General features: G+C 40.7%; 102 protein-coding genes and 6 pseudogenes (2 of these 108 only partly in view). 42 read left to right on the top strand and 66 right to left on the bottom strand.

Annotation, left to right across the window (positions count from 1 at the left end; translation table 11 throughout):
• From P4S60_RS07605 to P4S60_RS07575, 7 genes are all read right to left on the bottom strand, one after another.
• A protein-coding gene (locus P4S60_RS07605; protein WP_063705291.1) for a glycosyltransferase crosses the window boundary here: on the bottom strand, positions 1–283 show its start. It extends 797 nt beyond the left edge of the window; 283 of the gene's 1,080 nt are visible here — the first part of the coding sequence; it begins with the start codon at positions 281–283; its stop codon lies beyond the left edge, outside the window.
• Positions 280–1,755, bottom strand: coding sequence for a GumC family protein (locus P4S60_RS07600; protein ID WP_063705293.1), 1,476 nt, complete (start codon positions 1,753–1,755; stop codon positions 280–282). Before P4S60_RS07600 ends, P4S60_RS07605 begins: the two co-directional genes overlap by 4 nt.
• A gap of 171 nt (positions 1,756–1,926) precedes the next feature.
• The gene (locus P4S60_RS07595) at positions 1,927–3,063 is read right to left on the bottom strand and encodes a glycosyltransferase (protein ID WP_138625449.1); all 1,137 of its coding nucleotides are present in this window, start codon (positions 3,061–3,063) and stop codon (positions 1,927–1,929) included.
• Positions 3,064–3,065: 2 nt separating this feature from the next.
• Positions 3,066–3,770 carry an acyltransferase gene (locus P4S60_RS07590; protein WP_063705298.1) on the bottom strand — a complete coding sequence of 235 codons (705 nt, stop codon included), beginning with the start codon at positions 3,768–3,770 and terminating at the stop codon, positions 3,066–3,068.
• On the bottom strand, positions 3,763–5,127 hold the full coding sequence (locus P4S60_RS07585; RefSeq protein WP_337115526.1) for an O-antigen ligase family protein: 1,365 nt from the start codon (positions 5,125–5,127) through the stop codon (positions 3,763–3,765). The genes P4S60_RS07590 and P4S60_RS07585 overlap by 8 nt, the downstream gene beginning before the upstream one ends.
• Positions 5,111–6,529: a lipopolysaccharide biosynthesis protein gene (locus P4S60_RS07580; protein WP_337115525.1), complete on the bottom strand. Its 1,419-nt coding sequence runs from the start codon at positions 6,527–6,529 to the stop codon at positions 5,111–5,113. The genes P4S60_RS07585 and P4S60_RS07580 overlap by 17 nt, the downstream gene beginning before the upstream one ends.
• A 9-nt stretch (positions 6,530–6,538) precedes the next feature.
• The gene (locus P4S60_RS07575) at positions 6,539–7,690 is read right to left on the bottom strand and encodes a glycosyltransferase (RefSeq protein ID WP_063705304.1); all 1,152 of its coding nucleotides are present in this window, start codon (positions 7,688–7,690) and stop codon (positions 6,539–6,541) included.
• Between the two features lie 221 nt (positions 7,691–7,911).
• Between P4S60_RS07575 and P4S60_RS07570 the strand changes: the two genes are divergently transcribed.
• A complete protein-coding gene (locus P4S60_RS07570; protein WP_105174114.1) occupies positions 7,912–8,829 on the top strand; it encodes a glycosyltransferase family 2 protein in 918 nt (305 codons plus the stop codon).
• Entirely contained in the window at positions 8,826–9,233 is a 408-nt protein-coding gene (locus tag P4S60_RS07565) for a response regulator (protein WP_105180507.1), read from the top strand. The genes P4S60_RS07570 and P4S60_RS07565 overlap by 4 nt, the downstream gene beginning before the upstream one ends.
• On the opposite strand, the gene P4S60_RS07560 is transcribed toward P4S60_RS07565, so the two are convergent.
• The 4 genes and pseudogenes from P4S60_RS07560 to P4S60_RS07545 form a co-directional block, all read right to left on the bottom strand.
• The gene (locus P4S60_RS07560; RefSeq protein WP_337115524.1) at positions 9,203–10,117 is read right to left on the bottom strand and encodes an endonuclease/exonuclease/phosphatase family protein; all 915 of its coding nucleotides are present in this window, start codon (positions 10,115–10,117) and stop codon (positions 9,203–9,205) included. The genes P4S60_RS07565 and P4S60_RS07560 overlap by 31 nt on opposite strands.
• A gap of 145 nt (positions 10,118–10,262) precedes the next feature.
• Positions 10,263–10,697, bottom strand: coding sequence for an acyl-CoA thioesterase (locus tag P4S60_RS07555; RefSeq protein ID WP_063705312.1), 435 nt, complete (start codon positions 10,695–10,697; stop codon positions 10,263–10,265).
• 9 nt (positions 10,698–10,706) lie between these two features.
• Positions 10,707–11,522: pseudogene (locus P4S60_RS07550) on the bottom strand (M23 family metallopeptidase); the annotation flags it as partial.
• Positions 11,515–12,373, bottom strand: a pseudogene (locus tag P4S60_RS07545) (6-carboxytetrahydropterin synthase). The pseudogenes P4S60_RS07545 and P4S60_RS07550, both read right to left, overlap by 8 nt.
• Before the next feature lie 207 nt (positions 12,374–12,580).
• Between P4S60_RS07545 and fabA the strand changes: the two are divergent.
• Positions 12,581–13,096 (top strand): bifunctional 3-hydroxydecanoyl-ACP dehydratase/trans-2-decenoyl-ACP isomerase, encoded by a 516-nt coding sequence (gene fabA / locus P4S60_RS07540; RefSeq protein ID WP_337115523.1) that lies wholly within the window; start codon positions 12,581–12,583, stop codon positions 13,094–13,096.
• Between the two features lie 64 nt (positions 13,097–13,160).
• Here fabA and rmf read toward each other — a convergent pair whose 3' ends face one another.
• Positions 13,161–13,331, bottom strand: a complete 171-nt coding sequence (gene rmf / locus P4S60_RS07535; protein ID WP_036968408.1) for a ribosome modulation factor — start codon at positions 13,329–13,331, stop codon at positions 13,161–13,163.
• A gap of 373 nt (positions 13,332–13,704) precedes the next feature.
• Here rmf and acuR point away from each other — a divergent pair, with 373 nt between their 5' ends.
• The 4 genes from acuR (at position 13,705) to gloA (ending at position 16,611) form a co-directional block, all read left to right on the top strand.
• A complete protein-coding gene (gene acuR, locus P4S60_RS07530) occupies positions 13,705–14,337 on the top strand; it encodes an acrylate utilization transcriptional regulator AcuR (protein WP_337115522.1) in 633 nt (210 codons plus the stop codon).
• A 61-nt stretch (positions 14,338–14,398) separates the two neighbouring features.
• The gene (gene acuI / locus P4S60_RS07525; RefSeq protein WP_337115521.1) at positions 14,399–15,391 is read left to right on the top strand and encodes an acrylyl-CoA reductase (NADPH); all 993 of its coding nucleotides are present in this window, start codon (positions 14,399–14,401) and stop codon (positions 15,389–15,391) included.
• A 90-nt stretch (positions 15,392–15,481) separates the two neighbouring features.
• Positions 15,482–15,898, top strand: coding sequence for a VF530 family DNA-binding protein (locus P4S60_RS07520; RefSeq protein WP_337115520.1), 417 nt, complete (start codon positions 15,482–15,484; stop codon positions 15,896–15,898).
• A gap of 182 nt (positions 15,899–16,080) precedes the next feature.
• A complete protein-coding gene (gene gloA, locus P4S60_RS07515; protein WP_337115519.1) occupies positions 16,081–16,611 on the top strand; it encodes a lactoylglutathione lyase in 531 nt (176 codons plus the stop codon).
• 34 nt (positions 16,612–16,645) lie between these two features.
• Here the strand turns inward: gloA and P4S60_RS07510 are convergent, their stop codons facing one another.
• The 12 genes from P4S60_RS07510 to P4S60_RS07455 form a co-directional block, all read right to left on the bottom strand.
• Positions 16,646–17,098: a hypothetical protein gene (locus P4S60_RS07510; RefSeq protein WP_337115518.1), complete on the bottom strand. Its 453-nt coding sequence runs from the start codon at positions 17,096–17,098 to the stop codon at positions 16,646–16,648.
• Positions 17,099–17,120: 22 nt separating this feature from the next.
• The gene (locus P4S60_RS07505) at positions 17,121–17,534 is read right to left on the bottom strand and encodes a hypothetical protein (protein ID WP_337115517.1); all 414 of its coding nucleotides are present in this window, start codon (positions 17,532–17,534) and stop codon (positions 17,121–17,123) included.
• A gap of 137 nt (positions 17,535–17,671) precedes the next feature.
• Positions 17,672–18,343, bottom strand: coding sequence for an RDD family protein (locus P4S60_RS07500; protein ID WP_337115516.1), 672 nt, complete (start codon positions 18,341–18,343; stop codon positions 17,672–17,674).
• A 39-nt stretch (positions 18,344–18,382) separates the two neighbouring features.
• Positions 18,383–20,203: a protein kinase domain-containing protein gene (locus P4S60_RS07495; protein WP_337115515.1), complete on the bottom strand. Its 1,821-nt coding sequence runs from the start codon at positions 20,201–20,203 to the stop codon at positions 18,383–18,385.
• Between the two features lie 54 nt (positions 20,204–20,257).
• Positions 20,258–20,746: a hypothetical protein gene (locus P4S60_RS07490; RefSeq protein WP_337115514.1), complete on the bottom strand. Its 489-nt coding sequence runs from the start codon at positions 20,744–20,746 to the stop codon at positions 20,258–20,260.
• A 108-nt stretch (positions 20,747–20,854) separates the two neighbouring features.
• The gene (locus P4S60_RS07485; protein WP_105180499.1) at positions 20,855–21,616 is read right to left on the bottom strand and encodes an SDR family oxidoreductase; all 762 of its coding nucleotides are present in this window, start codon (positions 21,614–21,616) and stop codon (positions 20,855–20,857) included.
• 9 nt (positions 21,617–21,625) lie between these two features.
• On the bottom strand, positions 21,626–22,516 hold the full coding sequence (mmsB, locus tag P4S60_RS07480; RefSeq protein ID WP_337115513.1) for a 3-hydroxyisobutyrate dehydrogenase: 891 nt from the start codon (positions 22,514–22,516) through the stop codon (positions 21,626–21,628).
• A gap of 17 nt (positions 22,517–22,533) precedes the next feature.
• Positions 22,534–23,676: an enoyl-CoA hydratase/isomerase family protein gene (locus P4S60_RS07475; RefSeq protein ID WP_337115512.1), complete on the bottom strand. Its 1,143-nt coding sequence runs from the start codon at positions 23,674–23,676 to the stop codon at positions 22,534–22,536.
• Positions 23,676–24,455, bottom strand: a complete 780-nt coding sequence (locus P4S60_RS07470) for an enoyl-CoA hydratase (protein WP_105180497.1) — start codon at positions 24,453–24,455, stop codon at positions 23,676–23,678. The genes P4S60_RS07475 and P4S60_RS07470 overlap by 1 nt, the downstream gene beginning before the upstream one ends.
• A 10-nt stretch (positions 24,456–24,465) precedes the next feature.
• Complete coding sequence (locus tag P4S60_RS07465) at positions 24,466–25,623, bottom strand: acyl-CoA dehydrogenase family protein (protein WP_105174103.1); 1,158 nt, start codon at positions 25,621–25,623, stop codon at positions 24,466–24,468.
• 110 nt (positions 25,624–25,733) lie between these two features.
• Entirely contained in the window at positions 25,734–27,224 is a 1,491-nt protein-coding gene (locus tag P4S60_RS07460) for a CoA-acylating methylmalonate-semialdehyde dehydrogenase (protein ID WP_237118579.1), read from the bottom strand.
• Positions 27,225–27,315: 91 nt separating this feature from the next.
• Positions 27,316–28,497 (bottom strand): thiolase family protein, encoded by a 1,182-nt coding sequence (locus P4S60_RS07455; RefSeq protein ID WP_175078340.1) that lies wholly within the window; start codon positions 28,495–28,497, stop codon positions 27,316–27,318.
• 341 nt (positions 28,498–28,838) lie between these two features.
• Between P4S60_RS07455 and P4S60_RS07450 the strand changes: the two genes are divergently transcribed.
• The 9 genes and pseudogenes from P4S60_RS07450 (at position 28,839) to P4S60_RS07410 (ending at position 38,412) form a co-directional block, all read left to right on the top strand.
• The gene (locus P4S60_RS07450; RefSeq protein WP_054553803.1) at positions 28,839–29,273 is read left to right on the top strand and encodes a MerR family transcriptional regulator; all 435 of its coding nucleotides are present in this window, start codon (positions 28,839–28,841) and stop codon (positions 29,271–29,273) included.
• A 44-nt stretch (positions 29,274–29,317) separates the two neighbouring features.
• Entirely contained in the window at positions 29,318–30,493 is a 1,176-nt protein-coding gene (locus tag P4S60_RS07445; RefSeq protein ID WP_054561519.1) for an isovaleryl-CoA dehydrogenase, read from the top strand.
• Between the two features lie 9 nt (positions 30,494–30,502).
• Positions 30,503–32,110, top strand: a complete 1,608-nt coding sequence (locus P4S60_RS07440) for a carboxyl transferase domain-containing protein (protein WP_337115511.1) — start codon at positions 30,503–30,505, stop codon at positions 32,108–32,110.
• A gap of 10 nt (positions 32,111–32,120) precedes the next feature.
• A pseudogene (locus P4S60_RS07435) lies at positions 32,121–32,890 on the top strand (enoyl-CoA hydratase/isomerase family protein).
• An 8-nt stretch (positions 32,891–32,898) separates the two neighbouring features.
• On the top strand, positions 32,899–34,863 hold the full coding sequence (locus P4S60_RS07430) for an acetyl/propionyl/methylcrotonyl-CoA carboxylase subunit alpha (RefSeq protein ID WP_337115510.1): 1,965 nt from the start codon (positions 32,899–32,901) through the stop codon (positions 34,861–34,863).
• A complete protein-coding gene (locus P4S60_RS07425) occupies positions 34,863–35,768 on the top strand; it encodes a hydroxymethylglutaryl-CoA lyase (protein WP_337115509.1) in 906 nt (301 codons plus the stop codon). Before P4S60_RS07430 ends, P4S60_RS07425 begins: the two co-directional genes overlap by 1 nt.
• Before the next feature lie 11 nt (positions 35,769–35,779).
• Positions 35,780–36,478: a CoA transferase subunit A gene (locus P4S60_RS07420; protein WP_055197201.1), complete on the top strand. Its 699-nt coding sequence runs from the start codon at positions 35,780–35,782 to the stop codon at positions 36,476–36,478.
• 11 nt (positions 36,479–36,489) lie between these two features.
• Complete coding sequence (locus tag P4S60_RS07415) at positions 36,490–37,146, top strand: 3-oxoacid CoA-transferase subunit B (RefSeq protein ID WP_062564432.1); 657 nt, start codon at positions 36,490–36,492, stop codon at positions 37,144–37,146.
• A gap of 387 nt (positions 37,147–37,533) precedes the next feature.
• On the top strand, positions 37,534–38,412 hold the full coding sequence (locus P4S60_RS07410; protein ID WP_337115508.1) for a LysR family transcriptional regulator: 879 nt from the start codon (positions 37,534–37,536) through the stop codon (positions 38,410–38,412).
• A gap of 46 nt (positions 38,413–38,458) precedes the next feature.
• On the opposite strand, the gene P4S60_RS07405 is transcribed toward P4S60_RS07410, so the two are convergent.
• Together P4S60_RS07405 and P4S60_RS07400 are read right to left on the bottom strand one after the other, a co-directional pair.
• Positions 38,459–38,806, bottom strand: a complete 348-nt coding sequence (locus P4S60_RS07405; RefSeq protein WP_337115507.1) for a hypothetical protein — start codon at positions 38,804–38,806, stop codon at positions 38,459–38,461.
• Positions 38,807–38,903: 97 nt separating this feature from the next.
• On the bottom strand, positions 38,904–39,356 hold the full coding sequence (locus P4S60_RS07400; protein ID WP_337115506.1) for a hypothetical protein: 453 nt from the start codon (positions 39,354–39,356) through the stop codon (positions 38,904–38,906).
• A gap of 393 nt (positions 39,357–39,749) precedes the next feature.
• Between P4S60_RS07400 and P4S60_RS07395 the strand changes: the two genes are divergently transcribed.
• Complete coding sequence (locus tag P4S60_RS07395; RefSeq protein ID WP_063705394.1) at positions 39,750–40,172, top strand: hypothetical protein; 423 nt, start codon at positions 39,750–39,752, stop codon at positions 40,170–40,172.
• Positions 40,173–40,297: 125 nt separating this feature from the next.
• On the opposite strand, the gene P4S60_RS07390 is transcribed toward P4S60_RS07395, so the two are convergent.
• From P4S60_RS07390 to P4S60_RS07365, 6 genes are all read right to left on the bottom strand, one after another.
• Positions 40,298–40,825, bottom strand: coding sequence for a hypothetical protein (locus P4S60_RS07390; RefSeq protein ID WP_337115505.1), 528 nt, complete (start codon positions 40,823–40,825; stop codon positions 40,298–40,300).
• Between the two features lie 170 nt (positions 40,826–40,995).
• Positions 40,996–41,367 (bottom strand): hypothetical protein, encoded by a 372-nt coding sequence (locus P4S60_RS07385; protein WP_337115504.1) that lies wholly within the window; start codon positions 41,365–41,367, stop codon positions 40,996–40,998.
• Between the two features lie 39 nt (positions 41,368–41,406).
• Complete coding sequence (locus P4S60_RS07380) at positions 41,407–41,847, bottom strand: DUF695 domain-containing protein (protein WP_337115503.1); 441 nt, start codon at positions 41,845–41,847, stop codon at positions 41,407–41,409.
• 96 nt (positions 41,848–41,943) lie between these two features.
• Entirely contained in the window at positions 41,944–42,372 is a 429-nt protein-coding gene (locus tag P4S60_RS07375) for a hypothetical protein (RefSeq protein WP_337115502.1), read from the bottom strand.
• Positions 42,373–42,485: 113 nt separating this feature from the next.
• Complete coding sequence (locus P4S60_RS07370) at positions 42,486–42,920, bottom strand: GNAT family N-acetyltransferase (protein ID WP_337115501.1); 435 nt, start codon at positions 42,918–42,920, stop codon at positions 42,486–42,488.
• A 227-nt stretch (positions 42,921–43,147) separates the two neighbouring features.
• The gene (locus P4S60_RS07365) at positions 43,148–44,524 is read right to left on the bottom strand and encodes a serine hydrolase domain-containing protein (RefSeq protein ID WP_337115500.1); all 1,377 of its coding nucleotides are present in this window, start codon (positions 44,522–44,524) and stop codon (positions 43,148–43,150) included.
• Positions 44,525–44,745: 221 nt separating this feature from the next.
• Here P4S60_RS07365 and P4S60_RS07360 point away from each other — a divergent pair, with 221 nt between their 5' ends.
• The 3 genes from P4S60_RS07360 (at position 44,746) to P4S60_RS07350 (ending at position 48,150) form a co-directional block, all read left to right on the top strand.
• The gene (locus P4S60_RS07360; protein WP_337115499.1) at positions 44,746–46,788 is read left to right on the top strand and encodes a winged helix-turn-helix domain-containing protein; all 2,043 of its coding nucleotides are present in this window, start codon (positions 44,746–44,748) and stop codon (positions 46,786–46,788) included.
• Between the two features lie 282 nt (positions 46,789–47,070).
• A complete protein-coding gene (locus tag P4S60_RS07355; protein WP_175081986.1) occupies positions 47,071–47,490 on the top strand; it encodes a hypothetical protein in 420 nt (139 codons plus the stop codon).
• A gap of 195 nt (positions 47,491–47,685) precedes the next feature.
• Positions 47,686–48,150: a hypothetical protein gene (locus P4S60_RS07350; RefSeq protein WP_105180484.1), complete on the top strand. Its 465-nt coding sequence runs from the start codon at positions 47,686–47,688 to the stop codon at positions 48,148–48,150.
• A gap of 61 nt (positions 48,151–48,211) precedes the next feature.
• On the opposite strand, the gene msrA is transcribed toward P4S60_RS07350, so the two are convergent.
• The gene (gene msrA, locus P4S60_RS07345; RefSeq protein WP_337115498.1) at positions 48,212–49,489 is read right to left on the bottom strand and encodes a peptide-methionine (S)-S-oxide reductase MsrA; all 1,278 of its coding nucleotides are present in this window, start codon (positions 49,487–49,489) and stop codon (positions 48,212–48,214) included.
• A 156-nt stretch (positions 49,490–49,645) separates the two neighbouring features.
• Between msrA and P4S60_RS07340 the strand changes: the two genes are divergently transcribed.
• The 5 genes from P4S60_RS07340 (at position 49,646) to P4S60_RS07320 (ending at position 56,850) form a co-directional block, all read left to right on the top strand.
• The gene (locus tag P4S60_RS07340; RefSeq protein ID WP_337115496.1) at positions 49,646–51,169 is read left to right on the top strand and encodes a leucyl aminopeptidase; all 1,524 of its coding nucleotides are present in this window, start codon (positions 49,646–49,648) and stop codon (positions 51,167–51,169) included.
• A gap of 141 nt (positions 51,170–51,310) precedes the next feature.
• Positions 51,311–51,976, top strand: a complete 666-nt coding sequence (gene pxpB / locus P4S60_RS07335; RefSeq protein ID WP_337115495.1) for a 5-oxoprolinase subunit PxpB — start codon at positions 51,311–51,313, stop codon at positions 51,974–51,976.
• The gene (locus P4S60_RS07330; RefSeq protein WP_337115494.1) at positions 51,973–52,908 is read left to right on the top strand and encodes a biotin-dependent carboxyltransferase family protein; all 936 of its coding nucleotides are present in this window, start codon (positions 51,973–51,975) and stop codon (positions 52,906–52,908) included. The genes pxpB and P4S60_RS07330 overlap by 4 nt, the downstream gene beginning before the upstream one ends.
• A 366-nt stretch (positions 52,909–53,274) precedes the next feature.
• On the top strand, positions 53,275–54,942 hold the full coding sequence (gene asnB / locus P4S60_RS07325; protein WP_337115493.1) for an asparagine synthase B: 1,668 nt from the start codon (positions 53,275–53,277) through the stop codon (positions 54,940–54,942).
• Positions 54,943–55,275: 333 nt separating this feature from the next.
• The gene (locus tag P4S60_RS07320) at positions 55,276–56,850 is read left to right on the top strand and encodes a BCCT family transporter (protein ID WP_337115492.1); all 1,575 of its coding nucleotides are present in this window, start codon (positions 55,276–55,278) and stop codon (positions 56,848–56,850) included.
• 103 nt (positions 56,851–56,953) lie between these two features.
• Here the strand turns inward: P4S60_RS07320 and P4S60_RS07315 are convergent, their stop codons facing one another.
• The 6 genes and pseudogenes from P4S60_RS07315 to trhO form a co-directional block, all read right to left on the bottom strand.
• Positions 56,954–57,661: a 3'-5' exonuclease gene (locus P4S60_RS07315; RefSeq protein ID WP_337115491.1), complete on the bottom strand. Its 708-nt coding sequence runs from the start codon at positions 57,659–57,661 to the stop codon at positions 56,954–56,956.
• A pseudogene (locus P4S60_RS07310) lies at positions 57,661–59,558 on the bottom strand (DUF294 nucleotidyltransferase-like domain-containing protein). Before P4S60_RS07310 ends, P4S60_RS07315 begins: the two are co-directional and overlap by 1 nt.
• Before the next feature lie 83 nt (positions 59,559–59,641).
• Positions 59,642–62,719 carry an efflux RND transporter permease subunit gene (locus tag P4S60_RS07305; protein WP_337115490.1) on the bottom strand — a complete coding sequence of 1,026 codons (3,078 nt, stop codon included), beginning with the start codon at positions 62,717–62,719 and terminating at the stop codon, positions 59,642–59,644.
• A gap of 2 nt (positions 62,720–62,721) precedes the next feature.
• Positions 62,722–63,738: an efflux RND transporter periplasmic adaptor subunit gene (locus P4S60_RS07300; RefSeq protein WP_442961478.1), complete on the bottom strand. Its 1,017-nt coding sequence runs from the start codon at positions 63,736–63,738 to the stop codon at positions 62,722–62,724.
• A gap of 131 nt (positions 63,739–63,869) precedes the next feature.
• On the bottom strand, positions 63,870–64,298 hold the full coding sequence (locus tag P4S60_RS07295; protein WP_337115489.1) for a hypothetical protein: 429 nt from the start codon (positions 64,296–64,298) through the stop codon (positions 63,870–63,872).
• Positions 64,299–64,460: 162 nt separating this feature from the next.
• A complete protein-coding gene (trhO, locus tag P4S60_RS07290) occupies positions 64,461–65,468 on the bottom strand; it encodes an oxygen-dependent tRNA uridine(34) hydroxylase TrhO (RefSeq protein ID WP_337115488.1) in 1,008 nt (335 codons plus the stop codon).
• Positions 65,469–65,668: 200 nt separating this feature from the next.
• On the opposite strand from trhO, the gene P4S60_RS07285 reads away from it, so the two are divergent.
• Together P4S60_RS07285 and P4S60_RS07280 are read left to right on the top strand one after the other, a co-directional pair.
• Entirely contained in the window at positions 65,669–66,994 is a 1,326-nt protein-coding gene (locus P4S60_RS07285; RefSeq protein ID WP_337115487.1) for a DEAD/DEAH box helicase, read from the top strand.
• A gap of 2 nt (positions 66,995–66,996) precedes the next feature.
• Positions 66,997–67,827, top strand: a complete 831-nt coding sequence (locus P4S60_RS07280; RefSeq protein WP_138625480.1) for a CvfB family protein — start codon at positions 66,997–66,999, stop codon at positions 67,825–67,827.
• Between the two features lie 443 nt (positions 67,828–68,270).
• On the opposite strand, the pseudogene P4S60_RS07275 reads toward P4S60_RS07280, so the two are convergent.
• Positions 68,271–69,242 (bottom strand): annotated as a pseudogene (locus P4S60_RS07275) (integron integrase).
• A gap of 217 nt (positions 69,243–69,459) precedes the next feature.
• Here P4S60_RS07275 and P4S60_RS07270 point away from each other — a divergent pair.
• From P4S60_RS07270 to P4S60_RS07250, 5 genes are all read left to right on the top strand, one after another.
• Positions 69,460–69,810: a hypothetical protein gene (locus P4S60_RS07270; RefSeq protein ID WP_337115486.1), complete on the top strand. Its 351-nt coding sequence runs from the start codon at positions 69,460–69,462 to the stop codon at positions 69,808–69,810.
• Between the two features lie 506 nt (positions 69,811–70,316).
• Positions 70,317–70,898, top strand: coding sequence for a hypothetical protein (locus P4S60_RS07265; protein ID WP_138625133.1), 582 nt, complete (start codon positions 70,317–70,319; stop codon positions 70,896–70,898).
• A gap of 143 nt (positions 70,899–71,041) precedes the next feature.
• Positions 71,042–71,326 carry a hypothetical protein gene (locus P4S60_RS07260; protein WP_138625134.1) on the top strand — a complete coding sequence of 95 codons (285 nt, stop codon included), beginning with the start codon at positions 71,042–71,044 and terminating at the stop codon, positions 71,324–71,326.
• 139 nt (positions 71,327–71,465) lie between these two features.
• The gene (locus tag P4S60_RS07255) at positions 71,466–72,041 is read left to right on the top strand and encodes a hypothetical protein (protein ID WP_337115485.1); all 576 of its coding nucleotides are present in this window, start codon (positions 71,466–71,468) and stop codon (positions 72,039–72,041) included.
• Between the two features lie 129 nt (positions 72,042–72,170).
• Positions 72,171–73,124, top strand: a complete 954-nt coding sequence (locus P4S60_RS07250; protein ID WP_138625136.1) for a hypothetical protein — start codon at positions 72,171–72,173, stop codon at positions 73,122–73,124.
• Positions 73,125–73,359: 235 nt separating this feature from the next.
• Here P4S60_RS07250 and pyrF read toward each other — a convergent pair whose 3' ends face one another.
• From pyrF to gyrA, 9 genes are all read right to left on the bottom strand, one after another.
• On the bottom strand, positions 73,360–74,064 hold the full coding sequence (pyrF, locus tag P4S60_RS07245) for an orotidine-5'-phosphate decarboxylase (protein WP_062564454.1): 705 nt from the start codon (positions 74,062–74,064) through the stop codon (positions 73,360–73,362).
• A 32-nt stretch (positions 74,065–74,096) separates the two neighbouring features.
• A complete protein-coding gene (gene lapB / locus P4S60_RS07240; RefSeq protein ID WP_058585078.1) occupies positions 74,097–75,233 on the bottom strand; it encodes a lipopolysaccharide assembly protein LapB in 1,137 nt (378 codons plus the stop codon).
• 2 nt (positions 75,234–75,235) lie between these two features.
• Positions 75,236–75,517 (bottom strand): LapA family protein, encoded by a 282-nt coding sequence (locus P4S60_RS07235; protein ID WP_337115484.1) that lies wholly within the window; start codon positions 75,515–75,517, stop codon positions 75,236–75,238.
• A gap of 20 nt (positions 75,518–75,537) precedes the next feature.
• Positions 75,538–75,825, bottom strand: a complete 288-nt coding sequence (ihfB, locus tag P4S60_RS07230) for an integration host factor subunit beta (RefSeq protein WP_036968575.1) — start codon at positions 75,823–75,825, stop codon at positions 75,538–75,540.
• Between the two features lie 65 nt (positions 75,826–75,890).
• The gene (gene rpsA / locus P4S60_RS07225) at positions 75,891–77,558 is read right to left on the bottom strand and encodes a 30S ribosomal protein S1 (RefSeq protein ID WP_063705479.1); all 1,668 of its coding nucleotides are present in this window, start codon (positions 77,556–77,558) and stop codon (positions 75,891–75,893) included.
• A 92-nt stretch (positions 77,559–77,650) separates the two neighbouring features.
• Complete coding sequence (cmk, locus tag P4S60_RS07220) at positions 77,651–78,364, bottom strand: (d)CMP kinase (RefSeq protein ID WP_063705481.1); 714 nt, start codon at positions 78,362–78,364, stop codon at positions 77,651–77,653.
• 104 nt (positions 78,365–78,468) lie between these two features.
• Positions 78,469–79,749, bottom strand: a complete 1,281-nt coding sequence (gene aroA / locus P4S60_RS07215) for a 3-phosphoshikimate 1-carboxyvinyltransferase (protein WP_138625137.1) — start codon at positions 79,747–79,749, stop codon at positions 78,469–78,471.
• Positions 79,750–79,751: 2 nt separating this feature from the next.
• Positions 79,752–80,840, bottom strand: a complete 1,089-nt coding sequence (gene serC / locus P4S60_RS07210; RefSeq protein WP_105180466.1) for a 3-phosphoserine/phosphohydroxythreonine transaminase — start codon at positions 80,838–80,840, stop codon at positions 79,752–79,754.
• Between the two features lie 69 nt (positions 80,841–80,909).
• Positions 80,910–83,606, bottom strand: coding sequence for a DNA topoisomerase (ATP-hydrolyzing) subunit A (gene gyrA, locus P4S60_RS07205; protein ID WP_337115483.1), 2,697 nt, complete (start codon positions 83,604–83,606; stop codon positions 80,910–80,912).
• A gap of 176 nt (positions 83,607–83,782) precedes the next feature.
• On the opposite strand from gyrA, the gene ubiG reads away from it, so the two are divergent.
• The 5 genes from ubiG to yfaE all read left to right on the top strand — a co-directional run bounded on the left by ubiG (position 83,783) and on the right by yfaE (position 89,316).
• Positions 83,783–84,493 carry a bifunctional 2-polyprenyl-6-hydroxyphenol methylase/3-demethylubiquinol 3-O-methyltransferase UbiG gene (gene ubiG, locus P4S60_RS07200; protein ID WP_105174078.1) on the top strand — a complete coding sequence of 237 codons (711 nt, stop codon included), beginning with the start codon at positions 83,783–83,785 and terminating at the stop codon, positions 84,491–84,493.
• Positions 84,493–85,167 carry an HAD family hydrolase gene (locus tag P4S60_RS07195; protein ID WP_138625138.1) on the top strand — a complete coding sequence of 225 codons (675 nt, stop codon included), beginning with the start codon at positions 84,493–84,495 and terminating at the stop codon, positions 85,165–85,167. The genes ubiG and P4S60_RS07195 overlap by 1 nt, the downstream gene beginning before the upstream one ends.
• A gap of 390 nt (positions 85,168–85,557) precedes the next feature.
• The gene (gene nrdA / locus P4S60_RS07190) at positions 85,558–87,843 is read left to right on the top strand and encodes a class 1a ribonucleoside-diphosphate reductase subunit alpha (RefSeq protein ID WP_063705499.1); all 2,286 of its coding nucleotides are present in this window, start codon (positions 85,558–85,560) and stop codon (positions 87,841–87,843) included.
• 70 nt (positions 87,844–87,913) lie between these two features.
• Positions 87,914–89,044: a class Ia ribonucleoside-diphosphate reductase subunit beta gene (nrdB, locus tag P4S60_RS07185; protein WP_063705502.1), complete on the top strand. Its 1,131-nt coding sequence runs from the start codon at positions 87,914–87,916 to the stop codon at positions 89,042–89,044.
• Positions 89,044–89,316, top strand: coding sequence for a class I ribonucleotide reductase maintenance protein YfaE (yfaE, locus tag P4S60_RS07180; RefSeq protein WP_063705504.1), 273 nt, complete (start codon positions 89,044–89,046; stop codon positions 89,314–89,316). Before nrdB ends, yfaE begins: the two co-directional genes overlap by 1 nt.
• On the opposite strand, the gene P4S60_RS07175 is transcribed toward yfaE, so the two are convergent.
• The gene (locus P4S60_RS07175) at positions 89,313–89,840 is read right to left on the bottom strand and encodes a YaeQ family protein (RefSeq protein WP_119851875.1); all 528 of its coding nucleotides are present in this window, start codon (positions 89,838–89,840) and stop codon (positions 89,313–89,315) included. The genes yfaE and P4S60_RS07175 overlap by 4 nt on opposite strands.
• Before the next feature lie 151 nt (positions 89,841–89,991).
• Between P4S60_RS07175 and P4S60_RS07170 the strand changes: the two genes are divergently transcribed.
• Entirely contained in the window at positions 89,992–92,382 is a 2,391-nt protein-coding gene (locus P4S60_RS07170) for a TonB-dependent receptor (RefSeq protein WP_442961763.1), read from the top strand.
• An 85-nt stretch (positions 92,383–92,467) separates the two neighbouring features.
• Here the strand turns inward: P4S60_RS07170 and glnS are convergent, their stop codons facing one another.
• Positions 92,468–94,135: a glutamine--tRNA ligase gene (gene glnS / locus P4S60_RS07165; RefSeq protein ID WP_337115481.1), complete on the bottom strand. Its 1,668-nt coding sequence runs from the start codon at positions 94,133–94,135 to the stop codon at positions 92,468–92,470.
• Positions 94,136–94,363: 228 nt separating this feature from the next.
• Between glnS and P4S60_RS07160 the strand changes: the two genes are divergently transcribed.
• Entirely contained in the window at positions 94,364–95,434 is a 1,071-nt protein-coding gene (locus P4S60_RS07160) for a DUF3083 family protein (RefSeq protein WP_337115480.1), read from the top strand.
• A gap of 41 nt (positions 95,435–95,475) precedes the next feature.
• Here the strand turns inward: P4S60_RS07160 and argA are convergent, their stop codons facing one another.
• The 9 genes from argA to sdhC all read right to left on the bottom strand — a co-directional run bounded on the left by argA (position 95,476) and on the right by sdhC (position 106,840).
• A complete protein-coding gene (argA, locus tag P4S60_RS07155) occupies positions 95,476–96,816 on the bottom strand; it encodes an amino-acid N-acetyltransferase (RefSeq protein ID WP_337115479.1) in 1,341 nt (446 codons plus the stop codon).
• 194 nt (positions 96,817–97,010) lie between these two features.
• A complete protein-coding gene (sucD, locus tag P4S60_RS07150; RefSeq protein ID WP_063705515.1) occupies positions 97,011–97,883 on the bottom strand; it encodes a succinate--CoA ligase subunit alpha in 873 nt (290 codons plus the stop codon).
• The gene (gene sucC / locus P4S60_RS07145; RefSeq protein ID WP_337115478.1) at positions 97,883–99,049 is read right to left on the bottom strand and encodes an ADP-forming succinate--CoA ligase subunit beta; all 1,167 of its coding nucleotides are present in this window, start codon (positions 99,047–99,049) and stop codon (positions 97,883–97,885) included. Before sucC ends, sucD begins: the two co-directional genes overlap by 1 nt.
• 174 nt (positions 99,050–99,223) lie before the next feature.
• The gene (gene odhB, locus P4S60_RS07140) at positions 99,224–100,717 is read right to left on the bottom strand and encodes a 2-oxoglutarate dehydrogenase complex dihydrolipoyllysine-residue succinyltransferase (protein WP_119851878.1); all 1,494 of its coding nucleotides are present in this window, start codon (positions 100,715–100,717) and stop codon (positions 99,224–99,226) included.
• Between the two features lie 3 nt (positions 100,718–100,720).
• Positions 100,721–103,540, bottom strand: a complete 2,820-nt coding sequence (locus tag P4S60_RS07135) for a 2-oxoglutarate dehydrogenase E1 component (RefSeq protein WP_119851879.1) — start codon at positions 103,538–103,540, stop codon at positions 100,721–100,723.
• Between the two features lie 84 nt (positions 103,541–103,624).
• Positions 103,625–104,341 (bottom strand): succinate dehydrogenase iron-sulfur subunit, encoded by a 717-nt coding sequence (locus P4S60_RS07130; protein ID WP_054551369.1) that lies wholly within the window; start codon positions 104,339–104,341, stop codon positions 103,625–103,627.
• A gap of 10 nt (positions 104,342–104,351) precedes the next feature.
• Entirely contained in the window at positions 104,352–106,124 is a 1,773-nt protein-coding gene (gene sdhA, locus P4S60_RS07125; protein ID WP_337115477.1) for a succinate dehydrogenase flavoprotein subunit, read from the bottom strand.
• Positions 106,125–106,472, bottom strand: a complete 348-nt coding sequence (gene sdhD / locus P4S60_RS07120) for a succinate dehydrogenase, hydrophobic membrane anchor protein (RefSeq protein ID WP_063705528.1) — start codon at positions 106,470–106,472, stop codon at positions 106,125–106,127.
• Positions 106,463–106,840, bottom strand: a complete 378-nt coding sequence (gene sdhC / locus P4S60_RS07115) for a succinate dehydrogenase, cytochrome b556 subunit (RefSeq protein ID WP_082401567.1) — start codon at positions 106,838–106,840, stop codon at positions 106,463–106,465. The genes sdhD and sdhC overlap by 10 nt, the downstream gene beginning before the upstream one ends.
• 409 nt (positions 106,841–107,249) lie before the next feature.
• Here sdhC and P4S60_RS07110 point away from each other — a divergent pair, with 409 nt between their 5' ends.
• From P4S60_RS07110 to P4S60_RS07100, 3 genes are all read left to right on the top strand, one after another.
• Positions 107,250–108,536 carry a citrate synthase gene (locus P4S60_RS07110; protein ID WP_337115476.1) on the top strand — a complete coding sequence of 429 codons (1,287 nt, stop codon included), beginning with the start codon at positions 107,250–107,252 and terminating at the stop codon, positions 108,534–108,536.
• Positions 108,537–108,647: 111 nt separating this feature from the next.
• Positions 108,648–109,862: an aminotransferase class V-fold PLP-dependent enzyme gene (locus P4S60_RS07105; protein ID WP_337115475.1), complete on the top strand. Its 1,215-nt coding sequence runs from the start codon at positions 108,648–108,650 to the stop codon at positions 109,860–109,862.
• A 13-nt stretch (positions 109,863–109,875) separates the two neighbouring features.
• Positions 109,876–110,289 carry a SufE family protein gene (locus P4S60_RS07100; protein ID WP_063705534.1) on the top strand — a complete coding sequence of 138 codons (414 nt, stop codon included), beginning with the start codon at positions 109,876–109,878 and terminating at the stop codon, positions 110,287–110,289.
• Position 110,290: 1 nt separating this feature from the next.
• Here P4S60_RS07100 and tcdA read toward each other — a convergent pair whose 3' ends face one another.
• The 6 genes and pseudogenes from tcdA to msbA form a co-directional block, all read right to left on the bottom strand.
• Complete coding sequence (tcdA, locus tag P4S60_RS07095) at positions 110,291–111,085, bottom strand: tRNA cyclic N6-threonylcarbamoyladenosine(37) synthase TcdA (RefSeq protein ID WP_105180460.1); 795 nt, start codon at positions 111,083–111,085, stop codon at positions 110,291–110,293.
• Positions 111,086–111,759, bottom strand: a pseudogene (locus P4S60_RS07090) (TIGR01621 family pseudouridine synthase).
• Positions 111,760–111,762: 3 nt separating this feature from the next.
• On the bottom strand, positions 111,763–112,518 hold the full coding sequence (kdsB, locus tag P4S60_RS07085; RefSeq protein ID WP_337115474.1) for a 3-deoxy-manno-octulosonate cytidylyltransferase: 756 nt from the start codon (positions 112,516–112,518) through the stop codon (positions 111,763–111,765).
• Entirely contained in the window at positions 112,506–112,703 is a 198-nt protein-coding gene (locus tag P4S60_RS07080) for a Trm112 family protein (RefSeq protein ID WP_036968654.1), read from the bottom strand. Before P4S60_RS07080 ends, kdsB begins: the two co-directional genes overlap by 13 nt.
• Positions 112,693–113,670: a tetraacyldisaccharide 4'-kinase gene (lpxK, locus tag P4S60_RS07075; protein ID WP_337115473.1), complete on the bottom strand. Its 978-nt coding sequence runs from the start codon at positions 113,668–113,670 to the stop codon at positions 112,693–112,695. The genes P4S60_RS07080 and lpxK overlap by 11 nt, the downstream gene beginning before the upstream one ends.
• Positions 113,670–115,343: the 3' portion of a lipid A export permease/ATP-binding protein MsbA gene (gene msbA / locus P4S60_RS07070; RefSeq protein ID WP_337115472.1), read on the bottom strand. Its footprint extends 69 nt past the window's final position; only the last 1,674 of its 1,743 coding nucleotides appear in the window; the start codon falls outside the window, past its right edge — the gene reads right to left on this strand; it ends in the stop codon at positions 113,670–113,672. Before msbA ends, lpxK begins: the two co-directional genes overlap by 1 nt.

Below are 115,343 nucleotides of genomic sequence, written 5' to 3'. Positions count from 1 at the left end.
CTGGGCCAACATGATGGCTATGGATGATATCGATATCGTGCTCTTTAACTAAAGACTTAATCTTTGCGATAACAGAAAAGCTGATACCGGGCTTTTTATTTAAGCAAATAACACGATGGCTAAATTCTTCTAATTCGGGCCACTGTTCAAAAGCAGACTGTCTGTCTCCTTCGAGCGAAACAATGATGCTAGAGCGGCTAAATTGACTATTTTTGAGAAGTGTAATTGCCATTTTTTCAAGGCCACCTACTTGCAGGTGTTGAACTAAGTGCATGACATTCATGATTTATCTCCTTCAATGTTACCGAAGTTAGTCTCGGCATTGACGATAGGAAGTACTGTTACCACCTGTGCGCTGGTAAGTTTTTCAATGGTTTTAATATCTTTGAGGTGGCTATCACAAAGCGCTGCAACAAATACACTTGCACCACCTGTGAAAATACCAAGAATGAGACCCACAATGACAGTCATCACCATAGAGGTATTGATTGGTTGAGTCGGGCTGTAAGCTCGTTCTATGGTTTTTACTTTATCTGGACCTTCGTATTTAACTAACTTGCCTGTTACTTTCGCCATTTCATAACGGCTAAGCATGTCTTTATAAAGTGATTGCTTAACTTCGTAATCGCGCTCTAATTTGCGTAACTGTTTTTCAACATCGCTGGTTACTAACAAACGTTCACTTACAAGTTTTACCTGCTCTTCTAACATCGCAAACTCTTGCTCTTGCTGAAGTAAATTATTGCGGGCTTCTTCTAGGGCAAGTAATTGAGAGACCAAAACACTACTCTCTTTGCCATCACCAGATGGTAAGGTGTTTACCATTTGCCATAACTGATCGAGGTTTGTGGTATCGAGCTTTTCGCTTGATTCTAATAACGCCTGTTGACGGTTTTTTAAATTTGCGAGAGTGCGCTTCTTCTCTATGATTTTGCTGTGTTTTTCGGTGTAGCGTGTGCGTAAAAGACTTAACTCAGATTCAGTACGGACTATTTTTTCTTCTAAATTGCCTAAAATTGGGTTTGCTTGACCAACCTTGCTCACCAGTGCATTTAGCTTTGCTTTGGCACCTGAAAGAGCAATCAGCTTTTGTTGTTTCTCGCTTAGTAAATTATCAAAGGTTTGACGATTACTGTGTAATACATCAGGTAAGGTATTGCTGTTTTGTGTTTTAAAGACAGCTAATGCTTCTTCTGAAAGCTCAAGTTCTTCTCGTAAACTATCAAGTTGTTTAAAGAAAAACTGCTCAGAGGTATCCAGTGATGCCTTCGTTGGGGCAAGTAAGCGTTCGATAAATTTTTCGACCACCTTTTCTAGCACAGGCTTCATTTGCGTTTGGTCATGCCAAATAAAGTTAATACGTACCAGCTCATCGCCAATTAAAGAAAGCGATAAGGCTTTTGAGAGTTGTTGATGAATTTCTTCTACTTGTTTGGGTGGCGCATCTTCTGCGATTAATTGAGTTTCTTTAGCAACCGCGATAAGTACTTTGCGACTAATAACTAAGGTACGCAGTGCAGCCATACGATCAGAAAGCTGAAACGAGAAAGAAAGATCATCTAAATAAGGATTCAGTAACGCTGACTCTTCAATCAAAATCGTTGCGTGATTGGTATATTGCTTTTGAGCTGATAATCCAAGTGCGATAACGACAATTGGAATAATGCAAAACGGAATGATAAAGAGCTTAATACGCGTGTATAGCGCATAAAGCCCTAAATAAATTAACCGTTTGATCTGCTCTTTTACTAACATGTTTTACCTTTTGCTTTGCATTTTGCGAAATTACTCTGTGTTAATTCGCAAATTGATAAAAATTGACCGAGATTTTCTTAGCTAATTAGTAAATTGCAGTTAGTGAGCCAAAATGAAAAAAGCTGCATGATGAAGCGATACAAGATGCAGCTTTTGGGTTGAATAGTTTAATCAGCAAAATCTAAGTTGCTTGCAGACTAATGAGGCTTTTGCTTGCCAACTATGGTTATGTGCAAGCAATGACTGGTTTGCGCGCCAATTTAAGAAATCAGATTTACTTAAGCTCACAGCATAATCAACGCGCTCAATAAAGCCCTGATGGTTGTCAGCGATTAAGATCGTTTCTTGGTATGGGTCAACCGCAGCAAAACGTGTGGTTACGATGGGTGTGCCCGTCGCTATGTATTCTTTTAATTTAAGAGGATCACAGGCTCTGATCTGATCGTTATCAACAAACGGTAAGATGGATACCTGCCAATGCTGCGAAAATGAGGCTAGACGCTGATGATCAACAGCCTCTATGTGCGTTACATTCTGACGTTTTAGAAGCTGTTGGAAATCCTCTACTAGATGGCCAATTAGCACTATTTGATAGTCTGGCCTCTCTTTAGCGAGCTTTAACAATAAGGCTTTATCTAACCAGGCATTGAGAGAACCATAAAAGCCAATGATAGGTTTACTTATATGCTCAAGTTCAGAGGCTTTCGCGGTTTGCGTAGTAAAAAGCGCTAAATCGACACCATGTGAGAGCATTTTTACTTTGTGCTTTGGCATTTTGTTGGCAAGACGCTCACTGACAACATAAATAGTGTCTGCTTTTTCAATAAGCTCATGTTCAAACGGCGCAACCATTTTATGATCAACGCCTGCAAGAGCTGCGAAATCATCGCCACAATAATACACCACTTTATCCTGCTCGCGCGGCGCAATTAAACTGATTGCTGTTGGCACACTTAGCCAATAAACAATTGGCTCATCGTCTATAAAATTTTTCCGTTGAAAAACCCATTTATTAAATAACCTTACTAAAACGTTATCGTGCCAAGGTAAAACCGCTAATGTGTGTGCAGTGAAATTGTCATCGTTTATTTTGTTTGCTGTTCGATTGTTTTTCGTTTTCTTTGTTGATAATAAAAGGCTTTTTAATTTATTGAAGACCCGCTTTACATCAACTAAACGCAATGTTGGTTTACGCATACCTATCGAGTTAATCCAAATAACGGAGTGCTGTTGTGCCAGTTGTTTGAACAAATGCTGAGTACTGCTTGGGTGGCTTTGCCAATCTTCACCAAATACAATGAATTTCATAATCAGTCCTCCAGCTGTTTAACTACTTTTGCTGGATTACCGGCCACGATGGTATTTGCTGGTACATCTTTGGTTACGACCGCACTTGCAGCAACGATTGCCCCTTCACCAATTGTGACACCGGCAAGTACAGTCGCACCTGTACCAATCCAGGCGCCCTGTTTAATGATGATATCGCCTATTTGTGACTCGTCATCAGGCTCACCTATAGCTCGTCTTGCAGAGTTTAATGGATGCCCTGGAAACCCAGCTAAAAATACCCTTCCCGCTAAACGCACATCATCTTCAAGTACAATTTTACGGCCAACTGAAAAGGCATTTTGCCAACCTATATCCACATTACTGCCAATTATCAGTTTGGGTGTGTAATGACCATGACTACGCCCACAAAATGTGCTGATACCGCTAATTCGGGTATTGTCATTACAACTTATTTCAAGTTTTCCTAATATTTGAGGCATCCCTGAATACAGGTATAAATTAGCTTTTGAACCGCTAATTTGGCTTTTAAACAAGGGCGTATAGTAAAAAATTCGTCCAATTTCACTCAGCAATGTTTTTATAACTAAATGTAATTTATATAACAGTGAATGAATGCCTGGGATCACCCACATTTGCGGATTGCGAATCGATTTGGCAATTTGAAAAAGCGATTTTGCAATTGCACTGTCGCTTGATTTAAGCCAGTGTTTAATTTGTTCACTCATGTGAGGTCTCCCTTTGTTTATCAATTACAAGCTTTTCTAACGCAATGGTTAAAGCAAGAATGATATAAATAGGCCATGTAAATGCTTGAGTTAAAAAGGTTCCTGATACCATAAAGCCAATTAAACCGCCTTTTAGCGCTTTAGCATTTACATCAATTTGTTCGTCTTTAATTTGCTTATTCATTAAAAACACACGGTTTAAGCTACGGTAAATACAGGCAATTACTAAGACAAAAATACATATGCCAACAAGGCCTGTTTCACCTAATACTTGAAACCATGTACTGTGTACTGCATGATTCTTGCCATCCCAATGCGGGCTATAAAAATAGTAATTAACAACAAAATTATTAACCCCGACGCCGGTCAATGGATTGTATATCGCCATATTGATGGCAGCTTGCCACGCATAAATACGGCCCATGGCTGATTCATCTACTCCCCCTTCGTGTGAGCCACCACTTTGCCTGTCTGCGATACCCGCAAATGCAACCATGGCTAACATGCCTACCGCACCAATACAGCCAACAACAATTGGGTTTTTAACTTTTTGATAAATGAAAAAACTAAGAACAGCAGCAATGCCGAGTAAACCACCTCGACTTTGCGTCGCAACTACGCCACTAATTGCCGTGATCAAACAGATAAAGGCGATGATACGTCTTAGTTTATGCGCATTTGAATCAAACACTTCGGCTGCTAAAAAAGACACAGGGAACATCATTACCAGCGATAAATCGTTTGGGTCACCTAGCTGTGAACGCAGCTCACGAGAAATTGTGACGCGGGTTCCTTCAACTAGACCAATACCATTCATTTTGTTACTAAGGGCAACCAAGGCAATAGCGGCTCCTGAGATCATGATGCCAATTCGTACCACATTAAAATGCTTTAACGTGGTCATCCACCAGGATATTGCAAATACCATAATCAGTACTTTTGTGAGTACACCAGACCAATATTCCATCGCTAAGCCACGATTTGAGGCACTAAAAACACAAACAGTGAGCCACACAAACCAAATGAAAAAGATTAGATGATTGGTATGCCAGTGCGGTTTTAATTTTTGCGAGATAAATAGATGCCAAACAATCCCTAATAAAGAGGCCAACGCGAGTAACTTTGGAATTTTGAACGGCATCAAAAACGGAAATGCTTCGTGCAATCTAAAGTAGCTAAACAATATAAACAAAATGATAAACGCAACGCTTACCTTCACTGCCGTAAAAGCCGCAAAAGGTAATAATAATAAGGCAAATACGGCAATGGGACCTAGCAATGTGTAAGTCGCAACGACAAGTAAAGTGACCAAAATGCCATTAATGAATAGTTGATTTTGTTTATAGTAATTGAGCATATTGATGCCCCTTAACTAGACTTTTCATAACCTGCATAAGCAAGGTTTTATATTGAAATGAAAGGCCGACAAAATAGCAAAAGCAAACAACCCATTTAGCAAAAATGAGTTCGTTAAACTGTAGTGTAATAAGAACCATAGACCCCAGTGCTAACCAGCTCGGAATTAATGCCGCAAAATTTAACTGTAGAGGTTCGAAGTACTGACTAACTGAATATAAACAAACCAATTTGAAGCTTTGCATTATGATTAGTGCGAGGATTGCCCCTTCTACACCTTGGTTTGGGACTAAATAATACAATAAGCTCAGCCCAAGAAGTGCTGTTAAAAAGTTTATTATTGATACAAACACACCGTTTTTGTGCATGTAGCAGCCAATATTAACAATATCGCTGTGATGGCGAATAGCGACAACAATGATTAATAAAATCAGCCAACTATCTTTTCCATGATAGTCTGATGGTAGAACCGAATTAAACGCGATTGGGGCAAGCAAGCTCATTAAAATACACATCGCTAACCCGGCATTTAAAGACGTAATTGCATAACGTTGATATTGGCTTTTATCTTCTTTAATTAAACTAAATCGTTTTGCAAACCACCAAAGACGAATTGGCTCAAAGGTGAAGGATGTAATAATGGCAAATTGCGCAGCAACGTAATAGCTTGCCAAGACACTTTCATTAAACTGGGCAACAATAAACCAGTTCTCTGCGCCATTTCCGGCATAAACGAAAAGGCCTGAAGCGATGATAGAGGTTAAAAAAATCGTTTGCGATTTTTTGATTCGCCAGCTAAAGCGTGAGTAACTAACTTTTAGCGCCGAACTCATATCATTCAGAGTTAAACACATAATAATGCACGTACAGGCAACGCCTGAAGCCATCACACCTGTCACGTTAAAGCCCAGAACGAGTAAAGTGATAGTTAAGCAGGTTTGCATGACTGCGTGAGCAATACTATAGAAACAATATTTTTGCGCATAGCCAAACAAACGATAATAGGTATAAGGGATCGAAAGTACTGATGCAAAACACAAATTAACAGCGAGCAACCTAAAATCAAGCACACTAATTTGCGCAGGTAATAGAGAAATTATTTGTTCGGCAAATAAAAAACACCCAATTAAAAATACCGCACTAAATCCGATTGTTAATACTAACGAATCTCTAAATAACGCCATTTTCTCACGAAAAGAGGAGTATTGTTGTTTGAGCAATAGCTCTGGCAAGCCAAGTGAAACAATCAGAGAACATAACGCCGACATAGTGACTAAGAAATTAAGTTCGCCAAACTCACTTTTTTCTAAAAAGCGCGTGGTTATGGGTAACAAAATAAAGCCGAACCCTTTAACTGCAAGGATAGCTAAAGCAAAATAGCCAATTTGTTTTAAGTTACTCATAAAACCTCCCTATAAAGATTCAACCCATTTGGAAAGTTGCTCTGCTTGTTTAACGGCGTTGTAATGCTCGTTAACGTGTTGCTTCGCATTTTGACCAAGTAAATAGCGTTTATGGGGAGAAAGCTGATGGAATTTATACAGCATTTTACTTAGCCCAGAGATACTGCCGGGCATACACTTCATACCCACGTTTGGGGTTACAATTTCGTTTGCCCCCATCAAAGTAGTTGTTAATACAGGCAGGCCACAGGCCATGGCTTCTTTTAAGACCAACGGGCCCGTATCACGGTCGCCATTTTCTGCAATACAAAATGGGGCAATAAGTGCTGAGTAATAAATCAGGTTTGAGCTAACCCAATCATGGGGTTTTTCGCCTAAAAATCGAATAGATTTGCGGATCCCCAGTTCTTCTGCCATGTACATTAAATCGTTGAGCATTGGGCCGTCGCCCACAATGTCGAGCGTAATACCGAACTCTTTAGGAATGTGTTTGAGTGCGGGTAAAAGAAATTGCAGCCCTTTCTTTTCAACAAGACGACCTATAAAAATTAATCGTACTGACTCATTGAGTGATGAAGGCACATATTTAAATTGGCTGGTATCAATACCACAATGAAGTAATTTAACATTGCTCTTTGAGAAGCGTTTAAATTGCATTGCCATTTCTTCACATACCGCAATCGAAAAATCGCAAAGCGCTAGTTTTGGTTTTAAATCGGCGTTGTTTACATAAACGTCATGGCCATGACCTATCGACGACACAGTTATATCAGCCAGCTTTGCAGCGACTATGCCATAAGCAAGTGGCCCATGCATAAAATGACAATGTAGATGATCAATCTTCGCCGCTTTTATATATCGTGCAATTTGATAACCGTACGCAAGTAATGATTGGGTTGAAATTGATTTAAATTGAGCTGCAGTGTGAGCTGCTTTTACTAACTTATAAATATTTAGCATTGAAGGCAGTATTAATTTAAACGCCGGTTTAGTGATTTTTTTCACTTCAATAGCGCTGGTTAAGTTAATCAACACACTGGTTTTTTCGAAGGTGAGAACCGTCACCTTGTGCCCTGCGTTTAACAGCGCTTTTATTTCTGTTACCACAAAGGTTTCTGATGCAATCGGAAAGCTTGGGACTAATATAGCAATGTGTTTCATAAAAAACGCTCCTATAAAAACGGTTATAAGAGCTATGGCAAGTTCCATACCCGACAAAAAAGCCACTAAATTCTCGAAATGAGATAAAAACATGCGTTGCATTTGCAAAATGCAACGCACAAAGAGAAAAGGCTGAGTTATTTAACAGAAAATACAGATTTAAAGCTGGCGTCTAAATTGCGTATCCTTTACTACGTGAAGAAATGCTTTTGGAGCATATTATGAACAGCCAAGTCAGTATTATCATTCCAAACTACAACTGCTTACAGTATTTAGATACTTGTATTAACAGCATTTATCAGCAAAAAAATGTGCAGTTCGAGATCATTATTGTCGATGATGGCTCTACTGATGGCAGTATCGACTACCTACAACAACTTGCCGCTGAAAAAAATGAAGTACGGATTTTTTGTCAACAACGAAAAGGTGTTGTTGCTGCAAGAAACCTTGCAATTACACAAGCAAACTCAGACTACCTTGCTTTTTTAGATGCCGATGATTATTGGTCTGCAGATAAGCTCGCTAGCCAACTTGCATTCCATCTTAAACATCCAGATTGTGTTTTAAGCTTCACAGACTATATGCATTTTAATGAACAGAATGAGGACATAATTGGATGCTTCGACTATTGGCCTGAGTTTAAATGCAATAAACAAAGTAAAGATTTCCAATTACTTGAAAACCCAATCAGCCAAATGATCACCACCAATATTGTTGGTACATCATCAGTAATGGTTAAACGTTCAGCCATTGTTGGTGTGGGTGGTTTTGACAATAAATTAAGTAGCGCTACCGATTTAGATTGCTGGTTAAAAATAGCTAAACGCGGTGATGTCGCCTACTCAACTCTGTGTGCAATGCACTATTTAATGCGCGCCAATTCTATTACAGCAAACAGAGAGAACCGTTTAGCGGCGATGGTCGAAATTATAAATCGTAACCAATCTGTTGTATCAAACAATGAGCTTAAAAAAATTAAGGCGCGATTAAGTGAATGCTATGGCGAGTTTTATCGTGAGCTTGGGCATTATTCAAAAGCCTTAATGTATTCAAACAAAGCATTTTGGCTCTTTCCTCATAAACGAAACTTTAAACATATGCTCTATGATTTAAAGCACTTATTTGGAGTACATTCATGAAAAAAACCATCGTAATCATTGATGATGATGAAGCTATTTTACGATCGCTAAAACGACTGTTAGGTACCAATAACCATGTTATTTGTTTTAGCGATCCTTTATCTGCAATCGAGTTTGCGCAGCAAAACCCTATCAGCCTGGTCATATGTGACCTGCTGATGCCTGCAATTAGTGGTTTTGCTGTTTTAGAAGATATTAAACTACTACAACCACACTGTTCTCGACTATTAATAACCGGTTACGCAGAACTTGAATCTTCGAAAAATGCATTAACGAATAATATTGCTAACATGATCACAGCTAAACCATGGGATAATTTTGAACTAACCATGCTAGTTGAAATATTAATTGAAAATAGCCACCTTAAAATTAATCAGGGATTATCAAACGTTAATTCGTATTGAAGTAATTTATGGTCACTACCCTTTACTTGTAAAGTTTGCACACGCGATAAGCTTATGTCGTCACTTGCAAGGCAATGATCAATTGGCAAATCTGTAAAAGGTAAACTCGCTAATACCGAAGTGGCTGACCAACTGCCATAGTAACCCATGCTATTAAAGCAGGTGTTGTTTGTGTTAATGAAGTAGCGAGACCATGGAACTGTATTAAAATCGCCAGCAACTAGCCAACTGCCTTTCAAATTTTTAACTTCTTTATTAACTTCTGCCAAAACCCTATTACGCTGAGTCCACAAAGTGTGAGTCCTAGGTGATGGAGGATGCAAAAACACACTATTTAACATAATGTTATTGTTTAAAAAGCTGAGTTTTACGTAGCCAAGCTTTGGGTTGTCAAAGCGTTTAATTTGCTTTTGCACAATAGGCAGTTTAGAAATAACAATAATACCAAATGGCGCCCCTTCTACTTCGGCATAACCAAACACATGATATTGAGTGTTTAGCTCATCAAGAACATGGCGCTGAGTATCATTAAACTCAAACAGCAATAAGATATCGTTTTGTTCTTCTACAAAATGGGTTTTGATAATCAGTGATAAATTCGGATTACTATATTGCAAATTTACTTGCGCGATTTTGATATCAGTATTGTTAACCTCTCTATCAGCTGAGTAAGGTTTAAAATGAAATAGAACTAAGCCAATACTTAAAGCAAGTAAACTCAAAGAGAGCTTTTTACTCCACCACAATAAAAAAACGGCGGGGACAAAACTACATACAATCAGCACGCCCCGTAAAGCAGCCGCTAAATCAAACAGGTAATTATCAAATTGATTAAAGGCTAACACTAATAGAGCTATATAACTGAATAAAAATAGTAAACGCATCGCACTCCCCCTTTGATTATTTATAGCTGCATATACAGTTCTTTGCTGAGAGATTCATATAACAAATTGTAGTATGATGTGTTCTTTATATATATAAAATTAAGTACCCTAAGGTACTTAATTAAGTTAACACTTTCAGACAGTTTTATTCAAAACCGTTGATCATTTTATCGCATACAACTGGCGTTGGTCTGTGATTATCATCAACCGCTACAAACGTAAAGCTGCCAGAAATAGCTAAGTGTTTGTCATCTTTGTGCATTCTTTCTAAAAAGATTTCAACATCAACTTTAAGGCTGGTATTACCTACATGCACAACTTTCGAGATAAGTTCTGCAAATGTACCGGCTGGAATGGCTTCTTTAAAATCTACACGGTCAGACGAAATCGTTACAAGTGGCTTACGACAAAAACGTGTAGCTGCAATAAATGCTACTTCATCCATCCAAGCTAATGCGTCACCACCAAATAAAGTATTGTGGTGATTAGTACGGCCAGGAAAAACTGTTTTTGTAACTGATGTTGTTGAATCAGCAATACGCTTTGCAATAATAGCGTCACGATCGATTTGTTGTGTCATAGTCTCTACTTTTTCATTAGCTAATGTGTCTTGCATCATTAGCGCAGGGTCAAGGCGTTCATTCTTCCAATTAAAACGCCAGTCTAAATGAGGGCCGGTTACGCGTCCGGTCGCGCCGATCTCCGCAATTTTATCGCCACGCTTAATTTCATCCCCTACTTTGACATCTAATTTGCTTAAATGAATATAAGTTGAAGTAACGCCATGGCCATGATCAAGAATTAAGGTACCACCAGAGTAATATAAGTCTGCATCAGCAAACACCACAGTACCGCTTACTGGTGCATACACTGGGCTACCCGTTTTATTGGCAATGTCTAAACCAAAGTGCGGGCGGCGAGGCTCACCATTAAAGTAACGCTGGCTACCATAAACACCTGAGATACGCCCAGTTGCCGGCTTATAAACAGGGTCTAAAAAGTATCGTAAATCCGAATTAACTTCGCGGGCTTTACGTACAGCAACAGCTTCACGGCTAATACGCTCAGACACTTCTTTTGGTGGCGAAACATACTTTTGTGCAACACCAGTAATTTTGTCAATTTTATAATCACGCTTAGTGATGACAATTGCTTGTTCGTGGCTAACACCTTTGCTGTCAGTCCAACTTAAGCTGTGATTTGTATCTGCATCACGGCCAAAACCAAATACAAACTCACCTTGAGAAGATAGTTTAAGTGGCTCGCCATTGAAACTGACACTTTTAGCACCTTCGATTTGCCCAGTTACTAAGCCACCTTGAGTTAAATGTCCTTTTAATTCGACAGCAGTAGCTGAAAGTGAAAACACCCCAGCTAATACTGCTAACAGTAGTCCTTTACTCATAACTGATAGACCCTTTGCCAACACCTTCATAAGCCGTAATTTTTACTTCTGATTCTGGGTATTGGATTTTTACTTGAGAGCTTAAGTAGTCTGCAATGCACTCAACCGTGGTATCGCAAGGTAAAATGTCGCGACTGTGATTTGTCTATCGCCATTTCAAAATAACCCTGCTGTGATGTGTAAGCAAAGCACACATCGTTATCTTGTGCAGTTACATGCTTAAGATCTGATTTATTGATTTCATCTTCAGCTGTTGCTAGATAAATGTCTTCCCATTTATCTGCCCACTCTTTTTGTAAGCGCGGCATTGCCATTCCATCAAGACTGATACCTATTTGAGAGCGATGGCCATGAATAATACGCTGACAATTACCGTCGTGCTTTTTAAGACCATGGCTATAGTGATAATAAAAACTTTGGCTATGCTCTGGGTATAAATTAATTTCGATCTTTTCGATGTTACTAGGCAGCTCTGGCATAATGGTTTTGATTAAAAACTCGGTTACCGACTTTTCATCAACAACATCTGCATCTATTAAACAAAATGCTTGGTTTGGAGCGCTCATAGCTAGGTGGTAATTATCACCAAAATGGCAATCTAGCACGCTGTGCTCAGCATGCTGTTTAAGTGAACCATTTAATTTGGCAGGCACTGCAAGTTTATGGTCGATACAGTTATCAATAATGCCCTTGATTTGCTTTTTAACTAAGCCAAAATCAAGCACCATCGACTCATCATTTAATTGACCGTGCAGAGTTAAATCCACAATCCAGCTCTCGCCAACTGCGCCGCGTTTATTACACAAGTAAGAAAAATCAATCACTGTCAGTGAGTTTACAAAAAGGATCATAAATTTCCTTTAGACTGGTTAAAGAATCACAGCAATTATAATGATTTTTACTTCACAATGCGCGGTTTTATCTCCCTTTATCAGCGACAGTTTAATTAAATGGTCATAAAACAAGCGAAAAATAGCAAATAATTAACTGCTCCGAGTTGTTTAGCGTACAAGTGTACGCTAAAGTACGAGGCAATTTCTAAGCGATGAATGAGAGTTATGGAACCTAAAAACAGCTATACAAAAGAAGAATTGGTCCTTTGTGGTCAAGGTGAAATGTTCGGTGAAGGCAACTGTCGTTTACCAAGTGACAACATGCTAATGATGGACCGCATTATCTCTATCACTTCTGATGGTGGTGAGCACGGTAAAGGTCAAATCGTTGCAGAACTAGATATCAACCCTGATCTTTGGTTCTTCGACTGTCACTTTAAAGGTGACCCAGTAATGCCTGGTTGTCTAGGCCTTGATGCTATGTGGCAATTAGTTGGTTTCTTCCTTGGTTGGTCTGGTGGTCCAGGTCTTGGCCGTGCATTAGGTGTAGGTGAAGTTAAATTCACAGGTCAAATCTTACCAACAGCTAAAAAAGTAACTTATCGTTTAGACATGAAACGTGTTATTAAACGTAAATTATTCATGGGTATGGCTGATGGTACTGTAGAAGTTGATGGCCGCGTTATCTATGAAGCAAAAGATCTTAAAGTAGGTCTTTTCCAAGATACAACTGCATTCTAATATTGATGTGCAGATACAAAAAAGCCCCTAACTGGGGCTTTTTTGCGTAAATAAGGTGCCTATTTTAAGTTTTGAACATATTGCGGTTTTCAATAGCTTCTCGCCATCCGCCTAACCATTCTGATTTAGGGTCGATTTGTTGATAAGGGCATTGTTCTTTGGAACGGCCTGCCAAGCCTGCTTTATAACCTTGAGAATGAGCTCTTTCTAAACGATCTCTTTTCTGTCTCTTCATAGGTAATATCCTCACCTTTTATATTTATAGATATGTAGCGAAATTGACATCTACATTTAATGAATAGTTAATAAAACTGTTAAATTCAAATAACAAAAAGCAATTAAATAAATTGACAAAAACTAACGTGCTGATGATCAAATGAATTAACATTTTAAATGACTAAGTGGTCGTACCTCTCCAACAAAAACCATCTATTAATACACTTAAATTCAGCTAAAAACGATACAGCTCTTTTAGCTTCATTATTTATGACCAAGCCACTTTCAGCAAAGTTCCCAACTAAATTGTAATCATGACAAATTTATGATGATTACAATTTACTCAATTTAATGCTTGCATATTAAAAACCGATCGGTCTAATATAGTTGCCATGGAAACAAATAACTCTGTGCCAAGCCGTCGAGGCAGGCCACCAAAAATAGCACGCTCAAATGCTGATACGCGCGCCTTGTTAATTAATACAGGTTTAGCTGTGTTAACCGAAAAAGGCTTTAGTGCCACAGGCATTGATTTAATCTTAAAATCAGCCCAGGTACCTAAGGGCTCTTTTTATCATTACTTCAAAAGTAAGAATGATTTTGGCTTAGCACTCATTGATGCTTACGACAGCTATTTTCAGGCAAAGTTAAAACGCCACCTAACCAACGATGCAACAACCCCTCTTGAGAGGATTGTTCTGTTTGCCAATGACGCCAAACAAGGTATGGCAAAGTTTGAGTTTAAACGCGGCTGCTTAATTGGTAATTTAAATCAAGAGCTCAGCTACCTTGATGAGCCAATGATTAAACGTATTAAGCAAGCTTACACAAGCTGGCAAGCTTTAATTGAGCAATGCTTAGTTGAGGCAAAGCAGCAAAAACAAATTCCTCAGGCATCAGATTGTAAAATGCTTGCTGAATTTTTTTGGATTGGCTGGGAAGGTGCGGTGATGCGTTCAAAACTAGATAAATCAAGTGAACCACTCACACTCTATACAGCGCAATTTTTACGTTTAATTTTATAAAGCCGTTTAAATACGGTTTTATTTTAACCATTAAAAGACGATCGGTCTAAAAGGAGTCAATATGACAACATCAGTAAAATCGGTAGTTATCAACAAAGATGATCAAGGCTATCGTGCCGAATACACAGATTTCCCTGTAGAGAACATCCACCAGCACGATGTAAATATAGATGTTGACTACAGCACGTTGAATTACAAAGATGCCTTAGCGATTACAGGTAAAGGCCCTGTGGTTAGAACATTTCCTATGATCCCCGGGATTGACCTTGCAGGCACAGTGACAGAGTCTAAAAGCGATGAATTTAAAGTAGGTGATAAAGTTCTGTTAAATGGCTTTGGTGTTGGCGAGAAATACCTAGGTGGTTTGAGTTCAAAAGCGTCTATGAGTGCAGATTGGCTTATCCCCCTCCCCGCTAATTTAACACCAAAACAGGCAATGCAAATTGGTACTGCTGGGTATACTGCAATGCTCAGTATTATTGCCTTAGAAAAACAAGGTATCACACCCCAAAGCGGCGAAATACTTGTTACCGGTGCTAATGGTGGCGTGGGTAGTTTTGCTATCTATTTACTTAACAAACTTGGATTTGATGTAGTTGCGACAACAGGCCGAATAAATGAAGCAGAGCACCTTGAAAAACTAGGCGCAAAACGCGTTCTATCTCGTGAAGAGTTCTCTGCGCCTGGTAAACCACTGGCAAAAGAGCAATTTGCAGGCGCAATTGATTCTGTAGGTAGCCACACACTAGCAAATGTGTGTGCATCAATTAAATACGGTGGTGTTGTAACAGCGTGTGGTTTAGCACAAGGTATGGACTTTCCAGCAACGGTAGCTCCGTTTATCCTTCGCGGTATTAGCCTAATGGGTATAGACAGTGTTATGCGCCCTAAAGCTGACCGAATTGAAGCGTGGCAACGTCTAAGTGAATTAGTTGAGGCTGACTACCTAGATACTATTTCGCAAGAAATTCCACTTTCTGAAGCCGTTACAAATGCAGAAGCCCTTTTAAAAGGTAAAATTCGCGGCCGTGTAGTAGTTAATTGTAAAGAATAAGCTCGAATATAAACATTCTTAGCAAGTTAGCTATAAAACTAGGGTAAAGGCAATTATACTTACCCTAGTTTTGAAATACCGGATAGTCTAATGAGTAATAATGAAATTTTCAGCAATAACCCACTACAAGGTGTTGGTATCGAGCAAGTCGTGACAGAGCTTGTCGAACAATATGGCTGGGAATTACTCCACGCCTATATGCGTTTGAACTGCTTTAAGAATAACCCAGATGTAAAATCTGCGGTTAAGTTTTTACGTAAAACACAATGGGCACAAGAAAAAGTAGAAAACTTTTATTTGTATCGCCTTAAAAGTTTACCACGCCCTGACAATGTAAACTACGAATTACCACCTCGCGATCGTGTGATCCCTGCAGATCAAAAACCAGGTGAACCGTGTGAGTTAAGTTTTACTGACGCCAAACGCATTCACGCTAAAAAAGAAGCAAAACAACTTGCTCGAACTCGCAAACAACGTTCAAGTGCGAGTAATCCTTGGGGTAATTAAGCTTTAAGCTTTTAGCTGTAAGTTGAAATAAGCCGCCTGTTAGGGCGGTTTTTTATTTGAGTTATCGAGTTAAGACTTGAAGGGCTATCTAAAGAAGTCAATATTATTTTTATTAATTTAAGGGTAACGTGGTTATGTTAGACTGCTTTCATCATCATTAATGTCATTAAAAAAGGATGTGTATGTCTAACTACAACGAATCACCTAAACAAATCACGAATGCAACGCAAGGTTATGTAATGCAACAAACAATGTTGCGCATTAAAGATCCAAAGCCTTCTTTAGATTTCTATCAAAATGTTTTAGGTATGAAGTTACTTGGTAAATATGACTTCCCTAAAATGGAGTTTACGCTGTACTTTTTAGGTTATGAGCAAGACATGCCAACAGGCAGCGATAAAGAAAAAGCACAGTGGGTATTTCGCCGCCCTGCTCTTATCGAGCTTACACATAACTGGGGCACAGAAAACGACGACAGCTTTACAGGTTACCATAGTGGAAATGATGAACCAAAAGGCTTTGGTCATATCGGTATTAGCGTGCCAGACGTGTACGCCGCGTGCGAGCGCTTTGCAAAATTCGATGTTGAGTTTGTTAAAAAACCAGACGATGGCTCAATGAAAGGCCTAGCCTTTATTAAAGACCCTGATGGTTATTGGATAGAAATACTCTCGGCAGAGAGTATCACTGAGATAATTGAAGAGCATAAGTGATAGCCAATTACCCACAAACCTGCTATTTAGCAGGTTATTTAAATTTACGCTTTTGATTTGTAGTAGTCAGTGTTTGTATGTTTTGCATTAGTAAGTGAATGTCAGGCTCAATAAGAAGCTTTTTATTTGGAATAAATAAAAAACACTGTAATTTTTTAGCGAGTTGGCAAATTGAAAAGCAAAAATTACTTATGTCTTTCCTTAAATCAACTCTAATTACAATTTCATCAATCGATTCATCATTAACAGAAATAGTAATTTCATTTGATGAACTATTACCCCACATTTTAAAATCGGAAATATTACTTTCAGTTCTTACTAAAACATTATCCAACAGCTTGTCTATTTGCACATTTGGTTGGTGCTGTTTCCACACGCAGGCAGTATCGAAATAACCATCGGCATTGTAGAGTGCCTCAACTGAATAATTTTTATCTTCTACCCATTGTGCAGGTATTAGAACTATTGTTCTTTGCCAAATAGCCATCGTTTTTTAAATACTCTTATAATTAAAGAAAGTGCCAAGTAACATCATAACAAGGGCCATTTAAATCATATTGCAGTTCTTGACCATTCGGGATAAAGGTAGCTAGAGCTTTAAATTTAAAGTTTGACGTATCTTTTCTGTTAATTGCTAAAGCTTGCTCTATTTCATCCCATCTTTGAGATATACCACCATGCCCAGGATGACTATCGGCTTTTAATTCACCTGACTGATATTTTTTATTCCATTTAACAAAAATTTGCCATTGCTCTATCTCTAACTCAAGTTCAGATTCTGATATTAAATAAAGAGAAAACTCATCAGTAAAACCACTGTCATCATTGAAGTCTGAAACAAACCTGTAATGTCTTCCCTCAATAGATGTGATACCCCCTCTTGGCCCATCATAATATAAATTTTCGACAAGGACTTTACACATTAGCATTCATTAAAAGCCTTTAGATAAATTGAAAGGATGAATAAACAATACCTATTATTTGCCACTACAAAAAGAACTAACGACTATGTCATTAGGTATTAAAGGTGTTTTTTACGGTTGTCATTTAGAACTCCTTATTACACTCTAACAACAACCGTTCTACCGATGAAGTCATGTATTGCACGACGCTTTTCATTAAACAGCATGGTTATAAATTCTGACAATGCCCATACTGTAGCTAGGGAACTCAAAGCCATAATTAAATAAGTTAAAAACTCAGGTACGCTACCGAGTTGTTGTAACGATATTGAAATAGACAAAAGTAGGAGTATCCAAGATGAGTTAATAGCGATATTTACAGACTCTCGGCGCACCGATTGTTTAAGCGTAATCTCTGTTTCGGTGTCATGATCGAGAACTTTAACATCCATCACCATCTTACCAAGTGTTTGACCATAAAACCCATGCATAAAAACAACATAGCCAATATACTGGACGCCATTAGCGGCTTGTAAAACCATGTTTTGGTTAGAGTATTCAACGCTAAAGAATAAGCATTCGATATAAAGTAATGCTGTAAAAATTAAGCCATCAATAACAGCAGCCCAAAAACGAGGCCAGAAAGTAGCATACTTTTTATTTGTTTCTAGCTCATCAAACTCTGCTTTTGCTTCCGGGTCTTTTAGTCTATTTGCAATCGCAAATTCTAACTCTTGCGCTCTTTGCGGATAGTTTTCTTTATCAATATACTTTTGAGCATCTAAAAGCTCATCCAATGAATAATTTTTATAATTTGGGGTGAGGTCCATGTTTGTTATTCTCCTAAACTATTTGAAGCAGGTCCGCTTTTAGCATTCAGCTCTTTTGGGATCTCGCGGATAGAACTCATCGGGCTGTTTAATGCACAAATCAAATTCACGGGTATTTTTGTAAGGTAGCTTCATAAAGCCTGCCACACCTATATCTGTGATACTAACCGCATATTGCATGAGCTTACTTAATAAACGTTTAAATTCAGGCTCTTTACTGGCATCAAGAAGTCGATAGTAATGATGTATTTTCATCCTATCAGGTAAAGCTTCGAAAATGATACAGCCCGTATGGTGTATTTGGTTTAGCTCAAATACACACTTTATAACCTTTTTCGGGAGCTGTAATTGCTCATCCGGGTCTTTACCATCTTCAAAGTAAGAGTGTGGTCTGGTTACGTCTGAGGCTTGGATATCCATTACTTCGTAATCAAGCTCAGGTAAATTCTCAAACTTAAACGCTCCTGTGCCATCCCGTTCGAGCTGAATAGTTTTACGCGCATCAAACAAGCAACATTTGAAGAGACCTTTTTGTTCAATTCCCTGCGCTAACATCACCGTGTTGTTGATCGCATCGGTAAACGCAGTACCCAGCGTTTCATCATGTAAAATAAGGGAAGACTCAACAAACAGTGAGTTTTCTTTCCAATGAAAACTCAGGCCCCCTACTACTGGGTACTTTGCTAATCGGCTTATTGAGGCCAAAAATGCTTTTTCGGTGTCGCCGGTATCAAATAAAAACTCTTTGTAGTATCTGTCTAGCTGAGCATCGTTTACATCAAGTAATTGTTGATTATGGTCAGCTTGTCTTAAAAATTGCTTACGTGAGCTATAAACTACTGTGTCAGGGTGCTCATCAAACTCACTAAACCAATAAGGAATATAAGGGCGAATAACTTTACGGGGTAGCTCAGGGAGGTAAGCTTTAGCCATTGTAGGCATGTTTCGCATAAAATAATCACCTGCCCCATCGCGTGTGGCCTTATTTTTTGAAAGCATACCGTCAATTACTCGAGCAAGCTCCATAGGTAAATTCAGGCTTGTAGCCGGAATAACCGCCGCACCAAATCTACAAGATTGTGCAGAGGCCAGTGCATAAAGGGTTGATGCGACACCTTGTTCATCAAATCGTGGCGATGACTGCCCACCCGACATTTGCTCATCACCAATAAAGTACACATCACCCATACGTGCATTGGTGGTGCTAATATCAGCAGACATAAGATCCATAAAATTGCTGGCAACCGGATTACCATCAGCATCTATTTGTGCATAAACAGAGCTGCCCCAATCAACCAATGACAATTTATTGGTTTGTTCATCATAAACAATGTTCGAGGGCTTGATATCGCCATGCACAATTGGCTGTGGGCTTAAGCCATTTTTATGTTCACGTAAATCTACCAGTACATTACGTAGCCTAAGAGCCAGCGCCATAACTTTTGCTGCACTAAAACGCCCCTGTTTGATGGAGATTTTTTCTAAATCTTCACCTAGAGCGCGCTCCATCATTAAAATGCCTTGCTTTTTAATACGTTCAAAGGCATAAAATTTTGGTACGAGTGGGTTTTTAACTTGCGAGAGCATGTATGCTTCGTCTTCTAAACGGTCACGTACACTTTGTGCAAGGGTTATACGTGAAAACTTAAATACCCAAGGTAAGTCTTCATCATCAACACCGGCAAAAACAAATCCAAACGCACCAGAACCAATTAATTCAACGTCACTGTATCCAAGCAAGCTAAGTTGTTTAATACATATGTTAAGCCATTGACGGTGCTTTTTAGCATCATGGTGAGACAGCAAATAAACAGACTGTTCTTCATTGATATAAAAATTGCGGATTTGTTTGGGATTCACTGCATCTCTCAAAGTTAAGCGGCTTTTACCGCTCAATTATTGAATGCTAGACAGTTAATTACAAGGCTTTTGCTCTTCGATGATCCAGCCATGATCTTTCATAACCAGCTCTGATATTGCAAAGGTTAAGCAACAAAAGATAACCAACTCTAACAAGGTAAGAATATCGGCAGCAAAACACCAGCCTAACACCCCTGCTAATAAAAAGGGAATTGCTTTTAAATACCAAGCAATTTTTTGGGTTTTACCGTATGTGAGTTGGTAACTGTGAACTAGCTTGCTCTCACATTCTAATGAAATTACAGAAGAAAACTTCCTAAATAAAGTTACTGAAATCGTTAATTGGCAGGCTTTACCATCCATATTAAATTCATGAACAGATTTTGTTTTAAAGTTACGTGATTCTGCTATTAATTCACCGTCTACTTTCAGAACTTCTTTACCTGAGTAAGCAGAACCCCAGTATTCAATTAAATGTTCACCCAGTTTGAAGTTAGCTTTAATTCCCTTGCTCATTGATACTGTAATGCCATCAGTGTTCATAAAAAATCTCCTTATAATTATGAAGTTAAGATACTTTAAAAATAAAAAAACGGCAAGCTAGGCTTACCGTTTTGGTACTTTCAATGGGTAAAGGGTTACCATTTAAAATTAAAGGCGAATACCGCCATCAATTTCAACAACACGACCTGTAAAAAAGTCATTCTCTACAATGTATTGTGCTGTTTGAGCAATTTCTTCTGCTTCACCAAAACGACCCACTGGCGTTACCGCCATCATGCGTTGTTTTGCTTCTGGTTTCATTGCATCTGTCATTGCTGTGCGAATAACACCTGGTGCAATTGCACCAACACGGATACCAAAGCGACCTAATTCTTTCGCCCAACCCGTTGTCATCGCAACAACACCGGCTTTAGACGCTGCATAGTTTGTTTGGCCAATGTTACCAGCACGAGCAACACTCGACATATTAACAATTACACCGCCTTTGCCAGACTCAATCATGTGGCTCGCAGCTTCACGACCAGCTAAGAATACACCGGTCAGGTTCACATCAATCACAGATTGAAATTGAGCCAACGACATTTTATCAACTACTTTGCCTTCTTTTGCTTTGATAAACATACCATCGCGTAAGATACCCGCGTTGTTAATTAGCACACCGATATGGCCAAAGTCTTTGTTAATTGTGTTGAACGTTGCTACTACAGCATCTTCATCTGTGACATTGGCAGCATACGCCATGACTTTTGTACCATGCTTTGCAAGCGCTGATACTGCAGTATCAAGTACGTCTTGTTGCATATCGATAAGAGCGATGTTCGCGCCAAGTGATGCAAATTTCTCGGCCATCGCAAAGCCTAAACCTTGCGCACCACCGGTAATTACGATGTTGTTGTTTTTAATTTCCACAACAATCTCCTACTTCGAGAATAATTTAAAAATAGCGCTAAAATCATAACTACCTGCACCTTGATGCTGAAGCATAGTGTATAGATTCTTCGCCATTGACCCCATTGGGGTAGATGAATTACTTTGCTGGGCCGCTTCCATAGCTAGACCTAAATCTTTCGCCATTAAATCAACCATAAAGCCCGGTTTATAATCATTACTTGCTGGTGCTGTTTCCATTACACCAGGGCATGGGTTATAAAGCTCAAGTGTCCAGTTACGGCCAGAGCTTGCAGTCATGATGTCACTTAACACTTTTGGGTCGAGCCCATTGTTTATGCCCATTTGTAGTGCTTCGCTAGTGCCAGCCATTAAAATGCTGAGCAGCATGTTGTTACAGATTTTTGCGACTTGGCCTGCACCAATATCACCAGCATGGAAGATATTTTTTCCCATATCCACTAAAGCCAGCTTGGCTTTTTCAAAGTGACTTTGCTCACCACCGACGATAAAGGTTAAAGTGCCCGCTGTTGCTCCTGCAACACCACCTGATACCGGTGCATCAACAAAATCAATGCCTTTTTGAGCAAGTTCGCTACCCACTTGACGCGCTGATTCGGCATCAATGGTTGAGCAGTCAATCACTAAAGTTTTGCTATCAAGTAAGTTGATAAGACCTGTTTCGCCTAAGTAAAGCGACTTAACGTGTTTGCTTGCTGGTAGCATACTGATAAAAATATCAGCGCCAATGGCACACTCAGCTGCATCGTTAGCAGCAATTGCGCCTTTATCGGCAAGCTCACTGACCGCCGCTTTATTTAAGTCAAACACACGTACCGTATGACCTGCATTGACAAGGTTTGCCGCCATTGGGCCACCCATGTTGCCTAAACCAATAAATCCTATTGTTAATTTAGCCATTTGTTTACCCCTTGGACTTAAGATGACGTTAATGAGTTAAGTGGGTGAGATTGCTCATCCCAGCGTGCTGTAAAGAAGCTATCTACAACTGCATTGTCGATATCGCTAAGCGATTTAAACTGCCATTTAGGTGCACCGTCTTTGTCAATTAATAGCGCACGAACGCCCTCTTGGAACTCACCTACTTCGCCACAACGAACTGACATGCCTAGCTCCATTTTAAAACACTGTGCTAACGTCATCTCTTTTGAATTTGCTAATTGACGTTCAACAAGCGCACAACTAAGCGGACAACCATGCGCTAATGACTTTTGCGCGCGGGTAAGCCATTTATCTTCGGTTTCTAAAGCTTGAATGTAGTCAATTTTACCCTGCAGTGAGTCAAATTCAGCCAGCTTTTGTATAACCGCTAAGTTATCTTTTACATTGCCTTTAGGAACACGGCCTGAAATATTATCAATCGAGATTAAAATGTTCGTCAGCTTTTCGTGGTTTAAAGAGGCTGTTTTGCCCCACTTTTCAGCGGTGATGGCTGTTAAAATAGCGTCATATTTATCTGCTGTTGCATAGTGATCAGCAAGATTAACAAACAAGGCATCTTCAGCATTGATAGACGCCGCAGTTAACCCTAAAAATAAACCGACTTGCTCTGGCATTTTATGTAAGAAATAACTGCCGCCCACATCAGGATATAAACCAATAGTTAGCTCAGGCATTGCGATACGTGATGTCTCTGTTACCACTCGGTGACTTGCACCTGCCATTAAACCAAGGCCGCCACCCATAACAATGCCATTACCCCAAAGTAATATTGGCTTTTCATAGCAGTGAATTAGGTAGTCTAATTTGTACTCAAGGGTAAAAAAGTCTTCAATGTAATTAGCTGGCTCACCTGTGCTCATTGCTTTATGTAGGCTTACTACATCGCCACCAGCACAAAATGCTTTTTCGCCAGCCCCTTTTAGAATGACCATGGCAACTGCGTCATCGTTAGCCCATTTTCTAAGCTGCGGCTCAAGCAATTGGATCATGTCGTAATTTAAGGCATTTAATGACTTAGGCGCATTGAGTGTCGCAATTGCAATAAGGCCGCTCTCGGCCTCTGCAATTTCAAACACCACAGGCGCATCTTGATGATTTAGTAGTGTTACGTTAGTCATTAGCCGTTTACCCAATTAGCTTTACGCTTTTCTAAGAACGCATTCACGCCTTCTTTTTGGTCTTGCGTATCAAATAATTGTACAAATAACTCACGCTCTAGTGGCAATGCATGAGCCATAGGTTGAGTGCGACCTTTTTGAATAAGTTCTTTACATGCAGTCACAGCAACCGGGCTTTGTTCGCCAACTTGGTTAGCCAGTTTCATTGCCGCAGCTAAGCTTTCACCAGTACCAACCACTTCTTCAACAAGGCCAATTTCACGTGCTTTGTCTGCTTTTAAGCGTTCACCACATAAAATCATGCGTTTTGCCCAGCCTTCACCTACAAGCCATGCAAGGTTTTGCGTACCACCAGCACAAGGCAACAAGCCAACTTTCGCTTCAGGAAGTGCCATTTGAGCTTGCTCTTCAGCAATGCGAATATCACACGCGAGAGCCACTTCCAGACCACCGCCCATGGCATAACCATTAATTGCTGCGATTGATACACCACGGAAATTGGTTAGTGCCTCAAATGCATCACCAAACACTTTTGACATAGTGGCAGCAACGCCTTTATCACCACTGGCAAATACGTTCAGATCGGCACCAGCACTAAAGAACTTTTCACCTTGACCTGTAATCACTAATGCATAGACATTTTTGTTAGCATTTAGCTCAGTTACAGTGTCTTTTAATGCAGTTAATGTATCTTGTGTCCAGGTATTCGCTGGCGGGTTATTCATGGTTAAAACCGCTACGTTACCTTCAATATTTAAATCAATCGATGGATTAGACATAGTATGCTCCTTATAGAATGTCGCCAGCTGACTCAGCTAAGATACGACGTGCGATAATCACACGCATGATTTCGTTAGTGCCTTCAAGAATTTGATGCACACGTACGTCTCTGAAATGACGCTCTAATGGGTATTCTTTGATGTAACCGTAACCACCGTGAATTTGAAGTGCGTCGTCACAGACTTTAAAACCAACATCTGTAGCAAAACGTTTAGCCATCGCACAGTAAGTGGTTTTTTCGCTGTCACCCGTATCTAGTTTAAATGCGGCTAAGCGCACCATTTGACGAGCAGCAACAAGCTCTGTGTTCATATCGGCAATCTTAAATTGTAGTGCTTGGAAAGCTGCTAATGGCTTACCAAATTGCTCACGTTCTTTTAGGTATTCGCGAGCAGTATTAAGAGCTGCTTGTGCTGTACCTAATGAACAAGTTGCAATATTAATACGACCACCGTCTAAGCCTTGCATTGCAAACTTAAAGCCTTCGCCTTCTTGACCTAGTAAGTTAGCGGCAGGGATTCTGACACCTTCAAAGCTAATTAAACGTGTAGGCTGTGCATTCCAGCCCATTTTTTCTTCAGCTTTACCGTATTCAATACCTGCTGCGTCAGCAGGCACAACAAATGCCGAAATACCGGCTGCGCCTTCACCACCAGTGCGCGCCATAACTACAAGTAAATCAGTTTCACCAGCACCTGAGATAAACATTTTAGAGCCTGAGATCACATACTCATCGCCCTCTTTTACCGCTTTGGTTTTTAGTGATGCGGCATCAGAGCCAGAGCCAGGCTCTGTTAAACAGTAAGACGCAAGTAACTCACCCATTACTAATTGTTCACAGTACTGGGCTTTAACGTCTTCAGTACCAAAGCTTGCAATCATCCACGTTGCCATATTATGAATGGTCAACATAGCGGTTGTTGCGGTACAACCCATTGCAAGCTGTTCGAAAATAATGCTTGAATCTAGGCGAGATAAACCTAAGCCACCCGCTTCTTCAGGGGTATATAAACCACAAAAGCCAAGCTCACCGGCTGCTTTAATGGTGTCTTTAGGGAAAATATGTTCTTGGTCCCACTTAGCTGCATTAGGCGCAAGTTCTGACTCTGCAAACTGACGGGCTGTTTCAGCAAACGCTTGCTGATCTTCGGTTAAATTAAAGTCCATAGTAGACCTCTATTTTGTTGTCTTATTCTTGTGTGAATAACGATTGTTGTCGTTTAAATGTGTGTTCTTTGAGCGAGCGTGTGCTCGCTCAGCAGTAAATTAATTACGGCTTATTTAAGGTTGATACTCATGTTAGGACCTGAGGCGATATCATCCTCGAACCAACGTGAAGTAATTGTTTTCGTTTCTGTGTAAAAACGAATACCTTGCTTACCATAGGTGTGTTGGTCGCCGTAGAATGAGCCTTTCCAACCTGTGAAAGAGAAAAACGGTAGTGGCACAGGAATTGGCACGTTGATACCAACTTGACCTACTTCGATTTCATGTTGGAATTTACGTGCAGCAGCACCGCTTGATGTGAATAACGAAGTACCGTTACCGTAAGGCGAGTTATTGATAAGCTCAATCGCCTCTTCAAGAGTATCTACAAACATACAAGCCAATACAGGACCAAAGATCTCTTCTTTGTATAAATCCATCTCGGTGGTTACATCAGTAAATAGCGTTGGACCAACCCAGTTACCTTGCTCGTAACCTTCAACAGTAAAGTCAGAGCCATCAATTAAGCACGTTGCACCTTGCTCTTTACCACTTGCGATAAGCGATAAGATACGGTCTTTAGCAGCTTTTGATGTTTGTGGGCCGTAAGCCGCGTTGGTATCATCCCATACACCTGGGCGTACGTTTTCAAAGCCTGCTTTAATTTCATCAACCCAGTCTTTTGCTTGACCAACGAAGACAGCAACCGAAATACCCATACAGCGCTGACCCGCAGCACCTACAGACGCACCTACTAAGTTGTTTACAACATGCGATTTACTTGCATCTGGCATAATAACCATGTGGTTTTTTGCACCCACACACGCTTGCACACGCTTAAGGTTTGCTGTGCCTTTTGAATAGATGTATTCACCTACGCCACACGAACCAACAAATGAAATAGCACGTACTGCTGGGTCTTCTAATAAACGGTCAACTTGTGGTTTTGTACCATGAACAACTTGTAACACCCCTTTTGGTGCACCCGCTTCAACAAATAGTTCAGCTAAACGCATTGGTGTTAGTGGATCTTGCTCAGAAGGTTTAAGAATAAAGGTGTTACCACACACAATAGCCAGTGGGAACATCCATAATGGGATCATCGCAGGGAAATTAAATGGCGTAATACCCGCACATACACCCAGTGGCTGCATGTAAGAGTAAGTATCGATTTTACGCGCTACGTTTTCCATTGTTTCGCCCATCATTAGTGATGGTGCATTGGCTGCTTGCTCAACAACTTCAATACCACGCCAAACATCGCCTTTGGCATCTTCAAATGTTTTACCCAGCTCATGACAAATAATCGTCGCAAGCTCGTCATGGTTTTCTTTTAGTAGTGCAGCGTATTTCATCATAATGCGAGCACGCTCAGAAATTGGCACTTCTTTCCATGTTTTAAATGTTTCTTTTGCAGAGGCAATGGCTGCATCCATTTCAGCATCCGTTGCACAAGGAACTTGAGCTAACACTTCTTGGTTTGCAGGATTGATAACATCAATCAACTGCGTTGAACTTGATTGGGTAAATTCGCCGTTGATAAATAAAGGTACTTGGTGCATGAGGCACTCCTCCCCAGTGGGTATAAAGAGGCCGCAACATGATAGTTTTTAAAATACGTTGCGGCTGTGAGAGATTAAAATTCTAAAGTGATTAAATAGCTTCAATTGCCATAGCAACAGCTTCACCACCACCGATACACAGTGAGGCAACACCTTTGCTAAGACCACGATTCTTTAATGCATGAATTAAAGTAACTAAGATACGCGCGCCGCTTGCACCAATTGGGTGACCAAGTGCACAGGCACCGCCATTGACGTTTACTTTGCTTTCATCAAGTTTTAACTCGTTAATTGCAAGCATAGTCACCATGGCAAACGCTTCGTTGATTTCCCATAAATCAACATCATTCACAGACCAACCGGCTTTTTCTAAAAGCGATTGCATCGCGCCAACCGGTGCTAAAGTAAATTCGCTCGGTGCTTGAGAATGTGTGCTGTGAGCAACGATACGACACAGTGGTGTTAAACCTTGTGCTTTAGCATCTGATTCACGCATTAACACAAGCGCTGCTGCACCATCAGAAATTGATGACGAGTTTGCAGCCGTAATCGTGCCGTCTTTTTTGAATGCAGGACGTAAACCTGGGATTTTATCAGGACGTGCATTGCCTGGTTGCTCATCAATCGCAACGGTCACATCACCTTTGCGTGTAGAAATAGTGTGGGCGGCAATCTCGTTTGCAAATGCACCTGTTTCAATCGCGCTGTTTGCTTTAGTCAGTGAGCTAAGTGCAAAGTTATCCATTTGTTCACGACCAATTGAATATTGATCGGCAGTATCTTGTGCAAAACAACCCATTGCTTTGTTATCGTAAGCATCTTCAAGACCATCACACATCATGTGATCTTTTACTTCGCCATGACCCATACGCATACCTGAACGTGCATTCGGTAACATATAAGGCGCATTACTCATGCTTTCCATGCCACCAGCAACCGCTGAGTTAATAGAGCCTGATTTAATTAAGTCATGAGCAAACATGGCTGCTTTTAAGCCAGAGCCACATACTTTGTTGATTGTTGTAGCGCCAGTACCTTGATTAAGGCCCGCTTTTAACATTGCTTGGCGTGCAGGTGCTTGACCAAGACCCGCTGGTAATACACAGCCCATGATCACTTCGTCAATCTTATCGGCAGATAAACCGGCTTGCTCTAAGCTACTTTTAATAGCTGTAGCACCTAAATCAGTTGCGTGTGCACCACTTAGTGCGCCCATAAAACCACCCATAGGGGTACGTTTCGCGGCAACAATAACAACGGCTTCAGTAGTCATAATTGGCTCCATGTAAGTGGTTATCATCATGTGTTCAAATCATGTGTAACCAAACAGTTAATTTGTTATAGTTTAATTTCGATTTAATTCAGCATACATAATATTTACGTTTACGCCAACGTAAATCTAAAATCAACATTTTTGCGGCCGGTAAAACTGTAAACTTATCTGTATTTTGTTGTATGAAAAATCGAACATCTGCTTACAAGGCTAGATAAATAAGGCTTTTCAACAAATCCAACCAGTTATCTTTATAAGTCTAAAGTATAACTCCCAAATCACCCTTTACCTTTACGTAAACTTCACTTATATTGGTGTTATTCGAATGAGGTAAATAAATCATGAAACAAGACAATCAAACAAACTTTGAAAGCGCAGCAGTTGAACCTGCTAGCAATGAGCAAACGTTTAGTATCAGCGAACTAGCAAAAGAATTTGATATTACAACTCGCTCTATCCGCTTTTATGAAGACCAAGGTCTGATCTCACCTGATCGCAATGGTCAAACCCGTATTTATTCAAAACGCGACAAAGTAAGACTAAAACTTATTCTACGCGGTAAACGCTTAGGTTTTACCTTGGCCGAAACGGGCCGTTTGTTTGAACTGTACGACGCAGATAAATCAAGCGCTAAGCAGCTAGTGACTATGCTTGACCTTATCGCAGAGAAAAAGGCAGACCTAAGCCAACAGATGGACGACATTAAAGTTGTACTGATGGAATTGGTGACAGCAGAACGCCGCTGTCGTGAAACCCTTAATAATTTAGACGAATAACCTGACAACAATCTCGTCAACAGACTCTCACAGGAACACACATTATGAGCACTATTTCACTTTATAAAGAAATGAACTTCGGACTTGGCGAAACAGCAGACATGATCCGCGATCACGTTAATAGCTTTGCTAGCCAAGAAATTGCCCCACTTGCAGAACAAACAGATGTAGACAATGCCTTCCCTAATCAACTTTGGCCACAGCTCGGCGAAATGGGTTTATTAGGTATGACAGTGCCTGAAGAATTTGGCGGTGCGGGCCTTGGTTACCTTGAGCATGTAATCGCAATGGAAGAAATTAGCCGTGCAAGCGCATCGATTGGTTTAAGTTATGGTGCTCATTCAAACCTATGTGTTAACCAAATCAACCGTAATGGGTCACAGGCTCAAAAAGAAAAATACCTGCCTAAGCTTATCAGCGGTGAGCACATTGGTGCCCTTGCGATGAGTGAGCCAAATGCGGGTTCTGACGTTGTATCAATGAAATTAAAAGCTGAGAAAAAAGGCGATGTGTTTGTACTTAACGGTAACAAGATGTGGATCACCAATGGTCCAGATGCCGATACCTTTGTTATCTACGCAAAAACAGATTTAAATGCCGGCCCTAAAGGGATCACAGCGTTCATCGTTGAACGTAACACACCAGGATTTTCTACTGCGCAAAAGCTAGACAAACTTGGTATGCGTGGCTCTAACACATGTGAATTAGTGTTCGAGAACTGCGAAGTACCAGCAGAAAACATTCTAGGTAACTTAAACGAAGGCGTAAAAGTACTTATGAGTGGCCTTGATTATGAGCGTGTTGTTTTAGCAGCAGGCCCGCTTGGCATTATGCAAGCATGTATGGACATTGTGGTTCCTTATATTCATGAGCGTAAACAATTTGATAGCCCAATTGGTCAGTTCCAGCTTATTCAAGGCAAAATCGCTGATATGTACACGCAAATGAATGCTGCTCGTTCATACGTTTACACGGTAGCTCGTGCATGTGATCGCGGCGAAACAACGCGTAAAGATGCCGCTGGTGCGATTTTATATGCAGCAGAGCTTGCGACTAAAATGGCCCTTGATGCTATCCAAATTTTAGGTGGTAATGGTTATATCAACGAATATGCGACAGGTCGTTTATTACGTGATGCAAAACTATATGAAATTGGCGCAGGTACATCTGAAATCCGCCGCATGCTAATTGGTCGCGAATTATTCACTGAAAGCCGATAGGACCTTGTTATGACGATTTTAAAATCGAGTGTAAATCCACACGATCCGCAATTTTTGCAAAATCACGACAACATGGCCGCTCTCGTAAGTGATTTACGTGAAAAAGTAGCGGATATCCGTTTAGGCGGTGGCCCTGCTCTGATTGAGCGCCATCAAGGCCGTGGTAAGTTGTTTGTTCGTGACCGTATTGAAACGCTACTTGATGAAGGCTCGCCATTTTTAGAGATTTCTCAATTTGCAGCCTTTGGCGTGTACGAACAAGCTATTCCTTGTGCGGGTGTTGTTGCTGGTATTGGTCGTGTGAAAGGCGTTGAATGTATGATCATCGCCAATGATGCAACTGTAAAAGGCGGTACATACTTTCCACTAACGGTGAAAAAACATCTACGCGCTCAAGATATTGCAGAACGTTGTCATTTACCGTGTATTTATTTAGTTGATTCAGGCGGTGCAAACCTGCCTGAACAAGATGATGTATTTCCAGATAAATTACACTTTGGCCGTATTTTCTATAATCAGGCTCGTATGTCTGGTAAAGGCATTCCACAAATTGCAGTCGTAATGGGTTTATGTACCGCAGGTGGTGCTTATGTACCAGCAATGGCTGATGAAAGTATTATCGTAAAAGAGCAAGGTACAATTTTCTTAGCAGGTCCGCCACTGGTTAAAGCAGCTACGGGTGAAGAAGTGAGTGCTGAAGAGCTTGGTGGTGCCGATGTTCACTGTAAAACATCCGGTGTTGCCGACCACTATGCTGAAAACGATGCCCATGCACTTTCTATCGCTCGCCAATGTATTGAACGAATTAATTATCAGCGCCCTACTGCACCGTTACTAGATGATGTTAAACCACCGCGTTACGACATTAACGAAATATACGGCATTGTGGGTACCGACCTTAAAAAACCATTTGATGTACGTGAAGTAATTGCCCGTGTTGTTGATGATTCATCGTTTGATGAATTTAAACGCTACTTTGGCGAAACCTTAGTAACCGGCTTTGCCAAAATCTTTGGTCACCCTGTCGGTATTGTTGCTAACAACGGCATTTTATTTAGTGAATCAGCCCAAAAAGGCGCGCACTTTATTCAACTGTGTGCACAACGCAAAATCCCATTGGTGTTTTTACAAAACATTACTGGCTTTATGGTTGGTAAAAAATACGAAGCTGAAGGTATCGCAAAACATGGTGCGAAAATGGTAACTGCTGTGTCATGTGCTGATGTACCAAAATTCACCGTATTAATTGGTGGCTCGTATGGAGCAGGTAACTACGGTATGTGTGGCCGCGCGTTTGAACCTACCATGATGTGGATGTGGCCAAATGCTCGTATCTCTGTAATGGGTGGTGAACAAGCAGCAGGCGTTCTTGCACAAGTCAAACAAGACGGTTTAGCCCGTAAAGGCGAAAGCATGACTGATGAGCAAGTCAGTGAGTTTAAAAAGCCAATTATCGATCAATACGAAAAACAAGGTCATCCATATTACGCCAGTGCCCGCCTTTGGGATGATGGCATTATCGATCCTGCTGATACCCGCAATGTATTAGGGCTTGCCTTAAGTGCAGCTAAAAATGCACCTGAGCGCGATTCGCAGTTCGGCGTATTTAGAATGTAATGGAGGCCTTATGTCAGTAACACTCGAAATAACAAAATCAAATGTGGCTGTACTGGTACTAAGTCGCCCTGAAAAACACAATGCATTTAACGAAGAAGTCATCAGTGAGCTGATCCGTTTAATTGAACACGCAAATACCTGTGATGTGCGCGCACTGGTTTTAAGAACCGAAGGTAAGCACTTCTCTGCTGGCGCTGATTTAAACTGGATGAAGTCGATGGCTGGCAATGACTTTGCAGAAAACTTAGCTGACTCTATGCAGCTAGCAAAGCTTATGAAAGTCCTTGCTACAAGCCCACATCCAACAATTTGTGCCGTTCAAGGTGCTGCATTTGGCGGTGCCTTAGGCTTGATTGCGTGTTGTGATATCTCAATTTGCCAAGACGATGCACAGTTTTGCTTAAGTGAAGTAAAGCTGGGTCTTATTCCTGCGGTTATCAGCCCTTATGTCATTAAAGCTATTGGTGAGCGCGCTGCACGTCGTTATTTTTTAACGGCTGAGATTTTTGACGCGCATACAGCCAAGCAACTGGGTTTAATTCACCAGATCACCGGCGATTTACAAACAGCGCTCGACAAACACTTACAAAACCTTGTGAACAATGGCCCTATTGCCGTTAAAGCAGCAAAGCAGCTAATCAATGATGTCGCTGGCAATGTAATTGATGATGCACTGATTGAGTTAACCGCAGAACGTATTGCACGCATTCGTGTATCTGAAGAAGGCCAAGAAGGCCTAACTGCTTTTTTGAAAAACGTGCCCCTAACTGGCAGAAATAGGAACCATTATGACAACAAAATCATTGAAAAAAATTCTCGTTGCCAACCGTGGTGAAATTGCCTGCCGAGTTATGCGTACAGCAAAGCAAATGGGCTTAACAACGGTTGCAGTGTACTCAGATGCTGATAAACATGCTCAGCACGTAAAGCTTGCTGATGAGGCGTATCATATTGGTCCTGCGCCAAGTAAAGACTCTTACTTAGTGGCAGACAAAATTATCGATGTGGCAAAACAAGCAGGTGTTGATTGTATTCACCCAGGTTATGGTTTTTTATCTGAGAACTGTGACTTTGCGCTCGCGTGTGAGAAAAATGATATCGCCTTTATTGGCCCGCCAGCATCAAGTATTGAAGCCATGGGTTCAAAAACCCGCGCTAAAGAAATTATGCACCAAGCAAATGTACCTTTAGTGCCTGGTTATTATGGTGACAACCAAGATACAGAGTTCTTACAAGCAGAAGCTGAAAAAATTGGTTATCCCGTTCTGATTAAAGCGGCCTTTGGTGGCGGTGGTAAAGGGATGCGAGTTGTTGAAAACGCAAAAGATTTTATCAGTGCTCTTGAAGGCGCAAAACGTGAAGCAAAAGCCGGCTTTGGTAACGATTTAGTACTGTTAGAGCGCTATGTCACTAAACCTCGCCATGTTGAAGTACAAGTTTTTGCCGATAGTCATGGTAATTGTGTGTACTTAGGCGATCGTGACTGCTCATTACAGCGTCGTCACCAAAAAGTAATTGAAGAAGCCCCTGCTCCGGGTTTATCTGATGCACTTCGTAAAGAAATGGGTGAAGCTGCGGTACGCTGTGCCCAAGCGATTAACTATCGCGGTGCAGGTACGGTTGAGTTTTTATTATGCGGTGATGAATTCTTCTTCATGGAAATGAACACCCGTTTACAAGTAGAGCACCCAGTAACAGAAATGGTAACCGGTGTTGATTTGGTGAATTGGCAAATCAACATTGCGGCAGGTGAAGAACTGCCACTTAGCCAAGCAAATATTCAGCTACAAGGTCACAGCTTTGAAGCACGTATTTATGCAGAAGATCCAAGTAATGACTTTATTCCGTGTTCTGGTCACATTGATGCCCTATTTACACCGAACGAATCTGAATTTGTACGTATAGATACAGGGATTGCCGCGGGTGATGAAATTAGCCCGTTCTACGACCCTATGATTGCTAAGTTAATTGTTCATGACGATACCCGTGAGGCAGCGCTTGGGCGTTTATCAAAAGCACTAGAGCAATTCCACCTAGCAGGCTTTAGCTGTAACGTTAATTTCTTACATAACCTTGCTAACCACCCTACTTTTCAAGCTGGTGCACCTGATACACACTTTATTGAAGACCAAGGTGAGCGCCTTGTTGCTAAAAACGAGCAACAGTCTGTTATTTCAACTGTTGTGGCAGCCTATGCGTATGCACATCAACTAAAAGGTGCAAGCAGCAGCCCATGGCAACAATTAACAGGCTTTATGCTAAACAGTGACGCTAAGACAACGATACCGTTTGTTGATTTAAACGTTCATGCTGTTAAGGCCTCAGAAGACTTTAAAATCAACTTAGATGGAGTTGACTATACAACTTCGGGTAGTGTTGAAAATGGCCTTGCAAACCTAGTCGTTAATGGCGAAAAAGTTGTGGCTCATATTAATCAAACAGACTCTCACATCACAGTGATGTACAAAGCACAGCAAACGGTGCTAGAGCTGATTGATAAACACTATATTAGTGAGCACGAAAGTGATGCATTGCCACTTGCTGCACCACTCAATGGTACTGTTGTTAAACATTTAGTTGAGGTGGGTAGTACGGTTACTAAAGGTGACGCGGTTATCATCATCGAAGCGATGAAAATGGAATACACCCTTAATGCCCCGCATGATGGTGTATTAACGAGCTACTGCTTTGCTGAAGGTGAACTGGTGAGTCATGGTGATATGCTCGCGATTGTTGAAGAGCCGGAGGCGTAATGGCACAGTTTCCTGATTTTGTTCGCATTGTAGAAGTTGGCGCCAGAGACGGTTTGCAAAATGAAGCCGCCGTTAGCACGCAAGATAAAGTCGCGCTTATCAACGCACTAGCAGATGCTGGGCTTAAAGATATTGAAGCAGGCGCCTTTGTGTCACCTAAATGGGTGCCACAAATGGCTGACTCTGGCGATGTAATAAGCGCGTTAAGTTTGCCAGACGTTAATTTAAGTGCCCTTACCCCAAATTTACGGGGTGCAGAGGCAGCAAAACAAGTCGGCATACAAGAATTTGCTATCTTTACAGCGGCAAGTGAAGCGTTCTGTCAAAAAAACATTAACTGCTCTATTGACGAAAGTATTGATCGCTTTAAAGATGTTATGGCTTTTGCCAAAGCGAATAACATTCGCGTTAGAGGCTATGTTAGCTGCGTCATGGGTTGCCCCTATCAAGGTGATGTCGACTACAATGATGTATTAAAAGTATCAGAGCGATTACTCGAGCTTGGTTGTTACGAAATTAGCCTAGGCGACACCATTGGTGTGGGAACGGCGAGAAAAGTCGATGAGTTATTAGATTTACTCTTGCAACATATTGATAAATCAAAACTCGCTGTACATTTTCACGACACTTACGGACAAGCGCTTACAAATATTTACACCGCCCTAAGCCGCGGTATAGCAACGGTTGACAGTGCTGTTGCAGGCCTTGGTGGTTGCCCTTATGCCAAAGGCGCGTCAGGAAATGTTGCCACTGAAGATGTAGTTTACTTACTGCAAGGGCTTGGCATAGAGCATGGAATTGATTTAGAAAGACTGGCGAAAGCTGGTTGGGCTATTTGCAGTGCACTAAATAAACAACCTGTCAGCAAGGTATCACTTGCTCTAAAGAACACTCAGAATAATTAAGGAGTAGGCTCATGGCCGGTTTCGATAAAGTGGTTTCAAGTTATGAAGCTGCAATGGAAGGTTTAAAAGATGGCGATACTATTATCGCTGGTGGCTTTGGCTTGTGTGGTATTCCTGAGGGACTTATCAGTGAAATTAAGCGTAAACAGACTAAAAATCTAACCGTTGTTTCAAACAACTGCGGTGTTGATGATTTCGGCTTAGGTATTTTACTTCACGATAAGCAAATTAAAAAAATCATCGCGTCTTATGTAGGTGAAAATGCGCTTTTCGAAAAACAACTACTCGATGGCGAAATTGATGTGGTTTTAACACCACAAGGTACACTCGCAGAGAAGATGCGTGCCGGTGGTGCGGGTATTCCTGCGTTTTATACTGCTACAGGGTACGGCACTCCGGTTGCAGAAGGTAAAGAAGTTAAAGAATTTGATGGTCGCCCGTATATCTTAGAAGAGTCGATTACGGGTGAGTTTGCGATTGTTAAAGCATGGAAAGCCGACCGCTACGGTAATCTTGTATTTCGCCACACAGCTATGAATTTCAATCCGATGGCCGCGACAGCAGGTAAAATTACCGTTGCTGAAGTTGAAGAGATTGTTGAGCCAGGTGAACTTGAGCCAAGCCAAATTCATACCCCAGGTATTTATGTTAATCGCGTGATCAAAGGTGACTTTGAAAAACGCATTGAACGTGTAACAACTCGCGATTAAGGAGCAATAAAATGGCATTATCACGTGAACAAGTTGCAATGCGTGTTGCACAAGAGCTGCAAGATGGCTATTACGTAAACCTAGGTATTGGTATCCCTACTCTCGTTGCTAACTATGTACCTGAGGGTATCGAAGTTATGCTGCAGTCTGAAAATGGCTTATTAGGTATGGGTGCGTACCCAACCAAAGACCAAGTTGATGCAGATATGATCAACGCGGGTAAAGAAACCGTGACAGCAGCCACAGGTGCAGCAATATTTAATAGTGCAGATAGTTTTGCCATGATACGGGGTGGTCATGTAGACTTAACAGTCTTAGGTGCATTTGAAGTAGACCAGAACGGTAACATCGCATCGTGGATGATCCCAAAAAAGCTAATTAAAGGCATGGGTGGCGCGATGGACCTCGTTGCTGGCGCGAAGAATATTATTGTTACGATGACTCATGCAAGCAAGCATGGCGACTCTAAGTTATTAGAAAGTTGCACTTTACCGCTAACTGGGGTTAACTGTGTAAAGAAAATCGTAACTGATTTAGCCGTACTAGAAGTTAAAGACGGCGCATTTCATCTAATCGAACGCGCTCCGGGTGTGTCAGTAGATGAAATAATTAGCAAAACGGCAGGCAAATTGCTTGTTGAAGGTGATGTTCCAGAGATGGTTTTTTAAACCACTCACATCCCATGTACCGACCTCATTCCCAGTGCCAATGGCGCTGAGTTACCCAAAATCCCTCGCAAGAGGGATTTTTTTATCTAACGTTCACGTTCCGCCGCACCATTTTGTCACATAAATAGTATAAAATGCCCTGCTTTAGTGAATTGGCAGTATCTAATACTGAGACTATGACCTAATAGCTAAAACTGCTAAGATCACTTTTTTGCTAAACATTTGCCTAAACATAGATTAAACGAGCGATTCAAGGCTGTTTTTTATACAATATGGCAAGAGTTAGCTATATTCATTCTTTAATCTCTATTTTTTTACATTTTGGGATAATAATTGCTTAGCAGTTAATTAACTAACAAGCGCTTTTGGGACTTACTGAAATTAACTATGCAAACACCTATTCGTGGCCTACGCTCATTTTGTTTTGCTGCACGCACCCTTAGCTTTAAAGATGCAGCAAACCAACTTTACCTTACACCGTCTGCCGTAAGCCATCAGATCAAACAATTAGAAGAACAATTGGGTATTGAACTGTTTGAACGTCAAACCCGCTCTATTCGCCTAACAGCTGCAGGGAAGAATTTTTATGACTCTGTATCACCGCTTATTAAAGCGCTAGAAAAAACCATCAATGAGTTTAGTCAGTTACAAGAAAATGTAACTATTAGTATTACGCTACCTGAGTTTTTTGCCAGTGAGCTTTTAATGCCAAAACTGAGCGAATGGACAAGCGATCATCCAAATACAAACTTACAGCTTAATACCTTAAAAACGCGTAAAGAGCTGACTAAACAAAGTGACTTGTCGATTGTATTGTCTTCGTCTAAACCGCATGAAGGCGTTGTTCATGAGCTGTTTTCACTCTCGTACACACCAGCTTGCAACAAAGAAAACTGGCAAGCATGGCAAGAAAACCCGTTTCAGGCTTTAAATGAAGTGCCACTCATTCTTCACAAAGCACGCCCTTGGGCTTGGCACCAATGGGCAGAGCATGCTGGCGTTGAAGACTTTGCACCAAAGCAAATTATTCAGGTTGATAGTATGTTTGGTGTGGCACGTGCGGCGCAACAGGGTATGGGTATTGCCCTAATCCCTTTGCCTATTAGTCAAACTTGGTTTGATGAGCAATGGCTATTTAATTTCACAGAAATGCCATTAAAAACAAAAGATAAATATTACTTAGTGCAACACGATCCTAGTGAAACCAATGCACAATTAGAGTTATTTATTAAATGGATGCTTGATACCTTTAAACATCTTAAGTGATAAATCGTAAAGACCCTCAATTTCATTGAGGGTCTTTATTGAAAATTTAGCTTTTAGACTTGCTAACTAAGATACTCACTTTGTTTTCACCAATTTCGAAAGACGCCTTTTTACCATACTCCACAATAAAAGAAGGAGTAAAATAGCTGCCAGCGAGTGTGATTGATGTTTCTACAGCTGCCGTATTATTTTGTTGTGGTATCACTGTAACTTCATAGCTAAACCCCTCACCTATAGAGATGGTCGCAGGCTGTTTTTCTTCCACCAGTATTACTGGCGATGCTAATAGCTCATTCGCTTTATAAACAGATGTTTCAACTTGAAAGCTATCAGCTGCGAAACAGCTCGTTGATACTAGCAATGCCCCAGCTATTAAACCTAATTGTTTGTTCATATTAATTTCCTTATCTCAATTATAGGGTTTATCCGTAATCAATATCAGTTACTAGGTTTATTTGATACAAGAAATTTCAGAATGTTAACTATCACAATCAAAGCTCTCGATAATAAACATCAATGCTATGTGAGATGGCTTCATAACGGTTATTTTCATGTTTAAAACAGGCTTTACGCAGTTCCTTCTCTTCGTAGTTTTTACCTGCTACGACGACTTGATCTAAAGTTTGTGAATTTGCACAGAATTGATTTGATGAAATTGTTTTTACTTTGACTGATTCAGCTTTTGAACGCGGTAATGAACTAGGCTTAGGATTTTGCTTCATGCTTTCAAGTAACTGCGCTTTAGTAACAGGCACAGTATCTGACCCTACGCCTGGAATATGCAATGTTTGTTTAATCGTATAGTTTTTACTTAATAAGGGTGCAAACAAAGATACATCATTGCTCAAATAAGCCTGCTCAAAATTAAGATAAACAGCGACTTTATCTTCAGCAGCATTGGCAATGACTGGGCATAGTAATAAACACGCAAGTTTAAGCTTCATAGTCTTCTTTTTATTAATTTAACAACTATATATCACCTTAAAGTACCGATTTAGCCATTAATAAACAACTATTTGTTTGTTTTACCTACTCTGCCCCTTTATTGTTCTTTATCGTAAACTTTAGCTATTTAAACCCCGAGTCTACTTTATCGGGGTCAGATCAGACGGCTGACGGCTGACGGCTGACGGCTGACGGCTGACGGCTGACGGCTGACGGCTGACGGCTGACGGCTGACGGCTGACGGCTTAAAACTAATTCATTACATTAGACTAAAGTCTATAGGTTAAATTTCTTCATCTATTAGGTCATTTTTTATCGTTTGTTGAATTTGCACTGTTCAATTAAAGTTCACTTGTCGGCGGTTGATACCGATTTAAATAGAGGAAATGATTATGTTTAGTACACTTATGAAACGCGTTGCACTTAGCTCTTTATTAACTTGTTCAGCTATGGCAGTGGCTGATCAGAGTGACTACAAATTGATGGTAATTGACCAATCTACACAAGCATCAGTAGAGACTAACCGTCAATACGAATTAGCATTTAACCAATGTGCGTTAAGTGTTCAAGCAAAGAATTTTACAGAAGCTGAAGCACTTTGTTCAAAAGCAATTAGTTTACTTAGCACAAGCAAAGTACCAGCTTATAAGCGTCGTGAATTAACGTCATTTGCGTTAAGCAACCGCGGTGTAGCTCGCATCATGTCGGAAAACGACACGGCTGCATTGTCTGACTTTTACGAAGCAGTACAAATTTCAGGTAACGAGTTAGTAGAACACAACTTAACTCGTGCGAAAAAGAACTTAGCGTTATAAGTTCTCACAGAATTGTGTTGTCTCAAAATCCAGCCTCGGCTGGGTTTTGTCGTTTATGTACCGATCATTTTTTGCTTCTTGCAAATTCGAGGAGCAATCTAGAAATTAAGCTAACGAAGCTTACCTTAAGCTTCAGACAATGCTTGTTTGTAACTTAAATCAAAATGTTTGAGCAACTGATTCAGGTAGTTCAGATTTATCTGGTTAGGTTTAAAGCTTTGTCCCTTCTCAATATTAGCTATGTGTTGTTTTAGTTTTGCTTTGTCTTTATTCCAAAAAGCGATGTTTCCTAACACAAAGTCATTCCAATACATTTTTGAACCACTTAGCTCTTCATCGGGATCCAATACTTTTTTTGCGTGAAAAACGGCTTGTTGATAATCACCAGCTAGCCCTTCCATTTGCGCTAAATGCCACGTTAATGAGCTTTCTTTTGAATTATTGTGAGAGATAAAACGTTTTATCAGAATTGCGGCTTCAGTATGGCAACCTAATTTTTCTAACAATCTAAACCCAGCATCGTATGTCTGATCAAATTGTTGGTATGTGAGGTTCAAATCGTCTTTTAACCTTTCTTCAAGTGCTATTTTACAATCAGCAAAAGCAAGATTTGATGTAAATAATAACCCGATTGATAAAAGTCCTGTTTTCATAATTTTGTCCTTAAAAAGTATAAGCTCCAAGTTAAAATTTACTTTAAAGCATACCAATAAGTAAAAATAAGATTAAAATCTTAACTCATTTTTTCTGTATTAAAATGAATTGTATGTATCCCAAAAACCTTTCTTCGAAGATTCAATATCTTTACTAAGCAAAACATCTTTTACGACCAATTTGTCTGGTTCGCCATTTTTTGAAAAAAGATGAAGATAAATTCCATACAATATTTGATTTCACTGGAATTCTTTGACTTATCGTAAAGTTCACTTTTCTCGATTGGTTTAAAGGAGTTTGCATGTATAAACACCACATTCAAAGTTGTGCCTTCGTTTTTATGGATTTGAGCATCAATTTGAACAAATTTAACCGCAACATTTTTTAGTTCAGGCTTCTCACGCAATAAAAATGTTCTTGCTTTATCTTCGATTAATTCTCTCTTAATTGATGCTAAATCCCCCCAATGCATAACTTGACCAGGTGCAGAAAATGTAATCATACTAACAAGCATTAAACTTGAAATAATTAATTTATTCATCGTGGATCAAACCTTTGAACAACATTTTAATTGCTTTAGCTAAACACCGCAGATTTGGTATACAAGACTGATTTGCTCCCACTCAGGATCGTTTTCAACCTGCAGGTGTATAGGTAATTTTGGAAACTCAGATAAGGCCGTATTGATTCTAAGCCCGACTTCGTCAACACGATTAATATAGTAATGCCATTCACGGCTTCCATTACAAGTCAGTACAAACGCTAAGACAGCTAAACGATCTGAATCAAGAGTCTCAACTAAAGCGTCTTCAAAACTTTTCATCGTTTCACTTTGCTCAGTTGATGGCATTCCATTAAGGTTATCTGCATCATACTCCCAAATGATAACTAATCTTTGAGGATAATCACTGCTTGCGATAAAAGGTGCCAGATCAGTTCGATAACGAATTAGTCTTGGCATACTGCCATTATCACTTTCTGCTATATTCCATGGTGCTGAATTTGCTGCTGCGATTTTCATTGATGAATTCCTTTTTATAGAAGTTTATGTGCAAATCTATATTTCAATAATTTCGAGTAAAATACATCCTAAACAGAATAAAGCAATTAATCAGGCTTAATCGAGATAGGTTTTGTTTGAGTGCATGTCTAAATAGCCATAACCACTAATTGTCTCGATTTGAGAAGGCAGGCCATAGATAGGCTCTGAAACAGCTTGAATTGGAAAGTTTAGCTTTGGTAAATCAATTGTATTGGGTGTTGATATGCCAAACCAAAAGCTAACAGGTTCATCATCAACAAACATACATGGTTGTGTATACTCAACCCCAGCTAAGCCAACCTTAATGTAACCCAAGAATTTGTTGCCAATAGCATCAGTAAACAGGGATTTTACGAGTAACTGATTATTCGGGTCTAATGTATCAGCTTCAGTTGCTGGTGTTACAATCGATTCATCAACAGAATCGTCCTTACAATACTTAAAAAGCCAAACAGCATGTTCATTAAGATCTTGAACAGTAATTTCCCAACAAAATTTATCCATGACTTCCCTTATCTACTCTAATGTCTATTTATTATTACACTGCAGAGAACACTGACACTTAAAGTTAGCAACAAACTATAACTACCTGATTTTATATAATTTCGAAATTGTTGTTACTTTTCTAGGTCATGGTAAACATTTGGATTCCAAATTTGCATAAACATCTCCGGATTTTCAATTGGTTGAAAACCATATTGCGCGTACAAACCATGCGCATCTCTTGTTGCCAATACCATAAGCCTTAAACCTTGAAGCTCAGGGTGAGAGACTATGCTCTCAACAAGCCACTTGCTTAATCCTTTTCCTCGATGGTTCTCTACTATGAATACATCAGCAAGATAGGCAAATGTTGCTTTGTCTGTTATGAGACGGGCAAAACCTATTTGATAATCATGGCTATCATAGACACCAAAGCAAAATGAGTTTGAAATGGCTGTTTCTAGCGTCTGCCTTGGTATTCCGGACGCCCAATAGCTTTTTGAAATAAGACCGTAAATTACTTCAAAATCGAGGTCAGTTTTATCTGTGCTGATTTTATATCCTTGCACCAGAATTCCTTTGTGATGTTAGCACCTGTTATTCAAAAGGTTTATTTTTAACAAAGTTACTAACCGATTGCTACATATATAATTAAAACGCTTTTTTAACAGGATATAGCCTACTGACACAAACACTACCACAACGTAAAACCATTACATTGCTATTAAATTTATCAATAATAGATTTGCAGGTTGTTTATAAGGGGCTTTAATACGCCCCTATTTTTAATGAATTCTTACAAACGCTTTATGAGTTGATCTACTTTTGCCACAACAGGCCATGCTGATGATTGAAAATTACCCAAAACAACTAAAATATAGCCTTTTTCTTGATACATATTTAACCTTGCTGTCATGCCTAAATGGGACCCATTATGACCAACAGTTGTATTCCCTGCTGAACTTCTCACAGAGAAACCATATCCCCAGTTTGGTGCATTTAGCTCAGGTTTTGCTGATAAGGCTTTATTAGAGAGTTCACGACTTACTAGTTGAGCATTTTTCATTGCCATGGCGAATTTGTGTAAATCGCCAACCGTTGAATAACCTCCGCCTGCAGGTCCCCCTTTTACCGATTGAAACATCAAATTTTCAGTTACTTGACCAGTTTCGACAGAAAACCAATAATTACGGGCAGTATTTTTGACAGGCACATCTAAGTCATAACTTCCGCTTTGTTGCATGTTAGCTTTTTTATATACATTTTCATTAATGTAATCATAGTAATTTTCACCAGTTACATTCTCAATCACCTGACCAAGTAGAACCATACCCGTATTGCTGTAACGCCATTCAGTTCCGGGTTCAAATGTAGCGTCAATTGAACTGTATAAATGTTGAATATCTTTAAGAGAGCGCACCTTATTTTGTATCTCGTCATAGCCAGAAATATTACCAATCCCTGATGTATGGCTTAATAAGTGTCGAATCTTAATTTTGCTAAAATCACCTTTCCCTAAAATGCTTTTATCAATAAATTTAGTGAGCGGATCATCAAGCGATACTTTGCCAGCTTCTATTAGCTGTAAGATAGCGACGCTAGTAAACATTTTATTCATTGAGCCAATTTGAAACTTCGTTTCTAAGTTATTTTTCACATCATAGCGACGTGAAGCAAAGCCATATGCAGCGCTAAACAAAATGTCATTATTTTTAGCAAGTAATACCGTGCCAGAGAAACTACCTCTTTGCGCCAGTTTATCAGTATAAATTTTGATCTCTTCAATAAATTGTGACTCAGTTAAAGAGCCTTTTGAACCTTGGTTTTGTGGAGTTTCTTCAATAGACCACCCTGTTATTGCTTGAAATTTGTCATCATTAAAAAATAACACTACTTGATGCTGCATATCTGTATTCTTTGAATAAACTTTACTTATATGACGGATGCGATTAGTTGACGTATCAAGTTCTGTAGAAATAACACTCAACCCTCCATGAAAAAGCGCAACATTCATCGAATACCCAACATAACGGTCTTTACCTTTACCCTCCCAGCGTGCAAGAGAATTTGGCGAGAAGTTATTTACTACAAATTTTTCGATCTCATCTAAATCTTTAGTGTTTAAAACCGTAATAAATTGACTTGCCAATTTGTTATAGTCTACCTCTTTCATTGCATGTGCTTTATGGCTAATAAAACACATAAAAAATATGAGCATTAGTAAATATCGCTTCACTTTACATTCCTTTTATTGTTTATTGAATAATATGGCGCTTGGCCTTTAGATACTTTTACTTTTGCGAATAACAAAAAGCGATGAAGTAGTGATTAAGAAAAGCTTAAGAAAACATTAAGCTGAAAATAATTAATAATAACAAATGGATAACTATCAACTTGAGTGAAAGTAAATTATCAAAACAATTTTTTCTTAATGACTCTTTAGTTAATTTTGAGACTGGCGAAATTCAAACAGATGGTAAAGTTGTTGTTTTAGAGCCTAAGGTGATGGCACTTCTTGAAGTATTTTCGCAAAAACCATATCAAGTGTTATCTGCCGAAATGCTTTTTGCTAATGTTTGGCCACAAGCTATTTTCAGTCCTAATTCAGTTCGCAGAAATATTGCTTTGTTAAGACAAGCGTTATCCGATGAAGAAAAGCACATTATAAAAACACACCCAAAACGGGGCTATAGTCTCGAGGCTGAAATACGTTTTCCTGATGAAAAAACGAGCACTCCATTAACAAAAATACATCAGATAAAAAATACAAAACTAGTACTCTTAATTATCCCTGCTTTGTTTATCATTATCTTCCTTTTCAATTTCCTTAACGAAGATAAACAGATTTCTTTAGAAGATCTTAAGCCTATTACTGCAAGCAATGAAAAAGAGCGTTACCTACAAGTTAGTCCTGATGGGCGTTTTATGGCTTACATACAAAATACCAATCGTCCTAATAAGCGAAGGCTTTTAATCAAAGATTTACGATTAAATTCATATAAAGAATTAAGTACAGACTTAAAAGCGTATACCTACCTTGCATGGGATACAGATACAAATACGATTGTATATTCGTTTCAAGATGAAGGGAGTATTTCATTCAATCGACTGCAACTAGATACAGAAGCGAACGTGATCAGCGAAGAAAAACTCTTTTCTCGTACAGATATAACCTGGAACAGCTTGTTTTTTATAGATGAACAAGAAAACCTTTTCTATTTAGCAAATCAAAACAGTTCCGAACACAGCCGTAATGTAAGCCTATATCGACATAACTTGATTACTGGCCATTTTTACGAAATTCTTCAACCAAGTGATGATTTCAAGCCCTACAAGCTCGCTTTATCACCTAACCAGAAACAATTAGCGATAATTGGCTTCAATGAAGATGCAATCTCGGAGGTAAAACTATTAAATTTATCGAGTTTTAACCTTGAATCAGTCGGTGAAATTGATCATAACTGGCACTTTATGACTTGGTTTAACGATGGTGAGTCTTTGTTATTGAGTAATGGCAGTGAGTTAAAACAACTTGAATTAAACGGCCAATTAACGACTCTTAATTTTAAAAGCTATAACTTTTTGATTTATCCACAAATCGTTAAGGACAAACTGTATTTTATTGAGGCTAAGTCTGATCAAGATATTTTGATTAGCGCTTTAGATTCACTCTCTACTCCTATAAAAATCGTAAACTCTAATACCATTGATAAAGAAGCTGCACTTTCACCTGATGAAAAACTCATCGCCTACATGTCAATGAAAAATGGACTTCCACAACTTTTTATTAAACATATTGAGACTGAAGAAGAACAATTATTGTTCATTAACATTGAGCAAGAATATGCTTTATCAAAACCAATATGGGACCCCTCTGGAACACGTATCGCAAGCAGTATAAATAACAAACCATTTCTTATTAAGCTAGAGGAAGACCAGTTCGCAATCGAATGGTTAAATGGAATCATTGGGTATCCAATCGGGTGGTATAAACAGTCAGATGCTATTTTGTTTGCTGATAAGAGCACTCACAATGATGAAATAGTTAAATTTGATTTAGTTACTGACGAAATAGTGTCATTAAAAACGCAATTGAAAGATAAAGATATTTTTTTAAATCATAACGACGAATTACTGAGTTTTTCAAGTGGCCAAGTAATGACTGCTTCTGGTACCAATCTATTTGATAATACGTATTTTATTTCAAGCATTTACCCTATTAAAAATGGCTTCTATTTTCAATACAAAGAAAACGACTCAAGGACAATGAATTTTTACGATTATGAACTAGGTGTTCAAAATTTAAGTATTGATTTTGAAAAGTTTTGTGCGGATTTCTGTAGTCAAATAACTGCTATAAGCGGTAACACTATCTTACTCAAAGAACAAACTGATACAGCAGATATTTTAGTTTTGAATATTACTTTAAATAAATAGCTTCAATCGTAACTAGCTGATCTAGAGTAAGTGTTTTCAACCAAACTGATAACATCAATACAAAAATAGCATTCACAAAACAAAGCTTATTGTGTTTGATAGTAATTTTCAGACACTCTCCTCTCTAATTTTTCCTACTAAATCGCTGAGACTTGAGTAATTACTCTATAGATTAAATTTCTTCATCTATCAGTTTTAATTTAATCGTTTGTTTAGCTTATAGGAATATTTTAAAGTTCACTCGTTGGCAAGAAACACCAACTTATTCAGAGGAAAACTATCATGTTAAAAACACTTGTAAAAACTATTGCACTTAGCTCTTTATTAACTTGCTCAGCGATGGCAGTAGCCGACCAAGCTGATTATAAACTGATGGTTATTGAGCAAGCTCAAACTAATGACAATGCAACTAGCCAATACGAAACAGCCTTCAACCGCTGTGCATTAAGCGTTAAAGAAAAGAATTTTTCAGAAGCGGAAAGCCTGTGTACACAAGCAATTTCACTTCTAAGTACAAGTAAAGTACCTGGTTACAAACGCCGCGAATTAACATCGTTTGCGCTTAGTAACCGTGGTGTTGCACGCATCATGTCTGAAAACGATACTGCTGCACTTTCTGACTTTTATGAAGCAGTGCAAATTTCAAAAAATGAACTTGTTAATCACAACTTAAGCCGCGCAAAACAAAACTTAGCGCTGTAAAAGTTCCCCCAACCAAATTGTTGTCGAAAGCCCGGTTCTTGTGTGTTCTGACCGGGCTTTTTTTCGTCTAAAATATCTGCGTTATAGAATACTTTTCTTCACCTAATGGGTGCGATTATATCGTTTGTCAGTTTTCTACCCTGTTTTCTAACTTTATAGAGTAAGCACATCGCTTACGCTAACAAGGAGAAAACAATGTTTAAATTAAATCTTAAACCCTGCCTATGGTTAATATTATTTGTTTGTTCAAATTTTGTATTCGCCAACAACAACGACTTTAAACTCATGGTTGTTGACGATAACGCAAGCTCAAAAGCAATTATGCAAGGTAACTTTGCTAATTCTTTAGAGACAATGAACGATGCTAACAACTATATCGTGCCATTTAATCGTTGCGTTGTGAGTGTGAAACTAAAACAGTTTGATAAAGCTGATCAAGATTGCTCACAAGCAATCGCGATGCTAAAAAAGGTCAATGCTCCACACTATAAGCGTAATGAACTAACGTCTTATGCATTAAGTAATAGAGGTATTGCCCGACTAATGGCAAAAAATGATACCGCGGCCATTGCTGATTTTTATGAGGCTGTGCAGCTCAATAATAACGAGTTGGTGTCGTTTAACTTAAACCTCGCGAAACAGGAATTAAAATTGTGGTAATAAGTCATCAGGCTAAAAGAAAACCAGCCATGTCGGCTGGTTTTCTTACATCAATTACCTTTTAAGATTTATCTCTTGGCACAAAATCAAGCACGGTAGCATTAATACAGTATCTATCTTTACCTCTTGGCCCTTCTCCAGGGAATAAATGCCCTAAATGAATACCCGAGCTTTTTGATTTAAGCTCAATACGCTGCATGCCATAACTGTTGTCTTCATGCATAGTTACACTGTCTTTTACAGGGTGAGTAAAAGAAAGCCAGCCGGTGCCTGAATTAAATCGATCTCGGGTATCAAAAAGTGGCACTCCACTTAACTTATCAATAAAAATCCCATCAGGTGTATTTTTAAAGATATCGTATTGTTTACAAAATGGACTATCTGTTCTGGCATGAAATGCCACTCTAAAGGCTTCACTGTCCCCCAGTTTAAATGCACCTAAGGCTTTGTAAAATTCATCTCTACTAACATAACCTTGTTTCCCATACACTTCTTCGCCATTTTCAATAAATAAGAGTGTGGGTGTCGCCCATGTTGGGGTTTTAATTGTTAAACCATCGAGCTGATCAGCATGTCGAAAGTTCATAGGAATTGTTCCCATGTACTCATTCGCGACGTCTTTTTTAAACTTCTCACAATAAGGACAATAGCCTTTAGCATCAATCACAACAATTTGCTTGCCGGCCAATAAGGCTGTGTTATCAACCTGCTGTTTTTTTACTGGTGTGAATACAACGCCCGTTGAATGATCCGGGCAATAACCATTAGGGTTTTTCTTTAAATAATCTTGATGGTAATCCTCTGCAGCATAAAACGCATCAAGTGGTTTTATCACAGTTACAATCTTGCCATACCCTGCTGCCGTTAATTTGCTTTGGTATTCACCTTTAAGTTTATTGGCAATCTCGAGTTGCTCGTTATTACTAACCAAAATTGTTGAGCGGTATTGAGTACCAATATCATTACCTTGGCGATTTAGCTGTGTTGGATCATGATTTTCAAAATAATGCTTTAAAAGTGATTGTGTTGTTAACTCGTTACTGTTGTATGTGACTTTAACAACTTCTGCATAATTGTTTTCATCAAAGCGTCGTGAGCTACGAGTTATATTCTTGTAGGTCGCTTTAAATCCATGTCCATCGGCATAACCTGATACAGCATCTAACACGCCATCCAGTGCTTCGTATCGTTTTTCTGCTCCCCAAAAGCAACCAGAGCCAAGCACAATCGATTCAATATGCCCTGTTGCGTTATCTGGCATTGTGTCAGCTTTAATTGGGCTGGTGGTAAAAATGGCACTGCAAGTAAATAGTGTCAGTAACATCGACTTAATTGTCATACTAATTTCCTCTTAAAAGCCTGTATTTAAAGGAGACCGAGCATAAGCATTAATAATTTCAGCTTAAACGCATGCAAACAGCTATTCACCGCTAACAATTTAACTCTTAACCTTATTTACGGTAAAACACAGCTTTTTAACATTGGGATATTAAAAATGAAAATTGCACACAGCTTGTCTGCTATTGCATTAGGGTTAACACTTGCTACGCAAGTGAATGCCGCAGAGTTCACTTTTGCAAAGTCAATTAAGCCAAACGACAACACGTTAGTTTTATTTTTAGACACTGAAAGTCAAGTTGCTAACTTTAATTATTTAAAGCCAGAAACCCAAACTCACCTAAATAAGGTCATTGAGTTCAGCGATTTTAAAGCAGGTTATGGCAAAACATTAGAAGTCATCGCTCCTAATGGCAGCGACCACCAGCGCATCTTACTTGTTGGCTTAGGAGAACAGCCAAAACTAGATGCAGCAAAAATGGCAAAACTCGGTGGTAATGTTCACGCTAAATTACAGTCTGCGAAACAAGGAACCGTAAGCCTCGATTTTTCAGAGCTAAAAGACAGTGCAATCAATGCTAAATACGCAGCTGAATTTGCACATGGTGCGAATTTACGTGACCACCGTTTTGAGCAGTACAAAAAAGAACAAGACAGCCATGTTGTAAACTACACTGTCGACGTTGAAAATTTAGACCAAGCAGTCAAAACCCATAAATTACTACAACACATTGAACAAGGTGTATTTTTAGCACGTGATTTAACCTCTGAAGTTGCAACAGAAATGACGCCAGCTGATTTTGCTAAAGCGGCAAAAGAACTTAAGAAGCTGGGTGTTAAAATTACTGTTTTAGAACCTAAGCAAATTAAAAAGCTAGGCATGGGTGCACTTGAAGCAGTTGGCCGTGGTAGCGAAGAAGGTTCACGTTTAGTTGTTGCACATTATCAAGGGAATAAAAACACCCCTATCGCATTAATAGGTAAAGGTATTACGTTTGATTCAGGTGGCTACAGCCTTAAAACTGGTGCTTCAATTGCCCGCATGAAATCAGACATGGCAGGTGCAGCTGCAGTACTGGGTACAGTTAAAGCAATGGCACTGGCTAAAGCAGACACAAACGTTGTTGCTGTCATGGGCATGGCTGCCAACATGGTATCGCAATTTGCTGTCGCGCCGGGTGATGTTGTAAGAACAGCCGAAGGTTTAAGTGTTGAGATTGTAAATACGGATGCCGAAGGCCGCTTAGTACTGAGTGATGCAATGTGGTATGCCCGCGATAAATTTAAACCAAGTATTATGGTTGATGTTGCAACACTAACGGGTTCTAAGATTGGTGCTGTAGGTAATGACTATGCAGCAGTATTCTCAGCTGATGATACCCTTGTTGAGCAACTAACTGTTGCGGGTAAGCAAGTAAACGAAAACCTTTGGCGTTTACCGCTCGGTTACGAAGATGCATTAAAGTCTGATATTGCTGATCTTAAAAACATCGGTTCACATGGTCCAGGTGCAACCACAGCTGCAAGTTTCCTACAAAACTTTGCTGGTGACACGCGTTGGGTTCACATTGATATTGCTGGTAACGCGCTAAACTCAAAAGCGAAAGATGAACTTGCTGAAGGTGGTACAGGTTACGGCGTACGTTTATTGTCTAATTGGTTATTAAATAACGCAAATTAACCAAGTTAGTCATCGGCCAAGCGGTTATAACCGCTTGGCTATCTTGATTTTTTCTAATTAACGCTAAAGACGCATTTACATCATCAACATCCAGCCTATATGCTAATAAGCATCAAGGGATAATAATAAGATTGATACGCAATGACGACCGATAGAACACCCAAGATTATGGCGCTCACGACACATAGCATCTTTTTTGATGCCTATGAAACAGGCAGCGACACACTAACAACCCAAAAGAAAATATGGGCTTTAGCACAGTACTGTCAAAGCAGTGATGACTTTGTTGATATAGTCCCCGCCAATAATAACTTAACGCTTTACCTTAAAGAGCCCGCCCAACTTGCTGGCTGGCTGCCACGATTACTAGATCAATGGCATGAACTTAAAGCCAGTGACTTCAATTCGCGTCATCATAAACTCGCGACACGTTATGGTGGTGAATATGGACCAGATATCGCCCATGTTGCTAAACATCATAATCTGTCTGTCGATGAAGTTGCTCAAATGCACAGTAATGCCAAATACCATGTGTTGTTTCTTGGTTTCAAACCCGGTTTTGCTTATTTAGACGGACTAGACCCACAATTATTTACCCCTCGTCATGCTGAACCAAGGCTCTCGGTTCCAAAAGGGTCTGTTGCTATTGGCGGCGAACAAACCGGCATTTACCCAGAAAGCTCTCCTGGTGGCTGGCAAATTATTGGTCATACAGATTTTCGGCTATTTGATATTAATGCAGACTCGCCCTGTGCGATAGAACCCGGTGATACTTTAGAGTTTGTTATTCAGGAGGTGTTAAAATGATCACCATCATCAAACCTGGCATGCAAATGTCTATACAAGATCAAGGCCGTACTGGTTCTCGCCATTTAGGTATTGGTCATTCTGGTTGCATTGACCCTTACGCGCAGATTATTACAAACCGTTTAGTCGGCAATGATGATAACAACCCCGTTATTGAAATTACTTTAGGGCTTGCCGAAATTCAGTTCGATAACGATTACTACATCGCACTGCACGGCACAGATATGAAAGCCACCGTGAATGGCAATGCTGTTGAGCCTGGTTGGAGCTTTTACATCAAAAAAGGCGATGTACTAAAACTCAATGCTGCGCGCCATGGTTTTCGAAGTTATCTTGCTATTGGCGGCGACTGGCATTTACCAGACCCAATATTGAATTCTTACTCAACTGATATTTCAGCGGGATTTGGTGGCTTGACTGGTCAAGCTTTACAAACTGGCGATAGTTTTGAGGTTACCCCTAAGTACAATACTAAAGTTGGCTTAGGCGCTATGCTACCGCCAAAGAGTACGCAAATACGTATTCATGCGGGACCTCATGCAGCACTGTTACCAAAAGACACTATCGTTAACTTTATTAATCATTCATGGCATGTATCGCCAAATAGTAACCGCATGGGCACAAGGCTATTAAGTGATGAATGCGACATTCGTCACACTGTTTCATTACCCTCTATGGCCGTTGCGCCGGGCTGTATTCAATTACCGCCAAATGGTGAACCCATCGTGTTATTAAATGATGCGCAAACGACAGGTGGTTACCCATTACTAGGCACAGTGATCGAAGCAGATCTTCGTCATTTTGCACAATTAAAACCTGGAGACTTCTTGCACTTTAAGTTTGTCACACTTAAAGAGGCCCATACAGCACAAGAAAAGCTCACTGCGCACTTAAATCAACTAGCGATAGCACTAAACTATATTAATAAGTAAGCCTAAATACTTTTTAAAAATAGCGAGCAAAGAAAACCTTTGCTCGCGTTGCCTTCACCACTTGTCTATACATTTAAATAATAAAAAATTCACATAACCCTTTGCACCAAACTTGTGCAGTGTTGATGGTAATAATAGCCTTTGTTACGGGTTCTATATCAGCCTATTTGTGTAAATCAAGCATTTAAACTGCTCATGCTTTAAACAATTACCCCATACTGGTGCAAAGCCGCCGCTTAAGGTGCATATTTTATTCTTAATTAATTAAAAAACCTGTGTGACTTAGGTAATTATTTCTGTTAAAACAAACATTCGCAGTTATATAAATTCTGTTAACTGCGCACATATTTGGAATGAGGAGTCACTATGTGTTCAATTTTTGGGGTATTAGATATTAAATCTGATCCCGTCCAATTGCGAAGTCAAGCAATTGAGATGTCAAAACTTTTAAGACACCGCGGGCCAGATTGGTCAGGGGTATATTCATCAGATAAAGCTATTTTAGTGCACGAACGTCTAGCGATTGTTGGCGTATCAAGTGGTGCACAACCTTTGTACAACCCAGAGCGTACAAATATTCTTGCGGTTAACGGTGAAATTTATAACCACAAAGAGTTAGCAGCTAACTTAGAAACAGATTTTACTTTCCAAACTCAGTCTGACTGTGAAGTTATCTTAGCTTTATACAAGCAAAAAGGCCCTGAGTTTTTAGACGATTTAAATGGTATTTTCGCCTTTTGTTTATATGACGAAGAGCAAGATGCCTACTTAATTGGTCGTGACCATATCGGTATTATTCCGCTTTATACGGGTCACGATGAACACGGTAACTTTTATGTTGCCTCAGAATTAAAAGCATTATCGCCAATTTGTAAACATATTGAAGAATTCCCGCCGGGTCATTTCTTATGGAGCAAAGATGGTCAACTTCGTAAGTACTACAGCCGTGATTGGCAAAGCTTTGATGCTGTTAAAGACAACGAAGCTAAAGCAAGCGATGTAAAAGAAGGCCTAGAGGCAGCTGTTAAACGTCAATTAATGTGTGACGTTCCATATGGCGTTCTATTATCTGGTGGTTTAGATTCATCTGTTATTTCAGCTATCACACAGCGTTTTGCTGCAAAACGTATCGAAGATAACGATGAGTCTGATGCTTGGTGGCCAAAACTGCATTCATTTTCTGTGGGTCTTGAAGGTTCACCCGATTTAGCTGCTGCACAAAAAGTAGCTGATATGATTGGTACGGTTCACCACCCTATTCACTTTACTATTCAAGAAGGCATTGATGCCCTTCGTGAAGTGATTTACCACATCGAAACCTACGATGTAACAACCATTCGTGCCTCAACGCCTATGTATTTAATGGCACGTCAGATCAAAGCCATGGGTATTAAAATGGTGTTGTCTGGTGAAGGTGCTGATGAATTGTTTGGTGGTTACCTTTATTTCCATAAAGCACCAAATGCACAAGAGTTCCATGAAGAGCTTAACCGTAAAGTGTCTAAACTACATATGTTTGACTGTTTACGTGCCAATAAATCAATGGCAGCTTGGGGCGTGGAAGCACGTGTACCATTCTTAGATAAAGAATTTGTAGACGTAGCAATGCGCATCAACCCTGAAGCGAAAATGTGTAAAGACGGTAAAATCGAAAAGCACATTATTCGTGAAGCATTCGACGGCTATCTACCAGAAGAAGTGCTATGGCGTCAAAAAGAGCAGTTCTCTGATGGCGTAGGCTATAACTGGATTGATACGTTGAAAGAGTACGTGAGCGAGCAAGTAAGCGAGCAAGACCTTGCTAATGCTAAATACAAATACCCGATCAATACGCCAGATTCTAAAGAAGCGTATTTCTATCGTAGTATTTTCGAAGAACACTTCCCTGGCGATGCAGCAGCTAAATGTGTTCCGCACGGCAAATCGGTTGCTTGCTCAACACCTGAAGCACTGGCTTGGGATGAGTCATTCCAGAACAATGCTGACCCTTCAGGTCGTGCTGCGGGCGTTCATAACGACGCGTATAAGAAGTAATGTTTTTGTGCTGCAAATCTTGTGTTTGCAGCACTTTCCTCTGAATTAAAATAATTTGATTTGAAATAATACTGTAATCAAATAATTATCCTCACCTGCAAAATCGTTCACAAATCCGTCAAAAACACATAAATATGGCTTTTATTCGCCTATTTAGTGCTTAAACCATTTACATTTATTTTCGAACTCCTACACTAAAGACTAATATTTGGTACAAATTTATTTCGTCTACGAACTATTTTTAGTGTTCATACGTATAACTTGCAATGAAATAAATAGGTAGCAACCGGCCGTTTAGCTCTCTGCTAAACATAATCACAACAAGAGGTATTCATGAGCGAACATCATGACAAGTACAGTATCGATAATACCGACTACACTGTCGGTCAGGACAATGTACAAAAATGGGGTTTTGATGTGCACAACCCTGTCTTTGGCATCAGTGCGGGTTTAATCGCCCTATTTTTAGTGGCAACACTTGTTTCAGATGCTGAAACAGCAAAAACAACCCTAAATGGCATTAAGAATGACATTATTAATAACTTTGATGGCTTTTTTATGTGGTCAGCAAACTTATTCGTATTGTTTTGCCTTGCGTTAATTGTTTCACCCTACGGTAATATTCGCTTAGGTGGTAAAGAAGCGCGTCCAACTCACTCTCGTATTTCTTGGTTAGCAATGTTATTTGCTGCAGGTATGGGTATAGGCTTAATGTTCTGGGGCGTAGCAGAACCTGTAGCTTACTTTACAGGCTGGTACGAAACACCTCTCGGCGTTGAAGCAAATACGCCAGAAGCTGCCAAAATGGCAATGGGTGCAACTATGTTCCATTGGGGTTTACACCCTTGGGCAATCTACGCCGTTGTTTCACTATCATTGGCATTCTTTTGCTATAACAAAGGCTTGCCGTTATCAATTCGTTCAATTTTTTATCCTATTTTAGGTGACAAAGCGTGGGGCTGGCCTGGCCACCTTATTGATATTCTCGCTGTACTTGCCACCCTATTTGGCCTTGCAACGTCTCTTGGTTTAGGAGCGCAACAAGCTGCTGCAGGTATTAATCACGTATTTGGTACTGACAGCGGAATTGGCTTACAAATTGGCGTTATTGTGGGTGTAACGTTACTTGCTGTGATTTCTGTTGTTCGCGGTATTGATGGCGGTGTAAAACTGCTTAGTAACGTAAACATGCTTATTGCTTTTGTATTACTTGTATTTGTTGCACTTGTTGGTTTTTCTGCAGCATTTGGTAACCTTCCAAATACTGTAATGGGTTATGTTGAGAACATTATTCCATTAAGTAACCCACATGGCCGTGAAGATGAAACATGGATGCATGGCTGGACTGTATTCTACTGGGCTTGGTGGATTTCATGGTCACCGTTTGTAGGTATGTTCATTGCGCGCGTATCTGAGGGCCGCACAATCCGTGAGTTCTTAATTGCTGTATTACTGGTTCCTACTGTTGTGACTATCTTCTGGATGTCAATTTATGGTGGTATCGCGATTGAACAAGTTATTGATAAAGTTGGAGTACTAGGTGAAAAAGGTTTAACTGATGTACCACTTGCTATGTTCCAAATGTTTGAAGCTCTACCAATGTCACAAGTGCTTTCATTCATTGCAATTGTGCTAGTACTCGTATTCTTTATTACTTCATCAGACTCAGGGTCATTAGTAATCGACTCTATCACTGCAGGTGGTAAAGTTGATGCACCAGTACCACAACGTATCTTTTGGGCAACAATCGAGGGCGCTATTGCAGCTGCACTTGTTTGGATTGGTGGCACACAAGCTATCGAAGCATTACAAGCAGGCGCCGTATCTACGGGCTTACCGTTTACCTTTGTATTGCTATTAATGTGTGTGAGTTTAATCCTTGGCTTACGAACAGAACCAAGAAACTAAACTTGCCGTTAAATAATAAAAAACGCCGCTTTTGCGGCGTTTTTTATTTATAAGCTTTGCTTAATTAATTTAAATACCCGACAAAAAGTCGGTTCTACAGGCGCTATATGAGTAATTCGCTTAGCGGTGTATCTTGGCGGTAGTGGTAAGCTATTTGCGCTTGTAGCAGCTCTGCGGTGGCTGTGGCATCATTCAGTGCGTTGTGGTTTTGATACGCAGGTAACGAATAACGAATACGAGAGTCTGCTAAGCGCACAGAATCAAGCTTAGAGTTAAATAATCGCCCTAGTAACCCTTGCTTTGCTCTAAGAGCACGAGTTTCCAGATCTAATGTGTCTATAACGGCAAATTCAAGCCCTTCGCCTAAGCGTGCTTGCAACGCTTGATATAAAAAATGCCTTTCAATGGGTGCAAAATGCACCACAATAATTTTGCCTTTTAATGCTGCTAACAATGGCTCCATAATTGTTGAAAAGTCTGGTGCATCACTCACTTCTGAGTGAGTTATACCATGAATAACAATCGACTCTTCAGCGAGCTTACGCCTTGGTTGAACAATCCAATGTTGGCTATCTTTACAAAAAATACGCCTAGTATTGAATGGGATTAAACCAACACTGACGATATCGTCATCTTGATAATTTAGACCGGTTGTCTCAAAATCAAGTGCAACGAAGGGAACATCGCTAATAGGCATGTTTAAATCACAAAGAGCTGATTCATAAAATGCTTTAATTAGTGGCTGTTTGCTCTGTGCTAATAACTGTTGATAGCGAGTGGGCCAATCAAGTTTCGCGCCTTGTTTTGCCATTACTTCATCCCAGTGTTGGCAGAATATCTGAATTTAAGGAAATTCTGCGCTTTATCTAAAATCGCAAATGCCTCTTTGAGATTACGCTGCTCAAAAGGAGAAAGTAAATGAGGCTCTAAGTCGTTATCAGGCGTTTCATCAAGCTTTTCTATTTGCCATGCTTGGTGTCTTATTCTGATCATGGCAATGTACTCTAGAGCATCACGTAAATCCTGCGCTTTACCCTCAGGAAGTAATTTGGCATCAATAATATCTTCTAGACGCTCAAATGAATTCTGTTTACGGCTACCGATAGCTAATGCATGCACACGTATTACATCAGACAAAGGCGCTGTGCCACGGCGTTTTAAGTTCATAGAACGCTTGTGTTGCCCATTATGCTCTAACACAAAGTCTTTAAAGAAACCTAGAGGCGGTGTTCTGTTGCGCGCATTCGCAGCAAGGTTTGCCAAGAAACGTTTATTCTTGCGCCCTTCTGTTGCGATAAAGCGCTTGAGCTCATCAGCCCATTTGTTTTTACCGTACACACCGTCTAAATCAAAAAAATCGAGCTATGTAATAAAGCCTGCGGTTTAGGTTCTGCCATCCAACCAGCAAACTGCTCTTGCCATTGCTCGCGAGTTAAACGCCATTTTTTGAATGACGCCATAATTTCACCTTCACAGTACTTATAGCCACACTCAGCTAAACCATCGCAAACAAAGTCAGCTAAGTTTTGAAAGTATTCGTCATGTAATTCCTCGTTAAAACCATTATCGAGGATAATGGCGTTATCTTGATCGGTAACGATTAACTGCTCATCACGAGCCATAGAGCCTAAAGCAATAAAACAGTATGGCACCGGTGGCGGGCCAAACTTTTCTTCGGCTAAATCGAGTAAGCGTTGTTTAAATGTACGACCTATAACGGCCATAGCCGTACCTATCATGTGGGAGTTAGCATCTTCGTTCACCATGCGTACAAAGACATTAGGCAACTGCCTTGCATAGTGAGCTAAATCTTCAACAGACTGCTGCGCTAAAATACCCCGCACTAGCAATAAACTGCTTTGTGATTCGTAGCGTAAGATGTCTGATTGCGAAATAACGCCAATAGGCTTTTTCTTCACAACAACTGGCAGGTGGTGAATATTGTCTCTGAGCATTGCAAGTACTGCTTCAAACACATAGGCATTGCTATCAAGCAAAACTAAATCGGTTTGCATAATTTGCTCTGCTGGAGCTTCATAGCTTAAGCCATTTGCAATCACACTGGTACGTAAATCACGGTCGGTAATTATACCGACGACTTGCCCGTCATCATCATCAGGATCATCACTGATCGGTTTATCTGCATCAGTGACTAATACCGATGAAACTGACTCTTGTGTCATCAACTGTGCAACCATTTGCACAGACGCATCTTTTGCGACAGTAACAACATCTCGATGAAGAAGTGACTTGACCTTAGCAGTTGTTAAATCGTTGCTATCTGCTTGTTCTACAACAGCTTGATGAAGCCTAACATTACCATCGGCTTCAAAAAAATCAGCAAACACGTCGTATTCATCACAATATTGGTTAAATAACTGAACATTAATGCAATACACTAAGGTATCTTCAAGCGCCTTTGCCGGGAAGCGCACTTTGCGGTTCATCAGCAAACCCATCTGCCCGAATATCCCCCCTACCGTTAAGCGGTTGTATAACTCACCATCACGGCGATACATTTCAACAGCACCGGTGCGTATAACATATAGATCAGCGATATCTTCGCCGTAATTTAATATTTGTGTACCCGCACGAAAATAAGCGATTTCGACTTGTGAGGCGAGTTTATTGACGGCCTCTTCAGGAAGATCATCAAACGGTGCATGATCAGAAAGAAATTGGGCAATATCGACATGTTCGGCTTGCATACGCGTACCTAGTTTATAGCATTTGTATTAATTGTGAGGGTAATTGGCTATTTTTTCAAAGAAAAATAGCCAATTCAATAGGATTAAGCCTTTTCTAACTCTTCAGCCAGAAGTTTCGACTCATCACCTCTTGGTTTAGTAAAGCGAGCTAATCCAAGGTATATGACAGGCGTTAGATACAGAGTAAATAACACCGCAAGTGCTAAACCGCCAAATACCACCCAACCAATCGCGTTACGAGCCTCAGCCCCCGCGCCGGTAGATAAAATAAGTGGTAATGCACCCAATAAAGTTGAAACTAGCGTCATCGCGATTGGGCGAAGACGAACTAGTGCAGCCTCTTCTACCGCAACTCTTACCGAGCGGCCTTGATCACGTAATTGGTCGGCAAATTCCACCAGCAATATGGCATTTTTAGCAATCAAACCAATCAGCATCACTAAACCAATTTGCGAGTAAATGTTTAATGATGTACCCGTTAGATACAGTGCCAAAATCGCTGATGTAATACCAAACGGTACGGTGATCATCACCACAATTGCACTATTTACACTTTCAAATTGCGCTGCCAATACCAGAAGAACAATTAAAAAGGCCAGAACATAGGTCATTAATACTTCATTGGCGGTTTCTTCAAAGGTTAATGCCTCACCTTTAAACGCTAAACTGATGCCAGCAGGCAGAGATTGCTCTGAAATATCACGGATTTTTGTAACCAGCTCAGCAATGGTAACGCCTTCTGGCATTTCCATACTTAGTTCAATAGCACGGCGTCGCGCATGACGCTCAAGCTCAGCTGCAACACCTTCTTCAGTAATCGTTGCCACACTACTTAATGGCACTAACTGACCATTACGGCCACCAACATACAAGTTAGCTAAGTCGCTTGGGTTAGTGATAGTTTGATTTTGTGCTTGCAGCATAATCGGAATTGATTGGTCACCAATGTTTAAATCGGCGATATCATCACCATTAATTGCTGCGCGTAGTGTCACAGAGATATCACTAAGCGATACGCCAAGCTCTTCAGCACGACGTCTATCAATATTAACCCGTAATTGTGGCTGTGACGGCTGATACGAAATACGCACAGGCGCCACTTCTGGCACTGCTTTTTCAATTTCAGCAGAGAACTCTTGCGCGGCTTTAAATATCTCGAGGTAATCTTGCCCTAATAAAGCAAGCTCAATACCACCGCCTTGACCACGTAAGTTCAAACTATTTGAGCCACCTGGGTAACCAGCCGCACCAGGAATATTCCCTAAAGGTTCACGTATTTTATTGATAATTTCTTGCTGACTAAAATGACGTTCGTCCCAATGTTTTAACGGCACAGTGATAAATACAATATTTGGATCCCATTGCCCAACCACAGTGTAAATAGACTCAATATCACCACTTTCAACATAAGGCAGTAGGATATCTTCCATTTGCACCGCTTGCCTGTCCATAAAGTTCAGGCCAACACCATCAGGACCTCGGGCAAATATACGGATTTTACCGCGATCTTCTGTTGGTAATAACTCGTTATCTAGGTTGAAATAAAGTGCCCCAGAGCATGCTGCAACCAACAAACATACAAAAAAGGTAAGCCATGCATGCTCAAGCACACCATGTATTGTGCGCTTATAAACGGCGGCTAAACCATGGCCAACTTTAGCAAATGGATGAAAACCACCCTGCTTTAATTTAAGTTTTGATGTCAACGCAGGTACCAAAGACAGCGCTACAAAGCTTGAAATGATCACAGCGCCAGCTAATACACCACCAAACTCTCTAAATAGGCGTCCAGCTGTTGAGGGTAAAAAGGCAATAGGCACAAACACCGCAGCTAATACGGCGGTTGTTGCCACAACAGCAAAGAATACTTCACGCGTACCAACCACTGCAGCTGCACGACGACCAAGACCTAAGCCCCGCTGACGTTGAATGTTTTCACTTACCACAATGGCATCATCTACAATTAGGCCAGTAGCTAATACGAGTGCAAGCAAGGTAAGAATATTAATCGAGAAACCAAGCGCCCAAATAAGCGCTAAAGAGCCAATTAATGCCACAGGTATCGCAAATGCAGGAACCAGCGTTGCGCGCCATGAGCCAATAAACACCCACAGTGTGATCACCACAAGTAGCACGGTTAGTAACAAGGAGTTAATGACTTCATCAACTGAGCTTCTGATGAACTGCGCATCGTCAGAGGTTAAAGTAAATTCCATTTCAGGAAAACGCACTCGCATACGCTCGATTAAAGTTAGCACTTCATCTGAAATTTCAATGGTATTAGATTGCGCCTGACGAATAATTTCCATGCCAATGACAGGTGTACCATTAAGCCTTACGAATGAGCGCGGATCAGCTGGGCCAAAGTAAACAGCTGCAACATCGCCAATACGGGTATCATCACGTACAATAATGTCAGCCACTTGTTCAGCAGAAATTGACGTTGCATCAGCACGAACAATCACCTGTTGATCGCTTGATTTTAAACTACCTGCTGGCACATCAAAGGGAGCTTGTCTAAGTACATCGGCAATATCTGGTACGGTAAGGTTAAAGCTGCTTAGCTTAAGTGGGTCGATACGCACTCTAAGCACCCGTTCACGGTCGCCATTTAAGCGTACATCGGCAACTCCAGGAATGGTCAAAAACTGCGGGGCTAAGTCAACATCAACACGCTCTGTCAGTGCCTCAAGGGATAAGCTATCACTTGATACCGTTAACGATACTACCGCTTCGGCATCGTTATCGGCCTTGATAATTGATACCCGTTCTACCTCTTCGGGTAGTTCCCGCTGAACACGGGCCACCGATTCGCGAGTTTCGTTTGCTGCATCATCTAGATTAACACCGGGGCGAAACTCAACCACGATACGAGCGTTGTTTTCTTCACTTTGCGCACGAATCGACTTTACACCACTTACTCTGGCAACGGCCCCTTCGAGCTTGCTAGTTACTTCGGTATCTACAGTTTCTGGTGAGCCACCCGGAAAAGAGGCTGATACGGTAATACGAGGTCTATCAACGTCAGGAAGCTCACGTACTTCAACCCCTGCTATTGCAGCAATACCGGCGATAATAATGAGTAAGTTAAGTACCACAATTAAAACAGGACGACGTATCGCCATTGATGGTAAGTCTTCCATCATAGGTTGCTGTTTCATCATTACTCCTTGGCTAGCTGCACGTCATTGATGAAATTAAGCTCTTGATTAGGTCTTAGGCGCTGAACTCCTTCTGTCACCAATAAGTCGCCTTCGTTTAAGCCACCAGAAACTAACAAACGCCCTGCTAAACGCTGCTCAATTTTTACATCAACACGAGTTGCTTTTTTATCGACACTCTTCCATACGTAAGGGCCTGCTGCCCCCCACATCATCGCAGCTTCAGGTACTACGGCAAGCTCTTCACCTAGAATATTTATGTGTACACGAAAGCTCATACCCGGCATAAATTGCTGGGCATTATTATCAAGTTTGGCTTTTGTTCTAAGAGTGCGGGTTTGGGCATTGATACGCGAATCAAGCTCTGCCACTTCAGCCGTGTAAGCTTTATCGCCTAACCAAGGAACCACTTCGACCGAAGATTTTTGTTTAAGCACTAAGATAGCGGCCTCTGGGGCATTAAAATTGATATAAAGCTCAGAAATATCATCAATGGTAGCAATGGCTGTTTGGGTTGTGATCCTGTCGCCCACTTCAACGTCAGTTAAACCCATAACACCACTAAAAGGAGCACGAACTTCGCGGTCTTCACGCTCTGTTTTCGCTTGCATTAACTGGACTTTTGCAAGCTCATAAAGCGTTTTCGCATCATCTAAATCACTTTGTGGCACCGCACCACGAGCATGACTTTCTTCAAGCCTTTTCATGGTGCGCTCAGCATCTTTTAATGTAATTTCAGCTTCGATCAACGCTGCTTTTTGTCTACGTGAATCAAGCTCTAATAGTAAGTCACCTTTGGCAACGTTATCGCCTGGTTTAAAGTAAACAGCGGTGACTCTGTCCCCAACGGCTGGGTAAAGAGTGACTGAGTGAATCGCTTCTGCATTACCCACTGCTTTTATCTGTTGTTTAGACTTTTCAACAGACACTGATTCTACAACTACATTAGCCGCCTCAGCGACACAAACACAACTAATACAAGCAATTAAAGTCCATGTATGTAACTTGCCTATTGTCAAAATTTCACCTAAATAAGAATCGTTTTAATTGTTACGAAGTGTAACAGCTTTGTGATCAATAAAAAGCTGACTTCGTTTAATAAACAATTAGCCAAGGTGAAATAAACGCATACATCGCCTGTGTTTTCTAATTAGAAACGACAATGTGATGAATCGACCTCTCTTAAGTGTGCTTCGCTTGCTATGGTTACCTCTACACAATCAGATTGATCAGTTATTTGTTCCTTTTGAATTAGCGTAAAACTACCTTCTTGCTCTGATCTTAATGAATACTCAAAGGCATCATTACTACCTTCTGATATAGCAGTTACTAGGCCGCCAACAAGTGCCCCTGCAATTGCCCCTGCAATCATATCTTCGTGGTTGCCATCTAGCTGATCAACAAGACCAATTGTAGAGCCTGCTGCTATACCCGTTTTAACGTTTGATGATAACCTAACCGGATGAACCGATGTCACTTTTGCATAAAAGCGTTTAATCATCACATTTTGGTCGGCTCTATCAACGCCTTGTGTCGCGCAGCCACCTAAAAATAGTAAACCTAGCAGTAATTTATTCATTCTATTCTCATCCCATCAGTATAAAAGCTTAAGTTAGATAGTATTCCTAACATCAGTTAGAGACTGTTTAAGATGTGTAAAAAACTGTATGTAGCTAAAACGAACAGGTATAAAAAAACCCCAGACTATGCTGGGGTTTCTATCAATTTATAAAGCTAACAATTACTGTTGGCGCTGTGCTTCTTTTTGCGCTTTTTTAGCTTCTTTACGCTTACGAAGAACTTCTTGCGCTTCATTACCGATGTGACCTTCGCCACGCGCCTGTGCTAATTCGATTTGCTTTTGACGCTCAGCAAAACGTGCACGTTGCTCTTCTGTTAGGCTGTCGTGACAGTGATGACACGAAACACCTTCCATGTATTCTGGCTTTTGCTTTTCTTCTTCAGTGATAGGCATACGACACGCATGACATTGGTCGTAAGAACCTTTTTGCAAGTCATGATTTACCGCAACACGGTTATCGAATACAAAACACTCACCTTCCCACATGGTTTCTTCTTTTGGTACTTCTTCTAAGTACTTAAGAATACCGCCTTCAAGGTGGAATACTTCGTCAAAGCCTTGCTCTTTCATGTACGCCGTTGATTTTTCACAGCGAATACCACCAGTACAGAACATAGCGACTTTCTTGTGCTTTTCTGGGTCTAGGTTTTCTTTCGCCCACGCAGGAAATTCACGGAATGTTTTAGTGTTTGGATCAACCGCATTTTGGAAAGTACCAATTTCGATTTCGTAATCGTTACGCGTATCGATAAGAATCACTTCAGGGTCTGAAATTAACGCATTCCAGTCAGCTGGTTTTACGTATGTACCCACAACTTCACGTGGGTCGATACCTTCAACACCCATAGTTACGATTTCTTTTTTCAGTTTTACCTTAGTACGGTAGAACGGGCATTCGTCATCGTATGACTCTTTAGTCACAATGTTATCTAGGTTTGGTTGTGCATCTAACCATGCAAGTAGGTTATCGATACCTTCACGTTTAGCTGAAACAGTACCGTTAATACCTTCAGCCGCAAGTAACAAAGTACCGCGTACTTCATTGTCTTCCATTACTTTAAGTAATGGTTGGCGAATCGCTTCAAAATTAGGAAGGGCTACAAATTTGTAAAGTGCGCAAACAACAAAGTGCTCGCTAGTTACATTGTCTTTATGAACAGCAGTCATGGTTTTACCTTTTGCTTTAAATGCCCATGTGGGGCGTTAACCGAATCGCAAATCCGGCGCATTGAGGGCGCGTATTTTACGCGAATTAGCGATAATTGCAAAAACTGATGCGAAATAGCTGTGTTTTTACTGTCTCCTAGTAAGGCAAGTGCGTTATAATGAACAAGATTTACTAAATTTTGCTCATCGGAGATTACGCATTGCATTTTACTGAACTTGGGATTGATACACGCCTCGAAAAACAACTTGCGCATCAAGGCATCACCCAGCCCACTGACATTCAAGCTCACGCGGTACCTACAGCTATCGCAGGCCATGATATTTTTGCACAGTCAAAAACAGGATCGGGCAAAACGCTGGCGTTTTTATTACCTGCTGTACAGCGCGTAATGAAACAAAAAGCTCTCAGTAAACGCGACCCACGCGTTTTAATCGTTGCGCCTACCCGCGAATTAGCAACCCAAGTATACAGCCAATTAAGGTTATTAATTGCTGGCACAAATATTAGTGCGGTAAAAATACTGGGTGGTGAAAACTTTAATGACCAAATTAAAGCACTTCGTAAAGACCCTCATTTTGTAGTGGCAACTCCGGGGCGTTTAGCTGACCATTTAAGTCAACGCTCATTACAGCTTTCAGGCTTAGAGCTTTTAATTTTTGATGAAGCCGACCGTATTTTAGATTTAGGCTTTACCGAGCAAGTTAAAATGATCAACGACCTTGCTGATCACCGCTTGCGTCAAACGTTATTGTTTTCAGCAACTCTAGACCATGCACAAGTTGATGCCCTGTCACGTAACTTATTACGTTCACCAAAACAAATACTGTTAAGTGCCTCTAACGAGCAGCATAGTGACATTACCCAGCAGCTTTATTTAGCTGATCATCTAGATCACAAAGAAGCCCTACTTGAGCACTTTGTAAAACAAGACAATGTTGGCCAATGCATTATTTTCACTGCAACACGTGCCGATACTCAGCGTTTAAGTCAGCTATTAAATGATAAAGGCTTTAAAGCACAAGCACTTGCGGGTGACTTAACACAGGCTAAGCGCCTTGAAATTATGGATGCCTTTAGCCGTGAAAACTTTAAAATCTTAATCACCACTGATGTTGCATCACGTGGTCTTGATTTATTAAGCGTGACTCACGTTATTAACTTTGACCTGCCAAAACATGCTGAAGAGTATGTGCACCGTATTGGTCGTACTGGTCGCGCAGGCTTTAAAGGAACTGCTATTTCGTTAGTGGGCCCGAAAGATTGGCCTAGCTACAAAGCAATTAAAGCATTTTTAAATGATGAATTAAGCTTTTTCACCGTTGACGGCCTTGTTGGTAAATTTAAAGGTCTGCGTGAGAAAAAACCAAACACAGTTTGGAATAAAGCAGAGAAAAAAGTGGCTGCAAAACCTGCTAAACCAAAACGCAAAGCAGCCCCTAAAAAGCCTAAAGCCCCTATTCAAGCACCAATTGATGTAGATGGTTTTGCTCCAATGCGCCGTAAGAAAAAGCCAGAACAGGAATAACAATGAGTATTTTAGGAACCACACAAACCCTTTTCGTTAACGAAATGTCTAACGAAGGTGCTTATTTAGATGGCCGTGATTTAGGCGAAGTATTCTTACCAAGCAAAGAAATTGATTACGAACTAGAAGCTGGCGACAGCGTTCAAGTATTCATTTACTTAGATCACGCAGGTCACCCAACCGGCACTACAAAAAAACCTTTAGCTGAAGTAGGCGAATTTGCCCTACTACGCGTTAAAGCAATCAATAGCACCGGTGCGTTTATGGATTGGGGCCTCGAAAAAGACGTACTAGCGCCATACAACGAACAAAAGCCAAAAATGAAAGACGGCTTTTCGTATCTTGTACGTTTATACCTAGATAATGCTAGCCAACGTATTTGCGCATCAAGCAACTTTAATAAGTTTTTATCGAAAGAAGAACCAACTTACGCAACGATGGAAGAAGTTGACTTAATCGTTGCCGGTAAAACAGACCTTGGCTACAAAGTACTCGTGAACGAAGCCCACATTGGTGTTGTTTACTACAACACGGTATTTAAAAAGCTATTTGTTGGTCAGCGCTTAAAAGGCTTTATTCAAAAAGTACGTGAGGACGGCAAAATCGACGTACTACTTGAAAAGCCAGGTATGGGCAAAGTAAACGACTTAGGCGAAAAAATCTTAGCTAAATTAAAAGCCGAAGGCGGCGTACTTCACTTAGGTGATAAATCAGACCCAGAAGCAATTAAAAAGACTTTCTCAACCAGTAAAGCAAACTACAAAAAAGCCATTGGCGGTTTGTTTAAGCAAGGTTTAATCGAGATTGAAGCAACGTCGATTAGATTGAAGTAAGTTGCGAGTTGCGAGTTGCGAGTTGCGAGTTGCGAGTTGCGAGTTGCGAGTTGCGAGTTGCGAGTTGCGAGTTGCGAGTTGCGAGTTGCGAGTTGCGAGTTGCGAGTTGCGAGTTGCGAGTTGCGAGTTGCGAGTTGCGAGTTGCGAGTTGCGAGTCAACAAGATATTGAATTATCTGAAAGAGTAAAGTGAACGCTTTACTCTTTTTTTATTTTTATTGGTTTATAGCTTTAACGTACGGGTGCTATAAGTTTTCTAACGTTATTTTGAGTATTATTCATTTAAAAGTGAAAGTCGGTATTGTTCCATAACCTGCTTCTTGGTTTAACTCATTCTTGCCCCAAAATAAGTTAGGTTAAATGCTCTAACTGCTGCTTTGAGCAATCAAGAAACGGTCCAAGCCCTACACATTGAATGATAAGTTAACGCATCTTTAATTATAGCTAGAAAATTTTGCTTAATGGGCTTACAACACCGTTTGCTCCTTGTTGTAAAACATGGGTGTAAATCTGTGTGGTTTTGACATCAGAATGGCCCAATTGTGCTTGAACGGTGCGAATATCGGCGCCACTTTGCAATAGCTGCGTTGCAAATGAATGGCGCAAGGTATGAGGCGTAATAACCTTTGTAATATTGGTTTGCTTTAATGCTTTTTTAATCGCTTTTCTAACACATGTAGGGTGGAAATGGTGGCGACGTATCTCGCCAGTTTCTGGGTCATCACTTAATTTGTAGGAAGGAAATAAGTATTGCCACGCTAGTGATTTATTAGCTGAGGGATATTTACGAGTTAAAGCGTTGGGCATCCACACACCTGCGTATCGCTCGTTTTGTAAATCTAATCTTAAATATTCTTCAACTTGCAAAATTTGATTTCTAAGTAATGGGATCAACTCCGTTGCAAGAGTAACTATACGATGCTTGTTGCCTTTTCCATTCCAAATTTGAATGCATTTGTAATCAAAATCAATGTCCTTTACTCGCTATTGCACCGCTTCCATCACACGCAAACCACTTCCATACATTAACCCCGTGATTAAGTAATATCGCTTGGAAAGATGACTCATCAATTGCTTTACTTCATCAGGCGTCATCACTACAGGCAGCTTGGGTTGTCGATTACTTCGTGCAAAATTCAAGTTTAAAGAAAGCTCATTTTTGACAATATGTTTATATAAAAAAGCCAGCGCATTTAAAGCTGCACTTTGTGTTCTAGGTGACATATTACGTTTTAATACAATATGGTCTAAAAACGCTTTGACTTCTGCATCTCCCATTGAGCTTGGGTGACGTTTGTTGTGAAAGTGAATAAATTTTGCGATCCAACCTAAATAAGCATTAATTGTTCTTAATGAATACTGACGAGTGAGCATATAGTCTGCAATGTAGTTTAAATAAGGAGAGCGAGTTTTCATTCCTTTGAAATGAGGCTGTATATATATACAGTTTTAGCTCAGTCGCTCGTATAGTCAAGAAAACGACCCAATCGCTCGTTTTTATCCTGAGGTAAAAGCGAGAACTCCTAAATTTTAATAACACTGGTAATTAGTTAACAAGTTTGTTAAAAATAATCTAATAAGAAAAACGAGGGATTAGCTCGCTATAAACATGTTATAAGCCAAAGGAAGTTCGGTGATGAAATCGATAATTGGAAAACTTGATGTGTTAAGCGTATTTTTGGCTTGGGCACTTTTGCTAGTTTTCTTTGTATCATTGGCTTATGGGAAAATGTTTTCTGAACCTGAAGCAAGTGCCAGCCATTTGGTTTATTTGTTCAGCGCATTTCTTTGCGCAGTTTTAATTCATATTGTTTTGGCATTTTTTAACCGATGCCCACATTGCAATAAATGCTTAACTGTTCAAGGTTTTCAAAAGCCACATCCAGCATCAAGTGGTAGCTGGGATAAAGTAGTCTGGCGCTGGTTTTCGGGTTCAATTGTTTGTATTCATTGCGGGCAAAGAGTGGCAACTAATGGCTTATAACAAGTTGCTCAAGTTCGTTCGTAAACTCACTGGGACAATTAACAGTTGGCTTTGCGCTTCGCGCAAGTATAGCCAACAGTAAATTGCCCTTTAGCAAAGCGTTAGGTGCCGAATAGGTCTGAGTCCAATAATCAAAATGTGAGAGGGAATTTGAAATGACGCCATATAGAAACATCAATGGAAACTCTAATGTCGAAGCGTATGAAATCGATGGTGACTCAATTACAGTAAGGTTTATGTCGGGTAGATGGCGTAACTATCTATATACTAGCCGTAGACCGGGAGCTGCTGTCGTAGAAAGAATGAAGGCATTAGCAATACAAGGTCACGGTCTTAATTCGTACATTTCCACGACAGTTCGCTCTAATTTTGAACGAAAATGGTAATACACCTAACAAGCGCGTCCACATGACCTTCAGCAACTGTCACCGCTTTTGCTTGCGCAAAAGCACCGCCAGTTCCCACGGCCTGTGACGCGGGCGTTATGTCTCTCGGAGTTCTCTTGCATGGATTTGCGACCAACACCACAAGAAGAAGCTTTTTTAAGTCTTGCTTACAACAGGTTTTACGACCTCTCAGACGAAATTATTAAAGACTCGTTTTGGGATAAAGACGATTGGTATCGATTTAGTATAGTAAATAGTTTGTTTTCTGTTTACGCAGAATTGCTAGCGTACGAGCCTTTTAAATATGTTTTAGAAGAGATCAAAAAACAAAGACCACCTATGGAGTCTGAAATTGGTGGGCCATTGTTTAAATTTGTTAGAAATATATTTGCTCACTTTCCTCTGTTCGAGAGTTGGAATGACGTTTGGTTAACTAAAGACTTAGTCAATTGGCATAAAGAAGGTTTAACCATTGACCGCTTCCTGAAGAAATACGCAGGGCATCAGGAAATAAAGTATAGGTTTTGGGAGGCCGAGAAAAAGCAAATGACATATATGAGCATAAATTTTCCAAAACTATATGCAGACAATAAGATCTACTTAAATGATATTCTTTCAGAAAAGGACGGTGTTAAATTTTCGTTGATAATGATGCGAAAAATATTGAATACTAAAGTAGAGTCGATAGAAAACGAGACATAACAAGTTACTCAAAAGGACGCAAAACGCTTGGCTTACGCTCATTCTTCGCTAATTGTAGCCAAGCATTTTTACGCCCATTATTGAGGTGTTATGTTTTCTTCAATTCTTGGCATCTAAATTTACGAATAGCTAAATGAGGTTATATGGACATTGCAGAGTTTAATTATGCGGAATCTTTGTTCTGGTTTATTATCGCCTTATGCCTATTGGTGCATGCTTTTAAGCTAGGTAAATCAGATGCTAATTTTAGAACGAGCCTTATAGCATCAATTGCATTTGTAGCTTTCGGTGTATCCGACATTATTGAGGCGCAAACAGGTGCATGGTGGCGCCCATTTAGCTTATTGGTTTTCAAAATTGGTTGTATTGTTGCGTTTTTAGTTTGTTTTATTAAATACAAAAAGATAGAGAGCAACAGGAAAACATAACAAGCCAATTAATCAGATTCACCAAGGCATGTCATGCCATTTGCTGAGCAAATCGCCCGCCAGCACTTGGTTCACTTATTATTGGGGCGTTATAAGTAGCTCAAAATTTAGAGCTAGGTTCGATAAAAGGATTTTCAAATTGAATTATAGAAAAAGATTAGTAGAAGCACTCGATAGAACTGAAAAACTTGGTCTAAAATTAGATTTCTCTCCACTTCCACTAACAGCTGATTTGCCTATTGATGTTAAACAGAACATTTTTCAGTTGTGTGCAGAAGCTTTGAATCATTATGGTTACGTTACATCTTCAGACCTAGCTAGTAAATGTACTCCCGTACACTTAATGCTTCAAAGCCACCTAAAATCCGACTTAAATATAGATAGCTATATCACAATAGGTGATCGGTATTGGGATGATTACATCTATTGTGAAATGTCAGATGAAAGTATTAATAAAGAGCTAGAAAGTCCCAATATTCACGAACCAATTAAAGCCCATGTTTGGTTAACTCTTTCTGACGGTACTATTTTGGATTGCACAGCTGAGGCTCATGCAGATTTATTATTTAAACGCGGAGAGCACCCAGCCCATAAATGCATAATGTTAGTCGATCCAAAGCAGCCAGAAGATGCTAAAACAGGGTATCACAGACCATTTATTTTAGGCTCAGCTTTCCTAAAAAAGACAGGAATGGTTCAGTTAGGCTACTTATAACATGTTACTCAAAAGGACGCAAAACGCTTGGCTTGTGCTCCTTCGTCGCTAATTTTAGTCAAGCATTTATGCGCCCATTAGTAAGGCGTTATACGTTCTTGCGGCTATGGATCATCAGGTAGAATTAAAATGAATGAAGAAATGATGGAATACGTCGAAAAAGAGAAACGTGATCGCATGATGAAAGAAAGGGCAATATACTCTGAACTCCAAGAACGGGAGACTGAGCTTTCAAACTATAGGGAGATGTTGAGGGCAAGAGAGCATGAGCTAGAGGAATATAAAAATCGCCTGAAAGAAGAGCAGATTGAAAGAGAGAAATATTTTAGAAAAGAACTCAGCGAAAGGGATCAGCTTATTGAAAATCGGGAGAGAGAGTTGTATGCCCGGCAAAAGGATATGGAGCGCCAATTCGCTAGGCGATTCGAAGAAACAGAAGAAATGCGAGAATCGCTGCAGAAAGAGCTTCTTCAGAAAGAAACAGAGCTTAAAAATCTTCTTATTGAGGCCGAGCGCGAAAAAGAGCGGTATCGTGAGGAAAGCCGAAAATCTATCGAATCAAAATCACAAAAATTCGTAGATTCAGCACTTCAGCTACTTAGTAAAAAGGAATCAAAATTCCATGATGTTTCTAGAAATTGGGCGATATTAGGGGCTTTCTCCATTGTTTTCGCGATTGGCTTTGCAATTTATACAATGGTAACAAGTGCAGATTTATTTCATCAGGCATCAAACAGTAGCCTTTCGTACTACCTGTATTCTCTTTTCCGTGGTCTTATTGTTGTAAGCCTTTTTGGGGCGCTTTCAAGATATGCATTTATCCTTAGCAACTCGTTTATGCATGAATCTCTGAAAAGTGGCGAAAGGTTGCATGCCATTAAATTTGGAGAATTTTACCTAGATGCATATGGAGCAGATGCAGAGTGGGAACAACTAAAAGAAGCCTTTGAAAACTGGAATATCAGTGGAAGCAGCGCATTTTCAAGAAAAGATATGGAGTCTAATAGCGGCAACCTTGCCGATACAATAACTGATAGCCTTGAAAAGGCCGTAAAAATAGCCACGGAAAAGAATTCAAAGTGAACGTATAACAAGCGCAAGTTGGCGGACTGGTTTTCCGCCGCGCTCCAAACCAGCCGCAAATGCGGGCGTTACTGATTAAATACTCTAACTCATTTTTGTCCAAAAACGAGTTTGATTAGCTAATTCTCAAATGCAGATAACCTAGGGAAATTGCCACAAACAAAAAGAGCATTGTATATAGCGCGATATAAACCGTGCCTACAATGCTCGATAGAGACTATTTTAAATAACGAGGTTATTTTAGTGAGTCGTTAATTTCTTTTAGTGTCGCAACTGGGTCTGCCGATTGAGTGATTGGGCGGCCTACAACTAAATAGTCGCTGCCATCTTCAACGGCTTGTTTTGGTGTCATGATGCGCTTTTGGTCGCCGGCATCGCTGCCTGCTGGGCGAATACCTGGAGTAACCAGTTTGAAGTCTGCGCCTAGTTCTGCTTTTAGCTTTTTCGCTTCTTGTGCTGAGCACACTACCCCATCAAGGCCTGATTCTTTGGCAAGCTTTGCTAAGTAAATTACTTGCTCTTCTGGCGTTTTATCTACACCTAAACGAGTTAGCTCTGCGGCATCCATACTGGTTAGTACAGTTACTGCAATCAGTAATGGAGCATCATCACCAAACTGCTCTAAAGCTTGTTTTGCTTTAGTCATCATTTCAACGCCGCCAGAGGCATGTACGTTAACCATCCACACACCCATTTTTGCAGCAGCTGTTACAGCTTTAGCCACTGTGTTTGGAATATCGTGAAATTTTAGGTCTAAGAATACATCAAAACCTAAGTCGATTAGTTCCTTAACAAAGCTAGGACCAAAATACGTGAACATTTCTTTGCCTACTTTAAGGCGACACGTATCAGGCGATAATTGCTTTACAAACGCAAGAGCTGTTTGTTGATCATCATAATCAAGGGCAATTAATACTTTTTTTGAATCTTCGACAGACATAACTTTCCTAAAAACTAATGGACTAATATGAATTAAAAACCGTCTATGCCACGGCTTGGAACAATTGTTTCCCAGTGCTTACAAGATGGACATACCCAATAAATGGTATGACTGGTAAAGCCACAGTGTTGGCACTGAAAATCGGGTTTGGTTGCGATATAAGACGTTACTAACTTATCAATTTGATCGAGTACATCTTTAATATCGTTGTTTTGTTTGGCAAGTAGCTGTAATAAAAAGCTAAAGCCACGAATAGTCGGATGACGCTTTAAACTATCCGTTAAAAATTTAATTGCTTGCTCTATGTGACCTTGCTCAAGTAAGGCTTGGCAGTGTTTTATTTTTATTAATACGCCACCTTTATCGAGTAATTCATTAAGTAATTCGTAAAACTGATGTGTTAAATTGAGCTTTTGATAACTCAGTGCTAATTCTTCAATAAATACTGGCGCAAAAAACGTGAACTGGCTAATCAGCTCACGCCAATAGTAAATTGCTTTTACATAATCTTCTTTAGTAAAAGCACTGTGACCAAGCTCATACAACGGGCGAATAGCTTTGTGGTTTAAGCTAATAGCTTTACGCATAATTTGCGTATCGTTATCTTGTAAGGCTGCTTCACAATAAAAATTTGCAATCGCTTTTACATGCTGAGGTTTAGTGAACAACTCACTGTGGGCCTCGTACATGTTAATGCCCTTTTCCCATTCACGGGTTTGTGAATAAAGATTAATAATAGGCTCTAACGCTTCTTTATAGCCTGCCTTAACAAGCCATACTAAATGCTCTTCTGCACCATCTAACAAGCCTGCCATAATGTAATCTTCAGCAAGTTCTAAGCGGCTGGTTGCAGCTTGTTGCTCATCAAGACTTGGGTGTTTTAATAGCAGCTCATGAATTTTAATAGCACGGTCAAGTTCGCCACGGCGGCGGAACATAGTGGCTAGCGTTGAATAGTGTTCAACAGAATCAGCAGCAACTTCGAGTAGATTAATAAGGTGTTCTAAGCCTTGGTCTTCTTCTCTGTCTAAGAGAAATTTAAGGCCTTTAGAATATTCAGAGGTAATTTGGCGATTAAGCTGATGAGCTTGGTTTTTAGCGCTGTTTTTACCCATTATCCAACCGTAACCGGCTGCAACGGGTAAAAGTAAAAACAGAAGCTCAATCATGATTAGGTGTCTTTATTAGCAACAAGCTTTTTATTGTTTTTTTCAGGCGCTAATTTCTTTTTTAAACGATAATTTTGCCACTTTAACTGAGAAAACAGTGTAAAGCTTATAAAACAACCAATTGCGACACCTAAAATAAAGCAGATACTTATTACAACAGCTAGGGGCAATGTATTACTCGCGATTAAATAATTGATTTGCACCAATTGTGGATTCTGTGAACCAAGTACAAACGCAACAAATAAACACAGCGCAATCAATACGATTTTTAATACCCTAAACAAGTAACTACTCCTGTATAAAACTAGGCAATACTCGCATTTACGCGGTCACGTAATTCTTTACCTGGTTTAAAATGTGGTACGTGCTTACCGTCTAACTCAACTGTTTCGCCAGTCTTTGGATTACGACCTGTGCGAGGAGAACGATAATGCAATGAGAAACTTCCAAAGCCACGGATCTCGATGCGATCTGAGCTAGATAATGAGCCGGCCATTTGTTCAAGAATTTCTTTAACGGCATTTTCAACATCTTTCACAGGGATGTGTGCGTGTTGCTCGGCAAGTTGTTCTATCAATTCTGACTTAGTCATAGCGTTTCCTTAAAGAGTGGTAAAGGAAGGGCAAAACTGCCCTTCCAATTTTAAAAGACTAGATATTAGTCTTTTTGAGCATTTTTGAATGCTGCAGCCATAGCGTTTTCGAACGCTGGCTCTTCTTTCTTAAGCTTCTCTAGTACTTCTTTCTCTTCTGCTTCGAAAAGAGCTTTAACAGATAAGCTTAAAGTGCGGTTCTTACGATCAACACCAACGTATTTCGCTTCGATTTCGTCGCCTACAGAAACTACAGTAGTAGCATCTTCAACGCGCTCTTGAGCGATATCAGCTACACGGATGTAACCTTCAACGCCTTCGATTAGCTCAACAGTTGCGCCTTTCGCATCAACTTCAGTCACTTTACCTTTAACAATAGCACCTTTTTTGTTTGCGTCCAGGTAGTTATTGAATGGGTCAGCTTCGATTTGTTTAACGCCTAGAGAGATACGCTCACGCTCTGGGTCAACTTGTAATACGATAGCAGTGATTTCGTCGCCTTTCTTGAATTCACGTACAGCTTCTTCGCCTGGCGTGTTCCAAGAAATGTCTGAAAGGTGAACAAGACCGTCAATACCGCCTTCAAGACCGATGAAGATACCGAAGTCAGTGATTGATTTGATCTTACCAGTAACTTGGTCGCCTTTGTTTTGTAGACGAGCAAATTCTTGCCATGGGTTAGCAATACATTGCTTAAGACCAAGAGAAATACGACGACGCTCTTCGTCGATTTCAAGAACCATAACTTCAACAGTGTCACCTAGTGAAACAACTTTTGAAGGGTGGATGTTCTTGTTAGTCCAATCCATTTCAGAAACGTGTACTAGACCTTCTACGCCTTCTTCGATTTCAACGAAACAACCGTAGTCAGTAAGGTTAGTTACACGACCAGAAAGCTTAGAACCTTCTGGGTAACGACCAGCGATAGCTGCCCATGGATCTTCGCCAAGTTGTTTAAGACCTAGAGATACACGAGTTTTATCTTTGTCGAATTTAAGAACTTTAACTGCGATTTCGTCGCCAACATTAACGATTTCTGAAGGGTGCTTAACACGCTTCCACGCCATGTCTGTGATGTGTAGTAGACCGTCAACACCACCAAGGTCAACGAACGCACCGTAGTCAGTAAGGTTCTTAACGATACCTTTAACTTCTTGACCTTCAACAAGGTTAGCAAGAAGCTCTTCACGCTCTTGTGAGTTTTCTGATTCGATAACTGCACGGCGAGAAACAACAACGTTGTTACGTTTTTGGTCAAGCTTGATTACTTTGAACTCAAGCTCTTTACCTTCAAGGTGAGTTGTGTCACGTACTGGACGAACATCAACAAGTGAACCAGGTAAGAATGCACGGATTGAATCAACTTCAACAGTGAAACCGCCTTTAACTTTACCGTTGATAACACCAGTAACAGTCTCTTGCTCTTCACATGCTTTTTCTAAGCGGATCCACGCTTCGTGACGCTTCGCTTTCTCACGAGAAAGGATAGTTTCACCGAAACCGTCTTCGATTGCGTCTAAAGCTACATCTACTTCGTCGCCAACAGCAACTTCTAGTTCACCAGCAGCATTTTTGAATTGCTCAGCAGGGATTGCACTCTCAGATTTAAGACCAGCATCAACAAGTACGATGTTGTTCTCGATTGAGATAACTGTACCTTTAACGATAGAGCCTTGCTCTGCTTCAAAACCCTTTAGGCTTTCTTCAAATAACTGCGCAAAATTTTCTGACATTATACGTCTCTAAATAATTAAATAACCAATTAGCAACCATGCTGCATGGGGTTGTTAAAATAGCACTGGCTTCCTGCCGGCACCTTAATAAATTACTTTTTAGCTTTTGGAAGCTTACCTGCAAGTACGGCTTCGTCGATTAAAGTTACAACTTTATCAAACACTTGCAATGCATTGAACTCGCTAGTATCGATTTCAATGGCGTCTTCTGCAGGAACAAGCGGCGCAACTTCACGTGTCATATCACGGTGATCGCGAGCTTTTATGTCCTCTAGTAGACCACTTAGTGTAACATCAAGACCGCGTTCGTTCAACTCAGCAAAGCGACGACGAGCACGCTCTTCAGCCGTTGCGGTTAAATAAATCTTTAATGGTGCATCTGGGAACACAACCGTGCCCATATCACGACCATCGGCAATTAGGCCGCTCTCAGTACGAAACGCACGTTGACGACGTAATAATGCTTCTCTCACCCGTGGTAATGCAGCAATTTTAGATGCCGCAGCACCGACTTCTTCATTACGAATTGTGGTTGTGACGTCTTCGCCTTCCAAGACAATTTTAGATGTGTGCGTTTGGCTATCGACCAAAAACTGTACATCTAAGTTTGCAGCTAGCGGCACTAGCGCATCTTCATTATCTAATTCAATTTGATGATGAAGCGCTGCAAGTGACAGCACACGATAAATCGCACCGCTGTCTAATACATCCCAACCTAATTTCTCGGCTAACAAGCGACAAACAGTTCCTTTACCTGAACCACTTGGGCCATCGATGGTGATTACGGGCATTGATAACGCCTGCATTTATAACCTCCTGCAATGCACACCAAAATAAAACCGCGACATTATACGCCAGTTCTTGCAATAGATCCGCATTTAGAATGTAACTTTTTATATTTTCTTCTGTTTTATTGACTTGAGACAGACTCTAGTACTTTGAAAAACGTTGGAAAAGTTTTGTATGTACACTTAGGATCGTTAATGGTTATTGGCTTTCCGCCAACGGCAACCATTGCAAAACACATGGCAATGCGGTGATCGTTATAGGTGTCAATCGCGACATCGTTGAATGTCTCAGGTGGTGTAATTTCGATGAAATCTTCCCCTTCAACAACCTCTGCGCCGACTTTGCGAAGCTCAGTCGCCATGGCATACAAGCGATCTGTTTCTTTTACGCGCCAGTTATAAATGTTACGAATTGCTGTTTTACCTTTTGCGAATAACGCAACAGTGGCCAGCGTCATTGCCGCATCAGGAATTGCATTAGCATCAATATCCACTGCGTTCAGCTCGCCTTTACGAACCACCAGCTTTTCATCGTACCAATCAATTTTAGCGCCCACTTGCTCCATCACTTTGGCAAAACCAATGTCACCTTGAACTGATGCCGCACCTACCCCATTAATTTCTATTTCGCCGCCCGCTATTGCAGCCGCCGCAACAAAATAAGAGGCACTTGAAGCATCGCCTTCAACCATAATACGCTCAAGTGCTTGGTACTGCTGACAGCCTTTAACGTAAAATGTTTGGTAGTTATCATGGCTTACAGTCACACCAAAACGCTTCATTACATCAAGGGTAATATCAATGTAAGGCTTTGATACCAGCGTGCCTTTAATGGTAATTTCTGTGTCACCATTAAATAATGGCGCTGCCATTAATAGTGCAGTTAAGAACTGACTTGAAATACTGCCATCAATTTCAACTTGTCCACCATTGATTTTGCCACCTTTAATGGCCAGTGGTGGATAGTCTTTATGTTTAAGGTATTCAACATCACCGCCAAGTGCTTGCAGAGCATCAACCAAATGGCCGATTGGGCGCTCTTCCATACGTGGCTCACCCACTAGCTGGTATTCGCCTTCTACCGCCGCTAACACCGCAGTAAGAGGACGATAAGCCGTGCCAGCATTACCTAAGAACAGTGGCTCACTTGGCGTTTTGAATTGACCAGCAACACCTTCTACAGTTGCCACTGTTTTGTCTTCATTTAACGTAACATTCACACCTAGCAGTTTTAACGCACCTAGCATGTGGCGAATATCATCACTGTCTAGTAGGTTTTCAACAACTGTTGTGCCCTCTGCCAGTGCAGCGAGTAACAAGATACGGTTTGATAAGCTTTTTGAGCCAGGCAGTGTCACACTGCCATTTACTTTAGAGATAGGTTCAAGACGAAGCTGTTCCATAATTAGCTGTTCTCCTTGGCGAATTTATCCATAAAATCAACCAACGCTTGAACACCTTCAAGCGGCATCGCATTGTAGATACTCGCGCGCATGCCACCAACAATGCGGTGGCCTTCAAGGGCTAATAGGCCAGCTTCTTTTGATTCACTGATAAATTTATCATTCAGTGATTCATCATTTAGCCAAAACGGCACGTTCATACGTGAACGGCAATGTTTAGCAACTTTATTGCTATAAAACGCTGAACTATCAATAAAGTTATAAAGTAGTTCTGCTTTTGCGATGTTTTGCTCTTCCATCGCTTTAACGCCACCGTTTGCTTCAAGCCATTCGAACACTTCAGCAGCTAAGTACCACGCAAATGTCGGTGGTGTGTTATACATGCTGCCTTGTTTTGCTTCTAAGGCGTAATCAAGGATGCCTGGCTTTGCAAGACCTTCACGCTCAAGGAGCGTTTTACGAACAATAACAATCGATAAACCAGACGGGCCGATATTCTTTTGTGCGCCGGCGTAAATAAGATCAAACTGATTTACGTCAAACTCGCGCGATAAAATAGTCGAAGACATATCAGCGACAATCGGTGCAGATGGGTGTTTAGGTACTTCAAAAATTTCTATGCCGTCGACGGTTTCATTCGGGCAATAGTGAATGTATGACGCATCTGCAGGTAATTCCCAGCTGCTCGCTGGTTTAATAGAAAACTGGCCATTTTGCTGTTCATCATCACGTACATTAATGCTTTGCACAGTGGTGAATTTTGCAGCTTCTTCAGTAGCACCTTTAGACCATACACCGTTTTCACAGTACACAGCAGGCTTACCATCAAGGTGAAGGTTCAAAGGAACCGCACTAAATTGACCACGGCCACCACCGTGCATAAATAACACTTCAAACTCATCGCTAATATTCATTAAGCGGCGTAAGCTTGCTTCACATTTGGCGGTTAGCGCTAAAAAGTCACTGCTGCGATGGCTGATTTCCATCACAGAAACACCTAAACCTTGCCAATCAATAAACTCTTTTTGTGCTTTTTGCATAACTGCCGGCGGTAACATTGCCGGTCCTGCACAAAAATTATATTTAGTCATTACTTTGCCTCATTCCAGTAATTATAGTGCGGATAAAAAAAGCGGCCGAAGCCGCTTTTTAAATCAATGTTATTCTGAAGGTGGGTTATCACCCGTTTCTTCAGTATTTGTATCGACTACTTCAACGGCCTCGCCTTCGATGGCTTCTAGCTCATCAACTTCGATTTCTTCGATACGTTGTAAACCAACTACTTGCTCTTCGTCAATAGTTCGTATCAAAATAACGCCCTGAGTATTACGACCAACCGTAGAAACCTCGTTTACACGCGTACGTACAAGTGTACCGCGATTAGAGATGATCATGATTTCGTCGTTTTCGTCAACTTGTACTGCACCAACCACAGCGCCATTTCGCTCGCTTACTTTGATTGATACAACACCTTGTGTTGCACGGCTCTTCGATGGGTAATCTTCAAGTGCAGTACGCTTACCATAACCGTTTTCTGTCACAGTTAAGATTGCGCCATCTGACTTAGGTACGATTAACGACACAACACGTTGGTCGTCAGCCATCTTAATACCACGAACACCTGTTGCTGTTCGACCCATTGGACGTACACCTTTGAAGCGGATTTCCGGGTTACCATTTTCATCTAGAACTGGGTTACCGTTTTCATCAACAACTTCTGACTCTTCTGCTTCTTTAAAGCGAACAACTTTACCAGCATCAGTGAATAGCATGATTTCATTCGTGCCATCAGTGATATCAACACCAATTAGGCTATCGCCTTCATTTAGGTTAACCGCGATGATACCGCTTGCACGTTGACGGCTATACGCAGTCAGTGGTGTTTTCTTAACTGTACCAAACGCTGTTGCCATGAAGATGTATTTATCTTCTTCGTACTCGCGTACTGGTAAGATAGCAGTGATACGCTCATCAGCTTCAAGTGGTAATAAGTTAACAATTGGCTTACCACGCGCTGCACGGCTCGCTAATGGTAATTGATATACTTTCAACCAATATAGACGACCTGCCGTTGAGAAACACAGGATTGTATCGTGTGTGTTAGCAACTAATAGACGTTCGATGAAGTCTTCATCTTTCATCTTCGTTGCTGATTTACCTTTACCACCACGACGCTGTGCTTCGTAGTCAGATAATGGTTGATACTTAACGTAACCTTCGTGAGAAAGCGTTACAACAACGTCTTCTTCATTGATTAGGTCTTCAAGGCTAATATCGTGAGCAGCTGCACTGATTTCAGTACGGCGTTCATCACCATATTGCTCTTTGATTTCTACAAGCTCGTCGCGGATAACTTCCATTAAACGCTCTGGGCTTGAAAGAATGTGTAAAAGCTCAGCAATTAGATCTAGAAGTGTTTGGTACTCGTCTAAGATCTTCTCGTGCTCAAGACCCGTTAATTTGTGTAAACGTAGGTCTAGAATAGCTTGTGCTTGTTGCTCAGATAAATAGTACTGACCGTCACGGATACCTAAATCAGCGGCTAACCAATCAGGACGTGCTACGTTATCTTCACCTGCTTTTTCAAGCATTGCTTTAACAGTACCTAGTTCCCAAGAACGTGCTGTTAATGCAGCTTTTGCTTCTGCTGGTGTTGGTGACTTACGAATAAGTTCGATAATAGGATCGATATTCGCAAGGGCAATTGCTAAGCCTTCAAGCGTGTGAGCGCGGTCACGGGCTTTACGCAAATCAAATACTGTACGACGTGTTACCACTTCGCGGCGGTGAATGATAAACGCTTCAAGCATTTCTTTTAAGTTGAAACACTTAGGTTGGTTATTATCAAGTGCAACCATGTTCATACCAAACACAGTTTGTAACTGAGTTTGTGCATATAGGTTGTTTAAGATTACTTCACCAACATCACCACGTTTGATTTCGATAACGATACGCATACCGTCTTTATCTGATTCGTCACGTAGTGCGCTAATACCTTCAATTTTCTTATCTTTAACAAGCTCTGCGATCTTTTCGATAAGGCGTGCTTTGTTAACTTGATAAGGGATTTCGTGAACGATGATTGTTTCACGACCGGTTTTTTCGTCAACTTCGATTTCAGCACGAGCACGGATATATACCTTACCACGACCGGTTAAGTACGCTTGCTCAATGCCTTTTTTACCATTGATAATCGCCGCAGTCGGGAAATCCGGACCTGGGATATATTCAATAAGGTCAGCAATTGTCAAATCTGGGTTTTGAATAAGCGCTAAACAGCCATTGATAACTTCTGTTAAGTTATGAGGCGGAATGTTTGTTGCCATACCAACCGCGATACCTGAAGAACCGTTCACTAATAAGTTAGGTACTTTTGTAGGTAATACGTCAGGAATTTGCTCAGTACCGTCGTAGTTAGGTACGTAATCAACCGTTTCTTTTTCTAAGTCAGCTAATAATTCATGTGACATTTTCGCCATACGGACTTCCGTATAACGCATTGCTGCCGCAGAGTCACCGTCAACAGAACCAAAGTTACCTTGGCCGTCAACAAGCATATAGCGTAATGAGAAAGGCTGCGCCATACGAACGATGGTGTCATATACCGCGCTGTCGCCATGTGGGTGGTACTTACCGATTACATCACCAACAACACGTGCTGATTTCTTGTAAGGTTTATTCCAATCATTATTGAGTTCGTTCATTGCAAATAGAACGCGGCGGTGAACTGGCTTTAAGCCGTCACGTACGTCTGGCAATGCACGTCCTACGATTACACTCATTGCATAATCTAGGTAGGAGTTTTTTAATTCATCTTCAATATTGACTGGCAGAATTTCATTGGCGAGATCAGTCATTTGATTTCACATTCCTTCAGTATTGACTCATTAAGGGGCAAACCGCCGTCTTAAGAGCTTTAGTTATTATTTCCAGACCATGCTATCACAATTTATTTAGATTTACAGGCGCTAAATCTTTGCGATTTATTAATTTCCCCCTATATAATGGCCTCAGATTAACGAGGAAGTTTTTTATGACCGAGCATCAAAATGTAGATAATGCAGAAATTGCAAAGTTTGAAGCCATCGCAGAACGTTGGTGGGACCGCGACGGAGAGTTCAAACCCCTTCATGAAATAAATCCTCTACGTTTGGATTTTGTCGCTGATAAAGTGGGCGGCTTATTTGATAAGGAAACTTTAGATGTTGGCTGTGGTGGCGGCATTTTGAGTGAAAGTATGGCGCGTATGGGCGCAAAAGTAACCGGCATCGATATGGGACAAGAGCCTTTAACCGTTGCTAAATTGCATAGTTTAGAAACGGGCGTACCTGTTGACTATATAAAGGTACCTGCAGAACAGTTTGCTGCTGAGCACCCTGCTCGCTTTGATGTTGTGACCTGTATGGAAATGCTTGAGCATGTTCCAGATCCCGCATCTATTATACGCGCTGTTGCTGAGCTTGCTAAACCGGGCGCCGATGTGTTCTTCTCAACACTAAATAAAACACCTAAAGCCTATTTGTTTGCTATCGTAGGTGCTGAAAAGCTATTAAAAATGGTGCCTGAAGGTACCCATGACCACAAAAAGTTTATCAAACCTGCACAACTTATTGCGTGGGCTGAAGAAGCGGGTCTAAAAGTAAGAGCCAGTACTGGCCTTAACTACAACCCATTTTCAAAGCAATACAGCTTAAATGATGATGTAAGTGTTAATTACATCCTGCACTTTGAGAAACTAGCCTAATGAGTGGTGTGCAAACACCCTCTATCGATTTTGATGCCTTTATCTTTGATTTAGATGGCACACTACTCGATACCGCAGATGATTTAGGTGGCGCATTAAACCGTGTGTTAGCAGATGCCAATGTGGCCCCTGTTGCTGAACATATATACCGCCCTGCTGCTTCTAATGGCGCTAATGCATTATTAGAAGCCGGCTTTGGTGATAAATGGCCTGAACTTGAACAACTTGCTTTACGCCAACAGCTTCTGGATTACTATGCTGAAGATATTGCTGTACACAGTAAATGCTTCACTGGCATCGAGCAGCTTTTAATTGCGCTTAAGCAAAACAATATTAAGTGGGGCATTATGACCAATAAGCCCGGCTTTTTAACTGAACCTTTAGTGCAAGCGATCCCATCATTAAGTAATGCCCAGGCTGTTGTCAGTGGTGATACATTATCAGTGGCAAAACCATCGCCAGATCCACTTCTCCATACCGCTGAGATCTTAGAGGTTGATCCGAGCCGTTGTTTATATATCGGTGATGCTGAGCGTGATATTCAAGCTGCAAAGGCTGCAAATATGTACAGCGCCACGGCGTTATGGGGTTACATACCCAGTGTCGACGCCGCGCTTGGCTGGCAAGCGGATTTTAATTGGCACTCGCCAATTGATGGCTTTAACCATATATAGTGTTATTTGATATCTAAAACACCATATATTGTGATCTGATTTACTTTTGAACATTCTTTGATGATAAAAAAAACAGTCAAAATTTATTTTTAATTACGGTAAATTTTCTGGATCTTTTGTTGATTTCTACAAATTTCGTCGTCTATGAATGTTCAAAGGTTAATGGTTACTAACACAAAGCGTTTATCCAATAGTTATCCACAAAATGGGGCAATTCTATCCCTTGCAAAACAGCGCAGACCACACTATCTTGTGATCTGCAATTTAAACAACACCAGATATTGTGGCTAAATGTTATTCAATTAGTTCTCTGGTGTTTAATAATAATAATTACATAAAGAATACCTTTGTCTTTACAACTATAATTTCCCAAGGAATACAGGCAAAACTATGAACCAACAGCTATCTGTAAGCAAACGTGACGGCCGTAAAGAGTCACTTGATCTCGATAAGATCCATCGCGTGATCGCTTGGGCCGCAGAAGGTCTTGATAATGTGTCTGTCTCACAAGTTGAATTAAAATCTCATATTCAATTTTATGACGGCATTCGCACCGACGACATTCATGAAACAATCATCAAAGCTGCAGCAGATCAGATCTCTAAAGATACGCCTGATTACCAGTACCTTGCTGCTCGCTTAGCTGTATTCCATTTACGTAAAAAAGCATATGGCCAATTTGAGCCACCACGCTTATACGATCACATCACGAAATTAGTTGAAGACAAGCGTTATGATCAACACCTATTAGTTGATTATACCGAGCAAGAAATTGACGAGTTAGATGCTTACATCGATCACAACCGTGACTTAAACTTCAGCTACGCTGCTGTTAAGCAACTTGAAGGTAAGTATTTAGTTCAAAACCGTGTTACTGGCGAAATTTACGAAAGTGCACAGTTTTTATATATCTTAGTGGCTGCAAGCTTATTCTCTGATTATCCAAAAGAGACACGTCTTGATTACATCAAACGTTTTTACGACGCAGTATCTACATTCAAGATTTCATTACCAACACCAATTATGGCAGGTGTGCGTACACCAACACGTCAGTTCAGTTCATGTGTATTAATTGAATGCGGTGATAGCCTAGATTCTATCAATGCAACATCGTCTGCGATTGTTAAGTATGTTTCACAACGTGCAGGTATTGGTATTAATGCCGGTCGCATTCGTGCGCTAGGTAGCCCAATTCGTAACGGCGAAGCGTACCACACTGGCTGTATCCCGTTTTATAAACACTTCCAAACAGCAGTTAAAAGCTGTTCTCAAGGTGGTGTACGTGGCGGCGCAGCAACCCTATTCTACCCACTATGGCACTTAGAAGTTGAAAACTTACTTGTGCTTAAGAACAACCGTGGTGTTGAAGACAACCGTGTTCGTCACCTTGACTACGGTGTACAGTTCAACAAATTAATGTATAGCCGTTTAATCAAAGACGATTACATCACATTATTTAGCCCGTCAGATGTACCGGGTTTATACGATGCGTTCTTTGAAGATCAAGCCAAATTTGATGAGCTATATGTTAAGTACGAACAAGATGAGTCTATTCGTAAAAAACGTATTAAAGCGATTGAGTTATTCTCAATGTTTGCACAAGAGCGTGCGAGCACAGGTCGTATCTACTTACAAAACGTTGACCACTGTAATACGCACAGCCCATTCATCTCGACTGTGGCGCCAATTCGTCAATCTAACTTATGTTTAGAGATTGCATTACCGACTAAGCCGCTAAGCAATGTAATGGATGAAGAAGGTGAAATTGCACTTTGTACGCTTTCAGCGTTTAACTTAGGTGCTATTGAGTCATTAGATGAATTAGAAGAGCTTGCTGAACTTGCTGTTCGTGCCCTTGATAACTTACTTGATTTCCAAGACTACCCAGTTCCTGCAGCTAAAAACGCAACGATGGGTCGTCGTACACTAGGTATCGGTGTAATCAACTTTGCTTACTACTTAGCGAAGAATGGTAAGCGTTACTCAGATGGCAGCGCAAACGCGCTAACTCACAAAACATTTGAAGCAATTCAATATTATCTAATGAAAGCATCAAATGAGTTAGCAAAAGAGCGCGGTGCGTGTCCTAAATTTAACGAGACAACGTATTCTCAAGGCATTATGCCAACAGATACTTACAAACGTGACCTAGATCAGTTCTGTAATGAACCACTTCACTTAGATTGGGATTCATTACGTGCAAGCATTCAAGAGCACGGTATGCGTAACTCAACGCTATCTGCCCTTATGCCTTCAGAGACATCATCACAAATCTCTAACGCAACAAATGGTATTGAACCACCACGTGGTCATATCAGCGTTAAAGCAAGTAAAGATGGTATCTTAAAGCAAGTAGTGCCAGATTATGAAAACCTGAAAGATAACTACGAGCTACTGTGGGATATTCCTTCAAACGATGGTTACCTACAACTTGTTGGTATTATGCAAAAGTTCGTTGACCAAACGATTTCTGCTAACACTAACTATGATCCATCTAAGTACGAAGGCGGTAAAGTACCTATGAAGGTGCTATTAAAAGACCTACTGACTGCGTACAAACTTGGTGTTAAAACCCTGTACTATCACAACACGCGTGACGGTGCATCGGATGCTCAAGATGAGCTAACACCAGAGGTGGAAGATGATGGTTGTGCAGGCGGCGCTTGTAAAATCTAATTAAATTAATAACATAACAAAAGCGGGCTCATTAGCCCGCTTTGTCCTGACTGTTTTTTGAGTAATCACTATGTCATATACAACTTTTAGCCGAAATCATAATAACCAATTACAAGAACCGATGTTTTTCGGCCAAACGGTAAACGTGTCACGTTACGACCAACAAAAGTACCCTATCTTCGAGAAGCTAATTGAAAAACAATTATCGTTCTTTTGGCGTCCTGAAGAGGTTGACGTAAGTAAAGACCGTCTTGACTTCCAAGCGTTACCAGAGCACGAAAAACACATCTTTTTAAGTAACTTAAAATATCAAACATTACTTGATAGTGTACAAGGTCGCTCGCCTAACGTTGCGTTACTACCAATTGTGTCTATCCCTGAGCTTGAAACATGGATTGAAACATGGGCATTCAGTGAAACCATTCACAGCCGTTCATACACGCACATTATTCGTAACGTGACGCAATCGCCAGAGCTTATCTTTGATGACATCGTAAGTAACGAGAAAATCAGTGAGCGTGCGGATGCCGTAACTAAATACTATGATGACTTAATCAACATGATTTCTGTTTACAACCTGTACGGTGAAGGTAAACATGTGATCAACGGTGAAGAAGTTAAGGTCAACCTTTTTGATCTTAAAAAGCAACTTTACCTTGCGATGATGTCGGTTAACATTCTTGAAGCGATTCGCTTCTACGTTAGTTTTGCTTGTTCATTTGCGTTCGCAGAACGTGAATTAATGGAAGGTAATGCAAAAATCATCAAGCTAATCGCTCGTGATGAAGCATTGCACTTATCTGGTACGCAACACATCTTAAACATCATGCAAGAAGGTAAAGACGACCCAGAAATGGCAATCGTTGCTGCACAATGCCGTGAAGAAGCGATCCAGATGTTTAAAGAGGCCGCTGAACAAGAAAAAGATTGGGCTGAGTATCTATTTAAAGATGGTTCAATGATCGGTCTTAACAAAGATATCTTATGTCAATACGTTGAATACATTACAAATGCACGTATGACTGCGGTAGGTTTGCCAGCTCAATTTGAAAGTAAGAGTAACCCTATTCCTTGGATCAACTCATGGTTAGTATCTGACAATGTTCAGGTTGCGCCGCAAGAAGCTGAAATCAGCTCTTACCTGGTTGGCCAAATTGATTCACAAGTTGATGCATCAGATTTTGGTGACTTCGACCTGTAATGAGCGCGAATACCACTGCACAGGTTATCCTTGCAGGAACAGACAGCCAGGATCTTGATTTTGATTCTGGCTGTTCATCTCTCCTTGAATGCCTAGAACAACACAAAATAGATGTCCCCTACCAATGCCGTGAAGGTTATTGTGGCGCATGCCGTGCAAAATTAGTTGAAGGTGACGTGAGCTACAACCAAGAGCCACTTGCGTTTGTTCGAACAGGCGAAGTGTTACTGTGCTGTAGTAAGCCCAATGGTAAGGTGAAAATAGAGCTTTAATGCCACACAAGTTCATTTGTTTGGTAGAAGTTTTCTTTGTCTGACACACTCACTGTTTGTTGATCTATCGTTACATCCCACTGTAAGTTCTTCGTTAAATGACTCGCCAATTGCTCAATAAAGTTGTCATCAAAAGCAATTAAATGGCTATTATTTATCAGCTCTAGTTGATGCTCATACTCTTGTAACCACTCATGGTTTAGCGTCGTGACAACCCATAATTCATCCACGCGTTTCGCTATTTTATTGAGCTGCACAATATCGGGTTGGTCAACAGCTAGCCACGTTTGATAATGATCATCCAGCGCTTTTATTGACACATCAGGCTCAGAATGGCTATGACTTGTATTCAAGATGGCCGATTCATTATGAGAAAATAAGCAATAACTTAAAAGTTTAAGTACAAAATGCTGATAGCTTTCACGACGACCACAGGCCGTAGTAAACACCTCTTTGTGATTACGATGTGCTCTTAAATCAGCAATCGTAAAATTTGCTTTAAACACCCTATTTTTATCAGACATAAGAGTTAGCCATCTCACTGTAACAGTCTAAGTATAGTGTATGGTGTTAAAATCGCGACATAAGGTAAAGTTATAGTATAACGTTATTGCAGTTAAAAAATTGCGGTGTTATATTATATCACAACACTCAACAACAAACTTAGAAGTAGTAATGATAAAGCAACTTTCAATTCTTTCTAGTGCTGTTGCCGTCGCGCTGTTTTCCCAATCAACAATGGCTGCTGTGATCACAGGTCAAGTATTAGATAAAAACCAACAACCTATCAGTAATGCAGAAATACACGTACACGGTAAATCTCAATCTGTTGTCACCGATAAACAAGGTCAATTTAAAATTGATGTAGACAACAAAGGTCAGCTACACATTAGTAAAGACAATTACATTGATAAACGCGTTGCTATCAACGGTGAAGATCAAAACCTGGTTGTTACACTTATCCCAACCTCAGTTGAGACTGTGGTTGTTTATGCCTCTGCACTTCATAAAAATAGCCTTGAAATGATTTCACCTGTGAATGTTTTAGCCGGTGATGAACTAAAAGATAAGGCAAAACCAACTCTAGGCGAAACACTTAAAGGATTACCAGGCGTTAATGCCAGTTACTTTGGCCCAGTATCTTCGAGCCCTATTATTCGTGGCTTAGATGGTCCACGTGTTAAAATCACTCAAAATGGTCTTGATAGCAGCGATGCATCTCGTATTGGTCCAGATCACGCAACATCGAATGACAGCTTAGCAGCTGAGCAAATCGAAGTACTTCGCGGCCCAGCTACCCTACTTTATGGCTCTGGCGCAATTGGTGGTGTGGTTAACGTAGTTGATAACCGTATTCCAACCGATAACATTGATACTTTAACCGGTGCTGCTCAGTACACTCACGATACAGTATCAAATACCAACACCTATGCTGCAAAACTTGAAACCGGTAACGATGGCTTCAACTTCCATTTTGATGGTACTAAGCGTAAAGGCCATAACTACAAAACACCAACATTCGAGCTTCCCGAGGAACACGACGAACATGAAGGTGAAGATCATGAAGAGCACGAAACAGCTAACAGTGTTGAAAACACCTTTATCGATAGCCAAAATGTGAACTTCGGTACCAGCTATGTGGGTGAACACCTGACCTTAGGTGTATCTTATGGTCGTATCGAAACTGACTATGGTATTCCAGCACATGAACACCACCATCATGAAGAAGAAGCGGCTGATCATGATGAAGAAGAACATGAAGAGTCTGTTTTTGCACAATTAGAGCAAGATCGTTGGCAAGGTTACATGAGCTATGCGCTGCATGATAATTGGATTGAAAATATCTCATTACGTGTTGGTTACACTGACTATAAACATGCTGAAATTGAAGATGGTGCTGTTGGTACTGTGTTTTCAAACAAAACCACAGAAGCACGTGCCACTGTTGAGCATAAATTAGGTCTTTGGCACGGTATGGCAGGTTATCACTACACTGAATCTGACTATGATGCAGATGGTGAAGAAGCCTTTACACCTGCAAGTGTGACTAAATCAAATGCATTATTCATGCTTGAAGAGCGTCAATTTGGTGATGTTACCGTTGAATTAGGCGCACGTCTTGAAGATTACCAAATCGACTCTGCAGTTAGCATGGCTGAACATCATCATGATCATGAAGCAGAAGAAGATCACGATGAAGAAGAAGCAGAAATCATTAACTACAGTGAAGATTTCACTAACCTTAGCTTATCTGCAGGCGCGATTTGGCAGTATCAAGAAGGCCAAAGTGTTGCTTTAAGTGTATCTCGTTCTGAGCGTGCGCCGCTAAGTGCTGAATTACTATCAAATGGTGTTCATATTGCAACAGGCACTTATGAACTAGGTCTTGGCTATCATATCGAAGACGGTGAAATTCATTTTGAACCTGAAGATATCAAGCAAGAAACATCAACCAACTTTGATTTAAGTTTCCGTCGTTTTATTGGTGACTTTGGTTATACCGTTAACTTTTTCTATAACGATATTGAAAACTACTATTACCAGCAAAATACGGGCTTAGCATTCGATGAAGATAATGGCTTAACCAGTCAAACTGATGCTGATGAAGATGCGATGGCGGTTTATCAGTTTACTAGTAAAGACGCAAAACTATACGGTATTGAATTTGATGTGCACTATCAAGTCACACCAAGTGCCTTAGTAAAAGTATTTGGCGATTCAACAACTGCTAAGCTAAAAGATGATGAAGGTTACTTACCGCGTATTCCAGCTAATAAACTAGGCTCAGAATTACAGTACACACTAGCTGATTGGCAATTTAGCCTAACAGGCACTCATTACTTTGAGCAAGCTGACATCACTGCGTATGAAACAAAAACAGATGGTTACACATTGTTTGATGCATCAGCTAACTACCAACTTGATTTAGGCCCCGTTGATACACAGCTTTATATTAATGTTGACAACTTAACCGATGAATTAGGTTTCGTACACAGTTCATTTATTAAAGAAAAAGCACCATTACCTGGTCGTAACTTCAGCTTGGGTATTCGCGGTTATTTCTAATCGCTTTTAATGGTTATAAAAAAACCCTTTCACTTTAAAAGTGAAAGGGTTTTTTATTAAGTTTAGAAACTTAATAGATTAGCTATTAGCCTTTTTGTTCAATCTTCGCCCATGAATCACGAAGACCCACAGTTTGATTGAATACTAATGAGTCGGCTTTGTTATCACGACAGAAGTAACCCATACGTTCAAACTGGAAGCCCTGCTCTGCTTGTGCATTAACAAGTGACGGTTCAAGTTTCGCGTTAGCAAGAACCACAAGTGATTCAGGGTTTAACGTTGCATTGAAGTCTTCAGCAGCAGCTGGGTTTGGTACGTTGAATAAGCGGTCGTATAAACGAACTTCTGCAGTAATTGACTCACTCGCTGAAACCCAGTGAATAACACCTTTAACTTTACGACCATCGCTCGGGTTTTTACCCAGTGTTTCTGGATCATATGAGCAGAAAATAGTCGTGATTTCGCCGTTTTCGTCTTTTTCAACACGCTCAGCTTTAATTACATAAGCACCACGTAAACGTACTTCTTTATCAAGCACTAAACGTTTGAACTTGTTGTTTGCCTCTTCACGGAAATCTTCACGCTCGATATACAGTTCACGAGTGAAAGGCACATCACGGCGACCCATTTCTTCTTTATTCGGGTGGTTTGCTACAGATAAAGTTTCTACTTTATCTGCATCATAGTTTTCGATAACAATCTTCACCGGATCAAGAACAGCCATTGCACGCGGTGCATGCTCATTAAGATCTTCACGGATACACGCTTCAAGCATACCCATTTCAACCATGTTTTCTTGCTTGGTGATACCGATGCGAGAACAGAATTCACGTACTGATGCAGGTGTATAACCGCGACGACGCAAACCAGCAATCGTTGGCATACGCGGATCGTCCCAGCCTTCAACATGACCATTAACCACTAAGTCGTTTAATTTACGCTTTGACATAATCGTGTATTCAAGGTTTAAACGTGAAAACTCGATTTGTTGAGGATGACATTCAAGGCTGATGTTATCTAATACCCAATCGTATAAACGACGGTTATCTTGGAACTCAAGAGTACATAATGAATGTGTGATACCTTCTAACGCATCAGAGATACAGTGCGTGAAGTCATACATTGGGTAGATGCACCACTTGTCACCCGTTTGGTGATGATGTGCAAAACGTACACGGTATAAAATCGGGTCACGTAAAACGATAAACGAGCTAGCCATATCGATTTTTGCACGCAGTACACACTCGCCTTCTTTGAATTCACCATTACGCATTTTTTCAAAAAGCGCTAAGTTTTCTTCAATCGGTGTATCACGGTAAGGGCTGTTTTTACCTGGCTCTTTTAATGTTCCACGGTATTCACGTGCTTGCTCTGGTGACAAGAAACACACATACGCAAGGCGTTTTTCGATTAGCTCAACAGCATAGCCGTATAACGCATCGAAATAGTTAGATGAATATTTGATTTCACCATCCCACTGGAAACCTAACCACTGCACATCTTCTTTAATTGAGTTTACGTAATTGATGTCTTCTTTTTCTGGGTTAGTATCATCAAAACGTAAATTACAAAGACCTTGATAATCTTTGGCAATACCAAAGTTTAAGCAAATCGACTTTGCATGACCAATGTGTAAGAAACCGTTTGGTTCTGGTGGAAAACGCGTGTGCGTAGTCGCATGCTTACCGCTTGCGAGATCTTCATCAATACGCGTTCTAATAAAGTTACTTGGGCGATTCTCAATTTCCGCCATAGGAGCATAATCCTCTGAATATTGCATGGTGACAAAACTACTGCATTATTACAAAAACAAACCCTAACATACAGTAGTTGAACCATGTTTATTGAAGATAATAAGTCGATTCTTGAATACATAGTTCACAGACTCGACAAAATCGGTAAAAAAATTGTTCTAACGCAATAAAATGATCATTGACTAGCGATATAGTGCCGTCAGTTTCATTACCAATAAGGAAAAAAGATGGCTTCGCTCAATCAACACCGAGTCTATATTCCAAGCTCAGCACGTGCAAACCAGTATGTGTTAGTTGAATTTAAACCTACTGATGAGTTTTTTGCCCAGTTTACTAATGTGAGCTGCGCTTATAAGCGTCTTGCAAGGGAATTATTTGCGCTATGTGATGAGTATGAATTGCATAACGTACATTTAATCGCAAACGATAAACTACCTGTGGTTCGTTACCATGATGAAGCATACAGTTTAGAAACCGCTAAGCAGATTTTATTTTTCTACAATCCGCAATACCATGAAGCACATAACGTTTTTGCCGATGGTGAAGTTAGATGCAAAAAAATACGTTTATTATTCTTAGCAACCGGTGAAGATATTCGTGCACATGCAGCAAGTTTTCATCATAATGTGCAAAGAGTGATTAACTCATTACAAGAAAAACTATTAAGCGGCCAACCACCGCTTAAAATTCGCGATCATCAACATCTAACTTATGATTTATTTGCCAAAGCAAAAGGTCACAAAGAAAGCTATGGCTATAAATTACGTAGCTTATACCCACGCTATCAGTCTCGCCAATGTCATTTACCAACAGAGCACAGCGAAATGACCTATGCAGGTTTTTCAATTCCTGTTACACGTGCCATTAAAACGCAATTTCAACATATGTTGAATGAAGAAAATTACACGCAGTTTTATCAATACATCTTTGATGCATTCAAACGTGCATGTGATAAACGCGCTTTAACCCTAGGCGCATTCATCGCAAATGGTACACGCCCGATTGTGCGTAATAGCAATATTGATAACGCACAAAGTAATAGTGAACTGCAAAAACTAACCTTTGATTGCAGTACTGAACAAGTACAGTTACAACAGTATTGGGATGCAAATCAACTTGTTGATGCGCTACATTTTGTGATTGCAGCAGCAGATAAAGACAAGCATGACATTGGTTATGGCAAGTTTATGAATCAAGTACAAAGTGCCATAAATGAAGTAACCGATGAACTGGCGTTTAATCCGACTCGCCAAGATTTACGTGTGCGTTTTTATCAGCACATAAATTATCAATATTAATGAATAACAATGAGGGGTGACGCGCTTGCGTCACCTTTTAATTAACGGTTTTTACTTAACTTAGTAAGGTCTAATCGCAATACCTTAGAACGTCGCTCATAGTTATAAAGCGCTTTTTTCTTAGCTGGCAACTCATCGACTGTTACCAATTCAAAACTCTGCTCTAAAAACCAGTGGATGCTGCGTGTTGTTAAGGCAAATAAATGCGAATAACCTGCACGTTTAGCCTTGTTAATAATAAACCTCAGTAGATAACTGCCGCGGTCGGCATCTCGGTACTGAGGGTGAACAGCCAAACTTGCAAATTCCCCTACTTGTTCATCTGCAAACGGATACAAAGCTGCACAAGCAATGATAAGGCCATCACGCTCAATTACTGTAAATTGCTCAATTTCGATTTCAAGTTGCTCACGCGAACGACGCACTAAATAGCCCTGCTCTTCAAGTGGCCTGATAAGGTTAATAATCCCCGTGATATCAGAGATACTTGCACTTCGTAATTGCTCAGAGCTTTGCGGCGCGATTTGCGTACCGATCCCATCTAAAGAGAACAACTCTTGAAGTAATGCGCCGTCTTCTTTGTAACTAACTAAGTGACAGCGATGTACACCACCACGACACGCATCAATCGCTGCTTGTAAGAACACGGTTGCACTTAAACATGAATCTGGTTGATTGCGATAATTCGCTAATACATGCTCTGCTTCATTGGGCATAAGCTCAGCGATTGCTTCGCCATTTTCATCCAAAATACCGGCCTCTTGACAAAAGCCTAGCATCTTATCGGCACGCAGTTTTAACGCTACTTGTGTGGCAATTTCTTCTGCTGTTAAGTTAAAGCTTTCACCTGTCACTGATGCTGCAATCGGACCGAGTAACACGATACCGTTGTTATTTAGCTGATGGCGAATGCCTGCAACGTCAATGCGTCTCACTCTTCCTGAGTGATGGTAATCGACACCTTCATCAACACCTAAGGGTTGGGCAATAACAAAATTACCGCTGACAACATTTAAGAAAGAACCCGACATTGGTGTACTACTCAAAGATGTCGATAAGCGTGCTGTGATGTCAAATTGCATTGCACCGGCGACTTTTTTTATTACATCAAACGTTTCGTTATCGGTCACACGTATCTCATTGTGAAACTGACTAGTTATGCCAACTTGCTCAAGCGCGGCATTAAACTGTGGGCGAGCACCAAACACTAAAACAATCTTAATACCAAGACTCGTTAAAAGCGCAATATCATTGATGATACTGCGACAACCAGACTGGTCAATCGCCTCACCACCAAGCATGACAACGAATGTTTTGCCTCTGTGAGCATTTACATAAGGGGTTGACTGGCGAAATCCATCTACCAATTCTGTGGTACGCACGTAATATTTACCTTATTAAAGTCGAATGTTTTAATAAAAACAACTATACAAGCCACAAGTGTAGAGAATTTATATTCACAAATAAAGCATTATTATTCTTAATTTGTAGGCGGAATTTTCGTGCGGGTTATAAGAAAGTGATAGATACAAAAAAGGCCCGCATAAGCGAGCCTTTTTTAAGAGTTCAGAACTGATTACCAGCCTGTTTTCTCTTTAAGTGCAGCACCGATATCAGCTAGTGAACGTACAGTTTTTACGCCAGCAGCTTCTAATGCAGCAAATTTCTCATCAGCAGTACCTTTACCGCCTGCGATGATTGCACCTGCGTGACCCATACGCTTACCTGGAGGTGCAGTAACACCCGCAATGTAAGAAACAACAGGTTTAGTCACGTTGTGCTTGATGTATTCTGCAGCTTCTTCTTCTGCAGTACCACCGATTTCACCGATCATAACGATAGCTTCAGTTTGCTCGTCTTTTTCGAACATTTCTAAAACGTCGATGAAGTTAGTACCAGGGATTGGGTCACCACCGATACCAACACATGTTGATTGGCCGAAACCAGCGTCAGTAGTTTGCTTAACCGCTTCGTAAGTTAAAGTACCAGAACGTGATACGATACCTACTTTACCAGGCTTGTGGATGTGACCAGGCATGATACCGATCTTAGTTTCACCCGGAGTGATAACACCTGGGCAGTTAGGACCGATCATACGAACACCAGTTTCTTCAAGCTTAACTTTAACGTCAACCATGTCTAGTGTTGGGATACCTTCAGTGATACAAACGATTAGCTCGATGCCAGCATCGATAGCTTCTAAGATTGCATCTTTACAGAAAGGTGCTGGTACGTAGATAACTGATGCAGTTGCGCCAGTTGCTTCAACAGCGTCACGTACTGTGTTGAATACTGGAAGACCAAGGTGCGTTTGACCGCCTTTACCTGGGCTTACACCACCAACCATTTGTGTACCGTACTCAAGCGCTTGCTCAGAGTGGAAAGTACCTTGACCACCTGTGAAACCTTGACAGATAACCTTTGTATCTTTATTGATTAATACAGACATTATTTGCCCTCCGCAGCAGCAACAACTTTCTCAGCTGCGTCTGTTAGTGATTCAGCAGCGATGATGTTAAGGTCAGACTTAGCAAGTACTTCACGACCTAGTTCAGCGTTAGTACCTTCTAAACGTACTACTACAGGAACGTTTACGCCTACTTCTTTAACTGCGCCAATGATACCTTCAGCGATCATGTCACAACGTACGATACCACCAAAGATGTTAACTAAAACTGCTTTAACGTTGTCGTCAGATAAGATGATCTTGAATGCTTCAGATACACGCTCTTTAGTAGCACCACCACCAACATCTAGGAAGTTAGCTGGCTTACCACCGTGTAGGTTTACGATGTCCATTGTACCCATCGCTAGGCCTGCACCGTTAACCATACAACCAACATTACCGTCTAGTGCAACGTAGTTAAGCTCGAAGCTTGCAGCGTGAGCTTCACGCGCGTCTTCTTGTGAAGGATCGTGCATTTCACGGATTTTAGGTTGACGGTAAAGCGCGTTACCATCTACACCGATTTTACCGTCTAGACAGTGAAGGTTACCTTCGTCTGTGATTACTAGCGGGTTGATTTCTAATAATGCGAAATCGAAATCGTTGAACATGTTTGCAAGACCCATGAAGATCTTAACGAACTGTTTCATTTGAGTAGGGTTTAAACCTAGTTTGAAACCTAATTCACGAGCTTGGTAAGCTTGAGGACCAACTAGCGGATCGATCTCAGCTTTGTGAATTAATTCTGGAGTTTCTTCTGCAACTTGCTCGATTTCAACACCACCTTCAGTAGATGCCATGAAAACAACTTTACGAGAAGCACGATCTACTACAGCGCCAAGGTATAATTCGTTAGCGATGTCAGTGCAGCTTTCAACAAGGATTTTAGCTACTGGCTGACCATTTTCGTCTGTTTGGTAAGTAACTAAGTTTTTACCTAACCAGTTCGCGACGAACTCTTTAACTTCGTCGATTGTTTTAACTAGCTTAACACCGCCAGCTTTACCACGGCCACCTGCGTGAACCTGTGTTTTAACAACCCACATATCACCGCCGATTTTCTCAGCAGCTGCTGCAGCTTCTTCAGGTGTATCGCAAGCGAAACCTTGAGAAACTGGTAAACCATATTCGGCAAAAAGTTGTTTTGCCTGATACTCATGCAAATTCATGATGCTTTATCCAATTTTTTATACTAAAAGAGCTGAATATTTATGCAAATAGCCAGCTATCCCAAATTGCGCACTTAGTATAAATCCCAAGGCTCCACATGAAAACCCCAGTTAGACCAAAGGCGCAAAAAAAGCTGTGAACGAGGTTCACAGCTTAGTTTTTATACAACCAGATTAAACATCTAGTAGTAAACGAGTTGGATCTTCAAGTAACTCTTTAATTGTTACTAGGAAGCCTACTGATTCTTTACCATCGATTTGACGGTGATCGTAAGATAACGCTAAATACATCATTGGTAAGATTTCAACTTTACCATTTACAGCCATTGGACGATCTTGGATTTTGTGCATACCTAAGATTGAAGACTGTGGTAAGTTGATAATTGGTGTAGATAGTAATGAACCGAACACACCACCGTTAGTAATTGTGAAGTTACCACCTGTCATATCTTCGATAGATAATTTACCGTCACGACCTTTAATCGCAAGCTCACGGATACCTTTTTCGATTTCAGCAACTGAAAGTTTGTCACAATCTTTAAGAACTGGTGTCACAAGACCACGAGGTGTAGAAACCGCGATGCTGATGTCGAAGTAGTTGTGATAAACAATATCATCACCGTCAATAGACGCATTAACTTCAGGGAAACGCTTAAGTGCTTCAGTTACAGCTTTCACGTAGAAAGACATGAAACCTAAACGGATACCGTGACGCTTTTCAAATACTTCTTGGTACTGCTTACGAAGATCCATGATTGGCTTCATATTAACTTCGTTGAACGTCGTTAACATTGCAGTTGAGTTTTTCGCTTCAAGAAGACGATTAGCAATTGTTTTACGTAAACGTGTCATAGGAACACGTTTTTGCGTACGGTCACCCATAGGTGCTGCTGGCGCTGCTGCTTCAGCTTTTGGTGCTGCTGCAGGTGCTTTTAAGAATGTATCAACATCTTCTTTAGTTACACGACCGTTTTTGCCTGTACCTTTGATTTTAGATGCATCAAGACCTTTCTCAGCAATTAAACGGCGTACTGACGGTGTTAAAACGTCAGAGCTGTCGCTTGAATCGCTTGCTGGTGCTGCTTCAGCTTTAGGAGCTGCTGCTGGTGCTGCACCCGCTTTAACTGTACCAATTACTTGCTCACCAAGTACTGTTTCGCCTTCAGCGTGAATGTGCTCACCCATGATACCGTCTTCTTGAGCAACAACTTCAAGAACAACTTTATCAGTTTCGATGTCAACTAGGTTTTGATCGCGAGTTACCGCTTCACCTGGTTGAACGTGCCAAGTAGCAATTGTCGCGTCTGCGACTGATTCTGGAAGTACAGGTACTTTAATGTCCACTTCTTTACCTTCTGATGCTGGTGCTGATTGCGCCGCTGGCGCGTCTTCTGATTTAGCTGGTGCACTATCACTTGCTGGTGCAGCATCTGCATCACCAAGTAATGCAATTACTTGTTCGCCAAGTACCGTTGCACCTTCTTCTTGTGAAATTTCAGTGATCACACCGTCATTTGGTGCAACAACTTCTAAAACAACTTTATCTGTTTCGATATCTACTAAGTTTTGGTCGCGGCTTACTTTGTCGCCAACACTTACGTGCCATGTTGCAACTGTAGCATCAGCAACCGACTCAGGAAGTACAGGAACTTTAATTTCTGTGCTCATTGCTTATCCTTTCTTTTCAATAGTAAGCGCATCAGCAACGAGCGCTTGTTGTTCTTTATTATGCACTGACATGTAACCACACGCCGGTGATGCTGATGCTTTACGACCTGCGTAAGTTAATTTAGCACCCGCTGGGATTGCATCAACAAAATGATGTTGAGAACAATACCATGCACCTTGGTTTTGTGGCTCTTCTTGACACCAAACAAAATCTTTTACGTGTTGGTAACGTTGCATGATTGTATCCATTTCAGCATGTGGGAATGGATATAATTGTTCTACACGAACAATAGCAATGTTATTTAATTCAAGCTTGCGACGCTCTTGCAGTAGCTCGTAATAAACTTTACCGCTACAGAATACAACGCGTTCTACTTTGTCTGCTGCAATATCATCGATTTCGTCGATCATGTTGTGGAACACACCTTCCGATAACTCTTCAAGTGTTGATGTTGCCAGCGGATGACGAAGTAATGACTTAGGTGTCATAACAATCAATGGACGACGAAGTGGACGTACAGATTGGCGACGTAGCATTGCATAAACTTGCGCAGGTGTTGAAGGCACACAAACTTGCATATTGTGATCAGCACACAATTGTAAGAAACGCTCAAGACGTGCCGAGCTATGCTCAGGACCTTGACCTTCATAACCATGTGGAAGTAAACATGTAAGACCACATAAACGGCCCCACTTCTGCTCACCTGAACTTAAGAATTGGTCGAAAACAACTTGTGCACCGTTAGCGAAGTCACCAAACTGCGCTTCCCACATAACAAGTGAAGTCGGTTCAGCTGTTGCGTAACCGTATTCAAATGCAAGTACCGCTTCTTCTGAAAGTACAGAGTCGAATACTTCAAACGCACCTTGCTTTTCGCTGATATTTTGCAGCGGCAAGTAAGTTGAAGCGTCTTTTTGGTTATGGATTACAGCATGACGGTGGAAGAATGTACCACGGCCTGAGTCTTGACCTGTTAAACGAATATCAGTACCTGCATCAACAAGTGTTGCATAAGCAAGTGTTTCGGCCATACCCCAATCAAGCGCTTTTTCGCCTGTTGCCATTAGCTTACGGTCATCGTAGATTTTCTTAACACGAGACTGAGCTTTGTGGCTTTCTGGGTAGTTTGCGACCTTTTCACCAAGTTCTTTTAACTTTTCAACAGACACTGTTGCATCGTACTCAACATCCCAATCGTGGCCAACAAATTTTGCCCAATCAGAAGAGTGTGATGTTTCTAGCTGAATTTCTTCAACAACACAGTTGCCTTTGTCTAAGCCATTACGGTAATCATCTGCTAGTGCTTTAATTTCATCTTCAGAGAATGAACCTTCAGCAACAAGTTGATCTGCGTAAATTAAACGAGGAACTGGGTGTTTTTTGATTTTTTGGTACATAAGTGGTTGAGTCGCATTCGGCTCATCCGCTTCGTTATGACCATGACGGCGATAACATACTAAATCAATCACTACATCACGTTTAAACTGATTTCTGAAATCAAGAGCGATTTGAGTTACAAATGCAACCGCTTCTGGGTCATCAGAGTTAACGTGGAAAATTGGTGCCTGAACCATTTTCGCAATATCAGTACAGTATGGTGTAGAACGTACATCAGACTGCTTAGACGTTGTGAAACCAACTTGGTTATTAACAACGATACGGATACTACCACCACAACTAAATGCATTAGTTTGCGATAAGTTAAATGTTTCTTGTACAACACCTTGACCTGCGATTGCAGAGTCACCGTGAATAGTAATTGGTAAAGCTTTAATACCTGACTTGTCACCTAGACGGTCTAAACGCGCACGTACCGAACCCATAACTACTGGGTTAACGATTTCTAAGTGAGAAGGGTTAAATGCAAGTGCCATGTGCACGTTGCCGCCCTTAGTTGCAAAGTCAGATGAATAACCCATGTGATATTTAACATCACCTGAGCTTAATGTGTCTTTGTGTTTACCAGCGAACTCATCGAATAATTCTGATGGGTTTTTACCTAATACGTTCACTAGTACGTTCAAGCGACCGCGGTGAGCCATACCAATAACAGCTTCTTTTTGTCCGCTTTCACCTGCACGATGAATAAGTTCTTTAAGCATTGGTACTAACGCATCACCACCTTCAAGTGAGAAACGTTTTGCACCAGGGAACTTAGCCCCTAGGTATTTTTCAAGGCCATCTGCAGCTGTTAATCCTTTAAGGATACGTAGCTTTTCTTCTTTTGAGAAGGTTGGACGTGATTGCACTGATTCTAAACGTTGTTGTAACCAACGCTTTTCTTCAGTTGAAGTGATGTGCATATATTCAGCACCAACCGACCCACAATAAGTCGTTTTAAGCGCTTGATATAGCTCACCTAATGGCATGGTTTCGCGACCGACAGCAAACGAACCCACATTGAATTCACGGTCAAAATCAGCTTCAGATAATTCGTGGTACTCTAATTCAAGATCACGAACACGTTCGCGTTGCCAAATCCCTAATGGATCTAGGTTGGCATTTTGGTGACCACGGAAACGGAAAGCATTAATCAGTTGTAGCACTTTGACCTGTTTAGGATCACCAGAGCCACCCTCTGCTACCACTACTTCTCTATGCTTGTTTTTAGCAAGCTGTGCAAATTGTGAACGAACTTCTGAATGTTTAACGTCAACATCCACACCATCAACTTTTGGTAATTGTTCGAACACTTCTCGCCATTCTTCTGGCACAGAAGTCGCATCATCTAAGTACGCTTCATAAAGCTCTTCTACGTAAGCAACGTTACCGCCGTTTAAGTGAGAAGATTCTAGCCATGCCTTCATCACACCTTCGTGCATTTATAAGCCCTTTTCTTTAGCGCAGAAATTAATTGTTGTAAAAACAAGGTGGTTAATCACTTAACCACCTTACATATTCAAGCTTTAAACAGCGCGGTTTAAAAGCATTGATTTGATTTGTCCAATTGCTTTGGTCGGGTTAAGACCTTTTGGACACACGCTAACACAGTTCATGATACTGTGACAACGGAACACGCTGAACGCATCGTCAAGGTCAGCAAGACGCTCTTCAGTTGCTGTATCGCGGCTATCAGCCAAGAAACGATACGCATGAAGAAGACCCGCAGGACCGATGAACTTGTCTGGATTCCACCAGAACGAAGGACACGATGTTGAACAACATGCACATAAGATACACTCATATAAGCCATCTAACTTATCACGTTCTTCGATTGACTGAAGACGCTCACCCGCCGCTGGAGTGTCGTTGATTAGGTAAGGCTTAACTTTTTCGTATTGAGTGTAGAACTGACTCATGTCAATAACAAGGTCACGTACCACAGGTAAACCTGGTAATGGGCGAATTACGATTTTACCTTTGCCACCTTTAAGTAGCGTTGATAAAGGCGTAATACACGCTAAACCATTTTTACCATTCATGTTGATACCGTCTGAACCACACACACCTTCACGGCATGAACGACGGAATGATAATGTTGGATCTTGCTCTTTCAATTGCATAAGCGCATCCAATACCATCATATCTTGGCCTTCTTGCGTTTCTAGCGAGAAGTCTTGCATACGTGGTGCATTATCAACATCTGGATTGTAACGATAAACCGAAAATTGTACTTGTGCCATCGTCTCGCTCCTAGTATGTACGTGCTTTAGGTGGGAAAGCTTCACGCAGTTTCGGCGCGTAGTTTACATCACGTTTGCTCATTTCTTCGGTCGTAGGATCGTAGATTGAGTGACATAACCAGTTTTCGTCATCACGATCTGGGTAGTCAAAACGAGAGTGAGCACCACGGCTTTCTGTACGGAAGTTAGCAGCTACTGCTGTTGAGTAAGCTGTTTCCATCAAGTTGTCTAGCTCTAAACATTCGATACGTGCAGTGTTGAACTCAGTTGACTTGTCGTCAAGACGAGCGTACTGAAGACGTTCACGAATTTCTTTAAGCTCTTTAAGACCTGTTGCCATTGCATCACCTTCACGGAATACCGAGAAGTTAAGTTGCATACACATTTGTAAGTCTTTCTTGATTTGAACTGGGTCTTCACCTTGGCCAACTTTAGAGCTTTCCCAACGGTTAAAGCGTGCAAGTGATGCTTCAAGGTCTGATTCAGACGCATCTTTACCTGCTTCAACACCGTTTAGGTATTTGCCTAGGAAGTTACCAGCCGCACGGCCAAATACAACTAAGTCAAGTAGCGAGTTACCACCTAGGCGGTTAGCACCGTGTACAGATACACACGCAATCTCACCAACAGCGAATAAACCTTCAACTACTTTTTCTTGACCATTTGCATCAACTTGTAATGCTTGACCATTCACGTTAGTTGGAACACCACCCATCATGTAGTGACATGTTGGGATAACTGGGATTGGCTCTTTTGCCGGATCAACGTGTGCGAATGTTTTCGCAAGGTCACATACGCCTGGAAGACGTAGGTTAAGTGTTTCTTCACCTAAGTGGTCAAGCTTAAGCTTGATGTGTGGACCGTAAGGACCATCGCAACCACGACCTTCACGGATCTCAGTCATCATTGAACGAGCAACAACGTCACGAGATGCTAAGTCTTTCGCGTTTGGTGCATAACGTTCCATGAAGCGTTCGCCGTCTTTATTTAGAAGATAACCACCTTCACCACGACAACCTTCAGTTACAAGTACACCAGCGCCGGCGATACCTGTTGGGTGGAACTGCCACATTTCCATATCTTGCATTGCAACACCAGCACGTGTTGCCATACCAACGCCGTCACCTGTATTGATGTGAGCATTTGTTGTTGATGCGAAGATACGACCTGCACCACCTGTTGCTAGTACAACAGCTTTAGATTTGAAATAAACAACTTCGCCAGACTCGATGTCGATTGCTGTACAACCTACAACGTGACCGTCGCTATTCTTAACTAAATCTAGTGCATACCACTCAGAGAATACGTTTGTTTTGTTTTTAACGTTTTGCTGGTAAAGACAGTGTAATAGCGCGTGACCTGTACGGTCAGCTGCTGCTGCAGTACGTGCAGCTTGTTCACCACCAAAGTTTTTCGACTGACCGCCGAAAGGACGTTGATAAACACGGCCATTTTCAAAACGAGAAAATGGTAAACCCATGTTTTCTAATTCAGTAATAGCTTCTGGACCTGTTTTACACATATATTCGATAGCGTCTTGGTCACCGATGAAATCGGAACCTTTAACCGTATCGTACATGTGCCATTCCCAGTTATCTTCATGTGAGTTACCCAGCGCAACCGTAATACCACCCTGTGCAGACACAGTGTGAGAACGTGTAGGGAAAACTTTTGAGATAAGTGCACAGGTTTTGCCTGATTCAGTGATAGCTAGTGCAGCGCGCATACCCGCACCACCGGCACCAATCACTACAGCGTCAAATTCACGAACAGAATAATTCACTTAAACACCCCATAAAACGATTAGACCAATTGCTACGTAAGCAACAGCCATAAGGTTTAATACAAAGCCTAAAACAGCACGTAATTTCGCGTTTTTAACATAGTCCGTAAGAACTTGCCAAAGACCGATACGGGTGTGAACCATGATGCAAACTAGGGTAATTAGTGTAAACCCTTTCATTGCTAGGTTAGAGAATAGGCCTTGCCAGGCTTCAAAAGTGACTTCTGGTGTACATAAAAAATAGCCAACAATAAAAATCGCGTAAGCGCTGATGATTAATGCTGTTGTACGTAGTGATACGAAATCTTGTACACCATCACGTTTAAGAGTTGCTTGATTTAAAACCATATCCACACTCCTGCTAGAATTGCAGCTACAACACCTAAAGCTAATGCAACTTTAGCGCTGAAGTTACCTGATTCAAGTTCTTCCCAGTGACCCATGTCCATAATGATGTGACGGATACCACCGATTAAGTGATACGCCAATACAGAAATGGTGCCCCATGCTATGAATTTGGCAATGAATCCGCTGAACAGACCCTTGACGAATTCAAAACCTTCCGCAGAAGAAAGAGACTCAGACCAAGCCCAAATGACAAACGTTAAAGCAAAAAATAATGCAACACCGGTGACGCGGTGAAAAATTGATGCTTTAGCCGTTGCCGGCATAGATATAGTTGTTAGATCTAGATTTACAGGTCTTTGCTTTTTCACAGTTACTTGCCCATCTTGCCCACTAAGGAGCTCATCTACTTGTTTTTCTAAAACCCATCAAAATGAATTTCGATGGAACTATCTAAGTAAACCGTGTTGATACACAAAAAGTTCACACTTATGCAAAACTCAAATGTAAAAATAAAGTTTACCTACAGACAATACGGTATAAAACCTTGGATAGTATATATAGCCCAAGGTCTTTTTACAATTCTTGTTTAGTAAGAGACGTTTGCGAATTAGCCAATGGTATAATATTTAATCCTGCTAGAATATTTATTATCCATTTGTGCATAATGTTTATAAAAATTGACTTTACACCCCTCTTTCACGTTAAAATGAAAAGAATGTGCTTAAACAGATTCAGAACATAACAATCAGAGTTGTTATCTTAATAGGAGATAAATAGATGGCGGATAAGAAAGCCACGGTCCATATTGATGGTCTTGATCCAATCGAACTTCCAATTTACCAAGGCACTGCTGGCCAAGACGTAATCGACGTACGTACGTTAGGTTCTCATGGCTATTTCACTTATGACCCAGGTTTCATGTCGACCGGTTCTTGTGAATCTTCAATCACTTACATCGATGGCGGCAAAGGTGTTTTATTACACCGTGGTTACCCAATCGAGCAATTAGCTGATGATTCAAACTACATCGAGCTTTGCTACTTACTATTAAACGGCGAATTACCGACTAAAGAACAATACGATGCGTTTGCACAAGAAATCACGCACAACACAATGCTTGATACTAAAATCGCAAACTTCTTCCAAGGTTTCCGCTTTGACGCTCACCCAATGGCAATGCTATGTGGTGTTGTAGGTGCTCTTTCTTCTTTCTACCACGAAGATTTAGACATCACTGATGCTACACAACGTAAAACAAGCGCAATCAAGCTAGTTGCTAAATTACCAACTATCGTCGCGATGGCTTACAAATACAACGTTGGTCAACCATTCGTATACCCACGTAACGATTTAAGCTTTGCTGAAAACTTCTTACACATGATGTTCTCAGTACCTGCTGAAGAATACAAAGTAAGCCCTGTTCTTGCTAAAGCAATGGACAAAATCTTCATGCTTCACGCTGACCACGAGCAAAACGCATCAACGTCAACAGTACGTTTAGCAGGTTCTTCAGGTGCTAACCCTTACGCGTGTATCGCGACGGGTATCGCATCTCTATGGGGTCCTGCACACGGTGGTGCTAACGAAGCATGTCTTAACATGTTAGAAGAAATCGGTTCTGTTGACCGCATCGATGAGTACGTTGCGAAAGCGAAAGACAAGTCTGATCCTTTCCGTCTTATGGGCTTCGGTCACCGTGTATACAAAAACTTCGACCCACGTGCGACAGTAATGCGTCAAACGTGTCACGAAGTACTTGCTGAGCTAAACATTCAAGATCCACTTCTTGATATCGCAATGAAGCTTGAGCAAATTGCACTTGAAGACCCATACTTCGTAGAGAAGAAACTTTACCCTAACGTAGATTTCTACTCAGGTATCATCTTAAAAGCAATCGGTATTCCAACAAGCATGTTCACTGTAATCTTTGCAATGTCACGTACTGTTGGTTGGATCTCTCACTGGGATGAGATGCTTTCTCAACCTGGTCACAAGATCAGCCGTCCTCGTCAGTTATACACTGGTGAAACTTCACGCGATTACGTTCCAGCTGACAAACGCTAGACTGTATTTATGTTTAAAAAAGGCCGCTATGCGGCCTTTTTTGTTGCCCTGCACTTGTCTATTTGTGCAAAGTAATTAAAATCGTCGCATTCTCGCTGTTAAGGGCCTTCCATGTTCGACATTGCTAAAATACGTGCTGACTTTCCACTGCTGAATGAAACGGTTAATGAGCAGCCTCTGGTATATTTAGACTCAGCGGCGACCTCTCAAAAGCCACAAGCGGTTATTGATGCCCTTGCACGCTTTTATAGCCATGAGAATGCAAATGTCCACCGTGGGCGTCATACCCTTAGTGAAAACGCGACACGCAACTATGAACATACCCGAACGCTACTTGCTGATTATTTTTCTGTAAAAAGTAATGAGATAGTGTGGACCAAAGGCGCAACTGAATCGATTAATTTAATCGCAAATGGTCTGGCTTCTAGGCTTAATCCTGGCGATAAGATTGCCCTATCAGCTATTGAGCATCACGCCAACATTGTTCCTTGGCAACAACTCGCTCAGCGTACCGGTGCACAAGTCATTATTTTGCCGGTAGAAAATGATTTAAGTATTAATAGCGAACACTGTAGTGAATTTATCACACAACAAAAGCCTAAAATTGTCGCCATTACCCATGCATCAAATACTTTAGGTAATATTACTGACTTAGCGCCTATCATTAGCGCATGTAAAGCCATTAATGCTATTTCGGTTGTAGATGGTGCGCAGGCGGCGATGCATTTGCGCCCTCATTTACCAGAAATGTCGTGTGACTTTTACGTGTTTTCTGCCCATAAAATGCTCGGCCCAACAGGTTTAGGTGGCTTATATGGACGTTATGAGCTGTTAAATTCGCTCGATGTTTATCAAACCGGTGGCGAAATGATAGAAACAGTTTCCTTAACTCAGAGCACTTTTCGTGATGCACCGGGCAAATTTGAAGCAGGAACACCTAATATTGCGGGTGTCATTGCCTTTGCAGAGGCAATTAATTATTTAACGTCTTTAGATTTTCAGCAAATGCGTCAACATGAGCATACAGTTTTCTCTTATGCGATAAACCAGTTAGCAGCTATTGATGGTATTAATATCTATTCAAACCAAACAGATAACATCGGTAACATTAGTTTTAATTATCGCGATGAGCACCCGTTTGATTTAGCCACCCTACTTGATGGTTTTGGTGTTGCGGTACGTAGTGGCCACCATTGTACGCAACCTATAATGAGCCATTTAGGTATACCTGGGACTGTACGCGCAAGTTTTGCGTTATACAACAATAAAGCTGATGTCGACGCATTTATCAGTGCCATTAAAAGTAGTATTGAGTTATTAGATTAATTTTGGATAAGATATGAATTCAACGTTTAAAGCCGTAACTAAAGACATTGAAATAGCGGCAGGTTGGCAACAAAAATACCGCCAAATTATGCTACTGGGTAAACAATTACCAGCAATGCCTGATGCATTAAAGGTCGATGATGCGCTTGTAAAAGGCTGCGAGAGTAAAGTGTGGCTTTATATTGAGTTTGACCACTCGGAAAATAGCCTTGTTTTAGCTGGCGATTCAGATACGCGTATCGTCAAAGGGTTACTGGCTTTGATTTTAGCCTTATACAATGGTCTAACACCGGAGCAAGCAGCGCAAATAAATGCCTATGATGAATTTGAACGACTTGGTCTAATTAACCATTTAAGCCCTTCTCGCGGCAATGGCATCAAAGCCATGGTCGATAAAATTCAAACCATGGCTGAACAAAAGCGCTAAGTTAAGCACTGCGCTGTTTTTTATCTAGGTATTTTCTAATCGCTTTGGCTGCAACAAAAAAGCCAAAGCTGCCTGTCACCATGGTTGCAGAGCCAAAACCATTATTACAGTCCATATTCATTGAACCATCTGCACCTTGTTTTGCTTGGCAAACCTCACCTTCTGAGGTTGGATATACAAGCTGCTCAGTTGAATAAACACAATCAACGTTAAATTTTCGCTTTGGATTGCTACTAAAGTTGTACTGTTTTCGCAAAATATAACGTACTTTTGCAAGTAATGGGTCATGTGTTGTCTTTGCAACATCACCAAAACTGATTTGACTAGGGTCAGTTTGCCCGCCTGCGCCACCTGTTGTTATGACAGGTAGTTTTATACGTTTACAATGTGCGATTAGCGCTGCTTTTTCTTTTACAGCATCGATACAATCAATTACATAGTCAAAGCCTTGAATATGTTCACGAATGTTATCAAGGGTAATAAAATCATCAATAACATTAATTTTGATATCTGGGTTTATCAACTCACAACGTGTTTTCATGGCTTCAACTTTTGCTTCACCAACAGTGCCCGTTAAAGCATGAATTTGACGATTTACATTGGTTGCACAAATATCATCAAGATCAATCAGCGTTAGTTGCCCTACACCCGTTCGAGCCAAGGCTTCAGCAGCCCAACTCCCTACGCCACCAATACCAATGACACAAAAATGTGCTTGTTGTAACCAATCAAATTGTTGATGACCATATAAACGTTTAATGCCACCAAAGCGGATATCTTGTGTTGTTTCTTTCATTTACCAATCCAACGTCCAAGGAGCGAACCACTCTTGGAATTCGTCTGCGTTAAAAACTTCGTTAAGATGCGAGCCAAAAGTGTAACCACATCGATATTCTTTAAGCTGCCCTTTATAGCTAAATTGTAGTGCATAGGCATGCAAATTAGTGCGTTCGTCTTTACTTCCTGCATAAGTGGAATCACCAAGAATTGGGGCGCCTAAGCTTTTCATCGCCACTCTAAGCTGATGTGTCTTACCTGAATAAGGTTTTAACAAATAAGTACGAAGCCCTGGGCGAATACTTGTGGAATAAAAACGAGTAATCGCTGGGTTTGTTTGCGTCTTTAAAAGCTTAAATGCACCACGACGACTTTTTTGCATATCCCCTTTTATCCAACCTTGTTTTTTTTCGGTTTGGCATCACTGACGGCTAGATAAAACTTATTTATTTTATGATCAGAAAATAGCGTGGTGAATTCGGCTGCGGCTTCTTTGTTACGAGCTAATATAATTAAACCTGATGTCACTTTATCTAGCCTATGAACCGGATAGAGCTTCTCGTTTACGAGCTTTTCAGCAAGTACGACAAAACCAGCACACTGTTCACTATGAAAGCTTACACCTGCTGGTTTATAAAAAACAAAAAAGTCATCCTCACTAGCATGAAGATGAACATTGTTTACATCGTACATGCGCTATTTGCCAAGTACAGCAATGACTCGCGCTAAATCTTCAGGTGTATCAACACCCGCCTGTGGCGCGCACACTGCTTTTGCGATTTTGATCTTATGACCATGATAAAGGACACGAAGCTGTTCTAAAGACTCAAGTACTTCTAAACGAGACTCAGGTAACTCGATGTAGTCCTTTATAAAACCTGCTCTATACGCATAAATACCAATATGGCGTGCAAAATCAGCAAGATTTAATTTTGCTTTATCGTCATTCATCATCGCATCACGATGATAAGGGATTGGCGCACGTGAAAAATACAACGCATTGTTATCTGCATCGTTAATAACTTTGACACAATTAGGATTAAAGATATCGTCAATCTCATCAATGCTTGTACTCAAAGTCGCCATTGGCGCATCTGAATCAGCAAGTAGCGTGGCAACTTGAGAAACATTTTCACTCGCCAATAAAGGCTCATCGCCTTGCACATTCACGACAATGATGTCACTTTCAAGCTTTAATTGCTCAACAACTTCAGCTAAACGCTCTGTACCAGATTGATGATCTTCACGCGTCATAAGCACGTTATCAGTAAACAGTTTTACTGCATCAAACACAGCTTGATGATCAGTGGCAACGTAAACTTGTGATGCACCTGAGGCAACGGCTTTTTCATAAACATGTTGGATCATGGGTTTACCACAGATATCAGCCAGTGGTTTACCCGGCAAACGTGTTGATGCGTAGCGTGCAGGAATAACGACTACGAATTCCACTTATCAACCTCTTCTTGGCTTAATTCACGGGCTTCATTTTCTAATAGCACCGGGATATCGTCTTTGATTGGGTACGCTAGTTTTGCAGCTGTGCTGATAAGTTCTTGATTTTCTTTATCAAGACGTAGTTTACCTTTGCAAACTGGGCAAGCGATAATTTCAAGTAATTTTGTATCAAAGGCCATTGAGGATCCCTTTTTGTTTTAATAATAAATTTAGTTTTTCGATAACTGCTGCTGTCGGCTTTGCATCAACAGGTAAATAATACCAATTAGGTTTAGCAAAACTAAAGCATTTAACTGCATCTTTTTCTGTCATAAACACTGCATCGTCGGCAAAATCGTTAAAGTCATTTGCTTGGTAGGCATAATGGTCACGAAAATGATGAGTCGATAATAACTTAATGCCCTGCTGCTCAAGACTATTTTCAAAGCGTTTAGGATTACCTATAGCACTAACCGCATGACCTTTATCTTGAACTGAATTAGCAAGCTTTGAATCACTCACGGTTCGAAATGGACTCGATGCCAAATCATAGCGACTCTGTGCGTTGCCACCATTTTCAATCACTAAATCAACCGACTTTAAACGCGCTTTTGTTTCGCGAAGTGGACCTGCTGGCATTAATAGACCATTACCAAATTGTCGCTCACTATCAACAATACAGCACTCGATATCACGCGCCATTTTATAATGCTGCATGCCATCATCAGAAATGATCACATCAATATCATGCGGCTCTAATGCCTTAATACTTGCTTGTCTGTTAGGACCAACCATAACAACACAGCCTAAACGACGTTGTATCAATACAGGTTCGTCACCCGCTTGCGTTGTACTCGTTTGTTCTGTCACTAACAGTGGATACGAATCTGACTCTCCACCGTAGCCACGGCTGATCACAGCCACTTTTAAACCTTGTTGCTGCAAGCACTCAGCAAGCCAAATAACAAATGGCGTTTTACCGTTGCCACCTACACTGATATTACCAACCACAATAACAGGAACATGCGCTTTAAAAGCCTTAAGTATATTAAGCTTATAAAACAAAGCGCGAAGCGTTGAGATAAACCAAAAAAGCAAACTCAAAGGCAAGAGTAAAATGTTTAGTAAACCAGGCTTTTTATACCAGCTTTTTTCAATAACACTCACTACTGCTCACCAAACTGCATCTTACATAAGGCTGAATAGGTACCGTCTTTTTCAAGCAGTTCGTTATGTGTGCCCTTTTCGATAACCTGTCCATGATCAATGACATAAATACAATCACTGTTTTCGATAGTCGATAAACGGTGCGCAATGACTATTGAAGTTTTCTCTTTCATTAAACTTTCAAGCGCTTGCTGGATCAGTTTTTCAGATTCAGTATCAAGTGCTGAGGTGGCTTCATCAAGGATCAAGATAGGTGCATCTTTTAATATTGCACGTGCAATAGCAATACGTTGACGTTGGCCGCCTGATAACATCACGCCGTTTTCACCCACCATGGTATCTAACCCTTCTGGTAAGTCTTTAACAAACTCCCAAACATGGGCTTGCTTGGCAACGGCCATTAATTCTTCGTTCGTTAATTCACGGCTTAGGCCGTAACAAATATTATTAGCAATGGTGTCGTTAAAGAGCACGACTTGCTGTGAAACCAGTGCAAATTGCTTCCGAAGGTCCGTTAGCTTGTAATCCGCGATATTTACACCATCGAGCAAAATTTCACTTTCACCTTCAAGTTCATAGTAACGCGGCAGTAAATTCGAGATGGTCGATTTGCCTGACCCAGAGCGCCCCACTAATGCAATGCTTTCACCAGCATTGATCGTGAGCGACAAGTTTTTCAAAACAGGCTCATCTTTAGTTGGGTATTTGAAGGTCACATTATTCACTTCAATACGACCAGTCACTTTATCAATGCTGTATGTGCCTGTGTCTTTTTCAACCTCTTCATCAAGCACTAAAAAGATACTTTGCGCAGCAGAAATACCACGTTGTAAATCGCTATTTACGTTTGAAAGTTGCTTAAGTGGACGCAACAACATCATCATTGATGAAATAAGCAATACGAAGTCGCCAGAGCTAATGGTGTCAATCATAGACGGCATCGACACAACCCATAAAATCACTGCCATAGCGCTTGCTGCCAATATTTGAATAACAGAAACACTTAACGCTTTGGTGGCATCCATTTTAATGCGCTGCTGGCGATTATGATTGTTAATTGCTGAAAACTGGGCAATTTCTTGTTGCTGACCGCCAAAACCATGAATCACTTTGTGACCAGAGAGCATTTGTTCTGAGCTACGCGTTACTTGCCCCATGGCTGACTGAATTTTTTTCGAAATCATACGAAAACGTTTTGAAACAAACGCGACAATCACAGCCACCAGCGGAATAATAACTAAAAATATTAAAGAAAGTTTCCAGCTGGTATAAAACATATTGAATAGCAAAAAGACTACAAAGGCCCCTTCTCTAACCACGATTAAAAGCGCTTTCGTGATAGCTTGCTGTACTTGCTCAGTATCGAAGGTGATTTTTGAAATTAAATCACCATTTGAGTTTTTATCATGAAATGAAACAGGTAAATGTAAGATATGCTCAAACAATTGCTGACGTAAGCTTCTAACAACTTGCGAGCCAACATAACTTAAACAATACGACGACATATAGTTAAACATGCCTCGACCCAACACCAGCGCTATAACAACAAATGGCGCATAGGTTAAAACTTCAGTGTTACGGGCATTAAGACCTTCATCAATGAAGGGTTTCATTAAATTGATAAACAATGCATCCATAGCGGAATAACCAATCATGCCCACAATGGCGAAAAA

This window comes from Pseudoalteromonas sp. Hal040 (assembly GCF_037162425.1).
GTDB lineage: Bacteria > Pseudomonadota > Gammaproteobacteria > Enterobacterales > Alteromonadaceae > Pseudoalteromonas > Pseudoalteromonas gelatinilytica.
The sequence above is the reverse complement of the archived record's forward strand: the minus strand, read 5'-3'. Positions and strand labels throughout refer to the sequence as shown.

Bases quoted from the DNA above. Each gene is read 5' to 3' on its own strand.
- P4S60_RS07600 (WP_063705293.1), bottom strand. From the start codon at position 1,755: ATGTTAGTAAAAGAGCAGATCAAACGGTTAATTTATTTAGGGCTTTAT.
- P4S60_RS07595 (WP_138625449.1), bottom strand. From the start codon at position 3,063: ATGAAATTCATTGTATTTGGTGAAGATTGGCAAAGCCACCCAAGCAGT.
- P4S60_RS07590 (WP_063705298.1), bottom strand. From the start codon at position 3,770: ATGAGTGAACAAATTAAACACTGGCTTAAATCAAGCGACAGTGCAATT.
- P4S60_RS07585 (WP_337115526.1), bottom strand. From the start codon at position 5,127: ATGCTCAATTACTATAAACAAAATCAACTATTCATTAATGGCATTTTG.
- P4S60_RS07580 (WP_337115525.1), bottom strand. From the start codon at position 6,529: ATGAGTAACTTAAAACAAATTGGCTATTTTGCTTTAGCTATCCTTGCA.
- P4S60_RS07575 (WP_063705304.1), bottom strand. From the start codon at position 7,690: ATGAAACACATTGCTATATTAGTCCCAAGCTTTCCGATTGCATCAGAA.
- P4S60_RS07570 (WP_105174114.1), top strand. From the start codon at position 7,912: ATGAACAGCCAAGTCAGTATTATCATTCCAAACTACAACTGCTTACAG.
- P4S60_RS07565 (WP_105180507.1), top strand. From the start codon at position 8,826: ATGAAAAAAACCATCGTAATCATTGATGATGATGAAGCTATTTTACGA.
- P4S60_RS07560 (WP_337115524.1), bottom strand. From the start codon at position 10,117: ATGCGTTTACTATTTTTATTCAGTTATATAGCTCTATTAGTGTTAGCC.
- P4S60_RS07555 (WP_063705312.1), bottom strand. From the start codon at position 10,697: ATGACACAACAAATCGATCGTGACGCTATTATTGCAAAGCGTATTGCT.
- fabA (WP_337115523.1), top strand. From the start codon at position 12,581: ATGGAACCTAAAAACAGCTATACAAAAGAAGAATTGGTCCTTTGTGGT.
- rmf (WP_036968408.1), bottom strand. From the start codon at position 13,331: ATGAAGAGACAGAAAAGAGATCGTTTAGAAAGAGCTCATTCTCAAGGT.
- acuR (WP_337115522.1), top strand. From the start codon at position 13,705: ATGGAAACAAATAACTCTGTGCCAAGCCGTCGAGGCAGGCCACCAAAA.
- acuI (WP_337115521.1), top strand. From the start codon at position 14,399: ATGACAACATCAGTAAAATCGGTAGTTATCAACAAAGATGATCAAGGC.
- P4S60_RS07520 (WP_337115520.1), top strand. From the start codon at position 15,482: ATGAGTAATAATGAAATTTTCAGCAATAACCCACTACAAGGTGTTGGT.
- gloA (WP_337115519.1), top strand. From the start codon at position 16,081: ATGTCTAACTACAACGAATCACCTAAACAAATCACGAATGCAACGCAA.
- P4S60_RS07510 (WP_337115518.1), bottom strand. From the start codon at position 17,098: ATGGCTATTTGGCAAAGAACAATAGTTCTAATACCTGCACAATGGGTA.
- P4S60_RS07505 (WP_337115517.1), bottom strand. From the start codon at position 17,534: ATGTGTAAAGTCCTTGTCGAAAATTTATATTATGATGGGCCAAGAGGG.
- P4S60_RS07500 (WP_337115516.1), bottom strand. From the start codon at position 18,343: ATGGACCTCACCCCAAATTATAAAAATTATTCATTGGATGAGCTTTTA.
- P4S60_RS07490 (WP_337115514.1), bottom strand. From the start codon at position 20,746: ATGAACACTGATGGCATTACAGTATCAATGAGCAAGGGAATTAAAGCT.
- mmsB (WP_337115513.1), bottom strand. From the start codon at position 22,516: ATGGCTAAATTAACAATAGGATTTATTGGTTTAGGCAACATGGGTGGC.
- P4S60_RS07475 (WP_337115512.1), bottom strand. From the start codon at position 23,676: ATGACTAACGTAACACTACTAAATCATCAAGATGCGCCTGTGGTGTTT.
- P4S60_RS07470 (WP_105180497.1), bottom strand. From the start codon at position 24,455: ATGTCTAATCCATCGATTGATTTAAATATTGAAGGTAACGTAGCGGTT.
- P4S60_RS07465 (WP_105174103.1), bottom strand. From the start codon at position 25,623: ATGGACTTTAATTTAACCGAAGATCAGCAAGCGTTTGCTGAAACAGCC.
- P4S60_RS07460 (WP_237118579.1), bottom strand. From the start codon at position 27,224: ATGCACCAAGTACCTTTATTTATCAACGGCGAATTTACCCAATCAAGT.
- P4S60_RS07455 (WP_175078340.1), bottom strand. From the start codon at position 28,497: ATGACTACTGAAGCCGTTGTTATTGTTGCCGCGAAACGTACCCCTATG.
- P4S60_RS07450 (WP_054553803.1), top strand. From the start codon at position 28,839: ATGAAACAAGACAATCAAACAAACTTTGAAAGCGCAGCAGTTGAACCT.
- P4S60_RS07445 (WP_054561519.1), top strand. From the start codon at position 29,318: ATGAGCACTATTTCACTTTATAAAGAAATGAACTTCGGACTTGGCGAA.
- P4S60_RS07440 (WP_337115511.1), top strand. From the start codon at position 30,503: ATGACGATTTTAAAATCGAGTGTAAATCCACACGATCCGCAATTTTTG.
- P4S60_RS07430 (WP_337115510.1), top strand. From the start codon at position 32,899: ATGACAACAAAATCATTGAAAAAAATTCTCGTTGCCAACCGTGGTGAA.
- P4S60_RS07425 (WP_337115509.1), top strand. From the start codon at position 34,863: ATGGCACAGTTTCCTGATTTTGTTCGCATTGTAGAAGTTGGCGCCAGA.
- P4S60_RS07420 (WP_055197201.1), top strand. From the start codon at position 35,780: ATGGCCGGTTTCGATAAAGTGGTTTCAAGTTATGAAGCTGCAATGGAA.
- P4S60_RS07415 (WP_062564432.1), top strand. From the start codon at position 36,490: ATGGCATTATCACGTGAACAAGTTGCAATGCGTGTTGCACAAGAGCTG.
- P4S60_RS07410 (WP_337115508.1), top strand. From the start codon at position 37,534: ATGCAAACACCTATTCGTGGCCTACGCTCATTTTGTTTTGCTGCACGC.
- P4S60_RS07405 (WP_337115507.1), bottom strand. From the start codon at position 38,806: ATGAACAAACAATTAGGTTTAATAGCTGGGGCATTGCTAGTATCAACG.
- P4S60_RS07400 (WP_337115506.1), bottom strand. From the start codon at position 39,356: ATGAAGCTTAAACTTGCGTGTTTATTACTATGCCCAGTCATTGCCAAT.
- P4S60_RS07395 (WP_063705394.1), top strand. From the start codon at position 39,750: ATGTTTAGTACACTTATGAAACGCGTTGCACTTAGCTCTTTATTAACT.
- P4S60_RS07390 (WP_337115505.1), bottom strand. From the start codon at position 40,825: ATGAAAACAGGACTTTTATCAATCGGGTTATTATTTACATCAAATCTT.
- P4S60_RS07385 (WP_337115504.1), bottom strand. From the start codon at position 41,367: ATGAATAAATTAATTATTTCAAGTTTAATGCTTGTTAGTATGATTACA.
- P4S60_RS07380 (WP_337115503.1), bottom strand. From the start codon at position 41,847: ATGAAAATCGCAGCAGCAAATTCAGCACCATGGAATATAGCAGAAAGT.
- P4S60_RS07375 (WP_337115502.1), bottom strand. From the start codon at position 42,372: ATGGATAAATTTTGTTGGGAAATTACTGTTCAAGATCTTAATGAACAT.
- P4S60_RS07365 (WP_337115500.1), bottom strand. From the start codon at position 44,524: ATGAAAGAGGTAGACTATAACAAATTGGCAAGTCAATTTATTACGGTT.
- P4S60_RS07355 (WP_175081986.1), top strand. From the start codon at position 47,071: ATGTTAAAAACACTTGTAAAAACTATTGCACTTAGCTCTTTATTAACT.
- P4S60_RS07350 (WP_105180484.1), top strand. From the start codon at position 47,686: ATGTTTAAATTAAATCTTAAACCCTGCCTATGGTTAATATTATTTGTT.
- msrA (WP_337115498.1), bottom strand. From the start codon at position 49,489: ATGACAATTAAGTCGATGTTACTGACACTATTTACTTGCAGTGCCATT.
- P4S60_RS07340 (WP_337115496.1), top strand. From the start codon at position 49,646: ATGAAAATTGCACACAGCTTGTCTGCTATTGCATTAGGGTTAACACTT.
- pxpB (WP_337115495.1), top strand. From the start codon at position 51,311: ATGACGACCGATAGAACACCCAAGATTATGGCGCTCACGACACATAGC.
- P4S60_RS07330 (WP_337115494.1), top strand. From the start codon at position 51,973: ATGATCACCATCATCAAACCTGGCATGCAAATGTCTATACAAGATCAA.
- asnB (WP_337115493.1), top strand. From the start codon at position 53,275: ATGTGTTCAATTTTTGGGGTATTAGATATTAAATCTGATCCCGTCCAA.
- P4S60_RS07320 (WP_337115492.1), top strand. From the start codon at position 55,276: ATGAGCGAACATCATGACAAGTACAGTATCGATAATACCGACTACACT.
- P4S60_RS07315 (WP_337115491.1), bottom strand. From the start codon at position 57,661: ATGGCAAAACAAGGCGCGAAACTTGATTGGCCCACTCGCTATCAACAG.
- P4S60_RS07305 (WP_337115490.1), bottom strand. From the start codon at position 62,719: ATGAAACAGCAACCTATGATGGAAGACTTACCATCAATGGCGATACGT.
- P4S60_RS07295 (WP_337115489.1), bottom strand. From the start codon at position 64,298: ATGAATAAATTACTGCTAGGTTTACTATTTTTAGGTGGCTGCGCGACA.
- trhO (WP_337115488.1), bottom strand. From the start codon at position 65,468: ATGACTGCTGTTCATAAAGACAATGTAACTAGCGAGCACTTTGTTGTT.
- P4S60_RS07280 (WP_138625480.1), top strand. From the start codon at position 66,997: ATGAGTATTTTAGGAACCACACAAACCCTTTTCGTTAACGAAATGTCT.
- P4S60_RS07265 (WP_138625133.1), top strand. From the start codon at position 70,317: ATGGATTTGCGACCAACACCACAAGAAGAAGCTTTTTTAAGTCTTGCT.
- P4S60_RS07260 (WP_138625134.1), top strand. From the start codon at position 71,042: ATGGACATTGCAGAGTTTAATTATGCGGAATCTTTGTTCTGGTTTATT.
- P4S60_RS07250 (WP_138625136.1), top strand. From the start codon at position 72,171: ATGAATGAAGAAATGATGGAATACGTCGAAAAAGAGAAACGTGATCGC.
- pyrF (WP_062564454.1), bottom strand. From the start codon at position 74,064: ATGTCTGTCGAAGATTCAAAAAAAGTATTAATTGCCCTTGATTATGAT.
- lapB (WP_058585078.1), bottom strand. From the start codon at position 75,233: ATGATTGAGCTTCTGTTTTTACTTTTACCCGTTGCAGCCGGTTACGGT.
- ihfB (WP_036968575.1), bottom strand. From the start codon at position 75,825: ATGACTAAGTCAGAATTGATAGAACAACTTGCCGAGCAACACGCACAC.
- rpsA (WP_063705479.1), bottom strand. From the start codon at position 77,558: ATGTCAGAAAATTTTGCGCAGTTATTTGAAGAAAGCCTAAAGGGTTTT.
- cmk (WP_063705481.1), bottom strand. From the start codon at position 78,364: ATGCAGGCGTTATCAATGCCCGTAATCACCATCGATGGCCCAAGTGGT.
- aroA (WP_138625137.1), bottom strand. From the start codon at position 79,749: ATGGAACAGCTTCGTCTTGAACCTATCTCTAAAGTAAATGGCAGTGTG.
- serC (WP_105180466.1), bottom strand. From the start codon at position 80,840: ATGACTAAATATAATTTTTGTGCAGGACCGGCAATGTTACCGCCGGCA.
- gyrA (WP_337115483.1), bottom strand. From the start codon at position 83,606: ATGACTGATCTCGCCAATGAAATTCTGCCAGTCAATATTGAAGATGAA.
- ubiG (WP_105174078.1), top strand. From the start codon at position 83,783: ATGACCGAGCATCAAAATGTAGATAATGCAGAAATTGCAAAGTTTGAA.
- P4S60_RS07195 (WP_138625138.1), top strand. From the start codon at position 84,493: ATGAGTGGTGTGCAAACACCCTCTATCGATTTTGATGCCTTTATCTTT.
- nrdA (WP_063705499.1), top strand. From the start codon at position 85,558: ATGAACCAACAGCTATCTGTAAGCAAACGTGACGGCCGTAAAGAGTCA.
- nrdB (WP_063705502.1), top strand. From the start codon at position 87,914: ATGTCATATACAACTTTTAGCCGAAATCATAATAACCAATTACAAGAA.
- yfaE (WP_063705504.1), top strand. From the start codon at position 89,044: ATGAGCGCGAATACCACTGCACAGGTTATCCTTGCAGGAACAGACAGC.
- P4S60_RS07175 (WP_119851875.1), bottom strand. From the start codon at position 89,840: ATGTCTGATAAAAATAGGGTGTTTAAAGCAAATTTTACGATTGCTGAT.
- P4S60_RS07170 (WP_442961763.1), top strand. From the start codon at position 89,992: ATGATAAAGCAACTTTCAATTCTTTCTAGTGCTGTTGCCGTCGCGCTG.
- glnS (WP_337115481.1), bottom strand. From the start codon at position 94,135: ATGGCGGAAATTGAGAATCGCCCAAGTAACTTTATTAGAACGCGTATT.
- P4S60_RS07160 (WP_337115480.1), top strand. From the start codon at position 94,364: ATGGCTTCGCTCAATCAACACCGAGTCTATATTCCAAGCTCAGCACGT.
- sucD (WP_063705515.1), bottom strand. From the start codon at position 97,883: ATGTCTGTATTAATCAATAAAGATACAAAGGTTATCTGTCAAGGTTTC.
- sucC (WP_337115478.1), bottom strand. From the start codon at position 99,049: ATGAATTTGCATGAGTATCAGGCAAAACAACTTTTTGCCGAATATGGT.
- odhB (WP_119851878.1), bottom strand. From the start codon at position 100,717: ATGAGCACAGAAATTAAAGTTCCTGTACTTCCTGAGTCGGTTGCTGAT.
- P4S60_RS07135 (WP_119851879.1), bottom strand. From the start codon at position 103,540: ATGCACGAAGGTGTGATGAAGGCATGGCTAGAATCTTCTCACTTAAAC.
- P4S60_RS07130 (WP_054551369.1), bottom strand. From the start codon at position 104,341: ATGGCACAAGTACAATTTTCGGTTTATCGTTACAATCCAGATGTTGAT.
- sdhD (WP_063705528.1), bottom strand. From the start codon at position 106,472: ATGGTTTTAAATCAAGCAACTCTTAAACGTGATGGTGTACAAGATTTC.
- P4S60_RS07110 (WP_337115476.1), top strand. From the start codon at position 107,250: ATGGCGGATAAGAAAGCCACGGTCCATATTGATGGTCTTGATCCAATC.
- P4S60_RS07105 (WP_337115475.1), top strand. From the start codon at position 108,648: ATGTTCGACATTGCTAAAATACGTGCTGACTTTCCACTGCTGAATGAA.
- P4S60_RS07100 (WP_063705534.1), top strand. From the start codon at position 109,876: ATGAATTCAACGTTTAAAGCCGTAACTAAAGACATTGAAATAGCGGCA.
- tcdA (WP_105180460.1), bottom strand. From the start codon at position 111,085: ATGAAAGAAACAACACAAGATATCCGCTTTGGTGGCATTAAACGTTTA.
- P4S60_RS07080 (WP_036968654.1), bottom strand. From the start codon at position 112,703: ATGGCCTTTGATACAAAATTACTTGAAATTATCGCTTGCCCAGTTTGC.